This is a genomic window from Streptosporangium subroseum (genome assembly GCF_900188345.1).
Classification (GTDB): Bacteria; Actinomycetota; Actinomycetes; order Streptosporangiales; family Streptosporangiaceae; genus Streptosporangium; species Streptosporangium subroseum.
The window spans coordinates 57,672-153,863 of sequence record NZ_FZOD01000020.1 but is presented as its reverse complement, the minus strand read 5'-3'; the positions used below and the strand labels follow the sequence as shown (position 1 = coordinate 153,863).

The following is a 96,192-nucleotide window of genomic DNA, read 5'->3' as shown; positions in this document are numbered from 1 at the left end:
GGCATCGACGTCGAACGCCGCGACGAACTCGACGTCGCCCACGTGGTAGTCGCCGAACTTGACGTGCATCAGGCCCGGCACCCGCGTGCCGGGGTCGGCGTCCCTGTAGTAGTGCACGCCCTGAATGAGCGACGTGGCACAGTTGCCTACACCGACAATGGCTACGCGCACCGAACCCATGGCACTCGCTCCCCTTTTGTTCTTCTAGTGGATCAGTTGTCTTCCGGGGCGACTTGCGGCCCCGGTTTCTCTGCCCCGGGCGTGGACGCCCGGGATGTTCCTTCTTGCGCGGGTTGCGGCTCTTCGCCCGCCGGAGATGCCCGGCGTTCGGTGGCGATCAACTCGTTCAACCAGCGCACTTCGCGTTCGACCGACTCCAGACCGTGACGCTGAAGCTCGAGGGTGTAGCTGTCCAGCCGCTCCCGGGTACGGGCGAGGGCCGTGCGAACACCGTCGAGTCGTTCTTCCAGCCGGCTGCGGCGTCCTTCGAGAATGCGCAGCCGTACCTCGGCCTCGGTGTGCCGGAAAAAGGCGAAATGAACACCGAAGCTCTCGTCTTCCCAGGCGGACGGTCCGGCCTGGGTGAGCAACTCCTGGAGACGTTCCTTGCCCTCCGCCGTCAGCTTGTAGACGATCTTCGATCGGCGGCCGGGGAGCGTTAGGGGGCTCTCGGCGGGGGCACAGGGCGGGTCGGAGACATGCGAGCCCGCCCCGTCTTCCATGATGAGTCCGTCGTTGAGTAGCTGACGGAGGCACGGGTAGAGCGATCCGTAGGAGAACGCCCGAAACATGCCGAGTATGGTGTTGAGCCGTTTGCGCAGCTCATAGCCGTGTAGCGGGGTCTCGTGCAGCGACCCGAGCACGGCCAGCTCCAGTACGCCGCCGCGTCCACTGGCCACCGGAAACCACCACCTCTCGTGTCGATGTATCGAGCCGATACATCTACAGGATACGTCCACTCAACATATGCCTGCAATCAACGACTTTCCCAAGAGGTTGGGGGCAAACAGTAAAAAGCCGTAGTCTGGCGCTTATGTGGTCACAGCGATCGGTGGTAGGGCGTAGCCCTCGCGCGCACGGGACCACTTTCCAATACGAGGAATCCCGCCTCTACGCGGGAGAGGTCTGCCAAGGTTGTTCTGGGAACCACCTGACGACCTCGTTCGTCCTCGGGAACGGAGATCCACCCGTATAGGTCGGCTACTAGTGAGCCAAGGCGATGAGCGCTTCCACGATCAGGAGGTAATCTCCCGCCAGCACGCCGTCGTAGACCCCGATGACCGAACGAGGACGCGTGAGTTACAGCCACAGCAATGACCCGGAGCCGAACGAGCGCCCAGAGCGCGCCGACGGATCGGCTCGCCAGGGGAGGCGCCGTCGCTCGAACCCAGGGGCCGCTTCCCAAGCAGTGCCCCCGCCTCAACCCTCCCAAACCGGTGACGCGGGCTGGGCCGGACCCCAGGCGCAGGCGCCGGGACGGCCTCCGCAGGGCCCGGGCCCCGATCCTCGATCCGGTCCGCCCCAGCAGGGCGGGACGCCCCGTCCCGCCGCCATGCCGTACCCCAGCGCGGGCCAGACCGGACCGCCGCCCCAGCCCGGCCAGATGCCCCCGCACGGCGGGCCGCCTCAGCAGCCCGGTCAGATGCCCCAGTACGGCGGAGCACGCCAGCCCGGCCCGCCGCCCCAGCAGGGCGGGACGCCCCGGCCCGCCGCGATGCCGTATCCCGGCGGAGCGGGCCAGGCCGGACCGCCGGCTCAGCCCGGCCAGATGCCCCCGCACGGCGGGGCTCGCCAGGCCGGTCCGCCCCAGCCGGGCCAGATGCCGCCTCAGACCGCCGCGACGTCCCAGACCGCGGCGATGCACCAGCCCGGCGGGGCACGTCAGCGTGACACCGACCCAACCGGCCGCCGCGCCGAGGCCGCCTTCGAGGACACTCAGGCGATGCTCGCCGCCCAGGCGAGCGGCGGCCGCCCGCCGGGTTCTGGCCCGGGTGAGACCGGCAGGGGCAGGCGTGCCCGCGGTGCGCGCGGTGCGCGCGGTGCGGGCAATCCCATGGGCTCCGGGGGCCCGGGAGGCCCCGCGGGAGGTGGTCCCGGCGACGGCGAGGACGAGGACGAGCCGGGCAAGAGGGGATGGAGGCGGTTCGTTCCCAGCTGGAAGATCGTGATGGCCAGCTTCGTGGTCCTCGCCGCGGGCGTCTTCGGCATGATCGCGGTGGCCTACGCCAACACGCCCGTCCCCACGGGCGTCCAGGCCTCCGTGGACGACCAGGGCAGCGTCATCTACTACGCCGACGGCAAGACCGCGATCGCGCGACTGGGCGTCAAGCGCACCCCGGTGACGATCGACCAGATTCCCGACGGGGTCGTGGACGCGGTGATCGCCCTGGAGAACCGCGACTTCCGCACCGACAGCGGCATCGACCTCTCGGGCATAATGCGGTCGTTCTGGAGCACCGCGACCGGCGCCCAGGTCCAGGGCGCCTCGACGATCACCCAGCAGATGGCCCGTGGCTACTACGACGGCCTCAGCAAAGAGGTGTCGATCCAGCGAAAGATCAAGGAAATCTTCGTCGCCGTCAAGATCAATAAGACGCTGACGAAGGACGAGATCCTTACGCGGTATCTGAACGCCATCTACTTCGGCCGCGGCGCCAACGGCATCGGGGCCGCCGCGCAGGCGTTCTTCGGCAAGAGCATCTCCAAGCTGACCCCGCCGGAGGGCGCCTACCTCGCGGGCAGGATCCAGAACCCGAGCGCCTTCGACATCCAGGAGCAGAAGGGCAACTTCGCCCCCACCAAGGAGCGCTATGACGCCGCGCTCAAATACATGGTGGAGTCGAACCCCACCGCCTACGGCAAGTACGCCGGCGCCAAGTTCGAGGACCTGAAGTTCGCCAAGATCAAGACCGACAAGAGCTACGACGGCCTCAAGGGCTACATGCTCAACATCGTGTTCAGGGAGCTCGCCAAGGGCGGGATCAGCCGGGACGATCTGGACACCAAGGGCCTGAAGGTCTACACGACCTTCGACAAGAAGATGATGGAGACCGCCAGGAGCGTGGTGAACGCCCGCACCGCCAGCCTGGACCACACCATCCACGCCACCGTGGCCTCGGTGAACCCCAAGAATGGCCGGGTGGTCGCCTTCTACAGCGGCGACGACTACACCAGCGACTACAACAACCGCGCGTTCACCTCTACCAAGCAGGCCGCGTCCGCCTTCAAGCCCTACGTGCTCGCCGCCTGGCTGGAGAACGGCTGGTCGCTGAACAGCTACGTCGACGGCATGTCGACGATCGACATGCCGGGCACCACCACGATCAAGAACTCGCATGCCGCGCCGTACGGGCCGATCACCACGGAGAAGGCACTGGCCGACTCGGTGAACACCGTCTTCGTCCAGATGGGCGACAAGGTCGGTCTCAAGGAGGTCGCGAGGATCGCCAAGGAGGCCGGCGTCGGCGAGGAGGCCAAGAGAAACCCCGCCTACCAGGGCAAGAACGGGGTGGACTACGCGGTCGACGAGCAGAAGTTCCAGGTCACCATCGGAAGCGCCTCGGTGACCGCGGTCGAGCAGGCCGCCGGTTACTCGATCTTCGCCAACGCGGGTAAGCACGTCGACTGGCACACCATCATCAAGGTGGTCGACGCCAAGACCGGCCTGGTCGTGGTGCCCGAGCAGGCCGTCGAGCGTCAGGTGATCAGCGCCGACGCGGCGGCCGACGCGGTCGTCGCGCTCCAGGAAGTGGTCAAGAGCGGCACCGGCACCGCCGCCAACTTCGGCGTGCGGCCGGTGGCCGGCAAGACGGGCACGAACGACAACAACAAGGACGCCTGGTTCGTCGGCTTCACGCCCCAGCTCGTCACCGCCGTCGGCATGTTCAAGGACGTGCCCTACGACAAGACCGGAAAGCGCGCGCTCAAGGTCGACAAGCACGGTCTTCCGAACTCGAAGATCAAGGGCGTCCTGTGGAAGGAGGAGCCCATGCCCTCCTTCATCGGCGGTGGTGGCACCCCGACCCAGATCTGGCACGACTACATGCAGATCGTGACCGCCAAGGACAAGGTCGAGCAGTTCCCGCCGCCGTCGCACACCGGCGTCACGAACAACCTGGTCACGCCCAAGCCGACGCCCAGCCCGACGCCGACGGCCGAGGACCCGTTCGCTTCCGATGGCGGCGACGGCGGTGGCGGCAACCAGTGGCCCGATGACGGCGGCTTCGGCACCGGTGACGGCAGCGGTGACGGCGGCGATCAGATGGACCGGCCTCCGGGCGAGGAGTGCCTGCCCGGTGACGGCTCGTGCGACAACCGGGGCGGCGGCGGTGACGGATCTCCCAACGGGGAGTTCGGCGGCGGCGCCGCCCCCGGTGCGGCGACCGGGCCGAACCCGCAGCCATCCGGGCAACGTCCCTGATGAAAAGCCTCGAGTCGACGCGGAGTCCACTGCCCGAGTTCGGCGCTCGGGTGATCCCGTACGTGCCCCTGGCCCTGTTCGCGGGGCTGGGGGCCGTGCTGGCCTGGTTCTGGAAGTGGCCGTGCCGGATCGACGGGGCATGGAACGACGGGACCCTGCGGTTCACGAACTTCTGTTACACCGACATCTATCCGCTGTGGATAAACGAGAAGCTCAACGAGGGCAAGATCCCCTATTTCGGCTACCCGGTCGAATATCCCGTCGGTATCGGCGGGATCATGGAGTTCTTCCGCCGGATCGTCACCCCCATGAGCGATCCCGGGACGGCGTTCTACGACCTGACCGTGATCCTCATGGCCATCTGCCTGGTCGTCGGCGTGCTGCTGATGGCCGCGCTGGCCGGGCCGACCCGGCGCTGGGACGCGCTCTGGTACGCCCTGGCCCCCGCGCTGATCCTCACCGCCTACATCAACTGGGACCTGGCGAGCAACGCCCTCGCGCTGGGCGCGCTGCTCGCCTGGTCGAAGCAGAGGCAGTGGCTCGCGGGCATCCTGCTCGGCCTGGCGATCGCCACCAAGTTCTACCCGCTGATGTTCCTCGGCCCGCTGTTCCTGCTGACGCTGCGCACGGGTAAGTGGGTGCCCTTCCTCAAGACCGTCGGCGGTACGGCGGGCGCCTGGCTCGTCGTCAACCTGCCGATCATGATTTTCGCCTTCGACGGCTGGAAACGGTTCTACGTCTTCAGCCAGGAGCGTCCGGCCGACTGGGGCTCGCTCTGGTACTTCTTCAACCAGAAGCAGTGGCCGTTCCTCGGCGACTCCGACCGGCTCGACCTCCTGGGCATCCTGTCGCTCGGCGCGTTCTGCCTGGCGATCGCCGTGCTGGTGATGACCGCCAGAACCCGGCCCCGGCTGATGCAGATCTGCTTCCTCACCCTCGCCGCGTTCATGCTGACGAACAAGGTGTGGTCGCCGCAGTACGTGCTCTGGCTGATCCCCTTCGCCGTGCTGGCCCGGCCCAACTGGAAGGCGATCGTGCTCTGGCAGATCGCCGAGTGCTGGTACTTCTTCGCGATCTGGCTCTATCTGGTCGCCCTCCAACCCGGCGACGAGGCCCTGGGCATCTCCGGCGACACCTACTTCACCGCGGTGTGGGGCCGTGCGATCACCATCCTGATCATGATGGCCTTTGTCGTGCGGGACATCCTGAAACCCGAGAAGGACGTGGTCAGGCAGAGCGGGATCGACGACCAGTCCGGCGGCGTCTTCGACGGAGCCCCCGACCGGTTCCGAATCGCGCTCACCTGATGAATGATGCCGTTTCCAACTGGCCGCGAGGCGGGTCGATCGAGCACAATTCCACCGTATGATCACCTCCATCGAGCATCCCCCCGACACCGCGGTCAAGTCGCGGCGCGACATAGTGATGGAGGCGTTGCTGCTCTGGCTGAGTTCTCGGCTGGGCATCATCGTCCTCGCCGTCGTGGGGGCCACGGCGATGATGGACGGAGACACCGTCGCCCCGTTTCTGGAGCGCTGGAAGCACTGGGACGCCGACCTCCTCATCACCATCGCCGAGCACGGTTACGGCGGCGATCCGAGCGGTGAGCCGGACAAGGGGCTGCCGGCCTTCTTCCCGGGGATGCCCCTGATGCTCCGCGCGGTGCATCTGTTCGTGGGCAACTGGATACTCGCCGGGCTGCTGATCTCCTTTGTGGCCGGGGCCGTGGCGATGGTGGCGCTGGCCAGACTGGCCGAGTTCGAGGGACCGCCGGGGACCGGCTGGCGCGCGGTGCTGGCACTGCTGCTCTGGCCGATGTCGGTCTTCCTGTTCGCCGGGTACAGCGAGTCCCTGTTCCTGGCCTTCGCGATCCCCGCCTGGCTGGCGGCGCGCCAAGGGCGCTGGGCGCTCGCCGCCGCGCTCGCGGCCGGGGCCTCGTGCATGCGGATCACCGGCCTGTTCCTGGCCCTCGCGCTGATCGTGGAGTTCTTCACCAAGCGGCATGCCGTACGGCAGGCGGGATGGCTGGTACTGCCGTTCGTGCCGCTGGTGCTCTACTCCGCCTACCACCACGCCAGGAGCGGTGACTGGCTGGCATGGAACCACGCGCAGGAGGCCGGATGGGGACGGCACCTGGTGTGGCCGTGGGAGTCGTTGATCACGACCTGGAACTCGGCCCTGGGAGAGGGTCGGTTCGCGTGGGCGTTCCGTCTGGAGATCGCCGGAGCGGTCGTCGGGATCGGGCTCGTGCTGGTGCTGCTCTACCTGCGGCGGTGGAGCGAGTTCGTCTACGTGGGGCTTCAGGTGGGCGCGCTGGTCTGCTCCGCCTACTACCTGTCGATCCCGCGCTCGGCGCTGCTGTGGTGGCCGCTCTTCCTGCTCATCGCCAAGGCAAGCACTCCACCCTCACCGTGGAGACGATGGATCATCGTCGTCTACGCCCTCGTGGTGGGTCCGCTGATGGCGCTCAACACGCTGGTCTTCACGGACGGCGCCTGGGTCGGGTAGCGGCCTTACCCACATTCGTGGATAAGTAATCCAGGGAGTTATCCACAGGCTGTGGATTATTGACGGCCGTAGACGGCCGCAGAGCATCGCCGGCCGTGAACGACGGCCGGGGACCACGGCTCCGGCTACAGGTGCTTCCTGAGGAAGGCGATGTCCTGGGCCTGGCTCTCGGACGGCGTCTCCACCACGATCGGTGCGTTCGCGCTCCTGCACACGCCGAGGATGAGCTCGGTGTCGATCTGACCCGCGCCGAGGCTCGCGTGCCGGTCCGCGCCGGAGTCGAAGGCGTCACGCGAGTCGTTGCAGTGGATGAGGTCGATCCTGCCGGTGATCGCCATGATCCGCTCGACCACGTCGTCCAGTCCCTCGCCGCCCGCGTGGGCGTGGCAGGTGTCCAGGCAGAAGCCCACGTCGAAACCGTCGAGCGCCTCCCACAGCCGGGCGATGCGCTCCAGCTTGCGGGCCATCGCGTTGCCGCCGCCCGCGGTGTTCTCGATGAGCACCGGGACCTCGTGCTCCTCCATGCGCTCGAACACCTTGCGCCAGTTGTCGAAGCCCTTCTGCGGGTCGTCGCCGGCGCCGACGTGCCCGCCGTGGACGATCAGACCTTTGGCGCCTAGCTCCGCCGCCGCCGCGAGGTTCGAGCTCAGCAGCTTGCGGCTGGGGATGCGGATCCGGTTGTTGGCGGTCGCCACATTGATCACATAGGGCGCGTGGACGTAGACGTCCACGCCGGAATCCTTGATCTCCCTGGTCTTCTCACCGATGACCGGGCCCTTCCAGTCCTGCGGATTGCCGAGGAAGAACTGCACGACCTCGGCGTCACGGGCTCTGGCGTGGGCCAGCGGGTCGTCCTGATCGACATGAGCTCCGATACGCGGCATGTGTTCGAGCGTAGCCGTTTTAAGACCCCGACCAGGGGCAGTCGCAGGGCGCGCCCCGTTGCCCGCCCCCCAGCGGGCTGAACCCAAGGAGTCAAAGTGCCTCGCTACCGCAGAGGGATCAGCCTGATAGGTCTGATCTACATTCTGGTCGGCCTCTATGTGGCCTGGGTCTACGACTACATCACCCCCGCGCTCCTGAAGGACATCGCCGAGGCCCTGCTGGCCGTCTTCCTCTGGTTCCTCGTCCTGCTGGGCGTGGACCTGCGACTGAACGGCTAGTCATCCGGCCCTCGGTGTGGGGTGGTCTTCGGCGGTTCGGGGCTCTACGGGAGGAAACCTCCGTGGTGGATGCCGAAGGCCACACCCACGAACGAGGCCACGATGCCCACGATGTTCAGAGCGCGCTCGCGTGTCGTCGCGGAGACGTACTGCGAGTAGAGACCTCCGACGAACCCCACCGCTCCGGCCCACGACGCGAGCACGTGCATGCCCGGCATGAACCCGGTCGCGAAGGCGACCAGCCCGCAGATGAGGGTGCCGACGCTTAAAACGTCCTCGATCAGGTGAGGCCGCCCATCACTGTTCAGTGCGAATCGGAACGGTCCGCGCCTGGTGGATCGGGATGCATCCGGCATGTCCACCACCTCTTTTTCCTCTCGTGGTGAGGTGCCCGCCGAGCCGACCCTCCAACCCTTGCCGGACTGGTAGGCTGTCAAGGCTGCGTTGAATGGGTGTGTTATAGCCCACCCACCACCACGAATGCCGAAATAGGCGTTCGCGGTGCACACGTCAGCGTCCTCCTGTCACGGCACGGTGTCGTGACCGCAAAAGTCCAGAGGAGGTTGGAAGTCAGCATGCGTCGTTACGAAGTAATGGTCATTCTCGACTCTTCGCTCGATGAGCGTACGGTTGCCCCTTCCCTCGACCAGTTCCTCACGGTGGTCCGCAATGACGGCGGCAGCGTGGAGAAGGTCGATGTGTGGGGTCGTCGTCGGCTGTCCTACGACATCGACAAGAAGCCCGAAGGCATCTATGCCGTCATCGACCTGACTGCGGAGCCCGCCACGGTCAAGGAGCTCGACCGGCAGATGAACCTCAACGAGGGAATTCTGCGTACCAAGGTCCTGCGTCCGGACGTGCACTAAACCTCCGACATTTTGTCGGGCGGCAGCCGTACTCTGAGCCGATAACCAGCGAAGGCCGCAGGAAGGGCAGCGCTAGCCATGGCAGCAGGCGACACCACGATCACCATCGTCGGCAACCTCGTCGACGATCCGGAGCTGCGCTTCACCCCCACGGGGCAAGCAGTGGCACGGTTCCGCATCGCATCCACTCCGAGGTTCCTCGACAAGACGACCAACGAGTGGAAGGACGGCGAAGGCCTGTTCCTGACCTGCAACGTTTGGCGGCAGGCGGCGGAGAACGTCGCCGAGAGCCTCCAGCGCGGCATGCGGGTCATCGTTCAGGGACGGCTGCGCCAGCGGTCTTACGACACCAAGGAAGGCGAGAAGCGCACGGTTTACGAGGTCGAGGTCGACGAGGTCGGCCCCTCCCTGAAGAACGCGACCGCCAAGGTCAACAAAACTGCCCGTCAGGGCGGTGGCGGCGGCTTCGGCGGCGGCCCCTCCAACGACCCGTGGGCCTCCTCGGCGCCCGCCGCACCGCAAGGTGGCGGCTTCAACGGCGGCGGTGGCGGTAACTACGGTGGCGGCGGTCAGCAGCAGGGCGCCCCGCAGCAGGGCGGCCAGCAGGGCGGCGGCAACTTCGGCGGCGGCGACTTCAGCGACGAACCGCCCTTCTAGGTAGCGGTCCCCCGGGACCGTCGAAGATCGCATTCTGAAACACCAGTCCATATCCGCAGCGACCATTCCCGCCTGACGGCGGGGCTCTGAAAGGAGCACCACGATGGCCAAGCCGGCATTGCGCAAGCCTAAGAAGAAGGTTTGCCTGTTCTGCCACGACAAGATCTCCTACGTCGACTACAAGGACACGGCGCTGCTTCGGAAGTTCATCTCCGACCGCGGCAAGATCCGTGCGCGCCGGGTGACGGGCAACTGCACCCAGCACCAGCGTGACGTGGCGACCGCTATCAAGAACGCTCGTGAGATGGCGCTCCTGCCGTACATGAGCACCGCGCGCTAAGGAGGTCCGGACAAATGAAGCTCATTCTCACCAGTGAGGTCACGGGCCTCGGTGCCCCCGGTGACATCGTTGAGGTCAAGAGCGGCTACGGCCGCAACTACCTGCTCCCCCGTGGCTTCGCGATCCTGTGGACGCGTGGCGGCGAGAAGCAGATCACCTCGATCAAGAAGGCCCGCGACGCCCGCGAGATCCGCGACGTCGGCACCGCCAAGGAAGTCGCCGGCCAGCTCAAGTCCCTCAAGGTGATCCTGAAGACGAAGGCCGGCGACTCCGGTCGTCTCTTCGGCTCCATCACCACGAGCGACGTCGCCGAGGCCGTCAAGGCCGCCGGTGGCCCCCTGCTCGACCGCCGTCGCATCGAGATCGCCTCCGCGATCAAGAGCCTCGGCTCTCACCGGGTCAGCGTCAAGCTGCACCCGGAGGTCTCCGCCGCCCTCGACATCGAGGTCGTCGCGGCCTGACAGGCCCCATGAGACAAGGGCTCCTCCCCACTCGGGAGGAGCCCTTGTCCGTGCGGGGACACCGTGTTCCTCCCGGTGCCCGTGGTGTGAGCCCGTGGCGGTGGCGACCACGCTCCTCCCGGCGTTCGTGCGTAAGCCGGTGTCTGTGGCGAGACCAGGTCCTTCGTACGTGAGCCCGCGTTCGGGGCGAGAACATGTCCTTTCCGGCGTTCGTGCGCGAGCCTGCGCCGGTGGCGAGACCAGGTCCTTCGTGAGCCCGTGTCCGTGTGGTGAGACCGCGTCCTTCCTAGTCACGGCGGATACGTACAATTCGGGGGTTGTTGCTTCGCTCTGGAGGTTTTTCATGGTCCGTCCTTCGATGCTGCTCGCGCTGGGCGCCCTCACGGTTGCCGCGGTAGCCTGTGCGCCGGCCTCGGAAACCGCGACGCAGACGACCGCCTCCGCCCCGGCCACCTGCGCCAAGGACCAGCTCACGCTGAAGACGGCGGGCAAGCTGACCATCGGCACCGACAAGCCCGCCTACGAGCCGTGGTTCAAGGACGACACCCCGGCCAACGGCAAGGGCTTCGAGAGCGCGGTGGCGTACGCGATCGCCAAGCAGCTCGGCTTCGGAAACAACGAGATCACCTGGGCCACGGTGAAGTTCGACTCCGCGTTCGCCCCCGGTGCCAAGCAGTTCGACCTCGACTTCAACCAGGTCTCCGTCACCCCTGACCGAGCCAAGGTCGTCGACTTCAGCGACGGCTACTACACGGTCAAGCAGGCCGTGGTCGCGCTGGACGGCTCCAAGATCGCCTCCGCGACGGACCTGGCGAGCCTGAAGGACGCCAAGATCGGCGTTCAGGTCGGCACCACCTCCCTGCAGGCGGTCAAGGACGTCATCAAGCCCACGACCGAGCTGAACGTCTACAACGAGCAGATCGACGCGGTGAACGCGCTGAAGAACAAGCAGGTCGACGCCGTGGTGGTGGACCTGCCCACCGCGTTCTACGTGACCGCGGCCCAGGTCGAGGGCTCCAAGATCATCGGTCAGTTCGGTACCGCCTCCGGTGCGCCCGAGGTCTTCGGCGCGGTCTTCGAGAAGGGCAGCCCGCTGGTGGGCTGCGTCAACGAGGCGATCGGCAAGCTGACCGCCTCCGGTGAGCTGGCCAAGATCGAAACCGAGTGGCTCGGCTCGGCCGCGGGTGCGCCGGAGCTGAAGTGACCGGCGAGCGGCCACCGGCCTCCGGCCCCGTGCCGATGGAGAGCGCGTCCCGCTCGCCGTACGGCGGCGGTCGATGAGTCGATGAAGAGTGACGGGCAGATGGCGATACCCACCGACTGGGTGAAGAGCGAACGGCAGGTGGAGCGGGAGCGGCTCCGCAAGCAGAGGTCGCGACGGTCGAGCTCGATCGCGACGGTCTCGACGATCCTGGTGATCATCCTGCTTTTCTGGGTTTTCACCAACTCGCCCGGCTGGCCTCGGGTCCAGGAGACGTTCTTCAACTCCGAGCAGTTCGTGAACGCGCTGCCGGAGGTGCTGAGCGGGTTCCTGCTCAACATCAAGATCTTCCTGATCGCCGAACCGTTGATCCTGATCGTGGGTCTGCTGGTCGCGCTGACCCGCAACCTCAGGGCACCGGTGTTCTTCCCGCTCCGCGCCCTCGCGGTGGCCTACACCGACATCTTCCGCGGCGTGCCCACGATCCTGGTCATCTATCTCGTCGGCTTCGGCCTGCCCGCGCTCGGCCTGCAGGGCATGCCGACGGATCTCGCGACGCTGGGCGTCATCGCGCTCACCCTGTCCTACGGGGCGTACGTGGCGGAGGTCTTCCGCGCGGGCATCGAGTCGGTGCACCCCAGCCAGTGGGCCGCCGCCCGCTCCCTCGGGCTGAGCCACGGCAGGACCATGCGGTACGTGGTGGTTCCCCAGGCGGTGCGCCGGGTGGTGCCGCCGCTGCTCAACGACTTCGTCTCGCTGCAGAAGGACACCGCGCTGGTCGCCACGATCGGCCCGCTGGATGCGCTGCGCCAGGCGCAGATCCACGCCGCCAGCACGTTCAACTACACGCCCTACCTGGCGGCGGCGCTGCTGTTCATCCTGCTCACCATTCCCATGGCCCGCTTCACCGACTACCTGGCGGCCCGCTCCCAGAAGCGGCGAGGCCAGTGACCGGGCAGGACGGCGGGCACGGCGACCTCGCCTCGCGAGCCGGCAGACGAGGTGGCCCCGATCCGCGGGCCGGCGGGCGAAGCGGTCCCGAGGCGTGTTCCGGTGGGCGAGCCGGTCCTACCCCGCGGGCCGGCGGGCGCGGCGGTCTTGAAGCGTGTTCCGGCGAGCCGTCGGGCGAGGAGAATCCATGAGCCTGCTGACCATCGAGGGTCTGTGGAAGAACTACCACGGCCACAACGTGCTGCGCGGAATCGATCTGACGGTCGAGGCACACGAGGTGGTCTGCCTGATCGGGGCCTCCGGCTCGGGTAAATCCACCCTGCTGCGCTGCGTCAACCTGCTGGAGACAGCCGACGACGGCACGATCCACCTGGACGGTGAGGAGATCACCGACGTCCGGGCCGACGCCGACGGCGTGCGAAAGCGCATGGGCATCGTGTTCCAGGCGTTCAACCTCTTCCCGCACATGACCGTGCTGGACAACATCACGCTGGCCCCGCGCAAGGTGCACAAGGTCGGCAGGGAGCAGGCCGAGGCGCAGGCCCGCGACCTGCTGGCCAGGTTCGGCCTGGCGGCCAAGGCGGGCTCCTACCCCGACCAGCTCTCCGGCGGTCAGCAGCAACGCGCCGCCATCATCCGGGCCATGGCCACGCAGCCCCGCCTGATGTTGCTGGACGAGGTCACCTCGGCGCTGGACCCGGAGCTGGTCACGGAGGTGCTCGGGGTCATCCGGGAGCTCAAGGAGGGTGGGATGACCATGATCCTGACCACCCATGAGATGGGCTTCTGCCGTGAGATCGCGGACACCGTCTGCTTCCTCGACGGCGGGGTGCTCCTCGAACGCGGCACTCCTGAACAGATCTTCAGCAACCCCGGCCGGCCCCGCACCCGGGAGTTCCTGCAGAGTGTGATCGACGCCCGGCGGTTGTGAATCCTCAGCGCCGGTGCCTGCCCCTGAACCCGGTGTCGGAGGGGATGACGGCGGGGAGCTCCGCCGGAGGCCGTACTCCGGCGAGCACGCTGTTGCGCCTGCCGTACCCCAGGTAGACCAGCACGCCGAAGGCCATCCAGAGGATGAAGTACAGCCAGGTGATGACCTGGAGATTCACCATGAGCCACAGGCAGGCGACGATCGAGGCGATCGGCACCACGGGGGAGAGCGGGGTGCGAAAGCCCCGGGGCAGGTCGGGCATCGTCTGCCGCATCCTGATCACCCCGCCGGCCACGGCGACGAACACGAACAGAGCGCCGATCACGACCAGCGGTTCGAGGATGAGCACCGGCACGAACTCGGCCAGCAGGATCGCCAGGCCGCCGATGAGCAGGGTGACGCCGGTCGGGTTGTGATAGGTCCTGTTGATCCTGGCCAGCCGGCGGGGGATGAGCCCGTCACGGGCCATGGAGAACATGACGCGGGTCAGGCCGGCGAGCAGCACCAGGATGACGGTGGTCAGGCCGAGGACCGCGCCGACGTTGATGATGTGCACCATGAAACCGTTGCCCACCTGGCGGAAGGCGTTGGCGAGCGGGGCGTCGGGGTCGATCTTGTTGTACGGGGTCATGCCGACCATCACCAGCGCGACCGCGATGTAGATGACCGTGGTGACGATCAGGCTGCGGATGATGCCCGTCGGGATCGACCGGGGCGCGTCCTTGGACTCCTCCGCCGCGGTGGCCACGACATCGAACCCGATGTAGGCGAAGGTGATGGCAGCCGAGGCGGCGAAGATGCCGAACCAGCCGAAGGCGCTCGTCTGGCCGAAGACGATGCCGAGCAGCGGGGAGTGCAGGGTGTCCGCGATGTTCGTGGTGTTCGTGGTGGGAGCCGCCGGTACGGGGATGGCGGCGAGGTTGCGCTGGTCGAAGTGGATGGCGCCGACCACGATGACCGCGCCGATGGCCAGCAGCTTGGCGATCACAATGATCCACAGGGCGCGCAGGCCGACCCGGGAGCCCAGGGCGACCACGGCCGTCAGCAACACCAGAATGAGCAGCGTGAACAGGTCGAACCCCTCGGCCTGGCCGACCATCCCGGCAAGCGGCTCGGGAAAGCGCACACCGAGATCGGTGATCATCTGGGCGGCGTAGCGAGACCAGGCGCGGGCCACCGCCGCGGCGGCCAGCAAGAACTCCAGCAGCAGCGCCCAGCCGACGATCCAGGCCCAGACCTCGCCGAAGATGACGTAGGTGAAGGTGTAGGCACTTCCCGAGGCCGGCATGGCCGAGGACAGCTCCGCGAAGCAGAAGGCCACCAGCAGGCTGGTAATTCCAGCGATCATGAAGGAGAGGATCACGCCTGGGCCGGCCATCGTGGCGGCCTGGCGGCCGGCGAGGCTGAAAATGCCTGCGCCGATCATGACGCCGACGCCGAGGACGATGAGATCCACCGGCCCGTAGGTCATGGGGAGACCGTGGCGCGCACTGTTCCACTGCTCCGTGGCGTGGCTCGGCGGCATGCGGCGCACGATCGACGAGGAGGGGCCTAAGGGCACGACGTGACCAATCATGATGGGTGGGGAGAACACCCGCATCGCCAGGTTCGTTTTACAGTGCCGCAGGAGATCGCCGCCGTACAAGGGCTAGCCGGTCACGTGGTGGACACCTCCCGGTCACGCACCGATCACCAGCCACCGGGTTCCGTACGCGCGCAGTCCCAGGGTGATCATCCGAGCCACCATCCACACGCCGAGCGCCATCCAGAGCATGACCAGGCCGCCACCGGAGACGATCACCAGGAGCGAGGCGGGCAGGTAGGCGAGCGTCGTCCACACCCCCGCCCAGGCGAGGTAGCGCTGGTCCCCGGCGCCGATCAGCACCCCGTCCAGGACGAACACCACCCCGGCGATCGGCTGCAGGACCGCCACCACCCAGAGCAGGTCGAGCAGCTCCCCGGTCACGAACGGATTCGCGTCGAACACGGCGGGAACGAACGGCCTGGCCACGACCACGAGCAACCCGAGAACCACGCCCGAGCCGATCCCCCACACGACCATCCTCCAGGTCGCCTCGCGGGTCCCCGCCACGTCACCCGCGCCCAGGGCCCGGCCGGTGATGGCCTGCCCGGCGATGGCGATCGCGTCCAGGGCCAGTGCCAGCAGGGTCCAGATCCGGGTGGCGATCGTGTGAGCCGCGATCTGGTCCTCTCCCATCCGGGTGGCGACTCCCGCCGCGATGAGCAGCACCGCCTGCAGGCACGCCGTACGGATGACCAGTGCGATCCCGGCCGAACCCGCGGCCCTGATACCCGCGAGATCAGGCCGGAGAGGCGCCCGCTGCCGCCCGAAGATCAGGGCGAGATAGACGGCGGCGGCGAGCGACTGGGCCAGCACCGTGCCCCAGGCCGAGCCGGCGACACCCCAGCCCAGACCCAGGACGAACACGACGTTGAGCACCGCGTTGAGGGTGAAGGAACCCACGGACACCAGCAGCGGGGTCCTGGTGTCCTGCATGCCGCGCAGGACCCCGGTCCCCGCCAGCACCAGCAACATGGCCGGGACGCCCAGCAGGCTGATCCGCAGGTAGGTCACGGCCTGTCTGAAGAGTTCCCCCTCGGCGCCGATCAGATGAACGAGCCAGGGCGCGAGCGGCCATACGACCACGATGATCGCCAGCCCGACCCCGGCGGCCAGCCAGAGACCGTCCACCCCCTGGCGGATCGCCTGGCGAGTGTTGCCCGCACCGATCTGCCGGGCCACGGCCGCCGTCGTGCCGTAGGCCAGGAACACGCACAGTCCCACCAGGAGGCTCAGCACCGTGCTCGCCACGCCCACCGCACCGAGCGCGGGAGCGGGCAGGCGGCTGACGATGACGGTGTCCGTCAACAGGAACAGCGGCTCGGCGACCAGGGCGCCGAAGGCGGGAAGGGCGAGCCGGAGGATCTGTCTGTCGTGACGGCGGCCTGAGCCGAGGGTAAGAGGCACAGCTTAATTGTGCCTCTTACCTTTAGGTGGGCCTCCGGCGGGACGAAGGGTGCGGGTCATGTCATGTGAGGCGAGTCTCAGCGTGTCGCCCCAACTTTCTTTTCTCCACAGGCAGTGGATGACGTTTTCCCTGCTCAGACGGCCCTCGCGACCTGTGGATAAGAGTTATCCACAGCACTGTCCCCAGGGTGCCCACACCTCTGGGGAAGAACTGCACAACTTATCCACACCTCTTTCGACAGGCCACGTTGCTACTTGGCCCGAAGAGCCGCGAAACTGTCAGACCGGTCAGCTACAAGTTGATAGCACGACCGAGTTGGAAGGGGGGTGCGCGGTGAGTATCGCGGAGCCACCGGTCTTCGAGCCTGGGTTCGAGCGCACGCCGCCGAACAACATCGAGGCCGAGCAGTCCGTCCTCGGTGGCATGCTCCTGTCAAAGGACGCCATCGCAGACGTGGTCGAGATCATCCGATCTGACGACTTCTACCGTCCGGCCCATCAGATCATCTACGACATCATCATCGATCTCTACGGCCGCGGCGACCCCGCCGACGCCGTCACCATCTTCGACGAGCTGCAGAAGAGAGGTGAGGTCGCCCGGGTCGGCGGCGGCGCCTACCTCCACACGCTGACCGCCGTCGTGCCCACCGCCGCGAACGCGGGCTACTACGCGAGGATCGTCCGCGAGCAGGCCATCCTCCGCCGACTGATCGAGGCCGGCACCCGCATCGTCTCCTACGGCTACGGCGGCCAGGACGAGGAGGTCGACGAGCTCGTCGACCGCGCCCAGGCCGAGATCTACAAGGTCACCGAGCGGCGCACCTCCGAGGACTACATCCCCCTGGCCGACATCATGCCGGGCGCCCTCGACGAGCTGGAGGCCATCGGCGGCCGAGGCGGCCAGATGGTCGGCGTCCCGACGGGCTTCCAGGACCTCGACGCCCTCACCAACGGCCTGCACCCCGGCCAGATGATCGTTGTGGCCGCGAGACCTGCCATTGGTAAGTCGACTTTGGGACTAGATTTCGCTAGATCTGCCGCTATTAAGCACGGTATGACGACTGTTGTGTTCTCGCTGGAAATGTCCCGAAATGAGATCACGATGCGTCTGCTGTCGGCCGAGGCCCGGGTGGCGTTGCACGCCATGCGGTCGGGCACGATGACCGACGACGACTGGGCCAAGCTGGCCCGGCGGATGGGCGAGGTGGCCGAGGCGCCGCTGTTCATCGACGACTCGCCCAACATGTCGATGATGGAGATCCGGGCCAAGTGCCGCCGTCTCAAGCAACGTAACGACCTGCGGTTTGTCATCATCGACTACCTGCAGCTGATGTCCTCGCCGAAGAAGACGGAGAGCCGCCAGAACGAGGTCTCCGAGATCTCCCGTGCCATCAAGCTCCTGGCCAAGGAGCTGGAGGTCCCGGTCATCGCGATCTCGCAGCTGAACCGTGGCCCCGAGCAGCGAACGGACAAAAGACCCATGGTTAGCGACCTTCGCGAATCCGGAAGCATCGAGCAAGATGCGGACATGGTCATCCTTCTCCATCGGGAAGACGCATATGAGCGCGAGTCGCCCCGGGCGGGAGAGGCCGACCTGATCGTGGCCAAGCACCGTAACGGCCCCACCGCCACGGTCACCGTGGCCTTCCAGGGCCACTACAGCCGCTTCGTCGACATGGCTCCGCATTAGTAGGTGGTCGTCGCACTCCCGGTCTCGGCTCGACCGCGATCTCAGTTAGGAAAGAACGGCCTCTTTCTCGTCTGGACGCGCCGCCTCACCGGCTGAGGCCGGCTCGGGGGTCGGGCCGAAACGCCGGCGGTAGGCGGTCGGGCTGAGGCCGGTCTGCCGGCGCAGCTGGGTGCGCAGGTTCGAGGCGGTCCCGAGCCCGCTGAGCCGGGCCACCGTGTCGAGCCGGAGCTCACCGCGCTCGATCAGCCGGCAGGCCAGCGTGACCCGTTCGACGGTGAGCCAGGCCAGGGGGGTGGTGCCGAGCTGGGTCCCGAACCGCCGGTGCAGGGTGGCGGGGCTGACCGCCGCGCGTGCCGCCAGGTCGGTGATGGTCAGTGGCAGGTCCAGCCGCTCCTGGGCCCAGGTCAGTACGGGGGCCAGGGACGTATCCGGTATAGCGGGGATGGGCCGTTCGACGAACTGCCGCTGGCCGCCGTCTCGATGCGCCGCGAACACCAGGCGACGGCTCACCACGTTGGTCACCTCGGCGCCGTGGTCGCGGCGGATCAGGTGCAGGCAGAGGTCCAGCGCGGCCGCGCTGCCCGCCGCGGTCAGCACGTCGCCGTCGTCCACGAACAGCACGTCCGGTTCGAGGCGAACCTGGGGATGGCGGGTGACGAACGACTCCGCCCAGCGCCAGTGCGTGGTGGCCCGGCGGCCGTCGAGGACGCCGGCCGCGGCGAGGGTGAAGGCGCCGGTGCAGAAGCTCACCAGCCGGGCGCCCCGCGCCGCGCTGCGCCGGACGGCGTCCAGTACGCCCGGGGCCGGCTCCACCAGCGGATCGGGCCGGTTGGGCACGATCACGGTGTCGGCCTGGTCGACCGCGTCGAGACCGGCGACACCGGACAGCGTGAACAGTCCGGAGTGCATGCGGACGGCGGGCAGCGCGGCGCAGAGCGTGAAGTCGTACCAGGGCCGGTCGAGCTCGGGACGGCGCAGCCCGAACAGCTCGGTCGCCACGCCCAGCTCGAACGGGTTCGAGCCCTCATCGACGATCATGGTCACCCGATGAGGTCGATCCACGGCGTTTTGAGAGTATTCATGCGACATATGCGATTCGTAGCACTCGTGCTGTCCGGGCGCCACCGGTCACGATGGCTTCATGATGAATGAACCCATCCTTCTGCAGGCCGCGCTGTCCGGGTTCGACGACCTGTGGAGCCCGCGGATCGTCACCCGGGTCAACGACTACGACGTCCGGATCGCCAAGGTGGCCGGCGAGCACATCTGGCATGTCCACGAGAACACCGACGAGTTCTTCCTGGTACTCGAAGGCGAGCTGACCATCGCCCTGCGCGACGGCGACGCGGGTACCGATCGGAGCGAACGCGTTGTCACGCTGCCACGGGGTGCGGTGTTCGTAGTCCCCCGCGGAGTCGAGCACAGGCCGTCGTCGGCGATGGGGGCCTCGATCCTGATGTTCGAGCCGACCGGCACCGTGAGCGTCGGTGACCGGCACGATCCGATTCCCGATCATGTTGACGCCACCACGGGTCACGCCCTCGGCTGAGCCGCCCTTCGGGTGAACGACGTGAACCTTTCGACGTGGGATCCGGGCACCGTTCCGTGACTGCTCGCGACCCCGGTCCAGGGCCGGGCCTGACCGGCGCGCGGTGATGCCGCGAACGAGGGGTCTCACGGCGTGTCGGTCGGCTACGGATCGCCGGGCGGGACGAGGGCGATCCCGCTGCTCAGCCGATCCTCTTGACCAGCAGTTCGAGCTCCAGCCCCTCGCGGGTCGGCACGCCGACGCTCTCGTCGTCATACGGGAACGGGATCATCTGGCCGGTGCGGGCGTAGCCGCGGCGTACGTACCAGGCCACGAGCTCCTCGCGGGCCGAGATCACCGTCATCTGCATCTCGTCCAGGCCCCACTCGTCGCGGGCGAAGCGCTCGGCCTCGGCGAGGACCGCCCTGCCGAAGCCGCCGCCCTGCAGCGTGGGACGTACGGCGAACATTCCGAAGTACGCGTGCTCGCGCCTGCTCTGTATCTGGCAGCAGGCGACGACCTCACCGTCTACCTCCATGACCACCACCAGGCCGTCCGGCTCCTCGACCGCCGCGGCCACACTCCCGGCGTCCGTCCGCTGCCCGTGCAGCAGGTCGGCCTCGCTCGTCCAGCCGGCTCGGCTCGACTCCCCGCGATACGCCGAATCGATCAGGGCCACCAGTGCGGGAACGTCGGCGATGGTGGCGATACGAAAGGTCGGCTCCGTGATCCGGGCGGTGGTGTCCATGGGAATGGTCCTCTCGACGGATGGCAAGGTGATGTGGGTCGTCAGGGTTTGGCGGGATCTACAGCCTCAGAAAACGGTACATTACCGGACATTTTTTAGGGGTGTTCGATCCAAAGGGTGGATCCGGCCTGGGATGCGGCCCGATCGGAGCCTTGACGGGGGCGCCGCCTGAGCGGCTGCCGGCCCCGGGCGGCCCGTTCGCCGTGCCGCGCTCACCCGTGATGGAGGGAGACGGTCTGCTTCTTTCGAAGAGCGACGGGTGCGGATCGTAGACGGGGGCTGTCATGCGGACGCCCGCCGCAGGGAGCCTCTGCTCCGTACGGCGGGCGTCATCTCGGGGCCGACCCGGTGACTCGCGATCGTTCCGTGGCCGACCTGGTCGCTTGCGACCATCATGCGATCTTTTACCAGCCGGCGTGGGAGCTGTAGAGCTGGCCGCGCACCGCACCGTCGGGGAACTCGGAGGTGTGCAGGTTGGTGTACCAGTTCTTCGGGTTCTTCTTGATCCCACCGGCGACGCTGGACTTCACCGACGCGGAGCCGGCGATTCCCGTGACGCCCTTGGGCAGGCCGTTGGAGTCGGCGAACAGGTCAACCGCGACGGGGCCGTTGACGCCCTTCTTGCCGCTGTGGATGTGGCCGTTGGTGGGAGCGGCGATCCTGTCCCAGATGGTGGCGTAGTACAGCTTGGATCCGCGGATGCCGACGATCCACTCGGCGCTGCCGTTCTTGTCGCCGACCTTCTTGCCGGGCGAGGGCACCTCGTTCTTGCCGTTGGCCAGGGCGTGGAACGAGGCGTGCGTGTCCTGGGCGAGGATCGCGGCCAGCTGGATCGGGCGGATCTTGCGCAGCTGGGCGCGCACGGCACCGCCGGGGAACTCACCGGTGTGCACGTTGAAGTACCAGTTGCTCGGGTTCCTCTTGATCCCGGACACGGTGCCGCCGTCGGACTTGACGGTACCGGCGAGGGCCTTCGCGCTGCCGGGCAGCGCCTCCATGAAGAAGGGGACCTTGACGTCGCCGTTCTTGCCGGCCTTGCCGCTGTGGATGTGGAACGCGGTGGGGGTGGCGATGCCGTCCCACCGTACGGCGTAGGAGATCTCGTTGCCGTGGATGCGGATCACGGCATAGGCGTCGCCGTTCTTGTCGCCGACCTTCGGGCCACCCTTGACGGGCACCTCGTTCCTGCCGACGAGGGTGGCGGCGTAGTAGCTGTCCGAGCTGCTCGCCGTGGCGGTCTGCGCGGCGTCCGCGGACGTCGAGACGGACGCGGACGCGGCCGGTGCCAGGGCGGCGGCGGCCACGACGGTGACGAGGGCCACGCCGGGGAGTGCGAGGGTGGGCTTGAACATGATCTACCTCTCATTTACGTGCGGGATATGCGAAGCCATCAGGCTTTCCGCACGTTATACGGGGTGAGAGGCCGTACCGGTTCAATTCGGGAATCCGTAAAATTACACACTGCCGAACGGTCATAAATGTGCCCTCCCACTGAATAGGAGGGCTATTATGACGGCTCAAATTTTTACAGTGAGTAACGTTTTTCCGCTGGTCGTGCTCACCTCGAAGTGATCGATGTCCCCGGATGAGAGTGCGGTTCCCCCGTGCACGTAGAGCGCTCTGGGGGAGCCGGGGACCCCGTATCCCTTTGCCGGCACCGCCCATCCGGTGACGGTCCGCCTCTCTCCGGTCTTGGAGACGGCGACCAGCTCGCACTCCAGGGGGCCCTTGACGCCCTTGAGTTCGAGAGCCGCATGGGTGCCCCAGCCCTTCGCCTCCAGCACCAGGCCGCCGGAGACACCGGGGGCGCCCGTCCCCGCGATCGGCGTGCCCTCCTCGAAGGACTCCTGCGCGGGGCTGTGCGTGGAGTGGGCCATTGGAGCGGTCCCTTCGCCGCCCGAGATCACCGAGCCCACCGCGATCCCACCGGCCACCAGGGTGACGGCGGCGGCGGCCCCGATCACGAACGTCCCCCTGCGGGCGCGCCGGTCAGCGATCTTCTTCCGCCGGAGCAGATCGATCACCTCGGCGTGAGGGATCTCGCCGGTGTGTTCTTTCCCCTGGTCCTTCTCGTCCTCGATGGGGTCGATGCCGGCGAGCACACTGGCCATGCCGGACAACTCGGTCAGCTCCGCCGTACAGGAGGGGCAGCCCGCGAGGTGCGCGGAGAAGGCCCGCCGGTCGTCCTCCTCAAGGAGTCCCAGGGCGTAGGCGCCCACGTCGGTGTGTTCGACCTCCGGGGTCATGCCGTCACCCCCCGCTCCTCCAGCGCGACGCGAAGGGCGCGAAGGGCGTAGTAGACCCGTGACTTCACGGTGCCCACGGGAATGCCGAGCAGCTCGGCGGCCTCGTTCACCGACCGGTCACGGAGGATCGTCTCGTTCAGGATCTCGCGATGGGCGGGGGACAACGACGTGAGCGCGTCCGACACGACGACCTGATGGAGGAGGCCCTCCATCTGATCGGGCACGGGCACACTCTCCAGAGGTCCCTCATCCGCCTCGTGGGGACGCACGTCCCTACGGCGCTGGTCGTCGATCACGATGCGCCTGGCCACCGTCGCCAGCCAGGGCATCAGGGAGGGAGCCTCGGAATCGAACTGGTCCGCGCTGCGCCACGCCCTGAGCATGGTCTCCTGCACCACGTCCTCGGCCCACTGCACATCGCCCCACGTAAGCCGTACGACGAAGGCGAGCAGCGGCCGGTGGTACTCGCGATACAGCTCGGAGACGATCAGCTCGTCGTTCGAGTTGTCGGCCGGGCTCAGGTGACGGAGCCAGCTCCGTCGCCCACCCGGTTTGCGGGAGGCGTTCACAATAGGTCTGGCTCCGAGGGGATCGGCCGGCAGAGGAGGACAGGTGCTCTGTCTCATCATGGCCCGCATCCCTCGGTCCGCGCGAACGCGCGGTCGTTCTGACTGTGACACTAGATCTTATCCGCACGCTGAATCGCCGCGTGGCTCGCAATTCCGGCAAATCGGACATATTTCACAATTTTACAGTCACGGCTCACCGTGTCACGGCGGCGAGGGCCGTTCGCGGCCTCACGGGCACGGCTCGCGGTCTCACGTCCACGGTTACCGTTCATGACCTCATGGCCTCACAGCCACGGGCGCTGGGTGGGGATTCCACGGTGGGTACGGTGCCGGCCGCAACCGCCTGCCCCCAGATGTTCATGGCCACCCCTTCTCGTCCCCGCGTCGGCGGCCGGGCGATTCCGCCTTCGGCAGTCAGTACGGGGCGGGAGCCGAGGAGGGTTCAATAAATCTCAGGGAATTTTCGATGACCTGGGAGAACCTTCGAAAAAAGGGGATCTTTCCCCCGATGTGAACCCTTGGAAAGCGAACCCCGCCGCCTCAGGAAAACGGTCTCGGCGATCCCGGAAACGGCTCCGCCGGCCCTCGGAAGCGGGCTCCGGCAGGCCGGCTCGCGGCCGCGCCCTGGCCGGAGCCCGTCGATCCCGGGGCGCGAACCGCGGTCAGACGATCGGGCGGAAGTGGGTGGTGAGGCGGCCGTCCTCGAAGACGTGCATGGCGATCTGGGGCGGCAGGCCGAGGTCGACGGGGGGCGGTGAGGCGAGCTCCGGGGCGAGCATCAGGGTGGAGACGACGCCGGGGGCGACGACCAGCGGCAGGCCCGCGAAAGTGGTGCTCGCCGCGGTGTGGGCGTGGCCGGTGATGACGGCCGCCACGTGCGGGTGCCGCCGCAGGACCTCCTCCAGCCGCTCCGGGTTCCGCAACCTGATCTCGTCCACGTAGGGGATTCCGAGGGTCACCGGCGGATGGTGCATGCCCACGAGGGCCGGGGTGCCCGGGGACTCGGCGAGCAGGGCCTCCAGCCAGGCGATCGTCTCGTCCTCCAGGAAGCCCTCGGGCCGCCCGGGGATGCTGGAGTCGCACAGGGCGACGGTGAGGCCGTCGAGCCGGAGGACCTGGTTGACCGGGCCGTCGCCGCCCTGGTCGAGAAGGACCTTCCTGAACGCCTGGCGGACGTCGTGGTTACCCGGGCAGATCACCGTCGGATAGCGGGAGGCCAGCAGCTCGCGCGCGGTCTCGTACTCCTCGGCCAGGCCGTTGTCGGCGATGTCCCCGGTCACGATGACCGCGTCCAGGGGGCCGGGCAGGCTGTTCAGGTGCCGCATGACGGCTCGGGTCCTGTCGATGCTGCGGGGAGAGTCGTCGAGATGGGTGTCGCTCACATGGGCCAGTGTCAGCATCGTCCAAGCGTGGCACACCTGATGCTCCGCCCTCCACGAGTGGTTCACTCCCACCGGAACAGCCGCGAGGCCGCCACCCCGGTGATCAGCACGGTGGCCGCCATGACCGCCAGGTGCAGCGGCTGCGGCGCGTGGCCCGCCCAGGTCGCGCGGAGCGCGTCGCCGAAGGGGGCCATCGGCAGGAAGTCGCCGATCCGCTGAAGGATCTCGGGCATCGTCTCCCGTGGGGTCCACATGCCGGATATGTAGAGCAGCGGGAACATCAGCAGCGAGCCGATGGCGGGCGCGGTCTTGGCGCTGGGCGCCACGGCGGCGATCAGCAGCCCCAGGCCGAACATCGACGCGGTGCCGAGCACGAACACCCCCGTGAACGCCAGGACGTTCTTCGGCGAGGCCGAGCCGAGGACGACGCCACCCAGGACGATGAGGAGAACCGTGGCGACGACCGCCGTCGCGAGGTTGTTCACGACCTGGGCGACCAGCAGCCGGACCGGTCTGATCGGGGTGGTGGACAGCCGGCGCAGCACGCCGTTCTCCCGGTAGGTCACCAGCGTGCCGGGCAGTAGGGTCAGCGCCATCGTCACCACGGACAGAAGCACCATCATGCTGGGGAACTGGGTGTCGATCAGCCGTTCCCCGCCCAGCTCGGGGATGGGCTCCCGGAGCCCGGAGGTGCTGCCCAGCCCGAGCAGGAGCGCCAGGGGGAGCAGGATCGCGAAGATCGGACCGCCCGGCTCCCTGAGGAAGAGCTTGGCCTCGACCATGATCATCTTGTTCATCCGGATCCTTTCACGGTGAAGACCCCGGGGAGGAGGTCAGGCGGAGATTTTCTTTCCGGTGAGGGAGAGGAAGGCGTCGTCGAGGGTGGCCTGCTCCATTCGCAGGTCGGCGGGGACGACGTCGGCGGAGGCCAGGGCGGTCGTGATCGCCAGGAGCAGGTTGCCGGTGCCGGTGACCGTGATCTGCTCACCCGTACGGCTCACCCCGGTCACCTCCGCCAGGTTCCTGAGCACCGCGTCGTCGAACGCGCGGGAGCGCCGGAACGTGACGGTCTGCTGCCGGTCGACCATCGAGATCAGCCCCGCCGGGCTGTCGACGGCGACCACCCGGCCGGAGTCGATCACCGCGATCCGGTCGCAGAGCCGTTCGGCCTCCTCCATGAAGTGGGTGACCAGCACGATCGTCACCCCGTCCTCGCGGATCTGCCGGATGAGCCCCCAGGTGTCCCGGCGGGCCTGCGGGTCCAGGCCGGTGGTCAGCTCGTCCAGGATCGCCACGCGGGGATTGCCGATCAGGGCCAGCGCGATGGAGAGCCGCTGCTGCTGGCCGCCGGAGAGCTTGCCGTAGGGGGTGTTCCGCTTGTCGGCGAGCCCCACCCGCTCCATCAGCGTGATCCAGTTTGCGGGGACCCGGTAGAAGGAGGCGTAGAGGTCGAGCGCCTCCCAGACCTTGATTTTGCTCGGCAACAGAGAGCTCTGCAGCTGGACGCCGAGCTGGTTCTTGAGCTTCGTGCCGCTGAGGCCGCCGAGCACCCTGACGGTGCCGGAGTCGGGAGTGCGCAGACCGGCGACGCACTCGACGGTGGTCGTCTTGCCGGCGCCGTTGGGGCCGAGAACGCCGAAGATCTCGCCCTCCTCGACGGTGAACGACACGTCGTCCACCGCGAGCTGGTCACGGTACTGCTTGCGGAGGTTGCTGACCTCGATGACCTTCATGTTCAACGACGTTAGGAGCCGCGCCGCCGCCGGAGAATCCGCCTGGGCACCCGGCAGGGGTGTAGTTACCTCCACTGCGGTACGGCACCCAGCGACACTGGGCACACCCGGTCCGGTCGTCGAAACTGATGGACATGAGGAAACACGCGACGGCGATCGGCCGGGCACTGGCGCTGGGGGCGCTCGCCGGGCTGGACGTCGTTCTGGTGGCGCTGGCCGCGGCGGCCGTGGCGCTGAGTTTCGGGCTGGGGATGATCTTCCTGATTCCCCCGACGACGACTCTGATCAGGCGCCGTACGCGTCTCGGGAGAAGGCTGAACGGCACCTGGCTCGGTGCCGGGACGCAGGCCCCGTACCTGCCGCCGCCGCTGCCGACCAAGCCCCAGCCCGACGGCTGGTACCGCCATGACCGTCAGCTCTACAAGACCCCGCGGTGGCCCGACTGGAACAAGCGCTGGCTGTGGATGATCAGCGACCCGGCGACCTGGCGGGACCTGCTCTGGCTGTTCCTGAACCCGGTGATCGCCGGGACGCTCCTGCTGCTGCCCTTCTTCGTGATCGGATACTGCCTGGTGACACCGTGGTATCCGAACCCGGTCGCCATGTCCCTGGGGCTGGGTGCCGCGATCGCCGCGGTGGCCGCGATGCCCTGGCTGCTGCGGGGATACGGGTGGTGGAACCACCTGCTGCTGTCGCCCACGGCGAAGTCCGTGCTGGCCGGCCGGGTCCAGCGGCTCGACCAGGTGCGCCTGGACGCGGTCGACTCCCAGGCGTCCGAGCTGCGGCGGATCGAGCGCGATCTGCACGACGGGGCACAGGCCAGGCTCGTCGCCATGGGCATGACCCTCGGCGCGGTCGAGGAGCTGATGGACAAGGATCCGGTGGCGGCCAAGGCGCTGCTGGGCAAGGTCAGGGAGGCCTCGTCCACGGCGCTCACCGAGCTACGCGGGCTGGTCAGGGGCATCCACCCGCCGGTCCTGGCCGAGCGGGGCCTCGGCGACGCCGTGCGGGCCCTCGCGCTGGACAGCCCGCTGAAGGTCACGGTCACCGTCGACCTGAAGACACGCCCGGAGTCGCCGGTGGAGTCGGCCGCCTACTTCTCGATCAGTGAGCTGCTCACCAACGCGGCCCGCCACGGAGGCGCGGACCGCGTGTGGATCGACATCAGCGCTCAGGATCGGGCGCTGCGCGTCACGGTCACCGACGACGGCTCGGGCGGCGCCGACCCCTCCCTGGGCAGCGGCCTGCGCGGCATCGAGAGGAGGCTGGCGGCCTTCGACGGGGTGCTCGCGGTCAGCAGCCCGCCGGGTGGCCCGACCACGGCGACGTTCGACCTGCCGACCGCGCTGCTCACCGGGGGCTGCGGGGAGAAGAAGCCACGGTTGCCTCTCTGGAAGGTCACCGTCATCGGGATCTGCTGGGGTCTCGGCTGGCTTCCGCTCTTCCCACAGGGTGTGGCCGCGCTGGTCCTCAAGCTCACCGGTCAGAGTGAGCTCAGCTGGTTCTACGCGCTCTACCTGCCCGAGCCGTGGCAGTGGCCGGCGATCATCTTCAACATCGCCCTCGGCGTCTCCATGTACGCCACGGCCATGCTGCTCCCCATACGGCACTCGCGCCGGCGCTGGATGGCCGAGGCCACCCCCTCCCGTTTATGGTTCTGCAGGTGAGTCTCCGAGTCGTCATCGCCGAAGACCTCTATCTCCTGCGGGACGGCCTGGTCCATCTGCTGCAGGCGCACGACTTCGAGGTGGTCGCGGCCGTCGAGTCCGGGCCCGAGCTGCTGAGGGCGCTGACCGGGCAACGGCCCGACGTGGCCGTGGTGGACGTACGGCTTCCGCCCACGTTCACCGACGAAGGGCTCCAGGCGGCCCTGGCCGCGCGCAAGGCGATCCCCGGCCTGCCGGTGCTCGTGCTCTCCCAGCACGTCGAGCAGCTCTACGCGCGAGAGCTCCTGGCCGACGGCTCCGGGGCGATCGGCTACCTCCTCAAGGACCGGGTCTTCAACGCCGAGCAGTTCGTCGACGCGGTCCGCCGGGTGGCCTCGGGCGGCACCGCGATGGACCCCGAGGTGATCGCCAAGCTCCTGGTCAGCACCGCCAGGCACGAGCCGCTCGCCGCGCTGACGCCGCGCGAGCGCGAGGTGCTGGAGCTGATGGCCGAAGGCCGTTCCAACGCGGCCATCTCCCAGCGGCTGTTCCTCAGCGAGAGCGCGGTCGGCAAGCACACGGCCAGCATCTTCGGCAAGCTCGACCTCGTCCCCTCCGACGACGACAACCGCCGCGTCCTCGCCGTCCTCACCTACCTCAACGCCGCTCGCGGCTAGCGCCGAGGCCGTGCCCCCGTCTGCTTCCGCCCCCGAGGCCGGCGCTGAACACCGGCCCGCAGGGCTCTGTCCTCGCCCGCCTCGTTCCCGCCCGGCCCCGGGTCCGAACCGCCCGCGAGGCCGTGTTCGCGCCGGGGATGTGTGGCTGTCTGACGTTCTGTCGGTCAGACCGGCTAACGTCTGTTGGAATACGGTTCCCGCATGTGGTGATGCCGTTCAGGACGAAGGGATGATCAGGTGAAGTTCCGGGTTAACCGTGATGTCCTGGCCGACGCTGTGGCCTGGGCCGCCCGGGTGCTGCCGAGCCGCCCGGCCATGCCTGTGCTCTCCGGCCTGCTCCTGGAGGCCGACGACGGTCTCGTGCTGTCGGCCTTCGACTACGACGTCTCGGCCAGAGCCTCGATTGAGGCGGATGTGGCCGAGCCCGGCCGGGTGCTGATCCCGGGCCGGATCCTCGCTGAGATCACCCGCAGCCTGCCCGCCGAGGTGGTGGAAATCGTCACCAGCGGCTCCGAGGCGGTGCTGACCTGCGGAAGCGCGGAGTTCGGCCTGCTCACCATGCCGGTGGAAGACTTTCCGACCCTGCCCACGATGCCGCCCAAGATCGGTGCCGTCGGCGGCGGGATCTTCGCGAGCGCGGTCGGCCAGGTGGCTCCGGCGGCCAGCCGTGACGAGACGCTCCCCATGCTGACCGGCATCCGGGTCGACATCTCCGGCGAGACCGTGACCATGGCCACCACCGACCGCTACCGCATCGCGGCCAGGGAGTTCGGTTGGCGCCCCGAGCAGTCCGAGATAACGGCCGCCGCCATGGTGCCCGCGCGGGTGCTGGTGGAGGTGGCCAGGTCGCTGCGCGGCGGCGAGGTGTCGATGGCGCTGGGCGAGGGCGTCGCCGGGTTCGAGAGCGTCGGACGGAGCACCACGGTCCGTCTGCTCGACGAGCAGTTCATCGACTACCGCGCGCGGCTGACCGACGACTGGTCGATCCGGGCCGACCTGCACGTGGCGCCGTTCGTCGAGGCGATCAAGCGGGTCGCGCTGGTCGGCGAGCGCAATACCCCGATCCGGCTGTCGTTCAGCCAGGGCCAGGTGCTCATCCAGGCGGGCGGCGGCGATCTCGGCCGCGGCACCGAGACGGTGGACGCCGAGCTGTCCGGTGACGACATCCAGATCGCCTTCCAGTCCCAGTTCCTGCTGGACGGCCTGAGCGGGATCGAGACCGAGCTCGTCCGGCTCAACATGGAGTCCCCGAGCCGTCCGGCCCTCGTCGCCGAGGTTCCCGGTGACGCCGACCCCGCCTTCCGCTATCTCGTGATGTCCCTGCGCCTGCCCTGAGAACCCCCGTCCCCCTGTGGCGAAACATCAAAGGAATCCGGCAGGACATTAAAAAGGGCCTCACCCCCGCGCGGGGGTGAGGCCCTTTTTCTGTGAAACGGATGCTAGACCGAGAGCTCCTGCGCATCGGTCAGGGCGATCAGAATGTGCTCCATGCACGCGTGACCGGCGTGCTCGGCCGCTGCGGCGTCGCCGGCCGAGATCGCACGGGCGATGGCCTCGTGGGGAATGTAGGTGCTGTTGAGCGAGGTGCCCGCCGCGGTGATGCTGGCGCGCAGGGCGGCGGAGAAGTCCTCGTAGAGGTCGATCAGGACCAGGTTGTGCGTGGCGTGGACGACCGCGATGTGGAAGGCGAGGTCGGCCTCGACAAACGCGTTGGGCTCGCCGCGCTCCCAGGCCCGCTCCCGTTCGGCCAGGGCGGCCTCGATCCGGACGATGTCGTCCTCGGTGCGCCTGGTCGCGGCGAGCCGAGCGGCTTCCACTTCCAGCGCGCGCCGTACTTCCAGGATCTCCAGCTGCTCGGCGGTGCGCAGCCGCCGCAGCATGGCCCCGGAGAGCTCGCTCGTGGCACGGACGTACGTCCCGTCGCCCTGGCGGCATTCGAGCAGACCCGCATGGGTGAGCGCACGCACCGCCTCACGGACGGTGTTGCGGCCCACTCCGAGCTGTTCGGCCAGAACGGTCTCGGTCGGGATTTTCGCGTGCATCTGCCAGGAGTTCGAAGTGATCTGCTCTTTGAGCTGATCGATCACTTGGTCGACGAGGGATGCGCGCTGCGCCGTACGCAGACTCACAGTCCGCCTCCTCCGGAGAAACCAATCATCCTACGATTCAATGACTGGTAGACCCTAAATATTCCGGAGGAGCAAAAACAAATTTGGAACTCCAGAAGCCGGGGTGTTTTACCGGACCAGTGCTGAATCGACCGTCACGCCAACCATCGCACCGCGCACTCCGGCAGCTTCAAGCGCTCTGCGATATGCGCTCATCTGCTCGTCACCCGCACCGATCCGACCGTACAGATCACCCAGCTCGCGCCAGACCCGCGCCACCTCCCGGTCGGGGCCGGAGAGGTCGTACGGCTGGTCGCCGAGGACTTCCCTGGCACTCTGCAGGATGGCCGCGACATTCGTGTCGCCACGCGTGAGCGCGACCTCGGCGAGGACCAGATGTGCGGTCGCCCCGAAGGCGGTGCCCGGCTGGTCCCTCAGCACGTCGAGGGCGGACCCGGCCAGGTTGGCCGCGCCTTCCACGTCGCCGCTCCTGAGCTGGACGTAGGCGAGCACGACGTGACTCTTGGCGTGCTCGTGAACGTGCTCGGGGAACGCGGCGAAGACCTTGCTCGCGACGGTCGCGAACTCGTGGGCCTCGTCGAGCGACTCGCCGCCGATGGAGGCGGTGAGCCGAGCCCAGTCCATCGCGATCAGGGCGAGCCGGAACGCCATCCGTGCCGGACGGCCGGTCGCGAGCGCGTCGTCGGCGAGGTGAACGGCCAGCGCGGAGTCCTCACCCTCGGCGGCGGTGATGCTCGCCTGCCACAGGGCCTGGACCTCGGCGGTGCGGTTGAGCTCGGCCGGGACGCCGTTGACCGACAGGACGTGCCGGGCATAGGACATCGCCTGCGAGTTCGGCTTGCGCGCGGCCTCGCTCTCCACGAGGGAGGCGGCCAGGTCCACGGCGATCTCGCCCTGGGCCAGGCCCAGCCGGTTGACCTGTGCGAGCGCGTGAACGGCCAGGTCGTAGGCGCGCAGGGTGTCCCCGGCGCGCTGGTAGCAGCGGCTCAGAGCCACCGTCAGCGGCAGGTCCGCCAGACGCTCGGGGTGGGCGGCGGCCTCGCGACGGAGTCGCTCGAACGCTTCCACCGCGGGACCGATCCGACCCTGGGACTCCAGGGAGCGGGCTCGGCCGAGCCGCGCGTGCGCGGCCAGCATGGCGTTTTCCTCACCGGCGACCTTGACGATCTCGCCGAACCGCTCCGCGGCGACGGCCGGGTCGCCGTGGTACAGCTCCAGCTCCGCGTGGCGCAGGCCCAGCTCGGTGTCGATCCGCTGACGCGGTTCGATCCCATGGAGAAGGAACTCGGTGGTACAACCCAGGCGTTCGGCGAGGAGGCGCGCGACCACGGGGGTCGGCGTGCGCTTGCCGGACTCAATGAGGGAGACGTAGCTGTCGGAAAGGTCAGGCCCAGCCAGCTGGGCCTGGGACATGCGCCTACTCAACCGCAGTCCGCGGACGCGGTCACCGATGGTTCCCTGACTCGGCATCTGATCTCTCAGGGCGGGGGATGGTCAATATGTTCTCGCCATGATTGCATGAAGCAGTCGAATCGGGTAACCCCAGGTGAAAAATCCTCAGACGGAACTCTTGCCAACCCCTATGCCATAGGGGGATCAATCATCCGAATCGTTGGATCCGGGGAAGAGCATCTGGCAGACCTCCAGGTAGAGGGTCTCCGGATACGGAATGTAGTTGACCCGTGACAGGGCCTGGTCCTGGCCGGCCGATTCCAGCACAAACTCGCCGTATCCCAGCATGCGACCGAGCAGCGAGCGTTGGAAGCTCATGTCGGTCACCTTGCCGAGCGGCATCATGTCGACCTTGCGGGTGATCAGGCCCGTGGTGAGCAGCATGCGCTTGGAAGTGACCACGAAGTAGTCGACCGACCACTCCGCGACCTTCCAGACGAACCGGATCAACAGCAGGAGCCAGGCCCACCAGACGACGACGAGTGCGCCGCCACCGCCTTCGCCGGCTTGGGAGCCGAACCACTTACTGAGCAGCCCGGCAAGGATCAGGCCGCCGAAGACCTCGGCGACCGGACGAAGCAGCACGGCTGGGTGGCGCCGCACCATGATGACTTGGTGTTCGTGGGGGAGTAGGTAGCGGTTGACCGACGAGGGAGCTGAGTCCCCGTGGGTCACTAGCCTCATGACGACATATGGGAAACGAATTGGGCCATGGAGTCGGCTCCCTTACGTATTCCGTTCATGACGTTTTCCGTAGTGTTCGCGGCATCGTTCGGTCGCGTGAACAGGAAAAACACGACAAAACCGACCCCTGCGTACTTTAGGACCTGCTTAACCTGCATTGCGGTCTCCTTCTACCACTTACCCACTGCACCCGACGTATACATTACCCACGCCAATCGCGAGGTAAAGCGCATCAGCTCATCCGGTCTCGACTTCTTATGGATGCCTGCTCCGGCTGATGTAACCCTCAATCACCTGCGTGATCGCCGCTCGTCACCCTCGTTCGCTCGCGACCAGCGCGAGGACTTCGAGATGCTTACGGGCGATCCGCTCGACCAGGCCCGGATGGGCATGGCCGGTGACCTCCAGCGCGCCGTAGTGTGCCGCCTCTATGCAGCGGGCCACCGTGGTCGCCGGATGGACCTCGGAGAACTCGTCCCGCAACGCGGCGCTGAAATCCGCGTAGGGGTCTGGCTCTGTGTCCGGGATGCTTCGCTCGCTCATGGTTCTCCCTGGTGTGCGCCCGCGGTCCCTGCGGATCGGGAACACAGAAGAGATGTTGTCGCAACTCTTCGTACCCAGGTAAGCACAGCATGTAACCAGAGATCGCCGGAACGCTCGTCCTTTTGGCGAAAACGTGGGGAAAGTGGGTGCTTTAGACGACGCCGTAGAGGCGATCGCCGGCGTCACCGAGCCCGGGGACGATGTAACCGTTCTCGTTCAGGCGCTCGTCCAGGGCCGCGGTCACCAGGCGGATCGGCTTTCCGCTTCCGGCGAAGACCTTGTCCAGGTGGGCGATTCCCTCCGGGGCGGCCAGCAGGCACAGCGCGGTCACGTCGTCCGCGCCCCGCTCGAAGAGAAACTCGATCGCCGCGGCGAGGGTGCCGCCGGTGGCCAGCATCGGGTCGACCACGTAGACCTGCCGGCCGGAAAGGTCATCCGGAAGCCGGGTGGCGTACGTCTCCGCCTTCAGCGTGGACTCGTTGCGGACCATTCCGAGGAAACCGACCTCTGCCGTCGGCAGCAGCCGGGTCATGCCGTCCAGCATGCCCAGGCCGGCGCGGAGGATCGGGACCACCAGCGGGTACGGCTGCGCCAGCCGTACGCCCTGGGCCGGGGCGACGGGGGTCTGCACGGTGACCTTGGTGACGCGGACCTGCCGGGTCGCCTCGTAGGCGAGCAACGTCACCAGCTCGTCGGCGAGCCGCCTGAAGGTGGGCGAGTCCGTGTTGGCGTCCCGCAGCGCGGTCAGCTTGTGAGCTACGAGTGGATGGTCAACGACCAGGGTCTCCATGGACGCCCACGGTATCCCGGATGGCCGCTCAGGGGATAACGGGCGGTATCTGCCTCGGACTGCTGATCAGGGAACCCTGCGCGACACCTGCGCGACATCGCCCGCTCACTCGGATTTGATCACAATTTGGTAGGAGAGGCCTACGTCCGTGAGCTGCTTCTGAAAGCATTGACATCCGTAGAGAATGCATCGGTGGGGATGGGCATGTCGGACGAAGACTCGCTGGACTTTGCCATCGTGATCTACCGCGAGGAGGGCCGCTGGGAAGCGGAGATGCTCCCGGTGGCACTCACCTCGGATCTCGACGGCCTGATCCACGCACTGCGCCAGCAGCCGAGTATGAACGGCACGATTGGTCTGGTTGCGGTGGGGGATGAGTTCTTCGTGGCGCTACGGGTGTTTGGCGAGCGGGTGGAGGTCTTCCTCTCCGACATCGCCGCGTCCTGGGACTTCCCGCTCGCGGAGCAGGCGCTGGAATACCTCGACGTGCCGATACCCGACGAGGACGAGCTCGACGCGATCCTTCAGGACGAGGAGACGGCGCTCCCCGCCGGGGACCTGTCGATCTTCGCCGACCTGGGACTCGACGAGATGGAGCTCGGGATCCTCTCCGGGGACATCGATCTGCTCCCCGAAGACGTTCTGTCCAGCATCGCCGCGCGGCTGGGATTCTCCGAGCCGTTCGAGCGCGCCATCGACTCTGTGTTCGGCTGACCTCGGGAGATCGGCCATGCCCTCCAGACCATCCGGCAACAGCGTGTTCTCCGCAGCCTTCGTCCGCACCACCGGCGGATGGAACGGCGCGGAGGTCGATCTCGGCCACGTCGAGATCGTCGACGACATCGGCGACGCCGTTCAGGAGCATCTCGGGCTCACCGGTGACGAACTCGCCCTGCTGTGCGTGGAGGTGGAGGACGAGTGGTTCGCGATCGTCCGCTACCAGGGCGATCTGGAGCCCCGCACGTTCCTGTCCGACGCGCATGCCGGTCTCTCCGACGATCTCGGGGAGCTCTTCACCGAGCTGGCCGGGGTCGCACTGGACAAGGACACCCCCGAGCTGGGCGTACGGCCGGCGGGTGACTTCGAGCTCCTGAACGACCTGGGAGTGAGCTCCGAGGAGCTCATCGAGCTCAGCATGGAGGAGGGCGCCCTCCCGGGGGACACCCTCTCGGTGATCGCCGAGCGCCTGGCCTTCGCGGACGAGCTCGACCGGCTGCGGTGACGGGCGTCGCGGTGACGAGCGCTGCGGTGGCACCGCGGTGACGGACTACGTCCCGGCGATGCGGCTGGCTCTGGCGCAGGCCGCGGCGGCCGGCCTCCGCGATGAGGTGCCGGTCGGCGCGATCGTCCTCGACGCGGGCGGATCCGTGCTGGCACAGGCGGGAAACGACCGGGAGTCCTCGGTCGATCCCACCGCGCACGCCGAGGTGCTCGCCCTGCGGGAGGCCGCGAGAGCACTCGGGCGGTGGCGGCTGACCGGCTGCACGCTGGTGGTCACCCTGGAGCCCTGCACCATGTGCGCGGGGGCCTCCGTGCTGGCCAGGGTCGACCGCATCGTCTACGGCGCCGTAGACGCCAAGGGCGGGGCCGTGGGCTCGCTCTGGGACGTGGTCAGGGACCGCCGTCTCAACCATCGCCCCGAGGTCGTCATGGGCGTGCTGGCCGACGAGTGCGCGGAGATCCTCACCGAGTTCTTCGCTGTTCGCCGGATGCGCGAGCTATAGCGGTTATCCGGTAAGCTGCTCCGCGGTGGAGTCGCCTAGTGGCCGAGGGCGCACGCCTCGAAAGCGTGTGATGGGGCAACCTATCCGTGGGTTCAAATCCCACCTCCACCGCCACTAAAAAAGAGCCTCTGACCTGCACGAATGGGTCAGGGGTTCTTCGCATTTCACGATCATGGGGAAACAGGCCCGTCGGTTCCCCATCTGACGAGTGCCGCCTGGTGGCCGACCTGGACTCCGCTGCCAGGGTCGATCTTGAAGCTGCCGAACAGGGTGGTCGTCTCCAGGGCCGAGGCCGCCGCCCACAGGGCCTCGCGCGTTGTGCCGCCGGTCAGCCGTGCGCAGTGTGCCGCGATGGCGGCGGTGGCGGCCGCCTGTGCGGCCGGATAGTCGGGGAGCACTCCGGCGCGATCCTCGTAGGCGGCGAGGAAGCCGGGTTCGGCAGGGCCGAGTTCGGCTCCATGTCCGCTGCCCGGGAACCACTGCCCGACGCCGTAGATCCCGCGGGGATCGTCGATCGCGTCGCCGAACTCACGGACGCCCGCCGCCACCGCGCACACCGTTCGCGGGGGCCTGGGCAGTGCGCGGGCCCGGTTGACCGTCTCGACGTCCTCCTCGAATGAGCCCGCGCAGAAGAGCGCCCAGGCCGCGGGGGGCGCCGAGGGCAGCGGCTCTCCGGGGCCGAGGCGGACGGTGTGGATGCCGAGCGAGTGCGCCGTCGTCTCGGCGCCGGCCGCCACCTGCCGGCCGAAGCCGCCCTTGCCCTGGACGATCCACAGGTGGAGTGGCTCGGCGGCACTGTCCAGGTGCCTGATGAAGGGCTTCGCGTACTGGCTCGTCGGGGTCGGTACGGAGACGACGTGACCGGGATGGGCTGCCTCGACGTCGTCGCCGGATCCGCCGTGGTTCCAGATCAGCCGGTCGAGGGAGGCGGCGACCTGTCCCGCTCTCCGCATCAGGTGCGTCGAGTAGGGGCCGAGCATGAGGTCGCATCGCGGTGCCAGGCGGCGCATGGCCGTTTCCATGACCTCCGGGCGGCTCTGATCGTCTTCGATGACCAGTTCCGCGGTGTCGTTCGAGGACTGCCAGATCTCAAGGCCGAGCCGGGCCTGCGTGCCGAACCTGGCGTGCCTGCCCGACAGGGACAGGCAGGCCCCGAGGCGCAGTCGCCCGATTCCAGCCCTCATCGCATCTTCACCTCGTACCGGGCCTCGTGGCGTCCCGCGGCCGCGATCGAGTCCTGAACCAGGTCCTGCCCTGCGGAGGTTCGCGAGGCCTTCCATCTGCCTGCGACATCGCCTGCGATATTCCGGCGCGGTGACGGGAGGGTTCTTTCTCCCGTCTCTCAGGAAGATCCGAGCTCAGCCCTCCGAGGGCAGGTCCAGGACCCGGGCGTGCAGGACCGAGCGCTGGTGCAGGGCCGAGCGCAGCGCGCGGTGCAGGCCGTCCTCCAGGTAGAACTCGCCGCGCCACTGGACCACGTGGGGGAACAGGTCGCCGTAGAACGTGGAGTCCTTGGCGAGCAGGGAGTGCAGGTCGAGCACCGCTTTCGTGGTGATCAGCGTGTCGAGCCGGACCTGTCGCGGCGGTATCTGCGCCCACTCGCGATGCGAGAGGCCGTGTTCGGGGTAGGGCCGTCCATCGCCGACCAGCTTGAAGATCACAGTACGTAGTTTAGGAGAGATTCCCGTCCTATGCCTGATCGCCCTCCCCCGTCGCAGGTCATGGACTTCTTCAGATGCTTCCAGCGAAGGTGTCGCACTTGGCGGGGTCGCCGGTCTCGTAACCGGTGGTGAACCACTTGACACGCTGCGCCGACGTCCCGTGGGTGAAGCCGTCCGGGTTCACCCGGCCCTGGGTGCGTTCCTGGATGCTGTCGTCGCCCACCGCCGAGGCCGCGCTGAGCGCCTCCTCGATGTCCGCCTTGGTGAACGGCTTCTCGAACACGCCGGTCTCGTAGGCGTTCTTGGCCCAGGCTCCTGAGTAGCAGTCGGCCTGCAGCTCCAGCCTGACGGAACTGCTCTCGGGGCCCTGCTGCTCGCCGCCCTCGGCCTTCGCGCTGGTACCGAGCAGGTTCTGCACGTGGTGACCGTACTCGTGCCCGATGACATAGGCCTGGGCGAACGGCCCGCCCTTGGCTCCGAACTGGCTTTCGAGCTGCTTGAAGAAGCTCAGGTCGAGGTAGACCTGGCGATCGGCCGGGCAGTAGAACGGGCCGACCGAGGCGTCGGCGGCGCCGCAGGCGGTGTCCACCTGGCCGGAGAACATGACGGTCTTGGCGGGCTCGTATCCCTGAACGACCTTGGGCCAGTAGTCCTGAATGCTGTTGACCACGCCGACCACCCGGCACTCCTCGTTCTGGTCGGCGTCCTTGCCGGTCTTGCACTGCGCGCTGAGGTCGGAGGTGGGCCCCACCGCGGCCGGCTCGCCGCCGGTTACGTCGCCGGGGTTGATCCCGAATATCAGCGCCACGATGAGCGCCACGATTCCAGCCGCACCGCCACCGACCGCGAGACCGCCACCGGGGATTCCACGGCCGCGACTTTCGGTCTGCGAGCTGTCCAGCTGGACATCATCCTTGAAATCCATCGCCGACGTCCCTTCGATCCGCTAGGACCCTTCGACTGCCCACAGGAGGGCGGTACATGCCGATGGGTTCGGATACCTCCGGAGGAGACGTCACAGCGTCCTGGCTCACGGGCCCGATGGCCGTCGGCGGACGGCGTGTCCGGCGCCGCCCCGTCCGTCCGGTCGCGACCGGACGGCCCCCTCCGCGTTGGCTCTCTCAGATATTCCCCGAACGGCTTCCGTCTACGCCGTGACATGACAATCGCGGTGCTCAGAGCGGGTTCCGAGGGTGGTTCGGGGGTTGCCGACGTTTCGGCACTTTATCGGCACTGGGGTTGGCCTATGTTCTGCGCGGCTCAGGGATTCTCCTGCCGCGCACCATACGCACGCGGCACGATCGCCCGCCATGGCCTGACCTGTGGCCTACCCGGAAGAGAAGATGAAGACGTCCCCACCATGTCTGCCGCCTGCCGACCCATCGGCGACCCCGCCGCCGGAAACGCCGCGGGAGCATCACCTCGGCACCCTCGTACGGGAGCATGAGAAGGCGTTGCTGGCGTACACGGAGAAGCTGCTGAACGACCACCATCTGGCCGAGGACATCGTGCAGGAGACCCTGGTCCGCGCATGGCATCACGCGGACCGGCTGTACGACTCCGAGGGCTCGGTGCGCGGCTGGTTGCTCACGGTGGCCCGCAACCTCGTGATCGACCGCTCCCGAGGCGGTTTCCACCGCTACGAGGTGATCGGATCCGACACCCTGGACGTCGTGCAACGTGACCACGCGGACGCGGTGGCGGCCGCGGTGACGGTCACCGAGATGCTCGACTCGCTCTCGACGGAGCACCGCGAGGTGCTCGTCCACACATACCTGTGGGGGCGCACCGTCCGCGAGACGGCCGAGGTCCTCGGCATACCGGTCGGTACGGCGAAGTCCCGCCAGCACTACGCGCTGAACTACCTCCGCAAGTCCGAGAGGTACGAGCGGTCGCCGGCGGGGGTCCGCGCCTGACCTGACCGGGCCGCCCGCGCTCGGTGGCCGTGCCGGGACCGTCGCCACGGATCATCCAGGGCCGAAGCCGGGACCGTCACCACGAATCGTCCAGGGCCGGAATCGTCAGGCGCAGGCCATGCCGGGGCCGTCCCCATCGGTTCGGGTCGCCGTCGTCGTGGGTCATCCCGGGGTCGGAGCCGTCATGCGCGGGTCATCCCGGGCCGTCAGGCGTAGGTCGCGCCGGGATCGCCCCCATCGGTGCCGGTCGCCACGGGTCACGCCGGGACCGTCACCGTCAGGCGCAGGAGCGGGATCTCCACGGAGCCGTCCGGAGCGGCCCGCCAGCGCCAGTGGGCGCCCTGGGCGTCTCCGCACACCAGAGCGGTCCAGCCGGCTCCTCCGGGGCCGCACAGGGCGAGCAGGTCCGCCGCCTCCTGCGCCGTCGGCGTACCGGAGGCGACCAGCAGCGCCTCCAGCGGATGGAGGCGGGCCGCCGCCCGCAACGTGCCGGCCTCGCGTGCGCCGGCCGGGCGCGGATCGAAGCGTTCGATCCGCCGCATGGTTCCGGGAAGGGCGACGGCGGGACCGCCCGTCGTCTGGAGCACGGCGACCGGTACCGCGGGCTTGCTGCGCGCGACCTCGGCCAGCAGTCCCTGCACCACGTCGCGGGCCACCCCGGGGTCGCCGGTGACGCTCAGCACCCCGTCCAGCCGGCTGAGGTCCACGAAGACCTTTCCACCCTGCTCGTCCACGCCCACCGCCACCAGGGACGGCGAGGGGGGCTGCGAGCCGGTGCCGTACACGGGCTGGGCGGGCGGCGCGAAAGCGCCGGCCGGACGGCGCCAGCGCGCCTCGCCCAGATCCTGCCAGGGCGCCGGCGGGGCGTCCGCGGTCGCCACCCAGGCGGTGACGCCCGCGTCGTCGACGGAGACCGCGTGTACGGCGTGTCCCTTCCGGCCGGTCAGTTCGGCCACCGCCCCGTGGGCCGTTCGCAGCGACTCCCCGTCCCCGGCGAAGGCCGCCGCCAGCGACGTGCGGAAGCGCAGCCTGCGTGCCCGGCGGACCGGGTCCCCGAGGCGCCGGATCGCACGCGCCATCGCGGCGAACAGACGCCGCACCTGCTGCCTGGCCACGATCGCGGCGGTCAGCAGTGCCAGCAGAAACGCTCCCAGCCCCGCGAGCACGGCCGGGAGCGGGAGCACGATCGTGTTGGAGGCCTGCGTGGGAGATTGGGCGCCCTGCTGCGTGGGTGGCTGGGAGCCCTGGACGAAGGGCTGGGTTCCCGCCCCGGCCGGTGCCGTGCTCGCGGCATCGTCCGGCTGTGTCGCGCCGTCGCCGCCGGACTCCTGGGCAAGCTGCACGTCGGGGCCGTTCGCGTCCTCCGGGAGCCGCAGGATCCAGCCGGGCCGCAGGTCGCCCGGGTCCGTCAGGGCGGTTCCGTCGGCCTGGGCCCGTCCGCGGTTGAGGTCGAAGATCTCGCCTGCCCGGTTCCCGTCGCCCAGGGTGCGCGCGGCGATGAGGGCCAGGCTGTCCGGTGTGCCGCCGTTCTGCTCCGCCGTCCTCACCACGTACACCTTGACGAGGTCGGCGGCGGCGTCACCGCCGTCCGCGGCGAGCGCCGCCCCGCCGAGGTACAGGGCGGACCATACGGCCAGCAGCACGACAACGGCCGTCCGACGCAAGGCCTGCCACCCCGGTCCCGTCCGCCCGAGTCCCGGCAGGGATCGGGGGACCGCGCGGGCGCCGCTCCTCAACATGTGGTTCCACCCATCTCCCGGAGCCCGCCGGGCTCCGTTCCGCCGCCGAGGGAGCCGGACAACCCCGGCCGCACCTCACCAGAGCACACGTGGCGAACGTGAAAAGGGTTCGACCCGATTTCAGGCGTGCCTGAGCCTGTCCCGCACCGTGGAGAAGTCGTTGAGCGATGCCGCGGAGGTCGAGGCGGTCTCGCCGGAGTCGACTGCGAAGTGAGGATGAACCTTTTGCGCCGAATGCTCCGTGTATGAGGGCAGGTTGGCTGCTCCGTGTATGAGAGCAGCACGGACCCATCACCCGGGGGGCCAGGTGCCGAGACGACACAACTCAGGCTTTGACGTGCTCGGAATGTCGCAGGACCCCACGCCCGGGGACCCCGAGGAGATCCGGCGCCTCGCGGACCGTTACCGGCAGATCGGTCAGCAGGCCGAGACCGCCAACAAGATCCTGGGAAGCGGCGGCGCCGTGGAGCAGGGAAGCGGAAAGGCCATAGACGCGCTGCGCAAGCAGCTGAAGTCACTGCCCGACAAGCTGGGCAAGACGGCGCAGTCCTTCTCCGAGGCCGCCTCCGCGTACGAGACCTACGCCAAGCAGCTGGAGGACGCGCAGTCCACCGTGGACCGGGCGATGGACCAGGCCGGGCCCGTGGCGGGTACGGCCGGCCAGACCGCCCCCACGCTCGCGCCGGACGCCACCGCGGAGCAGAAGGCGGACGCGGGCCGGCAGCAGGACGGCATCGACGCCGCCCAGCAGACCATGTCGGCCGCCAAGCGCCTGGCGGAGGACGCCAGGAACCTTCGCGAGCAGGCGTCCCAGCGGGCGGGACAGGAGCTTGACGACGCGGCGTCGAAGGCGATCCCCGAGCGCGGCTTCTTCCAGAAGATCGCGGACTTCTTCGCGGACTTCCCGTTCGTCAAGATCCTCCTCGACATCCTGATCGCCGTGGTCGCCGTCTTCTTCCCCGTGGCCGGTTTCCTCCTCGGCGCGGCGTTATTCGCCTTCCAGACAGCTCAACAGATAGCCACCGGGGACTTCAAACTCGGCGACTTCGCGGCCGGGCTGTTCGCCCTCGTCCCGGGTGGCTCCCTCATCAAGCTGGGCGGCAGGGCGGCCACCGTCGTCGGCTCCAAGATCGCTCCCACCCTGGTCAAGGGGGCCTCGGAGTCGGGCGGTTTCATCAATACGGCCTCCGGGAGCATCGCCAAGTTCACGGAGACGATCACCAATACCAAGGCCGTATCGGTCGTTTTCAAGAGCCCGGCCGGAAGCGTGGCCACCGGGGCGGTCGGCGAGTTCGGGCAGAAGGTCGCCGAAGAGGCGGTCGTCAAGAAGCTCAACGGCGATGAGATCACCGCCGGGAACCTGCTGGCCGGTGCCGCCGCCGGCGCCGTGGTCGGCGCGGGCTTCAAGGGAGGACGCGCCGCCAAGGATGGTGAGTTCGCCGGGGGAGCCTTCACCCCTCCGCCTCGCCCTCCCGCCGGTGCCGCGGCGAAGCCCGACGCGCCGCCGCCGACCAGCCTGCGTGACAAGGCCGTCGATCAGGGGACCGGCCTGATCCAGGAGGGGGCGTCCGCCGGCGCCAAGGTCGGCGTCGCGGTCTCAGAGGGAACGGATCCCAAGGACGCGCTCCTCAGCGAGGCGAGCAACTTCCTCCCGGGAGCGGTCGGCTCGGTGGGCAAGCGCGGTGCCTCGCAGGGGCTGGACTCGTTCATCCCGATCAAGGGCACCCCGCCGCCCGGAATCAGCGGCTCTCCCGCCCCGGCCCCAACTCCGGACCTCACTCCATCCGCGACCCCGGACCTCACCCCGGCCGCGAGCCCGGCCCCGGTTGTGACCCCGAACACAACTCCGGACTCCACCCCGGTCGCGTCCGCGACCCCGGACTCCACCCCGGCCGCGTCCGCGACCCCGGACTCCACTCCGTCCGCGACCCCGGATTCCACGTCGTCCGCGAGCCCGACTCTGTCTACAACTCCGGATTCGTCCGCGACCTCGGACTCCACCCCGGCTGCGTCCGCGACCCCGGATTCCCCGCCGGACTCCGCTCCACCTGCGAGCCCGACTCTGTCCACGCCTCCGGATTCATCCTCGACCTCGGACTCCACTCCGTCTGCGAGTCCGGCTTCGGATTCGTCCGCGACCCCGGACTCCACCCCGGCTGCGTCCGCGACCTCGGATTCCGTCCCGGACTCCGCTCCGTCCGCGAGCCCCACTCCGGCTCCAACCCCGGCTGCGACCCCGGATTCCACTCCGAACCAGGCTCCGGCGCAGGAAGCGGCTTCATCGGCACCGCTTTCCGCCCCGCCGACACCGACGTCAGCCTCGGCGCCGGCCCCGAAGGTTCCGGCACCGACGTCGGGGCCGGCCTCGCAGACACCGGCATCGGCCTCGTCGGCGACCGACCAGGTCTCCCCGGCGACCACCGAGCCGCAGAACATCCCCCTTCCCCCCTCACCGACCGCTACCTGAGCTTTCACCCCAGCCTGGCCATCCCGGTCCGGGCCCCAAATACCGCCACCGCCGGTGGACGGATGGACAGCAAGGAGAAACCCCATGCCCAACTTCGCAGTCAACTCCGACGAGACCGCCTCGACCTCCGCGGCGCTGCTCAACGACTTCTCCACGTTGCAGGACAAGCTCACCGAGGTGCGCGGCAAGATCCAGACCCTGCTGGCCCAGGGGTACAGCACCCCGGCCGCCCAGCAGAAGTTCCAGCCCTTCTTCGACGAGTTCGCCCGCGGCTTCGACCAGGTGAACCAGTCGCTGCAGGGCATCGGCCAGTACGTCAAGGCCGTCGGTGACGCGTTCTCGCAGACCGACGAGCAGCTGGGTTCCAACCTGTCCTAGCGGGACCGCCGCTGTGCTCCCGGGGCCCCTGAGCCCCGGGAGGCGCCACGGCTGAGTCCCGGAAGGCGCCACCGGCCCCCGCGCATCGTCACCGCGTACACGCAATCGCATCGCTCGCAACCGCACCGCCTGCGACACGTCACCGCATCACATGCACCGCATCACCGCACCACCCACAACGCGCCACTCACATACGAGGGAATCGATTGCCGTGCGTTTGAACGTCAGCGTCCGGGACCCGCAGGACGAAGGGGCCTCCACGGCCGTCGCCGTGGACACCGAACCCTCCGCGCAGGTGGGACGGTTGGCCGTGGAACTGGCACGGGCCGTGGATCTCGGCGGAGCCGGGAACACCTCGGGCACCGGGCCGGTCCTCTACATCGGTTCCGATCCGATCGACCCGGAGGCCACCCTGTACGCCGCCGGCGTGCGCGACGGCCTGGATCTGGGGCTCGGCGCCCCGGTGCACAGGGAGCCCGAGCCCGAGGGGCTGGCGGAGCTGAGGGTGGTCAGCGGACCGGGAGCCGGAACGTCCTTCCGTCTGCCGCCCGGCGAGTACGAGATCGGCAGCGCCGCCACCTGCCGGATCCCGCTGTCTCCCGGGGCGCCGGCGATCGCCGCCCGGGCGAGCGTCCGGGTCGACCACACCGTGGAGGTGACGGCGATCGAGCGCGTCCTGCTGGACGGCAGGGAGCTGTCCGGCACCGCCGACTGGCTTGAGGGCAGTCAGCTCGCCGCCGGTGACACCCTGCTGGAGCTGGCCCTCCCGACGACCGTCCGGGTGCCCCTCACCCCCGCGGCGGACGGACTGGGCCTGGAGTTCAACCGGCCGCCCCGCTTCCGCGCCGACCGCGGCAGCGCCCGCTTCCGGCTGCCGAGCGCGCCGATCAAGCCGGAGAAGCGGGCCATCCCGCTGCTGCCGATCCTGCTGGTCCCGGCGGGCGGCGCCCTGGTCTCCATCCTGGTGACGGGCAACTGGACGTTCATTTTCCTCGCGCTGCTGTCGCCGATCGGCGCGCTGGCGACCCAGTTCGGCAGCCGCAAGCAGGCGCAGGTCAGCTACGAACAGAAAGTTCGCGAGTACGAGGACTCCCTGGCGCGGGTCCGCGCCGACGCGGACGCCGCCGTACTGCGGGAGCAGAACCTGCTCCGGCTCTCCCATCCCGACCCGGCCTCCCTGCTGCAGACGGCTTCGGCGCCCTCGGAACGGCTGTGGGAGCGCCGATGGCAGGATCCCGACTTCCTCGAGGTACGGGTGGGCACCGCCGATCTGCCCTCCTCGCTGACCGTCGAGGACCCCGCGCTGGACGAGCACCGCCGCATCACGGTGCCGTGGCTGACCCAGGTGCCCGTGTCGATCCCGCTGCGCGGCGCCGGGGTGACGGGTGTCGCGGGTCAGGACGCCGCGAACCTGGCCGGGTGGATGGCGGCCCAGGCCGCGGCCCTGCACAGCCCCGCCGACCTGCGGATCCTGGTGCTGGCGGGTCCCGACGGTGAGAACGACTGGTCGTGGGTGCGCTGGCTGCCGCACTGCCAGCCCCAGAACGAGGACGCCTACGCGCTGGTCGGCAGCACCGCCGACTCGATGGCCCGCCGGATCGGCGAGCTGGGGCAGCTGGTGGCCAACCGCGTGGCGGCAGGCCCCGGAGTGCCCCGGGGCGGCACCGCGGGCTCCCCGGACATCCTGGTGGTGCTCGACCAGGCCCGCCGGGCGCGGTCGCTGCCGGGAGTGGTCGCGCTGCTGAGGGACGGCCCGTCGGTGGGCGTCTACACGATCTGCCTGGACCGCGAGGAGCGGTTGCTGCCGGAGGAGTGCACCGCGGTGGTGGCCACCGGCCCGGAGGGCGTCCGGGTGCGCACCGGTCCGGGGGCGCCGCCGGAGAACGTCCGCGTGGACTCTCCCGAGCCCGGCTGGTACGAGAACCTGGCCCGGGCCATCGCACCGCTGCGGGGCGTCGGAGACAGCGACGAGAGCGCGCTCCCCGGATCGGTGCGGCTGCTGGACCTGCTGGGCGTGGAGCCGCCCACGGCCGGCGCCGTCGCCGCCGGCTGGGCGTTGACCGGTCGCAGCACCCGGGCGGTCCTGGGCGCCGGATACGACGGCGAGTTCTCCGTGGACCTGGTCCGCGACGGGCCCCACGCGCTGGTGGCGGGGACGACGGGCTCCGGCAAGTCGGAGCTGCTGCAGACCCTGGTCGCCACGCTCGCCGTGGTGAACCGGCCCGATGAGATGACGTTCGTCCTGGTCGACTACAAGGGCGGCAGCGCCTTCGCCGAGTGCGCGGACCTCCCGCACACCGTCGGCCTGGTCACCGACCTGGACACCCACCTGGTGGAGCGCGCCCTGGTCTCCCTCGGGGCCGAGCTGCGCCGCCGCGAGCAGGTCCTGGCGGAGGCGGGGGCGAAGGACATCGAGGACTACCTGGACAAGCGGACGCGGGGCGGCGACGTGCTCGGCCCGCTGCCCCGGCTCCTGCTGGTGATCGACGAGTTCGCCTCGATGGCCCGCGAGCTCCCCGACTTCATCGCCGGCCTGGTCAACATCGCCCAGCGGGGCCGCTCGCTCGGCATCCATCTGGTGCTGGCGACCCAGCGGCCCACCGGCGCGGTGACGGCGGACATCCGCGCCAACACCAACCTGCGGATCGCGCTGCGCACGACCGACGCCGGCGAGAGCCGCGACATCATCGACGCGCCCGACTCCGGGAGCATCTCCTCGGGCACCCCGGGACGGGCGTACGCGAGGCTGGGCCCGGCGGTGCTGCTGCCCTTCCAGGCCGCCCGCGTCGGTGGCCGCCGACCGGCCGGCGCGGTCGCGGCGTCGACGGAGACGCCCGTACGGGCCCACGGCGTCAGCTGGCGGGAGCTGGGCGGACCGGTGCTGCGTAGCGCCAGGACCGGCGGCGTCGCGAGTACGCAGGAGGCCGTCACGGACCTGGCGGTCCTGGTCGAGGCCGTCGCGGACGCCGCGCGGACGGCCGGCGTGCCCCGGCAGCCCAGCCCGTGGCTGCCGGCCCTCCCGGAGGTCCTGCAGTGGACCGAGCCCGCCGGGCCCAAGCCGCCGGCGGACCGGGACGCGGCCCTGCCCGCCGTGGAGTACGGCCTGGTCGACCTGCCCGCCGACCAGGATCGCACCGCCCTCGTCCTCGATCTCGACCGGTCCGGCCACCTGCACATCATCGGCTCACCGCGCAGCGGACGGTCCCAGACCCTGCGGACCCTGGCAGCGGCCCTCGCCCGCGCCCACGCGGTGGAGGACGTCCACCTCTACGGCATCGACTGCGGCAACGGAGCCCTCAACGCGCTGACCGCGCTCCCGCACTGCGGCGCGGTCATCGACCGGAACCAGACGGAGCGTCTGGGGCGGCTGCTGGACCGCCTCACCGCCGAGCTGAGCGCCCGCCAGTCGCTGCTCGGCGCGCGCGGCACCGCCGACCTGGCCGAGTTCCGCAGGATGGCGCCGGTCGACGAGCGGCCGCCGCACATCGTCGTCATGGTGGACCGCTTCGAGGTCTTCGAGCGGGAGTTCGTCAGCTTCGACAACGGCAGCTACCTCGAACGCCTGCTGCGCCTGCTGCGAGATGGGGCGGGCGTCGGCATCCACCTGGTGCTGGCCGGCGACCGCGTCCTGGGCTCGGCCCGTTTCGCGGGCACCACCGAGGACAAGATCGTGCTCCGGCTCAACGACCGCACCGACTACTCGACGGTGGGCCTCACCCAGCGATCGGCGCCGTCCGATCCGTCGCCCGGGCGGGGCATCAGGGTGCGGGACACGAGCGAGGTGCAGATCGCGGTCCTCGGCTCGGATCTCTCCGGCACGGCCCAGGCGTCCGTCCTCATCGCGCTGGGCGAGGAGCTGGCGGTGCGCGAGGCCGACGTCCCGACGGCGCGGCGGCCGCTGCGCCTGGACGTGCTTCCCAACCAGATCTCGTACCAGGGCGCGGTCGCGCTGCAGGTGAACCCCGGGCCGATGCGCCCCCTGGTCGCCATCGGGGGCGACACCCTGACCGCGCTGGGTCCCGATCTGGCGGACGTGCCGACGTTTGTCGTCGCGGGTCCGCCCCGTACGGGACGCAGTACGGCGCTCGTCACGATGGCCCGCTCCCTGCTGGAGCAGGGCACCGGGCTGATCGTGCTGGCGCCGCGGCGGTCGCCGCTGCGCGACCTGGAGGGCACGCCGGGTGTGTCCGCCGTCTTCACCGACTCCGAGGTGTCCGCCGGCGCGTTCCGCGCCGCGCTCGGCAACGTGCCGCAGGACAGCGCCGTGATCGTCGTGGACGACGCGGAGCTGTTCATGCAGTCGGAGATCGACGCCGACCTCGCGCTGCTGGCCCGCGGCGGAGCCGGCAGCGGGTGGGGCCTCGTCCTCGCGGGGAACGCCGAGGCGCTCTCCTTCGGGCTCGCCGGCTGGATCGGGCAGGTCAAGCGGAACCGCGCCGGGATGCTGCTCTCCCCGCAGAGCCTCAGCGACGGAGAGGTGATCGGCGTCAAGGTCTCCCGTGGCCTGGTCGGTCAGGCCCCCCAGCCCGGCCGGGGCCTGATGCATCTCGGTGACGGGACTCTGACCACCGTGCAGGTGCCGAACACGGCACTCACAGGGTGAAAACGGCGCGAACCGCCTGATGAATGACCGCGGGGCCGGCCGGGACGATCTTCCGGTCGGCCTCGTCGTCATTCGGGACGATCTCCCGGGCGGCCCTGCCGGATCCGGGACGACCCCCCGACCGGCCTCGCCGCCATCCGTACAGGGAGCCGAGCCCGTTCGGGGTGATCCGTGCCGGCGCGGATCCACACTCCGCGCACGAGGCCCGGGTCCGCTCAGGCCGGATGCGTAACGGCGCGGATTCCGCGATCCGCACGCACGAGGCCCGGGACGTTCAGGCCCCGGCGGGTTGCTCGGCGGGGAGGAATCTGAAGGTGCCGCTGATCGCGTCGAACAGCTCGTAGACGTCCGCCGCGAGCGGGAGGTTGGGGCTCGCGCAGGTGACGATCAGATAGTCGCCCATCGACCCGGGGATGGGGATCACGGTGTGCATGGTGAGCATCCGGACCGTGATGTCGGCGGCGATCTGCGCCTCCTCGGTGCCGGTGATCCGGGCGACCTGCCCGATGTTCGGAAGGGTCACCGCGGATACGGTCCGGTCCGCGCCGGCCTTGGATCCTCCCGTACCGCCCGGCGACAGCTGGGCCGCGAGCACGGGCAGCGTCAGCTCGCGTCCCGGCGGAGCGGTGACGGCGAAGACCATCGCGTAGCCGAGGAAGAGCCCGTCTTCGAAGATGGTGGCCGTACCGGCGGCGAACAGGGCGCCGTGCCGGCGGGCGGCCCTGCTGACCTCGCGGGCCTGCCGGAACATGTCGTTGATCGTCGCCTTCTCACGCGGACTCTCGGTGAGAGCCAGGGCGGCGGCGCGGGTCTCGGCGAGGACGCTCCCGGAGAGGTCGAGATCGGCCCAGGACTCCGGAACGTCGAGCACAAAACGGTCGACGATCGCCATCAGTTGCCTTCCAGGTGGGCCACGGCCTTGTCGTCGGTGTCCTTGAACTGCTCCAGGATCTGGTCGACGGCCTTCTTGATCGCGTCACACTGCCGGTGCAGCTGCTCGCGACCGTCATTCCAGCGGCGCTCGAAGTTGTCGCCCTGGTCGATCAACGGGTATCCCACCGCCCGGTCCAGGTCGATCCCGGACTTGTCGGTGTCGATGTTGTCGAGGACGAACCCGAGTGATCGCGACACCTCCTCGAGATCCGATCCCGGAATATTGATGTCGGCCATCGTGCCTCCCCCGTGCGGTCATGCGTAGCGTCTCCTGCGAAACACGTAAGGCGGGACGCGGGGGTTCACAAAGGGCCGTGGTCCCTTGAACCAAATGGGCTGTTTCTCCGTGTTCCGCAGGTGACACTCGAAAGCAACAGCAGCACGGCGCGCAGGCCGTACGTCCGCGCGCTGGTCGCGACCGTTCTTCTCTGCGGCCTGGCGGGCGCCTCCGGCTGCGGCAAGACCCTCACGATCGGCGACGCCGCGCCGGCTGCCAGCTCCCCGGCGGCCCCGGCCGCCTCGCCCCCCGCTGCCTCGCCTCCGGCGGCCGACGCCGCCGCCCCGGCCGGTAACGGCGCCCTGCAGCTGGTCAACGGTTCGGCGGCGGACAACGGGCTGAACGGCAACGGCGGTTCGGTGGTCGGGGCGGCCGTCCAGGAGCAGCCGCCGATCTGGGTGCAGCTCTCGGCCGTCAACTCCCCCGCGCTCGGCTCCCACCTGATCAACGTCAACCAGGCGACGCTCTACAGGTTCGACAAGGACACGGCAGACCCCTCGCAGTCGAACTGCGACGGTGACTGCGCCGTCACCTGGCCGCCGGTGACCATCAAGGAGGGCGGCAAGGTCTACGTGGCCGGTATCGAGCCCGCGCAGATCGGCGCGATCCGGAGGAACGACGGAGCGGTGCAGCTGACGGTGGGCGGGTGGCCCGTCTACCGCTTCTCCGGTGACGAGAAGCCCGGCGACGAGAACGGCCAGGGCGTCGGCGGCACATGGTTCGCGGTGGCACCCGACGGCGCCAAGTCGGCACCGCAGTAGCCCGCCGTCCGGGGCGGCGTATCCTGCCTTCGGCGCCCCGGACGTGCGGTTTTCCCCCTTTTTCCCTTGTTTCTCGTTTCCGTTGATTCCCCCTTCCTCTGCTCGTTCTCTCCGGCGGAGGCGTGGGGCTCAAGTCGCATAGAGGGATGAATCGCCCATACTGGACACGGTTGAGGAAGTGACCGCGCTCCGGATTCTCCGTGAGCGAGCGCGGATGTCAGAGAAATCCGGTGCCTGGGAGTTGGGATGACGCCCACAGAATCCATGCGGGAGTCCGTGCGGTTCGCGGTCCTGGGCCCCGTACTGGGCTGGAGGGCCGATGCGGAGCTGGACCTCGGGCCTCCCCGGCAGCGGGCCCTGCTGGCCGTGCTGCTCGCCCGCGGCGGCCGTCCCACGGGCCTGGCTGAGATCATCGACGTCCTGTGGGGCGAGGATCCGCCGGACAGCGCGGTCAACGTGGTCCAACGGCACGTCGGGGAGCTGCGCCGGCTGTTCGAGCCGGGGCTGCCGCGCAGGGCGGTGGGGCAGTGGCTGGTGCGCAGCAGCGGCGGCTACCGGCTGAACGTCGACCCCGACACGCTGGACCTGCTCCGGTTCCGCCACCTCGTCGAGGAGGCCCGCCGGACCGCGCAGGACGTGCCGCAGGCCGCGGGGCTGCTCATCGACGCCCTGGAGCTGTGGCGGGGGTCGGCCGCCGAGGGGATCGCCGCCGGAGTGCGGGCGCACCCGGTGTTCATCGCGCTGGATCACGAGTATCTCGCCGTGCTGAAGGAGGCGGCCGACACGGCGCTTCGCGACGGTCCCGTGACCCGGCTGGTGCCGATGCTCCAGCAGGCCGCGGAGCTCAACCCGTTCGACGAGCCGCTCCACACCCGGCTGGTGCTCGCCCTGGCGGCCACCGGACATCGGGCCGAGGCGCTCGACACCTACCGGGCGGCGTACTCGCGACTGGTCGAGAAACTGGGCATCGGTCCCGGACCCGAGCTGCGCTCGGCCCACGAGCAGGTGCTCCAGCAGACGGCGCCCGAGGAATCTCCTCCGGCGCGGGTCACCGTGGGCGCGATACGGCCGGCCCAGCTGCCCGGGGACCTCCCCGCCTTCGCCGGTCGGCGGGAGGAGCTCGCCCAGGTGCTCGACCTCCTCCCGGACGGGGAGCATCCCACGGCGGCCGTGGTGATCAGCGCGATCGGGGGCATGGCCGGAATCGGCAAGACCACCCTCGCGGTGCACTGGGCCCACCGGATCGCCCACCGGTTCCCCGACGGACAGCTCTACGTCAACCTGCGCGGATTCGACGCCGACGGGGCGGTCCTCGACCCCGCGGAGGCGATCCGCGGCTTCCTGGACGCGCTGGGCGTCTCCCCACGGGACATCCCCGCCCGTCTGGACGACCAGGCCGCGCTGTACCGCAGCCTGCTGGCCGACCGGCGGGTTCTGGTCCTCCTGGACAACGCCCACGACACCAAGCAGGTACGGCCTCTGCTCCCCGGCGCGCCCGGTTGCCTGGCCATCGTCACCAGCCGGAACCGGCTCTCCGGCCTGGTGGCCGCGGAGGGCGCCCGCTCGCTCACCCTGGGCCTGCTCTCCGACGCGGAGGCACACGAGTTCCTGACGCTGCGGCTCGACGCGGAGCGAGTGGCGGCCGAGCCTCTCGCGGTGCAGGAGATCACCACCCTGTGCGCCCGGCTGCCCCTCGCGCTGTCGATCGCCGCCGCGCGGGCGGTGACCCAGCCGGATTTCTCCCTCGCCGCCATCGCCGCCGAACTGCGGGCGGCCCACGGCAGCCTCGACGCCTTCACCGGCGCGGACGGCATCGATGTCGGCGCGGTCTTCTCCTGGTCGTACCGGGCCCTCACCTCGCCTGCCGCCCGGCTGTTCCGCCTCCTCGCCCTGCACCCCGGCCCCTACTTCAGCGCCTCCGCCGCCGCCGCCCTCGGAGCCCTTCCGGCCCACCGGGTGCGTCCCCTGCTCGCCGAGCTGACCCGCGCCTATCTGCTCACCGAGTACGCCCCCGGCCGCTACACCTTTCACGATCTGCTGCGCGCGTACGCCGCCGAACGCAGCCGCGTCCAGGACACCGACAGCTTCCGCCGCGTGGCGCTCCACCGCCTGATCGACCACTACCTGCAGACCGCCTGCCGAGCGGCCCTGCTGTTCTCCCCGCACCGGGACGCGATCTTCCTGCAGGTGCCCGTTCCCGGGGCCTTCCCGGAGATCCTCGCCGACCGCGAGCAGGCGTCGGACTGGCTCACCGCCGAACACGCCGTGCTGCTCGCCATCATCGATCTGGCTGCCGATGCCAGGTTCAGCAACCAGGCCTGGCAACTGGCCTGGGCACTGGAACACTTCCTGGACCGCCGCGGGCACTGGCACGACCTGGCGGCCTCTCAGCGCACCGCGCTGAAGGCGGCACGGCGGCTCCCCGACCGGACCGGGATGGCACACGCCCACCGCGGCCTCGCCCGCGCCGAGGCCGACCTGGGCCGCTACGAGGAGGCCCAGCTCCACCTCGGCCGGGCGCTGGCGCTGTTCGGCGAGGTGGGGGATGGCACCGCCCAGGCGCACACCCACCGCCAGTTCAGCTGGGTGCTCGAACAGCAGGCCAAATACGACGGCGCGCTCACCCACGCCCAGCAGGCCCTTGACCTGTTCCGGGCCGGGGGCCGGCGGGCGGGGCAGGCCGCGTCGCTCAACGCGGTCGGCTGGTATCACGCTCTGCTCGGCCGCCACGAGCAGGCCCTCATCCACTGCCGTGAGGCTCTCAGCCTGCTCGCGGAGCTCGGAGACCGCTACGGCCAGGCCGACACCTGGGACAGCCTGGGCTACGCCCACCACCACCTCGGCCGCTACGAGCAGGCCACCGTCAGCTACCGGCGAGCCCTGGAGCTGTACCGGCAGCTCGGCGTCCGCTACGGCGAAGCCGACACACTCACGCGTCTCAGCAGCACCCACCTCGCGGCCGGACGGCACGAGGAGGCCCGTACCGCCCTGGAGACGGCGCTGGCCAGCCTCGACGACCTCGGCCACCCCGACGCCGAACGGGTCCGCACCAGTCTGCGCACCCTCGGCGACTCTCCCAACGGCGCCGTGTCCTCCTCCTGAGAAACCCGCCGTCCATCGATCGACCCCCGCCGGCCCGTTCACGGCGGCCGAGCGCGATGCTCGCCGGGTGAAGCGGCAGTTTCACGATCACCCACCGCGCGTCACTTCAACGTGATCGACTTACGGTCCGGAACCGGTGCCGGTGGATGAGTGGTGAACGTCACCTGACGTGACCATCGGGGGCTGATCATCGCGGTGCACCCGCGACTCCGGCAGGGCTTCGCCTGATCCGGGCGCCTGCCTTGGCCATGCTCCACGACCGGACCGGACGGAGACGTGGTCCGGTGGGCGGATCTGCGACTCCGGGAGGGGCGGGACGATCTCTCCAACCGGTCAACGGAGGTTCAAACGCCAGAGGGGCCGTACCGCGTGTGCGGTCCGGCCCCTCTGGGGTGGCGGAGGATAGGAGATTCGAACTCCTGAGGGGTTGCCCCCAACACGCTTTCCAAGCGTGCGCCCTAGGCCAACTAGGCGAATCCTCCGTGGAGAAGCTTACCTAACTTCCGGAGTGCGCGGACCATGAATTTTCTCGGTCACGATCATTCCGATCTGAGGCCGACTCGGCCCCGATCACTCTGATCTGTGGCTAGACTTACGAAGGACCCCTCGCGCGGCGTCATCCTGTGAACCTCCCCAGGGCCGGAAGGCAGCAAGGATAAGCAGGCTCTGGCGGGTGTGCGAGGGGTCTCTTCGTTTCAACCCCTCGCAGGTGGGATCGTCGCATGAGTCTTGCGCTTTACCGCAAGTACCGGCCCGGAACCTTCGCCGAGGTCAAAGGGCAGGAACACGTCACCGAGCCGCTGCGGCAGGCGTTGCGTAGTGGGCGGATCAACCACGCCTACCTCTTCAGCGGGCCCCGAGGGTGCGGCAAGACGTCCAGCGCCCGGATCCTGGCCCGCTCACTGAACTGTGAGAAGGGCCCGACCCCCGACCCGTGCGGGGAGTGCGACTCCTGCGTGGCGCTGGCCCCCACCGGCCCCGGCCACCTCGACGTCATCGAGATCGACGCGGCCTCGCACGGCGGCGTGGACGATGCTCGCGACCTGCGTGAGCGAGCCTTCTTCGCACCGGTGTCGTCACGCTTCAAGATCTACATCATCGACGAGGCGCACATGGTGACCCGCGAGGGTTTCAACGCGCTGCTCAAACTCGTCGAGGAGCCTCCGCCGCACCTGAAGTTCGTCTTCGCGACCACGGAGCCCGAGAAGGTCATCGGGACGATCAAGTCCCGGACCCACCACTACCCGTTCCGGCTGATCCCGCCCGCCGCGCTGCGCACCCTCATGGAGGAGATCCTCACCTCCGAGAAGATCGCATTCGAGTCCGCCGCGCTGCCGCTGGTGGTCCGGGCGGGCGCGGGCTCGGCCCGTGACTCGCTGTCGATTCTCGACCAGCTTTTCGCCGGATCGGACGAAGCGGGCATCACCTACGCGCGTGCGGTCTCGCTGCTGGGCTACACCGACGGCGACCTGCTCGACGACGTGATCGCCGCCTTCGCGAGCCGTGACGGCGCGCAGGTGTTCAACACCGTGAACCGGGTGATCGACGGAGGCCACGACCCCCGCCGCTTCGCGATGGACCTGCTGGAGCGCTTCCGCGACCTGGTGATCCTGGCCAACGTGCCGGAGGCGGCCACGAGCGGGCTGCTCGACCGGCCCGCCGACGAGCTCGAACGGCTTCAGGGCCAGGCGGCCTCGATGGGCCCGGCCGAGCTGACCCGCGCAGCGGAGATCTTCAACGCCGGCCTGACCGAGATGCGCGGGGCGGCCTCGCCCCGGCTGCTGCTCGAACTGATGTGTGCCAGGACCCTGCTTCCCGGAGCCGCACAGGGGGAGGCGGCGTTGCTCGCCCGGCTGGAGCGGCTGGAGAAAAGCGGTGTCGCGGCGGCTCCCGTGACCTACGCCAATTCCGTCCCGGCGGTCGCTCCCGCCCCGGTGATCCACGCGGCGCCCGCGCCCCAGGCTCCGCCGTCCGCCCCGCCCGTCGCCGGTACGGCTCCCGCTGCCTCCGCCGCTCCCGCCGAGCGGCCTCGCCCCCAGGGCGACGACTGGCCCGTGGCGGTCAGGCCCGGTGCCCCGGTCTCCCCGCCGCAGGCACCCGCACAGGCGCCGCAGGCACAGACACAGACACCGCAGGTTTCCAGCGCACCGGCACCCGCGCAGACCTCCGGATCGGGGGCCGGCGCCGTCCAGCAGGCATGGCCCCAGGTGCTGAGCGCACTCAAGCAGCGCAGCATCGTCGTCTGGGCGCAGGTCAACACCAACGCCCAGGTCGTGGGGGTGGAGGGCAAGGTCGTCGTCCTCGGTTTCACCCAGGTCGGCGCGATGAAGAACTTCATCGGCGGCGGCAAGGACGCGGTGGTCGCGTCGGTGCTGCAGGAGGTCCTGGGCGGCACCTGGAAGGTCGAGGCCGTCGTCGGCGGCGGGCCCGTCCCCTCCGGTGGAGGCCGTCCTCCGGCCGCGCCCCCGCACAACCCGGCTCCGCAGCACTCGGCCCCTCGTCCTCCCGCTCCCGCGAGTCAGGAATCCGCTCCCCGGCAGGACCCCGGATCACCGGCGTCGGCATCGGCGGCTCCGTCCGCGCAGGCCGTTCCGTCCGCTTCTGCCGCCCCGATGCGACAGGCCCCGCCCGCCACGGACGAGTCCTGGCCGGACGAGCCGTTGCCGGAGGACCATGGCTCGCCCCCTTCCCCGAATCCCGGCCTGGCCGCCGCACGCTCGGCCGCCAAGGCCGCGGCCCAGGCGGGCCCGAGAGCCACGGGCAACAAGGCACCCGGCAACAAGCCTGCCGGTAACAAGCCGGCCTGGCCGGACGCGGTGCCCGGACGCAAGGGCGTCGCCGAGGCCGACGAGGTCGACCCGCTGCACGACGCGGGCGCCGACTTCGACGGGCTCACCGGCATGGCCCTCATCCAGCGGGAACTCGGCGGGCAGGTCATCGGCGAGATCGACCACGCCTGAGAGCCCGTTCTGCCGATGCTCGATCACACCCGAGGGTCCGTTCCGCCGGTGCGTCGATCACATCTGAGAGTCCGTTTCGCCGGTGTGCCGGCCACTTTTGAGGGCCTGTTCCGCCGATGCGTCGATCATGCCTGATGACCTGTTGCGCCGGCGTCAGGCGCGGGGGCCAGGCCGTCACGCACTCCCGGCGGTGGCGGGCAGGCGACCGGCGACGCCTACGGCAGGTTGATGCCGGCGAGGCGGATCCGCGCGGCCACGGCGCGGTGGTCCCCGCGAGGCAGCATGGCGACGAGGCGTTCCAGGATGTTCATGTCGTTCTTGCCGTATTCGGTCTCGGCGTAGGCCCACAGGTCGTCAGGGCCGCCCCGGAGGAGCAGCCGGGCCCGGACCTGCCCCTCCAGCTCCTCGCGGATGCGGCGGAGAGTGGGGGCCTCGGAGCGGGGGAGCAGAGGGCCGCCGTAGCCGCGGCCGACCGGGGAGGCCTCATCCGTGGCGAGCAGCCGCCTGAGATCGAGGAAGTCGGCCTCGACCGTGCAGACCAGGCGGTACGGCTTGGCGGCGACGGTGGGCCCGAGCTGGGCGCGCAGGCGGTGGATCTCGGCACGGATGGTCACCGGATTGCCGGCGTCGCCGTACAGGTGGAAGGAGAGCTGGTCGGCGGTCATGCCCTGGGGGTTGAGTGCCAGCAGGGCGAGGATCTCGGCGTGGCGCAGGGAGAGCGACAGGCGGACCCCGTCGAGATGGGCCGAGGGGCGCTCGGCGCCGAGGAAGGACAGGGTGAGCACGGGGCCGCCGTGCGCCCGGCCGGGGAGGCGGAGCAGGAAGCTGTCGCCGAGTGGTTCGAGCAGGGCGGCCTGGCCGCCGGGCAGGACCACCTGATCGCCCGTCTCCGGCAGGCGGATGCGGTGGCCCCACTGCCGCGTGTGGTCGCCGGAGACGATCCGCCCGGTCATGGTGACCAGGGCGCCCGGTTCGCCGTGCAGGGCCCGCAGGTGCTTGTCATGGCGGCTGCGGAGCCGCTCGTCGCGCTCGATCATGCGCAGGGTGAGGTGGCTCTCGGCCAGGCGTGCGGTGGCCTCGACGAGGGCGACGGTCGCCGGATGCAGGGTGCGCGTGGGGCCGCTGACGTCGATGCAGCCGAGCACGTCGCCGCTGTCCGGATCGACGATCGGCGCGGCGGAGCAGGACCAGAGGTGCAGAACCTTGACCAGGTGCTCGGCGGCGAAGATGTGGACCGGCCGCCGGGTCTCGAGGGCGGTCCCCATGCCGTTGGTCCCGATCGCGCTCTCGCCCCAGTGGAACCCGTCGGCCAGGCCCACCTCGTCGGCGCGGTCCATGATCTGGTGGTTGCCGTCGCGCCAGAGCACCCGGCCCTCGGCGTCGGCGACCATCAGGATGTGCGCGCTCTCCTTGGTGGCCTCCAGGAGCGTCTCGGTGACGAGCGGCAGCAGCTCGTTCAGCGGATGGGCCGAGCGGATCTCTCGGATGTCCTCGCCTTCGAAGGCGAGCGGCGCCGAGCTCACCTCGGGGTCGATCCCGGCGTCCAGAGAACGCCGCCACGACGCGGAGATCACATTTCTGGGCGCCTCGTCCACCGATCGCTCCCCACCGGTCACGGCCTCGTGCATGCGGCGCAGCCGTACCGAGTAGGCGTCCAGCTCGGAAACGGGGACAGCGCTCATATGGCTGTCGCGCACATACCCCCCTGGAATCGGACCGATGGCCGAAGCATCGGTGGTAAGGACCTCCCCACGCAACCCATTCGGCGAAAGAGGGTGTGCGAAGGGTGAGTGAACGGTCGCAACGTGTGTGCAACCTGCGTTCGGTTACCTTCTGACCACACGTCGCTGTGTACGGCCGTTCCGGCGCGTGTGCTGTCGGGTCCCGGACGTCTGGAGGGGGGCCGGGGCCCGACTGAAGGTTTAGTCCCCTTATGTGGGGAACACGTGGTGCCGCCAGTACACGACCTGGCAAGAACCCCGTAGGCTCGTGACGACTGACGTCACGGACGAGGAGCACACGACGGTGAACCCAGGGGATGTCAACCTGCAGCAGCTGCTGGAGCAGGCACAGCTCATGCAGCAGCAGCTTGTGAGCGCCCAGCAGGAGCTGAACGACGCGGAGGTCGAGGGCTCGGCGGGAGGTGGTCTGGTCGTGGCCACGGTCAACGGCGGGGGCGAGCTGCTCGAGCTGAAGATCAGTGGCGAGGCCGTCGAACCCGGCGACCCCCAGGAAACGGCGGACACCATCGCCGACCTGGTCATCGCCGCGATCCGAGACGCCGTGCGCGCGGCAGCCGACCTCCAGCAGGAGAAGCTCGGTCCACTCGCACAGGGGCTGGGCGGCGGGAGCGGGCTCGGCCAGCTGCCCGGGTTCTAGATCATGTACGAAGGGGTCGTCCAGAATCTGATCGACGAGCTGGGGATGCTGCCCGGCGTCGGTCCCAAGAGCGCGCAGCGCATCGCGTTCCACCTGCTGGCCGCGGAGCCGGCCGACGTGAAACGGCTCGCGCACGCGCTGCTGGAGGTCAAGGACAAGGTCCGCTTCTGCCGGATCTGCGGAAACGTCGCGGCCGAGGAGGAGTGCCGGATCTGCCGTGACGTCAGGCGCGATCCCCATGTGATCTGTGTCGTCGAGGAGTCGAAGGACGTCGTGGCGGTCGAGAAGACCCGCGAGTTCCGGGGCCGTTACCACGTGCTCGGTGGGGCGATCAGCCCGATCGACGGGGTCGGTCCCGACGACCTGCGCATTCGTGAGCTGATGACGCGCCTGGCCGACGGCCAGGTGACCGAGCTCATCCTCGCCACCGACCCCAACCTCGAGGGGGAGGCGACGGCGACCTATCTTGCCCGTCTGGTAAAGCCGATGGGACTGAGAGTCACACGACTGGCCAGCGGTCTGCCGGTAGGCGGTGACCTCGAGTACGCCGACGAGGTCACCTTGGGCCGCGCTTTCGAAGGAAGGAGGCTGCTGGATGTCTGATGCGTGGAGCGCTCTGGCAGAACGGATCGCGGAGCATGCGGAGAACTACATCGACGGCCTGACCCGGCTGGCGGGCGGCGAGGGCGGCGACGCCATCCTGCCGCTGCTGCTGGTGGAGGTCGCGCAGGTCAGCTTGGCGGGCGCGCAGCTCGGTGCCAGTCAGGACGTGATCCTGTCGGGCAACTGGGAGCCGCACCTGAGCGCGGATCCGGACGTCGACGCCCTGCGCATGGCCCTCGCCGAGCGGCTCGGCCCCGTGGACGACTACGCGGAGGTCTTCGCCCCCTACAAGGACACCGTGGTCACCCCGTACCGGCTGTCGGACGACCTGACCGCCGTGACCGCGGACCTTTTGCACGGTCTCCGGCACTACAAGGCGGACCGTCCGCTGGAGGCTCTCTGGTGGTGGCAGTACTCCTACTTCAACACCTGGGGCAACCACGCCGGAGCGGCAATGCGGGCACTTCAGGCGCTTGTCGCCCGCACGCGCCTTGACGTGGCGGAAGAGCGCACAACGGTGTGATCGTCCACATACTGGGCCGAACCATAGGGCCCTTACTGGGCCGCCAGTAGACTGTGAGCTCCACAGCCCTAGATTGCTTCGGAGACATCTCGTGGCGCTCGTTGTTCAGAAATATGGTGGTTCGTCCGTCGCCGACGCCTCCCGCATCAAGCGGGTCGCGCAGCGTATCGTCGCGACGAAAAAAGCCGGCAACGACGTCGTGGTGATCGTTTCTGCGATGGGCGACACCACCGACGAGTTGCTGGACCTGGCCCAGCAGGTCTCGCCGCTGCCGCCGGGCCGCGAGCTCGACATGCTGCTCACCTCCGGTGAGCGCATCTCGATGGCGCTGCTGGCGATGGCGATCGCCAACCTGGGTCACGAGGCGCGCTCGTTCACCGGCTCCCAGGCCGGTGTGATCACCGACTCGTCCCACGGCCGCGCGCGCATCATCGACGTGACGCCCGGCCGGATCCGCGAGGCCCTCGACGGCGGCCAGATCGCGATCGTGGCCGGGTTCCAGGGCGTCTCCCAGGACACCAAGGACATCACCACGCTCGGCCGGGGCGGTTCGGACACGACCGCGGTCGCGCTCGCCGCGGCTCTCAGCGCCGACGTGTGTGAGATCTACACCGACGTGGACGGCATCTTCACCGCGGATCCCCGCATCGTCCCGACCGCACGTCAGATCCCCAAGATCTCCTACGAGGAGATGATGGAGATGGCGGCCTGTGGTGCGAAGATCCTGCACCTGCGTTGCGTCGAGTACGCTCGCCGCTTCGGCCTGCCGATCCATGTCAGAAGCTCGTTCAGTACCAAAGAAGGCACGTGGGTCGTTTTCGCCCCCGACAGCGAAGGAATAGAGATGGAGCAGCCGATCATCTCCGGCGTCGCGCACGACCGGAGTGAGGCCAAGATCACCGTTGTCGGGGTGCCCGACAAGGTCGGCGAGGCTGCCACGATCTTCAAAACGCTGGCCGACGCCGAGGTCAACATCGACATGATCGTGCAGAACGTGTCGGCGGCGACGACCGGCCGGACGGACATCTCCTTCACGCTGCCCACGACCGACGGTTCCACGGCGCTCACCTCGCTGAAGAGGATCCAGGAGCGCATCGGGTTCGAGTCGCTGCTCTTCGACGACCAGATCGGAAAGGTGTCGCTGATCGGCGCGGGCATGCGCTCGCACCCCGGCGTCACCGCGACGTTCTTCGCCGCCCTCGCCGACGCGGGCGTGAACATCGAGATGATCTCCACCTCGGAGATCCGCATCTCGGTGATCGTGGGACAGGACGAGGTGGACACGGCGGTCAACGCCGCCCACCGCGCGTTTGACCTCGACGCCGACCAGGTTGAAGCCGTGATCTATGGAGGTACCGGGCGATGAGCCGCAAGCCAACCCTTGCCCTGATCGGCGCGACCGGTGCCGTCGGCACCGTGATGCGCGACATCATCTCCAGCCGGGAGGACCTCTACGGCGAGATCAAGCTCGTCGCGTCCGCCCGGTCGGCGGGCAAGATCCTGCAGGTCCGCGGGGAGGACCTGGTCGTCCAGGAGCTGACCCCCGAGGTCTTCGACGGCGTCGACATCGCGATCTTCGACGTGCCGGACGAGGTCTCCGCGACGTGGGTGCCGATCGCCGCCGAGCGCGGCGCGGTCGTCATCGACAAGTCGGGCACCTTCCGGATGAACCCCGAGGTCCCGCTCGTCGTGCCGGAGGTCAACCCCGAGGCCGCGCGCGAGCGGCCGCTGGGCATCATCTCGACCCCCAACTGCACCACGCTGTCGATGATGGCCGCGATGGGCGCGCTCCATGAGCAGTACGGCCTGCGCGAGCTGGTGGTCGCCTCCTACCAGGCGGTCTCCGGTTCGGGCGTGGCCGGTTCCGCCCGCCTCTATGACGAGATCGAGGCCCTCGCGGGCGACCGGACGATCGGGCAGACCGCCGGCGACGTGCGCAAGGCGCTGCAGAACAAGCTGGGCGACGCGGAGTCGCCGTTCCCGGCGCCCGTGGCGTTCAACGTCGTGCCGTGGGCGGGCTCGCTCAAGGACGACGGCTGGACCTCCGAGGAGCTCAAGCTCCGCAACGAGTCCCGGAAGATCCTCGGGATCCACGACCTCAAGGTCTCGGCGACCTGCGTCCGCGTTCCGGTGATCACGACCCACTCGCTGGCCGTGCACGCGACCTTCGAGCGCGAGATCACCGTCGCCGACGCGCACCGGATCCTGGAGGCCGCCCCGACCGTGGTCGTCATGGACGACCCGGCCAACGGTGTTTTCCCCACCCCGGCGGACGTCGTCGGCACCGACCCGACCTACGTGGGCCGGATCCGCCAGGCGCTCGACTTCCCGAACGCCCTCGACCTGTTCGTCTGCGGGGACAACCTCCGCAAGGGCGCGGCCCTGAACGCGGCTGAGATCGCCGAACTGGTCGCGGCCGAGTTCGCGTAACCACAACCCCCACCTGTTCGCCGTACGGCGGCACTGGCGCCGCCGTACGGCCCCCCTCGATCGCTGCGGGCAATGAGCCGTACGGCCCCCACCGCATCGGTGCGGGCAGCGATCGAAACTGTGGCGGGGGTCTCGCGGGAGCCTCAGAGGAAGAGGATGTCCCAGTGGTTCGACTCGCGGGCGTAGAGGGTCCCTAGAGGATCCCCGTAGAGGCGGGCCCCGTCGCCTCGCACCCCCTGAGGGGGCTGCTGCTGCTTGATGTAGGCGTTGATGCATTTGTTGGGCTTGATATCCAGCTTGTAGCCCGCGTGGTGACTGTAGGGGCCGGGAGCGTGGCCGATCTCGGTGCCGCCGGTGATGACGATCGGGCACTGGCTGCGTTGTTTCAGCGCGATCACTTCGTCCACGGTGGCGGCCCGTACGGCCTGCAGCGAGGTGCAGTGCCCCACGTGACGGTTGGAGCATTTCCCGGAGGAGGTCCAGTTCAGGCCAGCCTGCTTCAGCCGTTCTGTGGCCTGCAGGTGCTGGAGCCGTACCGGCTGGCGTTGCTGGACCTGGGGCGGGACGGCAGCCTTGGGTTGAGGGGGAACGGCCACCTTGGGCTGGGCTGGGACGGCCGCCTTGGGCTGGGCTGGGACGGCCGCCTTGGGCGGGGCTGGGACAGCCGCCTTGGGTTGCGGGGGGACGGCCGCCTTGGGCTGAGCCGCGGGTTGGCTCCTGGGGAGGCTCTGAGGCTGGGTCTGGCCCGCGGGCCGATCCTCGGGCCGGCCCTGGGGCAGGTCCTTGGGCTTTTTCCGGCTCTGCTTCCGGCTCTGGGACCGGTTCTTGGGCTGGTTCTGGCTCTGAGCCTGACTTTCCGGCCGGTTCCGGGCCTGGGGTCGGCTCCGGGGTTTGGACCGGGCCTGGCTCTGAGACCGGCTGTGGAGCCGGTGCCGGGCCATCGCCCGGCTCTGGAGCGCGGCCGCCCGCCGGTATGCCTGCCGGCTGTGGCGGAGAGCGACGTTCGGGACGTTGACGCCGTAGGGCCGGGAGGCCGCGGGCCCACGCAGAGCGAGGGTGCGGACCGTCGTCGGCCGGTTCGTGATCATGACGTTGGCGGACGGGAGCCTGCTCTCGGCCACGGCGGTGTCATCCGGGGTCCAGGCGATGAACGATATCTGCACAGCCAGCAACGCTCCGGCGGTAAGCCAGGCGGCTCTCTGTTTACAGGGACGTGTCCCCATTATTTATCCCTTGTCGCGGGAGCCCTTCCAGCAGCAAGGGGATCAATCCCACACCAGAACCCGGATGATCCCTACCAGAGGCCGAATTTTGCCCCATGGTGGCGATCATCGTGCGGCTCGATGACCTAAGGGGGCCGTGAGTCGTACAGTGACGAAGGTGGCTGAACCAAGCCCGGGAAGCCGGGGATCAGACAGGACCCGTGAGGTCATCGTGGAGACGGCCCTGCGGCTTTTTCGCGAGAGAGGATACGAAGCCACCACCATGCGGGCCATCGCCGCCGAGGCCGGTGTCTCGGTGGGCAACGCCTACTACTACTTCGCCTCCAAGGAAGCCCTCATCCAGGCGTACTACGACCGGGCGCAGGCCGAGCACGAGGCCGCGTGTGAGGGGCTGCTGGCCACCGAGCGCTCCTTCGCCGCACGGCTGGGCGGAGTGCTGAGGGAGTGGGTGCGGGTCTCCGAGCCGTACCACGAGTTCGCGGTGAAGTTCTTCAAGCACGCGGCCGAGCCGAGCAACCCGCTCAGCCCGTTCAGCGCCGAGTCGTCGCCCGCCCGGGATTCGTCGATCGCGATCTACCAGAAGGTCGTGGACGGATCGACGGACCGCATGGACGCCGATCTCAGGGCCGAGCTGCCCGAGCTGCTCTGGCTGATGTCGTTGGGGGTCGTCCTGTTCTGGGTGCACGACACCTCGGAGGGCTGCCATCGGACCTACCGGTTCATCGAACTCACGGTGCCGCTGGTGGATCGGCTGGTCGGGCTCTCCCATCTTCCGGGCCTGCGCGGGGTCGCCCGGGACTTCATCGCCGGAGTCCACGAACTTCGGTCATAACCTCGCCCCAGATTTCGGTCATGACTTCCCCTCGAACTCCAAGAATTTGCGTATCGATCTGATTACTCTAAGTAGTTACTTTGGTGGCGAATTCAAGGGAGTCCCATGGGCTGGGTAATCATGCTGGTGGCGGTGTCCATCGCGATCCTGTTGATCGCGTTTCTCGTGCTCAGGCGGAGGGGGCGGGAGAGCGAGGATCGCGGATCGGCGTCGGTCGACTTCTCCGCCAACCTCGCCCTCGCCGTCTACCTGCTGGTGCTGGCCTACGCCGCGGTGCTCTGCAGGGACGGCCTCTCGGTCACCGAGACAGACGTCAAGGCCGAGGCGGAGACCCTCACCGAGATGTACTGGTCGGTGGCCCCGATCCCCGAGGCGGCACCGGTCCGGTCCCAGATCCGGCGATACACCGCGGAGACCATCCATCTCGACTGGCCGCTGATGGCCAGGGGCGAGGTGTCGCCGGTCGCCACGAAGACGCTCGAAGACCTGCGTTCCGCGACGATCCGGCTCCGGCCGGTCGGCGAGGAGAGTAAGACCCTCCAGCAGGACGCCCTCACCCGGGCCTCCGAGGTCTCCCACGCGCGCACCATCCGTTCGAGCGACGCGAGCGCGGGCCTGGAGAGCATCTTCGTGATCTCGATGATCCTCTCCGGGCTGCTGGTGATCGCGCTGCCCTGGACGCTCGGGGTGAAGCCCACGCCCGCGTCGATGTTCGCCGACCTGGTCCGGGTGGCCGTGGTCGTCATCGGCGTCTGTTTCATCATCCTGATCAGCCATCCGTTCAGCGGGCTCGGCGCGGTCAAGCCTGACGCGCTCAGGACCGCGGAGCAGCATTACGACCAGATCGACAGTCAGTTCCCGTCGCAGCCGTAGCCCGGGCACAGCCGGCCGTGGTCAGCCATGGCCGGACGTGCCCAGGGCTGTGGCCCGAGTGCGTGCTCAGGCACAGCCGTGGCCGGGTGTGTGCTCAGGGCTGTGGCCGGGTGCGTGCTCAGACACAGCACTGGCCGGGCGCGCCCGGCCAGATGAAAGCCGTGGCCAGGTGCGCCCGGCCAGAGGAAAGCCCGCCGGTAGAGATCTCCTCTACCGGCGGGCTTTTCTCGTTGTGCGCCGGCGGCCTTTCACGCGGGCCGCTACCGGCGGAGCCTGCCCTTCAACGCGGCGACCGCGCTGACCGAGATCACGCCGGTGAACATCACCAGAAGGACCAGCCTGCGGTCGGTGCCCCGCCGCCGGTCGGCGAAGCGGTCGAGCACCATCTGCCTCTTCACGGCGAGAGGTGAGCTGGACGGCACGACAGGCATGGGCTTCGGTTTCGGTTTCGGGACGCGGGGCGGTGTGACGACCGCCCTGGGGCGCTGTACGGCAGGCGGGAGCGGTTGGACGGGCTGGACCACGGGTGGCACGGGTGGCTGGACGGCCTGGGTCGCGGGAGGTTGGGCCGGCTGGGTCGCGGGCGGCTGGACGGGCTGGGTCGCGGGGGGCGGGGGTGCGGGTGGCAGTGCCACCGGCGGCTCGGAGGGCGTCGCCGGCGGAGGCGCGGCGGGCTGCGGGAGAGCCGGCTCCGGGGCCGGGGCGGGAGCCGGAGCCGGGATGGGCGGCTGAGGCGGAGACACGAACGGGGCGCAGTGCGCCAGCGCCTGCAGGTGCAGTGCCGCGACTCCGGGCAAGGAGAGATCCAGACAGAGACCGATCCCGAGAGGGAGGAGACCGGCGGAGGGCGGGCTGTTCCTTCCGACCCGGAGTGAGAGGAGGCCGTCGGAGGACGGTGGGCTGTTCTCCCCGACCTGGACCGAGAGGAGGTCATCGGAGGACGGTGCGTTGTTCTCCCCGACCCCGACCGAGAGGAGGCCGTCGGAGGGTGGGCTGTTCTTTCCGACCCGGACCGACAGGAGACCGTCGGAGGGTGGGTTGTTCTTTCCGGCTTGGACCGAGAGGAGGTCATCAGGGGGCGGGCTGTCTTGGACCGAGAGGGGGTCATCAGGGGGCGGGCTGTCTTGGACCGAGAGGGGGTCGTCGGAGGATGGCCTGTTCTTTCCGACCCGGAGTGAGAGGAGGTCATCGGAGGACGGTGGGGTGTCTTTCCCGACCAGGACCGAGAGGAGGCCGTCGGAGGGTCGGTTGTTCTTTCCGACCTGGAGTGAGAGGAGATCGTCGGAGGGCGGGTTGTTTTCACCGATCTGAAGTGAGAGAAGGTCGTCGGAGGAGGGCGAATCGTCCTCGGCCGGAAGCAGGTCGCCGGGAATGGGCGAGCCGGCCTTGGCCGGAAGCGCATCGCCGGAGAAGGCGGTCCTGCCGTTGGATGGAGGCGCATCGCGGGAGGAGCGAGAACCGGGCTTGACCGGAAGCGCGTCGCCGGAGGAGGCCGACGTGATCCTGTGGGAGGGGGAGCGGCCATGGGAAGGTGCCCCCGACCGGCCCGCCGGATTTGGCAGCCGGGACTCTCCGGGCTGTCCGCTTTCAGGAGGAGACTGCCCCGAGTCCGGGTGCGTCTCGGTGAGCGGTTTCTCATCGGCCCGCATGGCCCGGGGGTGCAGCACGCGTTCTTCGGTTTGGAGCTTGGCCGCACTCGCGCACTCCGCTGGGGAGAGACGGTCGGGCGAGGAGCCCGCGCCCCTCTCGGCCTCGGGGCAGTCGTCGCCGGCGTCCGGCCGGTCGTACGCGGATCCCGCGATGCCGACCGCTCCGGCCAGCACAGATGCCGTCATGCAGCTTGCCAGGACCGCCGCACCCAGTAGCCCCCGTCGTTGCTTCCTGCGCCGATTAATCATCACGTAAAGGTTCTAACATCTAACGCACAGTGATGAAGGTGTAAGTGGACGGGTGACGTAGATCCTTATCCGGTAACATACCGTCCGGTTGGTACGGCCGACCCGTTGATGCTCCCGAGCGGGTGCGGCAAGCTACATCAGAACATCGTTCTAAAGAACATCGACGGAGCGGCGACCACGGACACGGAGGCGACACGATGGCTACGGGCGCACGCTGGGGAATGACGATCCCCTTTTACGACCGTTCACTGGCCGATTCCAGGGATTTGATCGCCGAGCTCCCCGGGCTCGGCTACACCGACGCCTGGTCCGCGGAGGTCAACGGCGTCGACGGCTTCGTGCCTCTGGCGATGGCCGCCGAATGGGCTCCGGGAGTACGGCTCGGCAGCGCGATCGTCCCGGTCTCCACCCGGGGGCCCGGCCTGCTGGCCATGTCCGCCGCCACGCTCGCCGACCTCGCCCCCGGAAGGTTCGTGCTGGGCATCGGAGCCTCCTCCCCGGCCATCGTCGAGCGCTGGAACGCCGGTGAGTTCGTCAAGCCGTTCGCCAGGACCAGAGACACGCTGCGCTTCCTGAAGAAGGCACTCGCCGGGGAGAAGGTCACCGAGAAATACGAGACCTTCGAGATCAAGGGCTTCAAGTTGGAGCGCGCCCCCAAGGTCTCGCCGAAGATCGTCCTGGCCGCGCTGCGCCCCCGCATGTTGCGCCTGGCCGCGGAGGAGGCCGACGGTGCGATCACCAACTGGCTCTCGCCGCAGGACGTGCCCAAGGTCAGGGCCGAGATCGGGCCCGACACCGAGCTGATCGCCCGGCTGTTCGTGTGCGTCAGCACCGATACGGAGAAGGTGCGGGAGCTCGGCCGGTGGATGCTCGCCAGTTACCTGACCGTTCCGGTCTACGCGGCCTTCCACGACTGGCTGGGACGTGGTGAGGTGCTGCGGCCGATGCACGAGGCGTGGGCGGTCGGCGACCGGCAGGCGGCGCTCAAGGCCATTCCCGACGAGGTCGTGGACGATCTCATCGTGCACGGCGACGCGGCGACGTGCCGGGCCAGGATCCAGCAGTATGTGGACAACGGGCTGGACACCCCCGTCCTCGCCCCGATCCCCGGCGGTGAGATCCCGATCGCGCAGGCCGTACGCGATCTGGCCCCGAACCGGGAGTGAGCGTGGACCGGTCTCCGGCCCGGAGGTGAATGCGGGCGGGTATCTGTTCCGGGAGTGAACATTCCGGGAGTGAACGTGATCTGGCCCCGAACCGGGAGTGAGTGCGGACCGGTCTCCGGCCCGGGAGTGAATGCGGGCGGGTCTATGTTCCGGGAGTGAACGCGGATCGGTCTCCGGCCCGAGAGCGAAGGTGATCGGGTCTCCGTCCCGAGAGCCGTGGACCGGTCTCTGGCGCCGGGCGGGCGCGAACGGGCTCCCGGTCGGTGAGGATGGACGAGTCTCTGGCCCGGGAGTAAGTGTGGACGGGCCTTCCGAGGCCCCGGACGCGCCCACGTGGGGATCCGCTCGTCGGAGCGGTTCCTCCGGGCTGAGACGGGGCAGCGACGGGGCGGCCCTTCTGTACGCGCCGATGACCGAGGGAACCCGGGACGAAAATCACGCGTTATATCGTGATGCGGCGGGGTAGTAGAACGCCGCCATTCGAACGTGCTCCCAAGGAGGGATCCCCCATGGCGAAGGCAGCGCGTGCGGCACAGGTCTGGCGGACCTACAAGGATGTGAAGAAGCCGGGCACCCCCGGCCTCGGCGCCCGCCTGCGTGCCATCCCCAGGTTGATCGGCGCGACGGCGCGCGGGCAGTATCCCAGCATGGGCAAGGGCAAGCTGACCATGATGGGGCTCGGCGTGCTCTACATGCTGTCGCCGCTCGACGTCATCCCCGACTTCCTGCTGGCCATCGGAGTGGTCGACGACTTCGGCGTCTTCCTGTGGCTGATGAGCTCCCTTCTCGGAGAGGGCGGGCGCTACGTCGAGTGGGAGCGCAAGCGCGTCAGAGCTGTTCCATCCTGAGCCAGGCGCGGGAGGGCAGCGGGTGGCCGAACAGGCGGGCGGCGTTGCCGTAGGCCACCCTGGCGATGTCGGCGGGCGGCAGGCTGCCCAGGTTCGTCGAGACGGCCTGCTGGGTGTCGGGCCAGGTCGAGTCGGAGTGCGGGTAACCGCTCTCCAGCAGGACGTGCTCCAAGCCGACGGCGAGGCGCACCCCTGACAGGGCGTGGTCGTTGAGCGTGCCGAAGAAGAAGTTACGGCGCAGGACCTCGCTGGGCTTCAGGCCGCCCTCCCAGGACGCCTCGCCGGCGACCGGGTGGTCCAGCGCGTAGTCGGCCCGCTCGGCCAGCATCGGCAGCCAGCCCACGCCGCCCTCCACGATCAGGATCCGCAGCGCGGGAAAGCGCAGCGGGATGCCCGACCAGAGCCAGTCGGCGCAGGCGAACATGGCGCTCGCCGGCATCAGCGTGGTGATCGCCTCGATGGGCGTGTCCGGAGACGGCACCGGGGCCCAGGAGGCGGCGCCGGTGTGCAGGCAGACGACGGTGCCGGTCTCCTCGCAGGCCTGGAAGAACGGGTCCCAGTGCTCGGTGTGGATGGACGGCAGGCGCAGCCGGGTGGGGAACTCGGGAAAGAGCACCGCCTTGAAACCCCGCGCGGCGTTGTCCCGGATCTCCTTGGCCGCGGTCTCCGGATCGGTCAGCCAGGGGAGCTGCAGGGCGATGATCCGCTCCGGGTAGGTGCCCGCCCAGACGTCCACGTGCCAGTCGTTCCACGCGCGCAGGACCGACAGGCCCAGCTCCTGGTCGCGGGTCTTGGCGAAAACCATCCCCGACTGCCCGGCCAGCATGCCGGGGAAGCAGAGCGCGCCCCAGACCCCGGCCCGGTCCATGTCCTCGATCCGGGCCTCGATGTCGTGGCAACCCGGACGCATGTGCTCGAACCGCACCGGGTCGAGTGTCCACTGCTCGCGGGGCAGGCCGGCGCCCACGTCGATCCCGGCACACGGATAGGTGGCTCCGCCGTACCGCCACACCTGGTGGCCCGAGTCGGTCTCCACCACCTTGGGGGCGAGGTCCGCGTATTTCTCAGGGAGCCGATCGTCGAACATGTCGGGCGGCTCGATCAGGTGGTCGTCGGCTGAGATAATCACATAGTCCCGCCGCCTTGGCTCGGGGTCGGGCAGCAGCGGCGTAGTCACGCGGTAAACCGTACGACGCTGGCATAACGCTCATCAAGCTGCAAGGTCTCCGCTTGGTATCTCTGTCCCTCTGAGGAGGGCCCCGGGACCGCTGGAGAGGGACAACACGGCGGCCCCGGGGCGGGCCCGCCAGGAGGGTGCTGCTCTTGGCGGGCCCTGAAACGTGCACCTACCCAGAGATCTTCTAAGTATCGGGATTTTTTAGAAGGTGATCCTGAAGGGCGGTTATGACCTGTTCGTCTACGCCCAACATTTTGACGCAGTAGTCGCGCACCGGGCCGAGTTCGGTCAGGAACATCCTCATCGCGTCGGCGGGCGCCTGGCCGAGTCCCGGCCACGGCACCGGCTCGCCCGGGTGCTCCTCCTCCCAATACGCGATGAACCGGGGCGTCGCCAGCCCGGTCAGCGCGTAGTCGGCGATCACATCCTCCTCCGCCACCCCGAGCAGCCGCAGGACCAGCGCTGCGAGCACACCCGTGCGATCCTTGCCCGCCGCACAGTGGATCACCACGGGGGCGTTCTCCTCCTCGGCGATCACCTCCAGCGCGCTCCTGAGCTCGACCACGCCGTCCTGGGCGACCTCGTGGTAGCGGTCGGCGAAGAACCTGGCGACCCCCTTCTCGGGGTGGAAGTCATCCTTGATGTTCCAGAATCTGTGTTCGACCGAAAAATTGTGATAATTCGGCCCCTGCGGTGCCCGGCCGCGGCGCTTGATCTCCTCCGGATGGCGCAGGTCGATCACGGTCCGGACGCCGAGGGCGTGAAAGCGGGCGAGATCGTCGCCGGCGAGCCAGTGCAGCGAGTCGGCCCGGTAGAGCCGTTGCCAGCACACCTCCCGCCCGCCGTCGGTGGCGTAGCCGCCCACGTCCCGGAAATTGTGCAGTCGTGCGAACTCGATATGCCGGATCACGCGTTCCAACCTATCCAGCCGTGGGCGTCGCGCAATCGGAGATTTTCCGGAGGCAGAGCGAGCTTCTGGTGACGATGTCGGCGAAAGGCCCGGCGCTCCTTTTTGATATGGACATGGACAACGCACGGCCATGAGGTAGTAAATAAATCATGGCTCCCGATGTGCTCGAAGTGCGTCAAGGCTGGCGAGTCGTCGGATTGATCGTTCGGTGCGTGTTGCTGGTCGTCCTGCTCTGGGGCGCTCTGGTCACCGTGCTGAGTCTCAATCCCGTACCCCGGACGCAGGCGGAGTTCCGCGCCGCCGCGGCGGCCGGCAGGGTCACCGCCGTCGAGTTCAGGGAGCAGAACGGCGACCTCTCCTATGTGCGATGGACCGAGGGCCCGCTGGTCTGGCGTTGGGTCAGCCCGCGGCCACTCGTGGAGGACTCGGGCGTCTATACCGTCACGGATCTCAGGCGGGACCTGGGCGACGGCTCCGTCAGGACGATCAACGTCAGGGACAACACGGGCGGGGGGATGTTCCTGCCCCGCTGGCCCTTCGATGTGCGGGGGCCGGCCGCCGTCTGGGTCGCCGTGGCCTGGGTGATCACCATCCTGATCATGCTCGGCTCGACGCCCCGGCTGGGCAATCGGTGGGCCTGGTTCTGGATGTTCGGCATCGGGCAGGTCGGCGCGATCCTGTTCCTGCTGCTCGAACCCCGCCCGCTCTGGTTCCGGGCGGGAGAACGGCCGACCCCGCGCAAGCGGCTGGAGGGGGGTTTCGGCTTCCTCACGGCGATCGGGGTCGGCATAGTCACCGCATGGGTCACCGTCGCCCTCGGGCAGCTCGTGAACCTCGCCGTCGGCTAGGCTCCGGCCCGCTTGGCGGACCGCGCGGGCTCGGCGGACTCCTCGGGCTGTGAGGACTCCTCGGACGGTGAGGGCCGACCGGAAGGCGGGGACGTGCCGGGGTCGGCCGGCCGCGTCGGCTCGGACGGCCGTACGGGCCCGGTCGATTGCGTGGGCTCGGCCGGCTGTACGGGCTCCGGTGATTGTGCGAGTTCGGTTGTCCGCGCGGACTCCGGTGATGGTGTGGACTCGGCCGGCTGTGCGGGTCCGGTCGACTGCGAGGGCCCGGCGGGTCCGCCGTCCTCGGAGGGTTCGGTGTCTCCCGAGCGCTTGCCGGGCACCGCGCCTGCGGCCGCGGCCTGGAGGTCGGCGGCCTCACGACGGATCAGCATGATCCAGCCGCCGATCGCGATGCCGATGAACAGCCACCACTGCACGCCGTACGCCAGGTTGAGCCCGCCGCCCTCGCCGATGTCCGGCTCGGGCAGTGGCGCGGGTGCGGCGGTGGCCTTGGGCGACTGCTCGATCAGGTCCACGTATCCGCCGAGGAGTTTGTACGGCAGGCCGCGTCCGATCGCCTCGGTGTTGATCAATAGGACCTGCCCCTTGGGAAGCCCCTCCCGGTCCCGGATGCCGGAGGAGTCCTCGGTCTCGGTGGGACGTAGCCGTCCGGTGACAGTCACCTCACCCGAGACCGGCGGGGGAACCTCGGGGAGGGCGTCCGGTGTGGCTCCCGCCTTGACCCAGCCCCTGTTCACCAGCACGCCCGCCCCGCTCGCCGTGGTCAGCGGGGTGAGAACGTAGAAGCCGACCACACCGTCCTGGACGCGGCGGCGGACCACGAGCTGGGCTCCCGCGTCGAACGTTCCGGTGGCCGTGACGGAGCGGTATTTGTCCTGGACACGGACGGTGCCGCCCGGGGTGGTGAGCCTCTCCACGGGGACGGGTGCGGCGGCGAGGTTGCCGGCGGTCTGGTGGCTGGTCCCGGACCGCTCCTCGTAACGCCCGAACTGCCATCGCCCCAGCAGCACGAAGGAGGGGATGATCAGCAGCACCAGGACGTGGAAGGCGAGCCAGCGAGGAGTCAGCAGGAACCGGTACACGCACTCAAGGTTAGGCACCGTGTGCGTCGCCTCGTCCTTCGAGTGCGCCTTTCACCGTGGCAGACGCCTGGGATCGCCCGATTCACCGTGGCGAGGCGTCTGTGACCGCTCGGTTCACCGTGGGGATGGCCGGGATCGCCCGGTTCACCGTGGTGAGGCGCCCGGAAGGGCTTGATTCATCGTGATGAGGCGCCTGAGGCCGTTCGATCCATCGTGCCGAGGCGGCCGAGTGCGTTCGGTTCACCGTGATGGGGCGCCTGGAACCATGTGATTCACCATGGCGAGGCAGCCGGGACCGTTCGATCACTGGATTTGTCGGATTTGTCGAAGTTGCCGAAGTCGTTGAAAGACTGCCGGAGTCCACGGGCTTCGCGTACGGTCGGATGAGCTCACCCCCCGGAACGTCCCAGCACCTCCGGAGCGCGCCCCTGATGACTGTGCTCATGCCGACCCCCGTGGCTCCGATCGCGCTGCCCCGTCTGGGGGCGCTGCTGCGGCACGCGGCACCCCGGGTGCTGGAGGGCATGATCCTCCCGGTCGCCGTCTTCTACGCCGCGCTGGCCGCACTGGGGCTGTACGGCGCCCTGGCCGTGGCGGTGGCCTGGGTCTACGGCGGGGTCGTCTGGCGGCTGGTCAAGCGCAGAGGGGTCCCCGGCACGCTGTTGCTGGCGGCGGGCGCGGTCACGGTCAGGGCGGTGCTGGCCGGGGTGACGGAGAGCTCGATCTTCTTCTTCCTGCCGTCCTGCCTCGGGGTGTTCTGCGCGAGCATGGGGTTCCTGCTGACCGCCCCGCTGCGGCGGCCGCTGGCCCAGCGGGTGGCGAGCGACCTGATACCGCTGCCCGAGCATCTGCTGGAGCATTCGCTGATGCGTCGCTTCTTCGTACGGCAGTCGGTCCTGTGGGGCTGTGCGCAGATGGTCAACGCGGTGCTGAGCGTGTGGCTGCTGTTCAGCCTGACCACGGAGGCCTATCTCGTCGTCAGGACCTCGGCGGTCGCGGTGCTGCTCGGCGGCGCCGGGCTGATCTCGGTGCTCAGCCTGCGGCGCTGCCTGCGCGCGCTGGCTCGCTGACCGCCAACCCGGGACCCGGGATCGGCGTGACCTCCCGGGGGCCGGCGACCTCATGGCCGTCGGCGCAGCGGAAATGCTGCTCGACCAGGGCTCCGCAGCCGCGATGGGTGATGAGCACGGGAGGGCCGTCCGGGTCGGCGAGGTATCGGTCGCCCCACTGCATCAGCGCCATCATGGTCGGATAGAGGTCCAGCCCCATCTGCGTCAGCCGGTATTCGTCCCGCCGTCGCTGGCCGGGCTCGCGGTAGGGGACCTTGCGCAGGATCCCCTCCTCCACCAGGCGGGTCAGCCGGGCGCTCAGGACCTGCCTGGGCGCTCCCGTCGAGGCCTGCATGTCGGCGAAGCGCCGCACCCCGTTGAACGCCTCACGCAGCACCAGGAGCGTCCATTTCTCGCCGACGACGGCGAGGGTGCGCTCGATGGAGCAGTTGTCCACCCGCGCGTGCATGTGGCCGAGGGTCGCCTCACTCATGGTGGCATCGTAAATCGCCATCGTGTTACCTCCAACGTCATCTAAGTCTAGTTGACAGACTCAGCTCTCTCGCGAGAATCTGAGTCCATGATGGGAACTCAGCTGGCGGCGCACCAAGATCCGGCGCGGACCATGCCCGGAGAGCTCGAAAACGGAGACCTCGGAGGCCTTGAGAACATCGCGGACCTCGGGAGCCTCGGAGACCTTGAGGACTTCACGGACGTCGGAACCTTGGAGAACGTCGGAGACCTCGGGAGCGTCGGAGGTCTGGAGGACGTCGGGGGCCGCGAGGGCATCGGAGGCGTCACAACCCTGGAGAACATCGGGGACCTCAGAAGCATCGGGGGCCGTGAAAGCGCCGGAGACCTTGGAGAGGTCATCGAGATCCGTCCGGCGCGGATGGACGACGAGGAGCGGATCCGCTGCTTTCTGGCGGGACTGTCCACGCGCACGCAGACGCAGCGGTTCTTCACCGGGGTGAATCGCCCGAGCGCGAGCATGGTCCGGGCACTGCTCACGGTGGACGAGCGGCGCGACGCGCTGCTCGCCGTACGGGGAGAGCTCCTGGTAGGGCACGCGATGAGCTACCGGGGAGAAGGAACCGACATCGAGATAGCCGTCGTGGTGGGTGACGAGTGGCAGGGGCGAGGGGTCGGGGCCCGGCTCGTCCGCAGGCTGCTCCACCGGGCGTCGGTCGGCGGAGCCAGAACGTTGGGAATGGACGTGCTCGGGGACAACCGCAAGGTGCTCGCGATGATCCGCAGGGCATGGCCGGAAGCGACCATGAAGGTCTCCTCGGGGACGGTCCAGGTGGCCGCGACGACGTTGCTCTGAATCGGTGCCGTCGCCGTCACACCCGCCGTTCGGAGCCGATGGGAACCGCCGTGATCAAGCAACTATGATGAACTCGGCCTGGGGCGTGTCCGCGCCATTTGCGGAACAAGGTTCTGGTGCCTCACCATTGGGTCTGTGAAGACTGCCAAGAACGGACGCGACGGCCGCACCCGGATCGTCGAGGGTGCCCTGCGCCGATTCAGTCAGGATGGTGTCTCGGCCACCACGCTGGCCAGCCTCCGTGCGGAGAGCGGCGTCAGCGTCGGCAGTTTCTACCATCACTTCGCCAGCAAGGAACACGTCTTCGGCGTTCTCTACGCGGAGACCCTGCGGATGTACCAGGAGGCGTTCCTCGCCGAGCTGCGGAGGCACGAGGGTGCGAGAGAGGGCATCGAGGCGATCGTCGCCCTGCACATGTCCTGGAGCGGCGAACATCGCGAGCGAGCCCACCTGCTGATCAGCGAGCGACCGCCCCGGCGTGAGGAGCCGGGCGGCCCCGAGGTGTCGGAGTCGCGCCGCGCGTTCTTCAGGAAGGTCTCCGAGTGGTGGCGGCCCCACATGAAGGACGGCCTGCTCCAGCCCGTCCATCCGACGATGTGTTACGTGCTCTGGCTGGGCCCGGCCACCGAGATGTGCCGCCTGTGGTTCGCCGGGGCGCACCAGCCCACCCAGGAGGAGATCGCCGGCCTCTGCGAGGCGGCCTGGCAGAGCCTGCGGCAACAGGGCTCCTGATCCTTCTGAGTGCTCCGGCCCGAATCACGGGGGCTTTTCCGGGCCGGAGCGGTCTCAGTGGGCTCCCACCAGCTGGCGCGGCCGGGAGGAGACTCGCCAGACCTCGCTGTCCAGCGAGATGTCCAGCCACAGGTCCTGGCGCCGCCGCCGCAAGCCGGGCACGCGCACCCGGTCGCAGATGGCGAACCTGCCACGCTGGGAATAGCCGAACCCGAGCTCACCCGGAAGAACCCGTAACTCGTCCTGATTTCCACAGCGAGGACAGGTCCAGGCGACCAGATCCATGCCCCGGCGATAGTCGTGGCAGGCGCGGAAATACTCATCAGGCCGGAAACGGGACTCACAGGCGAAGCACGGGATCAACATCCTGGATCCTTTGGAACGGATGGTGCGGCTCCCAAGAAGTACCCCTCTCCGCTTGAGGCCCGCTTGCAGAATGCTTGCGACGGTGGGTGACGATCTCATCACTTGGAGTGATAGATACTCCCGGGCGGGAGGATCCGCCGCTCGCGTCGCGCGGTCCGTCGCAGGCCGTCGCACCGCCTGGCGTGGGAGGAGACCTCCGGTGCGAGGATGTCCTGGTGAACGATCTGCTGGACCGGCTCAGAGAGCTGCTTCTCGACACCGGCTACACCATCGACGGCGTCCGCGAGCGTCTCGGCGACGTCGCCGCCACCGCGCTCTCCCGCGAGGAGCCGGTGCCCGCCCTGCGCGCCACCGAAGGGGACGACCCGCTCGGCACGCTGGTCCGCCTGTGGTGGCTCGGCGCCGCCGTGGACGTGCGGAGGGCGCCCCGGGGCCTTCCGGTGGAAGAGCTGGCCGCCGCGGGCCTGGTGACCGTCGAGGGTGGCCGGATCACCTCCACGGTCCATCTGCAGCCCTGGGAGACCGGTGGCTACGTCGTCTCCGACCGCAAGGTCAGGCCGGGTGATCCGGCGCTGCGCGCGGACCACGTCGTCGGGGCGGGCGGGGCCTCGGCGAACCTGGCCCAGCTGGTGTCCCGCCGCCCGGTGGGACGTGCCCTCGATCTCGGCACCGGGTGCGGGGTCCAGGTGCTGCACCTGGACGGCCGGGCCGAGGAGATCGTGGCCACCGACGTCAACCCCCGCGCGCTGGATCTGGCCCGGCTGAGCTGGGGACTGTCCGGCATCCGGGAGGTGGACGCCCGGCAGGGCTCCCTGTTCGATCCCGTCCCCGGCGAGCGTTTCGACCTGATCGTCTCCAACCCGCCGTTCGTGATCTCCCCTGCCGGGCGGTTCTCCTACCGCGAGTCCGGTTTTCAGGCTGACGACTTCTGCCGCGATCTCGTACGGCTGGCGCCCCGCCACCTGGCCCCCGGCGGCACCTGCCAGCTTCTGGCCAACTGGTTGCACGTCGGCGGCGAGGACTGGCAGGACCGGGTGGGCGGCTGGCTGGCCGAGACCGGGTGCGACGGCTGGGCGGTCCAGCGCGACGTCCAGGATCCGGCCGAATACGTCGAGCTCTGGCTGAGGGACGCCGCGGAGCAGGGCACCCCGCGATATCGCGAGCTCTACGAGGACTGGCTGGGCTGGTTCGAGTCCGAGAACGTCACCGGGATCGGCTTCGGCTGGATCACCCTGAACGACTCGGGAAGCCTCGACCCGGTCGTGCGGGTGGAGGAGCTCGGCCATCGGGTGGAGCTCCCGGTCGGCGGATACGTGGACGAGGTGCTCGGCTCGATCACCGGAGCGCACCGGCTGACCGACGCGGAACTGCTGGGCGCCCGGCTCGCACCGGCCGACGGGATGCTGGAGGAGCGGATCGGCCCGCCCGGCGCGGAGGACCCGGCGAGGATCGTGCTCAGGCAGACGAGAGGGCTGCGCCGCAGTGCACAGGTGGGGACCGTGGAAGCAGCCCTCGCCGGAGTCTGCGACGGTCAATATCCACTGGATCCGCTGCTCGCGGCGATCGCGGAGCTCACCGGCGAAGACCCCGATGACCTGCGGGCGAAGGCCCCCGAGGGGCTCCGTTCGCTGATCGCCGAAGGGTTTTTCCACATATCCACAGGCTAGTTCTCCACAGCCTGTGGATATCGGCGCTATTGCTTGTCAATCCGATGTCAAACGCTGGAGGGGAAGCTCTGGCTGTGGGAGCACGGACCCGGGGGGAATGGGTCCGTGCCGAGTCCGGCCGGCCGTCACAGTGAGGCGGCCGGCCTCTGGGTGACGCACCGGATGACCCGGGCCCCCTACGCGTCACCCCGAGGTCCGACGGTCGGCCGGGCACCCCACATCCACCTTCAGGTCCCAGACCGACGGGAATCCCAGTGATCAACCATGTTTGGATGACGCGTCTCGACGACGACTGGTACGACGGTCTCGAGTCAGCCGTCGGCCTGGTCCCGTTCGAGCCGCCCCAGGCCGGCATGGTCCCGTTCGGCCTGACGCCGGTCGACCCGGTCCTCGTCGGCCCGGTCCCGGTCGAGCAGGGCCCGCAGGTCGCCGGCTTCGGGTGCCCCGAGTCTGGTGAAGATGACATGGGCCCGTTCCAGGCAGTCGCGGCTGCGCTCGGCCTCGCCGAGACCCGCGAGCGCCCTGCCTAACACCCCCAGAGCCTGCGCCTCGCCGTACGGGTGCCCGATCTCGCGGCTCACGGTCAGCGCCTGCTCCGCGTGACGGGTCGCGTCGGAGAACCGGCCCGCGGCGATGAACGTCTCGGCCAGCCGGGAGCAGACCCGCTGTTCCCACACCCGCTGGTTGCTGGCCCGGAAGAAGGCCAGGCACTCGGCGTGGTGATGGACCGCCTCGTTCAGCCGTCCCACCCGCGACAGCACCATCCCCAGGTGGTAGCGGGCCCTGGCGATGGCAGGGCTGGAACCGAGCTCGATCAGGATGGCCAGGCCCTGCTCGGCGGCGGCGATCGCCTCCTCAGGCTGTCCCAGGAACAGGTGGTCACGGGCGGAGTAACTGAGCGAGATGGCCTCGCCGCCCCGCGCGCCGAACTCCCTGAACACCTTGCGCGCCGCGTCGTACCAGGCCAGCGCCTCCACATGGCGGCGCTGGCGCCCGGACACGACGGCCAGCGCGTTGAGCACCTCACCGATGACGATGCGATCGCCTCCCGCGGACAACTCCAGCGAGGCCCGCAACTCCTCCTCCGCCTCGGTCAGCCGGTTGGCGCTGAACAGCACCCGCCCGAGAACGTAGCGGCAGCGCAACTCGCTGGACGTGGCGCCGAGCCGCTGGGCGACGGCGAGCAGCTCCCGCGCCTGGTTGTCGAAGTCGCGGACGTGGCTCCCCGACTCCAGCAGCGGCTCCATGGCGAGCAGCAGATCGGCTCCGGGCAGCAGCGCCTTGGCATCGTCGGTGCCGGTCGCCTGGGCGATCGACGCGAACAGCGCCTCAGCCTCAACCGACAGCCAGGCCACGGCCTCGTCGGCGGAGGCGAACGTGTGACCCTGCCCGGTGACCCCGAGCTGGTCGGCGATCGTGCTGCCCTCGTAGGCGAGCCGGTGCGCCGACTGCGCGGACGCCAGGTAGAAGTCGAGCAGCCGGCGCAGAGCCGCGCTCCCCTCGCCACCGGCGACCACGCTCACGTCGGACCCACGCCGGTCCGCCTGATCCGTCCCGCCGTCCCCGCTCTCGGATCCGGCGCGCCGCCCCTCCTGCTCCTCGGCGCGTTCCGCCGTACGGCGGGCGAAAAGCTTGAGCAGGTCGTGGAAGCGGTAGCGGCCGGAGGCGGGAGCCTCCAGCAGGCTGGCGTCCACCAGGGACTCCAGGATGTCCTCGGTGTCCATCGGGCTCAGCGCGAGCACCGCGGAGGCGGCCCCGATCGAGATGGCGGGCCCCCCGGGCAGGGAGAGCAGCCGGAACGCGCGGGCCTGGGCCGGGCTGAGCTGGCCGTACCCGAGGGCGAAGGTCGCCTCCACGGCGAGGTTGCCCACGCGCATCTCGTCCAGGCGACGGCGCTCGTCGGCCAGCCGGGGCACCAGCGAGGCGACGGTCCAGGAGGGCCGGGCGGCCAGGCGCGCCGCCACGATCCGCACCGCGAGCGGCAGGAACCCGCAAGCGGCGACCACGTCCATGGCGGCGGCGCGCTCCGCGGCCACCCTCTCGGTGCCGGCGACGGTGCCGAACAGGACCAGCGCCTCGTCGGGCTCCATGACGTCCAGGTCGACCAGCCGGGCCGCGGCCAGGTCGGCGAGTTTGCCGCGGCTGGTCACGATGGCCGCGCAACCGGGCGAGCCGGGAAGCAGGTGGCTTACCTGAGCGGCATCCCTGGCGTTGTCGAGCAGCACCAGCATTCGCCGCTCGGCCAGGAGCGAGCGGAAGAGCGCGGACCGCTCGGCCAGCCCGTCGGGGATGATGTCGGCGGGCAGGCCCAGCCCGCGGAGGAACGCCGCCAGCACGGACTCGGGGGCGGTCGGCTCCTCACCGTATCCGCGCAGGTCGGCATAGAGCTGACCGTCGGGGAACAGGTCCTGCATGGCATGGGCGACGTGCACCGCGAGGGCCGTCTTGCCGACGCCGCCGATCCCGGAGATGGCCGCCACCGGCACGCCCTCGGAACCGGTCTCAGCGGACAGCAGGGTGCGCAGCCGCGCGATGATCTGCCGGCGGCCGGTGAAATCGCTCACCGCCGCGGGGAGCTGCGCCGGACGCGGCAGCTCGGGTGCGTTGTGCGTTCCGTGCTGCTCGTGCTGGCTGGGCTGGCCGTGCTGGTTGGCCTCCGTGCTCTCCGCCTTCGCAGCGGGTTCCGGGGCGGCGGGCGCGGGCCGTACGGGATGGGTGACGGAGGCGGGCGCGAGGCTCGGATCGTCGATGAGGATGCGCTGGTGCAGGGCGGTCAGGTCGGAGCCCGGATCGATGCCGAGCTCCTCGATCAGGGCCGTACGGGTATCGGCGAAGGCCGTGAGCGCCTCCGCTTTGCGGCCGCACCGGTAGTAGGCCAGCATCAGCTGGGCACGGAGCCGCTCGCGAAGCGGATGGTCGGCGGTCAGCGCAATCAGCTCTGAGACGACGTCCGCGTGCCTTCCCAGCTCCAGATCCAGGTCCATCAGGACTTCCAGCACGCTCATCCGGCGCTCCACGAGCCGGTCGCGCTGGTGCTCGGCATAGGGCCCGACGGCCCCGGCGAGCGGCTCCCCGGCCCACAGCGCCAGGCTCGCGCGCAGGCTCTCGGCGGCCCCGCCGACATCCCCGGCACGGCGTGCGGCCTCGGCCTCCTGAACGCCCCGGTCGAAGAGGACCAGGTCGAGCGTGCTGTCGTTCAGGCGCAGCGCGTATCCCCGGCCCACCGAGGTGAGCAGCTCGGGGCGGGTGCGCGGGGACCTGCCCGGCTCAAGCACGGACCGCAGCCTGGAGACGTAGGTGCGCAGCGCGCCGAGCGCCCGGGGCGGGGCGTCCTCGCCCCAGATCGCGTCGATCATCTCGGCCGGCGTCACCGCCCGGCCCTCGCGCAGCAGCAGCATCGCCAGAATGGACCGTTGCAGCGGAGTGCCCAGGTCGAGCTCGGTTCCGTCACGCCAAGCCTGGACAGGGCCGAGCACGGCGAAGCACAACCCGCCTTCGCTGCCCTGAACAGCCATTTCCCGAATCTCCGCCCTAACGGAAAGTTTTATGGCCAAATGATAGGTCCTTCGCCGCTTACCTCGTAGGTAGAGGCTTGCTCGCCAACGTATGCGTTGATCGGAAACTAATCGGGTGTTGAGTCATAACGATGATGCTGGGGCATGTCGGGCATGGCCCCATACGGGGGCGGCCATGCCCGACATGTCGGTGGGTTGCAGGAGTTGATAAAGGCGTTGTAAGTGAAGTGAAGGTGGGCGGACCTATCAATAAGCCGTGGCTCCAGTGAAAAAGGGGCCATATCCGCCTCATCAAGGAGACCCCCCATGCGTCGCACGATCCGCAACCTCCTCGGTCTGACCGCGGCCACCGCCGTCATCGCGGTCGGTGTTCCGGCCCTCACCTCTTCCGCTTCGGCCACCTCCTCCGCTTCGGCGACCTCGGCCGCCACGCTCACCGCGGGTTCGGCCGCCTCCAGCGACTATGACGAATACTGGGGCTACTACTACTCCAAATACTTCAACGGCTCCCGGGCGAAGGCCAAGGGCCACGTCTGGAGCGACGGCTCCGACAGGATCCACGTCCAGGGCAGGCTCTACGACCAGTTCTCCCCCAGCTGGCTCTGTGGCTACGCCCAGGTCAAGTTCGAGAACGAGGACGGCGACGAGAACATCCGCTGGGCCAGAAAGTGCGGCTCCAACGGTTACCGGTCGTTCCACTTCTCGGCCCACGACGTCGACAACGTCCAGGTCAGGGTCTGCTACTGGGACAACCACAACGCCAAGAAGAAGTCCTGCGGCAAGTGGTACTACATCTACGAGGTCGACGGCGACGAGTAGTTTCGGCGAACCGGCCGGAAGATGAATAGTTCGTGTACGAAAAACGTCAGACGAACATCAGGCCCGCCCGGAATCCGGGCGGGCCTTTGTTCCATAAAGTCATCGAAGTGATGGGTTCGTTGTTATGTCGACGTCATCGAAGTGACAGGTTTGTCGCCGCGCCGCTTCCACGCTGTCGCCATACCGCTTCCACGCCGCCGTCGCCGCGCGGCGACGGCCCGGTTCGGCCGTGCTGCCAGGGCCGAGGCGGAAAGGAAGGACAGGCGCCCCAAGGGGTCGCAGCGGTCACGGCGTCACAGCGCCGCGACCTCGCGGCGCCCCTGTGTCTCGCTACGTCTCGCTACGCGGCTTCGGCCAGGCCCAGTCGCGCGTGGATCCGTTCTCGGACGAGCGGCCATTCGGAACTGAGGATCGAGTAGTACGCGGTATCTCGGACCGTGTCGTCGGAGCCTCGGGCCTCCGCTCGCCGCACACCGTCAAGTTGTGCGCCGAGGGCTTCGATGGCGGCCCGGGACCGTACGTTACGTACGTCGGCCTTCAGGGTTATCCGGTGGACCTGCCACGTCTCGAAGGCGAGGGAGAGCATCAGGTATTTGCTCTCCCGGTTGACACCTGTGCCTTGGGCCGAAGCGGCCAGCCAGGTGTAACCGATGTCCGCCACGGACGGGACGTCGCCCACAGCCCCATGCGCGCCCGGTGGCCAGGGCATGGGGCCCTGCCAGTACTCCAGGTTCATGAGGCGGGTGGCACCGACGATGCGGTCGGTGTGGAGCCACCGGATGGCGAAGGGCATCGTGCGGCCCTTCGCCTGCTCAGCCAGAGTGGCCTCCACGTAGGAGACCATCTCGTCCCGGCCTTGGGGAACGCGCGTGAAGGCGTAAGTGGAACGGTCTTCACACGCCGCGGCGACGAGGTCGTCGACCGCCGCGAGGCTGAGCGGTTCCAGGCGCACGGAGCGCCCGGACAGGGTGACAAAAGCGGGCATGAGCACATGATGGGGGCTGACTCATATGCCCGGTGCCAAACGACACGAGACATCTTGGTGAGCATCAGGAAAAGCATCTGTCCTACTGGCCACTGAAGTGTAAAACCGCAGGTCAGCAATGTGAATACTACCCCGGGCGCCTCCCGGCGCCCGGACAGATTTTTACCGGCCGACGTCCCCGACGATCACCCCGTCACGGAGGCCGGGGCGAGCCTCACGCGTCCGTGCCGCAGAGGTGCTCGCCGCATGGCGTAGAGACCGGTCAGGGCTTCGCTCAGATGGTCCAGCGAGGCCGAGATCCAGGGGAGTTCGAGCGGATCGGGAGCGCCCAGCGCGGCCAGCCGCTGCTCGGTCGTCTCGCCGTACAGGAGGCTGGTCGCCACGCGCGCCCGCAGGGCCCTGGGATCGTCGCCGAAGACGTGGCCGGCGAGCACCCCGACACCGTGCTCGTCGAGCAGGTGGGTGGCCAGGTCGGCGGAGGTCGCGAAGTCCAGCCCGGCGAAGTGGGGGTAGAGATAGAAGCCGCCCTGCGGCGCGGCCACCCGCGCACCCGCCAGGACGAACCTCTTGTGTACGGCCCGCGCCACCGTGCCGTGCAGCCGGCGGCTCTCGTCGATCCGCCGGACGAGCTCGGCCGGTTCGGTGAAGGCGTAGGCCGCCGCCTGCTGAACGGGGGCGGCCGGGCTGGACCAGATCTCGCTGGCCACCGCGAGCAGCCGGTCGCGCAGCCCGACGGACGGAAGCCTTGACACGCCGATCCGCCAGCCGCCGATGGCGAGGCTCTTGCTGAGCCCACTGGTGATCACGGTGCGCTCGGGGGCCAGGTCCGCCGGGCTGAGGAAGCCGGTGGCGCCGGGATCGTGGACCAGGTCGCGGTAGATCTCGTCGGAGATGATCGTCAGATCGAGCTCGCGGGCCACCTCGACGATCCGCCTGACGGTGCTCGCGGAGGCCAGCGTTCCGCTGGGGTTGTCGGGCAGCGTGACCAGCAACGAGCGCACCTCACGTCCCCGGGACCGCGCGCGCAGGACCGCGGACACGACGTGCTCGGGATCCGGCACCCCTCCCTCGCCGGGGGGTGCGGGAACGAACAGGGGACGTGCCCCGACCAGGTCGGCCTGGGCGGCGTAGCTGACCCAGCTCGGCATCGGCAGCACGATGTCGCCGCCGATCGCGAGCAGCAGGCCGTACAGCAGGGCCTTGCTCCCGGGGCCGCAGACCACCAGCTCGGGGTCGGTGGGAAGTCCTCGCCGGTGCCAGTATCCGGCGGCGGCCTCGCGCAGGGCGCTCGCGCCGGCGACCGGTCCGTATCCGTTGTGCTCGGACGCCGCGATCAGCCGTTCGCGCAGGGCCGGATGAACGGGCAGACCCGCCTCCCCGAAGGCCAGGTGCAGCACGCGCTCACCGGCACGCCGTCTTCGTTCGATCTCCTCGTTCGCCGCCAGGGTGGCGGACAGGGTCACGTTCATCGCGGGTCCTTCCCGGTCGTTGCGGAACGTTCCCAAGCCTGATGGGATGAAAGCATCAGGACAAGCTTCGGTTGTTGTGGGTAGGCATAAGGAAGTCTGATGCTTGATTTACGGCGTCTTGCTGTGATCTGTGAGTTCGCCCGCCGGGGCAGTATCGCCGCGACCGCGCTTTCTCTGGGCTACAGTCCCTCGGCGGTCTCCCAGCAGCTGGCCGCGCTGGAACGCGAGGCGGGGGCGGTGCTGATCGACAGGACCGCCCGGAGTGCCGAGCTGACCGACGCGGGACGCCGTCTGGTCGAGCACGCCGAGCGGATCCTCTCCATGGTGGAGACCGCCGAGTCCGACCTGTCGGCCCAGGCGGCGACGCCGGCGGGCCGGGTAACGGTGACCGCCTTCCCGACCGCCGCGGTGGCTTTCGCGCCCGCGCTGGCCAGGACGCTGCGCCGCCACAGCGCGCTGACCCTGCGGATGGGACAGGGGCGTTCTGGGCGCGGAATGCGTGAGGTGCAGTCGGGAGAGGTGGACATCGCGCTGGTGGACGACTGGTACGGCCGGGTGCGCGAATCGGACACGCTGCGGGTCTTCCCCCTGCTGCACGACCCGCTGGTGCTCGTGGTGCCGCGCAAGCACCGGCTGGCCTCGCCGGACGTGCCCGTGGACCTGCGCGAGCTGCGGGACGAGCCGTGGATGGCCACCCCGGACGGCGAGCCCTCGCGGCTGGCCGTGGACCGCCTGATGGCCGACGTCGGCGGTGCCCAGCCGGTGCCCTGGGAGTTCGAGGGGCTGGGCACGATCCTCGGCCTGGTCGCCAAGGGCATCGGTATCGCGGCCGTTCCCGCCCTGGCGCTGGCCGCCGGGGTCCGCGGCATCGTCGTCCGCGAGTTTCCGGGCTCTCCGGTCGGCCGCGACGTCCACGCCGTCGCCCGCGCCTCCAGCGTCCACCGTCCCGCGGTCTCCGTCACCCTCCGGGCCGTGCACGTCGCCGCACGCCTCCTCGCCGCCGACCTCGAGGCGATCGAACTCGCCTCCCGGTGACATCGCCTCCCGGTGACCTCGCCGTACGCTTCCCGGCGGCCGTCCTCGAAGCGGCTGAACCCGCCTCCAGGTGGTCGTCGCGCGTTTCCATGCGGCCGTCCTTGAAGTGGTCGGGCTCGCCTCCCGGTAACGGTCGTCGCACGCTTCCATGCGGCCGTCCCTGAAGTGGTCGGGCTCGCCTCCCGGTAACGTCGGAACGTGCCTCCCTCCTATGCGCTCGAACGGTTGCTGAACGCCGGCGGATCCAAGCTGGTGGCCGGGGTGGACGAGGTCGGGCGAGGAGCCTGGGCGGGGCCGGTGGCGGTCTGCGCGGTGGTCACCGACCTGTCGGAGCCGCCCGCGGGCCTGACCGACTCCAAGATGCTCAGCCCCGCCCGGCGCGACGCCATGGTCCCCGAGATCACCGCTTGGGCCGCCGGGATCGGGTACGGCGAGGCGACACACGAGGAGATCGACGCGCTCGGCATGACCGAGGCCCTGCGCCGCGCGGCCACAAGGGCGCTGGCCGAGCTGCCGGTGAGGCCCGACGTGGTCATCCTCGACGGCAAGCACGACTACCTGGGCCCGCCGTGGCCGGTCCGATGCGAGATCAAGGGTGATCTGTCCTGCGTCTCCGTGGCCGCGGCCTCCGTGATCGCCAAGGTCCGCCGTGACGCCTACATGGCCTCGCTCGGTTTCGAGGAGTACGGCTTCGCCGACAACGCGGGCTACCCCTCTCCGGTCCACCAGGAGGCTCTGGCCTCTCTCGGGCCGACGGAACACCACCGCCTGTCCTGGTCCTACCTCGACGACCTGCCCCGGTGGCGCCACCTCAAGAGGCACCGCAACCCGCTGGCCGGAGAGGGTCAGCTCGGGCTTTTCGGATAGCCCGGGCCCTTCGAGCGAGCCGGGCCGAACGAGGGTCATCCGGGCCTTTCCGGAGGGTTCGGGTTCTTCGAGCGAGCCGGGTCGAACGAGGGGCACCCCGGTCTCTCCGGAGGGTTCGGGTTCTTCGAGTTCTTCAAACGAGCCGGGCCGTCGGTTGGATCGAACGGCTGACGAGTGTCATCCCGGCCTCTCCGGGGGGTTCGGGCTCTCCGAGCGAGCCGGGCCGGTCGGGCGGATCGAGCGCCGGACGGGGGAGTCATCGGCGGAGTCCCGTCGAATTTCCCGCACCCGCGGACCCCGGGCCGTGGTCTGAGGAGGATGGCACCATGCGTATCGGTGTCTTTCTGGTCGTGGCGGGGTTTCCGGGCCGGGAGCCGGGCGAGGTGCTGCGGGACACGGTGGAGGCGGTCGTGGCCGCCGAGGAGGCGGGGTTCGACGACGCGTGGATCGCCGAGCACCACTTCATGTCGTACGGCGTGTGCCCGTCGGCGGTGACGCTGGCGGGCGTGGCGCTGGGCCGTACCGTCAGGATCCGGGTCGGGACGGCGGTGAGCGTCCTGTCCACGCAGCACCCGGTGGCGCTGGCCGAACAGGCGGCGATCCTCGACCAGGTCTCGGGCGGACGGTTCGTGCTCGGGGTGGGTCGGGGCGGGCCCTGGGTGGACCTGGAGGTGTTCGGGACGGGGCTGGCCAGGTTCGAGCGGGGTTTCCCCGAGTCGCTGGATCTGTTGTGCGCTGCCCTGAACGGCGAGACGGTCTCGGCGGACGGGGAGTTCTTCCGGTTCAGGGAGGTGCCCATGGTCCCGGCCGCCAGGCTCAGACCCGTGGTGGCGTGCACCTCGCCGCGGACCGTGGAGCTCGCCGCGGAGCGGGGGCTGCCGATGTTGCTGGGGATGCACATCGGTGACGCGGACAAGGCGGACATGATCCGGGCCTACGGGCGCGAGGATCCCGGGCACGTGGCCGCGGTCGTGGGACACGTGGGCGACTCGACGGCGCAGGCCGTACGGGAGCTGAGGGAGACCATGCCGCGGTGGCTGGGGCCGGGGCTCGCGGGTTACGTGCCGGTGGACGGCCGAGCGCGGTCAGATCGCGATATTTCGGGTTATGTGGATTTTCTCTGCGACACGCACCCGGTCGGCTCGCCCGACCACTGCGTCGAGAAGATCAACCGAACCGCGGAGGTCACCGGCCTGCGGCACCTGATCCTCATGGTCGAGGGTGCGGGCGATCATGCCCGCACCCTCGAGAACATCAGGCGGCTCGGGGCCGAGGTGCTGCCCCGAATCCGGGGTCGTGCCCTCTAGGGCATTTCCCTGGACCAGGGTTGCGCTCCGGGAAGGTCGTCTCCCCGGGGTCGCTTCCCAGGCTCGTGGTCATGCCCCTGGGGCATGTTTGCGGGCCCTGATCGTCGTGCTTCCGAGGAGCGCGACCTGGAGCCGCTCGCCGGGCCCCTGGCCAGGCCCCTTGAAGCGCGAGCCTCAGCAGTCGACGAGCTCGGGCGACTGGTTGAGAATCTGGGACCTGGCGGTGACGAACTCCGCGTGGGCCCTGGTGGCGGCCGGGTCGAAGACCGCGACCCGGTGGCAGTTCTGGAAGGCCAGCTTCACCTGGAAGTGGCGCTCCAGGGCGCCGCGCATGGAGTCGCTCGCGAGACAGCGCAGGAGCTGTCCCCGGGCGGTCTCGTCCGGCGGCGGAACGGTGTTGTCGGCGAACTCGGCGCCGGTGTGGTCGCGTTGCTTGACCAGCTCGCTGATCACCGACCATGCGTAGGGCAGGGAGTCACGGACGCAGGCGACAAACGCCTCATCGTCGACCTCACCGGCTTTCGCCTGGTCGAGAAGATCGTTCGAAACGGTCAGCGACATGCTGCGTTCTCCTCTCAGAAGGGGATCATTCAGACACTAGGTCGGGCTCGGTGATCGCTCCATCTAGCGCGAGAGCGACACTCGTGTGGGCCCGAAGACGAAGTCCGGGTCGATCTGGGCGGCGAGATCCTCGCCGGTGGCCCTGTTCGCCCAGGCCTCCGCGTTGCGGAGGTGAAACCGTATGGCCTGGCGGCCGAAGCGGGACCAGTCCTTCTCCTGGGCGTCAAGGTGCGTCAGGAGCCTTCCCAGCGCCGCGGAGTTGGCGGGTTCGAGGTCCTGCAGGGTGAACGGACGGCCCTGCTCCATCGCGCGGATCGCCGCCGAGTGCTCAAGGCAGACCAGCAGGTCGTCGCCGACGTGCTCGCGCAGGAACGCCACGTCGTCGGGGCCGTGCACCTTGTTGCCGACCACCACGATCGGCACGTCGTAGTCGGCGGCGTAGTCGCGATACTGGCGATACACGCTCACCCCCTGGCGGGTCGGCTCGGCGACCAGGAAGGTCAGATCGAAGCGGGTGAACAGCCCGGAGGCGAAGGAGTCGGCCCCGGCGGTCATGTCCACCACGACGTACTCGCCCGCGCCGTCGACGAGATGGTTGAGATACAGCTCCACCGCGCCCACCTTGGAGTGGTAGCAGGCCACTCCCAGGTCGTCCTCGCTGAACGGGCCGGTGACCATCAGCCGCGGCCCCTCCGGGGTGACGGTGGCGAATCCGGTGTGGATCGGGTCGCCGGGCTCGTCCAGGCGCAGCAGTCGCGAGCCGCGCCCGGGAGGGGTGGTTTTGACCATCGCGGAGGCCGAGGAGATGCGCGGGTTGTCGCCCCGCAGGTATTCCTTGATCTCGGCCAGGTGTGAGCCCATCGGCCGGGGCAGCGCGCCGTCGGCCATGCCCAGGGCCATTCCCAGATGCTGGTTGATGTCCGCGTCGACCGCGACGACCGGCCCGCCGTGGCTCGCTGTGTATCTCGCGAACAGCGCCGACAGAGTCGTCTTGCCGCTTCCGCCCTTACCGACGAACGCCACCCTCACAACAGCGATCCAATCTGGTTATGAAAACCGTTCCGACTCCTGGTAGTGATAATCATGCCACGGTCAGTGAGAATTTGCGACACGTGTGACCAGGGAGGTTGGTGGATAACCAGGAGAAATCGCGGAGCAGGCTGGGGCGACGAGGCGTCGCAGGTATACAGCTGACTCGGCGTGACTCGGCGAGCACGTGCTTGCCGCCCGGAGCGGTACGGCCCGGGCGGCCGTCAAGAAAGCGAGTCCTTGGTGTGCGGTACGGCCCGGGGCGGCCGTCGGGGAGGCGAGTTCTTGGCGTGCGGACGGCGCGGGGCCGTCGTCAGGGAAGCGAGTCCTTGGCGATGTGGGCGAGGGTGATCTCGGTGAGCAGGGTCTCCTCGTGGGCGCGCAACGCGCTCCACACGTCGGCCAGGGGCCCGGCGACTCCCGGGTAGCCGCCGTGCGCGGAGTGTTCCGGACTGCCTTCGACCACCATGATCACGTCAGCCAGGGTGATCTCCTCGGCGGGCCGGGCCAGCCAGTAGCCCCCGTCGGGGCCACGCTGGCTGTGGATGAGCCCTGCCCGCCGCAACTGCAGCAGGATGTTGTCCAGGAACCTCCGGGGGATGTTCTGCGCCACGGCGATCTTCTCGGCGGGCACGGGGCCGGGAGGCGCCGCGGCCAGCTCGGTGGCGGCTCGCAGCGCGTACTGGGTTCTGGCGGAGATCCGCATATCCGTCGGTTACGTGATGCCGGCTAGTTACGCACTTGCTGGAGGCCCCAGCGGCGGCGAAGGGAGTTGTCGGCCGTCTCGAACAGCAGGTCCACCCCGATGCCGATGACCAGGATCACGATCATGGTGGAGAGCAGGCCCGCGGAGTCGGCGAGCTCGCGGTCGAAGAACAGCCGCTCGCCCAGCGAGGACTGGTGGGCGATGATGACAACGATCTCGCCGGCCATCAGTGAGCGCCAGGCGAAGGCCCAGCCCTGCTTGAGCCCGGCCAGGAACGACGGCAGCGATGCCGGCAGGATCACGTGGCGGTAGAGCTGGAGGCGGCGGAATCCGAGCACGTGCCCCGCGCGCAGCAGGATCGGCGGGGTGTAGTCGACTCCGGCGATCAGCCCGTTGGCGATGGACGGCGTCGCCCCCAGGATCACCACGAACGTGATCGCGCTCTCGGTCAGGCCGAACAGCAGGATGGCCAGCGGGAACCAGGCGATCGACGGCATGGTCTGCAGACCGGTGATCAGAGAGCCGAAGGCCGCCCTGAGCACCTTGATCCGCGAAACCAGGGCGCCGACGACCAGTCCGATCAGCACCGAGATCGCGAAGCCGGTCACCGCGCGGCGCATCGTGACGGCGATGGCCTCCCAGTACTCGGCGGTGGTCAGGCGCTCGCGGAGCACCCCGAAGGTTTCGACGGGCCCCGCGAGGACGTACTCCGGCCAGCGGCCGGACCACACCACGGCCTGCCAGATCAGCAGGACCAGGCCGACCGCCAGGACGATCGGCCACAGCCGGCCCCAGATCTGGGAGGTGACCCGGTGACGCTCGCCTCCGCCGAGCTCCAGCGCGTCGAGCCCGGCGAGGTGCTGGGCATGGGTGTCGGCGGGGGGTGCCTGGTCAACGGCCATGGCGGAGGACCTCCTGTCGCAGCCGGTTGGTGATCGTCGTGGCGAGCTCCGCCACCGCGGTGGAGTCGGTACGGCGAGGCCGGTCGAGCTCGACCGGGAAGTGCTCGACGACCTGGCCGGGGCGGCTGCTGAGCAGGACCACCCGGTCGCCGAGCCGTACGGCCTCGCGGACGTTGTGGGTGACGAACAGCACGCTGAGGTTGCGCTCGCGCCAGATCCGCTCCAGCTCGTCGTGGAGCAGGTCGCGGGTCATCGCGTCCAATGCGCCGAAGGGTTCGTCCATCAGCAGCACGTTCGCGTCCTGGGCGAGCGCGCGGGCCAGGGAGACCCGCTGGCGCATGCCGCCGGACAGCTCGTGCGGGCGCTTGGCGCCGAACCCGTCCAGGTGGACGATCTCCAGGAACTCCGCGGCCTTGGCCTGGCGCTCGCGCTTGGCCACGCCCTGCACCCGCAGCGCCATCTCGACGTTGGCGGAGACGGTGAGCCAGGGGAACAGCGCTGGTTCCTGGAACATCATGGCGATCTTGTGGCCCTCGGTGTCGATCCGGCCGGCCGTGGGCGCGTCGAGCCCGGCGACCAGCGAGAGCAGCGTGCTCTTGCCGCAGCCGGAGGCGCCGAGCAGGCAGACGAACTCGCCCGGGTGGACGGAGAGGGAGACGTTGTCGAGGGCCAGCAGGCTGTTCTTGCCCTGGCCATAGATCTTGGAAACGCCGTCCAGCCGGACCGTGGGCTCCTCGCCCTCGATCCGGCTGTCCGCCCGCTCCCTGAGCGGAGCTGTCACGTGCCCTCCTGCTTGCTGCTTCGGATCAGTCAGATCACTTGTCGGCGACCGCGGGCTGACCCTTGGCCGCGAGGATCTCGTTCAGGGGCTTCAGGTCGTAGATGCCGTTCAGGTCCACCGGCTCCAGCAGCCCGATCTTGATCGCGTGGTCCGCGCTGCCGACCAGGGAGGAGGCGATCGGGTCGTTGGTGAAGGTGATGTTCTTGAAGACGCTGTCCAGGACCTCCTGCTTGAGCGGCTTGCCGCTCAGCTTCTCCAGCGCCGCGTTCACGGTCTTGGCGGCGTCGGCGGGGTCGGCGTTGATCGCGGCGTTGGCCTCGACGTGCCCCTCGAGGAGCTGCTTGACCGTCTCCGGGTGCTCGGCGGCGAACTCCTGACGGACGATCAGGTGGGTGATCACGAACTGCTTGTTCGGCCAGAGGTCACGCTCGTCGAGCAGGATCTTGCCCTTGCTCTCCTGGACCATGCGGCTGGCGAACGGCTCGGGCACCCAGGCGCCGTCGATGTCGCCGGTGGCGAAGGTCTGCAGGGTCTGGGCGTTCTCCTGCGGGATGATGTTGACGTCGCCGCCGCCCTTGGTGTCGGTCTTCAGGCCCTTCTCCTGCAGCCAGTAGCGCAGGGCCACGTCCTGGGTGTTGCCGAGCTGCGGCGTGGCGATCTTCTTGCCCTTGAGGTCCTCGACGCCGTTGATCTCGGGCTTGACCACGAGGTAGACGCCGCCGGAGGCCGATCCGGCGATGATCTTGATTGCCTTGCCCTTGGACTTGGCCCAGGCGTTGATGGCCGGGTTGGGCCCGATGTAGGTGGCGTCGATAGCACCCGCGAAGACCGCCTCGATCGCGGCCGGGCCGGCGTTGAAGCTGCTGGGCACGAGCTTGGTGCTGCCCAGGTGCTTGGCGTAGAAGCCCTTCTCGATGCCGACCAGCGCCGTGGCGTGGGTGATGTTGGGGAAGTACCCGAGCCTGACCTCGGCGAGCTTGTCCCCGCCGGCCGAGGCCGCCGTCCCCGTGGTCTCCGTGCCCCCGCAGGCGGTCGCCAAGGTTGTGATCGCCAGTGCGGCCAGCACGGCCACCGCCCCGCGAACCCTGCGAGCGTTCATGGTTACTCCTAATTCCTACTTAATAAGTCGGTTAGGTGTATTAAGGCAAGGGCTGGGATGCCTGTCAAGTCATGGTGTGTCGCGAAGGTCCACTGTTACCTCTTCGTGTTCTCTCGTGCCGAATCGGTGACGATCTTTGGGATTGACATGACAGATGTTTATCGAGGTCACCGGTGAGATTTCGGCGGTCTGGGTATCCAACCGGCGTCAGTTGATCTTGAGCCCCCCGAAAGAGGTCAAAGCCTGGAAACTGGGTCGGTAGGGGGTTTTGGTGGGGCTTAACGGTGCTTGGTCGCATCACGTTCTGGGACGGCGGGTCGGCAGACTTGCCGCGTGTGGGGTCGCGCTCTCGGTGGTCGTGATGCCTTCGGTCGTGCTCGCCGTATCCACCGCATCCGCCGTACCTGCCGCGTCGCGGGCGAAGGTCGCAGATGTCACGGAGGCGTCCTGTCAGAGCGGAGCCGCGCTGCCCGCCTCGGCGGACGAGTGCGCCGGGGCGGGATCCAGGCGTTTGTCTCGGGCCGGTTCCCGTTCCGGCACGTCTGATTCGGCTCCGGCGGTGACTCAGCCTCCGGCTCGGGCCGATTCGCGCTCCGGCACGTCCGATTCGGGTCCGGCGGCCCGGTTGCCGGTTTCGGCCGGTTCTCGTTCCGGCACCTCCGACGTGACCCGGGTAGTGACTCACCCCTCGGTTCCAGCGGATTCGCGCTCTGGCACGTCCGATTCGGCTCCGGCGGCTCAGCCTCCGGCTTCGGCCGGTTCGCGCTCGGGCGCCTCCGACCTGACCCGGACGGTGACTCAGCCTTCGGTTCCAGCGGGTTCGCGCTCGGGCGCCTCCGACTCGACCCGGGCGGCGACCCACCCTTTGACTCCCGCTCCGGAACCGGCGCCGGTGACGCCGGGCCTCTCCGTCACCCCGACCCCTTCACCCGCCGCCGCTCCGGACAAGCCCGTCGTCTCACCGCCGGTGAACAAGCAGGTTCAGGCCGGGAAGAGGGAGAACGGCCCGCGCCGTGGGGTCGTGACGCCCCGACTGAGGCTGACCAAGACCGCCTCCGCCGTCCCCGCGAGGAAGGGAGGCAAGCTGACCTACACGATCACGGTCACCAATGACGGGCAGGTCGACTACCCCGGGGTCGGGATCCTCGACGACCTGTCCGGGGTGCTGGACGACGCGGCCTTCAACGGAGACCAGCGGGCGTCGAGCGGAACCGTCGTCTACAGCGAGCCCGTCATGACTTGGAGCGGCGACGTGGCCAGGGGCGAGACGGTGACGATCACCTACAGCGTCATGATCGACGCCGTCGGCGACGGCATCCTGGACGGACACGTCGCGGGCCCGCCCTTCGCCTCGAACTGCAGCCCGGAGTCGACCGCTCCGGAGTGCGGGCAGCGCATCGGCATCGCGGAGCTGAGGATCAAGAAGTCGTTCGCCCCCGACGGGCCCAAGCCCGACGGGACCGTGGACTACACGATCACGGTCACCAACGTCGGAACCGCGCCCTATCCGAGGGCGACGATCACCGACGACCTGTCCGGGGTGCTGGACGACGCGGCCTTCAACGGAGACCAGCGAGCGTCGAGCGGTACGGTCTCCTACGCCAAGCCGAAGGTGACCTGGACCGGCGACGTGGCGGTGGATCAGACGGTGACGATCACCTACAGCACGCGGGTGGACGACCGGCCGGCCGGGGACCGGCAGCTGTCCGGCGAGCTGGCCGGGCCGGAGGGCTCCAACTGCGTCGCCGGTTTCACCGACTCCGCCTGCGGCAACACCCGCAAGGCGCGACTGCCGCTGCTGAACATCCTCGCCGCCGCCGATCGGAAGACGGCCAGGCCCGGCGACGTGGTCGTCCACACGGTCACCGTCCAGAACGTCGGCACCGCCGCCTACCTCGGCGCCACCCTCACCGACGAGCTGTCCCAGGTGCTCGACGACGCCGTCTACAACGGTGACGCCCAGGCCACGACCGGCACCGTCTCCTACGACGAGCCCAGGCTGAGCTGGACCGGCGACGTCGCGGCGGGTGAGACGGTCACCATCACCTACAGCGCGACCGTCAGGGACCCCGGTACCGGCGACCATCTGCTGGACAACGCGATCCGGGCTCCCGGAGGCGGCACGAACTGCCCGGGCCCCACGCCCCGGGCCGGCAGGCTTTCCGCCCCGGCCCCGGCCGCCGATCGAGGATGCGCTCACCGCGTCGTCGTGGAGAACGTGACGATCAGCGAGACCCTCTCGCCGCGGGCGCCCCGGTCCGGAGAGGTCGTGAACTACACGATCACCGTCGCCAACGCCCAGGAGGCCCCGTACACCGATGCCCACGTGACGGACGACCTCTCCGGGGTGCTCGACGAC

General features: G+C 69.1%; 87 protein-coding genes, 2 tRNA genes, 1 other RNA gene and 1 pseudogene (1 of these 91 cut by a window edge). 48 read left to right on the top strand and 43 right to left on the bottom strand.

The window, feature by feature from the left end; genetic code table 11:
• Together CHC08_RS51600 and CHC08_RS21530 are read right to left on the bottom strand one after the other, a co-directional pair.
• Nucleotides 1-180: pseudogene (locus tag CHC08_RS51600) on the bottom strand (inositol-3-phosphate synthase); the annotation flags it as partial.
• Between the two features lie 32 nt (nt 181-212).
• A complete protein-coding gene (locus CHC08_RS21530; RefSeq protein ID WP_089209125.1) occupies nt 213-899 on the bottom strand; it encodes a PadR family transcriptional regulator in 687 nt (228 codons plus the stop codon).
• A 653-nt stretch (nt 900-1,552) separates the two neighbouring features.
• Between CHC08_RS21530 and CHC08_RS21525 the strand changes: the two genes are divergently transcribed.
• From CHC08_RS21525 to CHC08_RS21515, 3 genes are read left to right on the top strand one after another with little or no spacing between them, the layout of a single operon-like run.
• A complete protein-coding gene (locus CHC08_RS21525) occupies nt 1,553-4,420 on the top strand; it encodes a transglycosylase domain-containing protein (RefSeq protein WP_179282141.1) in 2,868 nt (955 codons plus the stop codon).
• Nucleotides 4,420-5,727: a glycosyltransferase family 87 protein gene (locus CHC08_RS21520; RefSeq protein ID WP_089209123.1), complete on the top strand. Its 1,308-nt coding sequence runs from the start codon at nt 4,420-4,422 to the stop codon at nt 5,725-5,727. The genes CHC08_RS21525 and CHC08_RS21520 overlap by 1 nt, the downstream gene beginning before the upstream one ends.
• A 58-nt stretch (nt 5,728-5,785) precedes the next feature.
• Nucleotides 5,786-6,928, top strand: coding sequence for a mannosyltransferase family protein (locus CHC08_RS21515; protein WP_089209122.1), 1,143 nt, complete (start codon nt 5,786-5,788; stop codon nt 6,926-6,928).
• Nucleotides 6,929-7,053: 125 nt separating this feature from the next.
• Here the strand turns inward: CHC08_RS21515 and CHC08_RS21510 are convergent, their stop codons facing one another.
• Nucleotides 7,054-7,812 carry a deoxyribonuclease IV gene (locus tag CHC08_RS21510; RefSeq protein ID WP_089209121.1) on the bottom strand — a complete coding sequence of 253 codons (759 nt, stop codon included), beginning with the start codon at nt 7,810-7,812 and terminating at the stop codon, nt 7,054-7,056.
• A 96-nt stretch (nt 7,813-7,908) separates the two neighbouring features.
• On the opposite strand from CHC08_RS21510, the gene CHC08_RS21505 reads away from it, so the two are divergent.
• The gene (locus tag CHC08_RS21505) at nt 7,909-8,091 is read left to right on the top strand and encodes a hypothetical protein (protein ID WP_089209120.1); all 183 of its coding nucleotides are present in this window, start codon (nt 7,909-7,911) and stop codon (nt 8,089-8,091) included.
• Nucleotides 8,092-8,135: 44 nt separating this feature from the next.
• Here the strand turns inward: CHC08_RS21505 and CHC08_RS21500 are convergent, their stop codons facing one another.
• On the bottom strand, nt 8,136-8,447 hold the full coding sequence (locus CHC08_RS21500) for a hypothetical protein (RefSeq protein ID WP_089209142.1): 312 nt from the start codon (nt 8,445-8,447) through the stop codon (nt 8,136-8,138).
• A 219-nt stretch (nt 8,448-8,666) separates the two neighbouring features.
• Here CHC08_RS21500 and rpsF point away from each other — a divergent pair, with 219 nt between their 5' ends.
• The 7 genes from rpsF (at nt 8,667) to CHC08_RS21465 (ending at nt 13,498) form a co-directional block, all read left to right on the top strand.
• The gene (gene rpsF, locus CHC08_RS21495) at nt 8,667-8,957 is read left to right on the top strand and encodes a 30S ribosomal protein S6 (protein ID WP_089209119.1); all 291 of its coding nucleotides are present in this window, start codon (nt 8,667-8,669) and stop codon (nt 8,955-8,957) included.
• A gap of 78 nt (nt 8,958-9,035) precedes the next feature.
• On the top strand, nt 9,036-9,614 hold the full coding sequence (locus CHC08_RS21490; RefSeq protein ID WP_089209118.1) for a single-stranded DNA-binding protein: 579 nt from the start codon (nt 9,036-9,038) through the stop codon (nt 9,612-9,614).
• A gap of 103 nt (nt 9,615-9,717) precedes the next feature.
• Nucleotides 9,718-9,954 carry a 30S ribosomal protein S18 gene (gene rpsR / locus CHC08_RS21485; RefSeq protein ID WP_012895699.1) on the top strand — a complete coding sequence of 79 codons (237 nt, stop codon included), beginning with the start codon at nt 9,718-9,720 and terminating at the stop codon, nt 9,952-9,954.
• 14 nt (nt 9,955-9,968) lie between these two features.
• Nucleotides 9,969-10,415 (top strand): 50S ribosomal protein L9, encoded by a 447-nt coding sequence (gene rplI, locus CHC08_RS21480; protein WP_089209117.1) that lies wholly within the window; start codon nt 9,969-9,971, stop codon nt 10,413-10,415.
• Nucleotides 10,416-10,758: 343 nt separating this feature from the next.
• Complete coding sequence (locus tag CHC08_RS21475; RefSeq protein ID WP_089209116.1) at nt 10,759-11,619, top strand: ABC transporter substrate-binding protein; 861 nt, start codon at nt 10,759-10,761, stop codon at nt 11,617-11,619.
• Nucleotides 11,620-11,718: 99 nt separating this feature from the next.
• A complete protein-coding gene (locus tag CHC08_RS21470) occupies nt 11,719-12,567 on the top strand; it encodes an amino acid ABC transporter permease (RefSeq protein ID WP_089209141.1) in 849 nt (282 codons plus the stop codon).
• Between the two features lie 187 nt (nt 12,568-12,754).
• Nucleotides 12,755-13,498, top strand: coding sequence for an amino acid ABC transporter ATP-binding protein (locus CHC08_RS21465; RefSeq protein ID WP_089209115.1), 744 nt, complete (start codon nt 12,755-12,757; stop codon nt 13,496-13,498).
• Between the two features lie 4 nt (nt 13,499-13,502).
• Here the strand turns inward: CHC08_RS21465 and CHC08_RS21460 are convergent, their stop codons facing one another.
• Nucleotides 13,503-15,023: an APC family permease gene (locus CHC08_RS21460; protein WP_245878455.1), complete on the bottom strand. Its 1,521-nt coding sequence runs from the start codon at nt 15,021-15,023 to the stop codon at nt 13,503-13,505.
• A 153-nt stretch (nt 15,024-15,176) separates the two neighbouring features.
• Entirely contained in the window at nt 15,177-16,487 is a 1,311-nt protein-coding gene (locus CHC08_RS21455; protein ID WP_089209114.1) for an MATE family efflux transporter, read from the bottom strand.
• A 334-nt stretch (nt 16,488-16,821) separates the two neighbouring features.
• Between CHC08_RS21455 and dnaB the strand changes: the two genes are divergently transcribed.
• Nucleotides 16,822-18,177 carry a replicative DNA helicase gene (dnaB, locus tag CHC08_RS21450; RefSeq protein WP_089209113.1) on the top strand — a complete coding sequence of 452 codons (1,356 nt, stop codon included), beginning with the start codon at nt 16,822-16,824 and terminating at the stop codon, nt 18,175-18,177.
• A 45-nt stretch (nt 18,178-18,222) separates the two neighbouring features.
• On the opposite strand, the gene CHC08_RS21445 is transcribed toward dnaB, so the two are convergent.
• Complete coding sequence (locus CHC08_RS21445; RefSeq protein WP_218825401.1) at nt 18,223-19,221, bottom strand: helix-turn-helix domain-containing protein; 999 nt, start codon at nt 19,219-19,221, stop codon at nt 18,223-18,225.
• Between the two features lie 97 nt (nt 19,222-19,318).
• Between CHC08_RS21445 and CHC08_RS21440 the strand changes: the two genes are divergently transcribed.
• On the top strand, nt 19,319-19,726 hold the full coding sequence (locus CHC08_RS21440) for a cupin domain-containing protein (protein ID WP_089209111.1): 408 nt from the start codon (nt 19,319-19,321) through the stop codon (nt 19,724-19,726).
• Between the two features lie 181 nt (nt 19,727-19,907).
• Here the strand turns inward: CHC08_RS21440 and CHC08_RS21435 are convergent, their stop codons facing one another.
• The 7 genes from CHC08_RS21435 to CHC08_RS21405 form a co-directional block, all read right to left on the bottom strand.
• The gene (locus tag CHC08_RS21435) at nt 19,908-20,453 is read right to left on the bottom strand and encodes a GNAT family N-acetyltransferase (RefSeq protein ID WP_179282139.1); all 546 of its coding nucleotides are present in this window, start codon (nt 20,451-20,453) and stop codon (nt 19,908-19,910) included.
• A gap of 404 nt (nt 20,454-20,857) precedes the next feature.
• Nucleotides 20,858-21,805: a CHRD domain-containing protein gene (locus CHC08_RS21430; protein ID WP_089209110.1), complete on the bottom strand. Its 948-nt coding sequence runs from the start codon at nt 21,803-21,805 to the stop codon at nt 20,858-20,860.
• A 165-nt stretch (nt 21,806-21,970) separates the two neighbouring features.
• Nucleotides 21,971-22,699, bottom strand: a complete 729-nt coding sequence (locus CHC08_RS51590; RefSeq protein ID WP_089209109.1) for an anti-sigma factor family protein — start codon at nt 22,697-22,699, stop codon at nt 21,971-21,973.
• Complete coding sequence (locus CHC08_RS21420) at nt 22,696-23,328, bottom strand: sigma-70 family RNA polymerase sigma factor (protein ID WP_476718284.1); 633 nt, start codon at nt 23,326-23,328, stop codon at nt 22,696-22,698. The genes CHC08_RS51590 and CHC08_RS21420 overlap by 4 nt, the downstream gene beginning before the upstream one ends.
• 602 nt (nt 23,329-23,930) lie before the next feature.
• A complete protein-coding gene (locus tag CHC08_RS21415) occupies nt 23,931-24,650 on the bottom strand; it encodes a phosphodiesterase (protein ID WP_245878454.1) in 720 nt (239 codons plus the stop codon).
• Between the two features lie 62 nt (nt 24,651-24,712).
• Nucleotides 24,713-25,447: an ABC transporter permease gene (locus CHC08_RS21410; protein WP_089209107.1), complete on the bottom strand. Its 735-nt coding sequence runs from the start codon at nt 25,445-25,447 to the stop codon at nt 24,713-24,715.
• A 36-nt stretch (nt 25,448-25,483) separates the two neighbouring features.
• Entirely contained in the window at nt 25,484-26,383 is a 900-nt protein-coding gene (locus tag CHC08_RS21405; RefSeq protein ID WP_089209106.1) for an ABC transporter ATP-binding protein, read from the bottom strand.
• A gap of 134 nt (nt 26,384-26,517) precedes the next feature.
• Here CHC08_RS21405 and CHC08_RS21400 point away from each other — a divergent pair, with 134 nt between their 5' ends.
• The 3 genes from CHC08_RS21400 (at nt 26,518) to dnaN (ending at nt 30,041) form a co-directional block, all read left to right on the top strand.
• Entirely contained in the window at nt 26,518-28,050 is a 1,533-nt protein-coding gene (locus tag CHC08_RS21400; protein WP_089209137.1) for a sensor histidine kinase, read from the top strand.
• Entirely contained in the window at nt 28,047-28,706 is a 660-nt protein-coding gene (locus tag CHC08_RS21395; protein WP_245878453.1) for a response regulator transcription factor, read from the top strand. The genes CHC08_RS21400 and CHC08_RS21395 overlap by 4 nt, the downstream gene beginning before the upstream one ends.
• Before the next feature lie 237 nt (nt 28,707-28,943).
• The gene (dnaN, locus tag CHC08_RS21390) at nt 28,944-30,041 is read left to right on the top strand and encodes a DNA polymerase III subunit beta (protein ID WP_089209104.1); all 1,098 of its coding nucleotides are present in this window, start codon (nt 28,944-28,946) and stop codon (nt 30,039-30,041) included.
• A 104-nt stretch (nt 30,042-30,145) separates the two neighbouring features.
• Here dnaN and CHC08_RS21385 read toward each other — a convergent pair whose 3' ends face one another.
• The 5 genes from CHC08_RS21385 to upp all read right to left on the bottom strand — a co-directional run bounded on the left by CHC08_RS21385 (nt 30,146) and on the right by upp (nt 34,304).
• Nucleotides 30,146-30,835 carry a FadR/GntR family transcriptional regulator gene (locus tag CHC08_RS21385; RefSeq protein ID WP_089209103.1) on the bottom strand — a complete coding sequence of 230 codons (690 nt, stop codon included), beginning with the start codon at nt 30,833-30,835 and terminating at the stop codon, nt 30,146-30,148.
• A 108-nt stretch (nt 30,836-30,943) separates the two neighbouring features.
• Nucleotides 30,944-32,305 (bottom strand): helix-turn-helix domain-containing protein, encoded by a 1,362-nt coding sequence (locus tag CHC08_RS21380; protein ID WP_089209102.1) that lies wholly within the window; start codon nt 32,303-32,305, stop codon nt 30,944-30,946.
• A gap of 126 nt (nt 32,306-32,431) precedes the next feature.
• Entirely contained in the window at nt 32,432-32,971 is a 540-nt protein-coding gene (locus tag CHC08_RS21375) for a PH domain-containing protein (RefSeq protein WP_089209101.1), read from the bottom strand.
• A gap of 312 nt (nt 32,972-33,283) precedes the next feature.
• Entirely contained in the window at nt 33,284-33,514 is a 231-nt protein-coding gene (locus CHC08_RS21370; protein WP_089209100.1) for a hypothetical protein, read from the bottom strand.
• A gap of 151 nt (nt 33,515-33,665) precedes the next feature.
• Entirely contained in the window at nt 33,666-34,304 is a 639-nt protein-coding gene (upp, locus tag CHC08_RS21365; protein WP_089209099.1) for a uracil phosphoribosyltransferase, read from the bottom strand.
• 204 nt (nt 34,305-34,508) lie between these two features.
• Here upp and CHC08_RS21360 point away from each other — a divergent pair, with 204 nt between their 5' ends.
• The 4 genes from CHC08_RS21360 to CHC08_RS21345 all read left to right on the top strand — a co-directional run bounded on the left by CHC08_RS21360 (nt 34,509) and on the right by CHC08_RS21345 (nt 36,142).
• Nucleotides 34,509-35,018: a tRNA adenosine deaminase-associated protein gene (locus CHC08_RS21360; protein ID WP_179282138.1), complete on the top strand. Its 510-nt coding sequence runs from the start codon at nt 34,509-34,511 to the stop codon at nt 35,016-35,018.
• Between the two features lie 16 nt (nt 35,019-35,034).
• Nucleotides 35,035-35,526 (top strand): tRNA adenosine deaminase-associated protein, encoded by a 492-nt coding sequence (locus tag CHC08_RS21355; RefSeq protein WP_089209097.1) that lies wholly within the window; start codon nt 35,035-35,037, stop codon nt 35,524-35,526.
• A gap of 58 nt (nt 35,527-35,584) precedes the next feature.
• Nucleotides 35,585-36,028 carry a tRNA adenosine(34) deaminase TadA gene (tadA, locus tag CHC08_RS21350; protein ID WP_089209136.1) on the top strand — a complete coding sequence of 148 codons (444 nt, stop codon included), beginning with the start codon at nt 35,585-35,587 and terminating at the stop codon, nt 36,026-36,028.
• 24 nt (nt 36,029-36,052) lie between these two features.
• A tRNA-Ser gene (locus CHC08_RS21345) sits at nt 36,053-36,142 on the top strand.
• Between the two features lie 56 nt (nt 36,143-36,198).
• On the opposite strand, the gene CHC08_RS21340 is transcribed toward CHC08_RS21345, so the two are convergent.
• From CHC08_RS21340 to ypfJ, 3 genes are all read right to left on the bottom strand, one after another.
• A complete protein-coding gene (locus CHC08_RS21340; RefSeq protein WP_179282137.1) occupies nt 36,199-37,212 on the bottom strand; it encodes an ABC transporter substrate-binding protein in 1,014 nt (337 codons plus the stop codon).
• 174 nt (nt 37,213-37,386) lie between these two features.
• Nucleotides 37,387-37,689, bottom strand: a complete 303-nt coding sequence (locus CHC08_RS21335; RefSeq protein ID WP_089209095.1) for a type II toxin-antitoxin system VapB family antitoxin — start codon at nt 37,687-37,689, stop codon at nt 37,387-37,389.
• A gap of 70 nt (nt 37,690-37,759) precedes the next feature.
• A complete protein-coding gene (ypfJ, locus tag CHC08_RS21330; protein WP_089209094.1) occupies nt 37,760-38,614 on the bottom strand; it encodes a KPN_02809 family neutral zinc metallopeptidase in 855 nt (284 codons plus the stop codon).
• Nucleotides 38,615-39,032: 418 nt separating this feature from the next.
• Between ypfJ and CHC08_RS21325 the strand changes: the two genes are divergently transcribed.
• Nucleotides 39,033-39,605, top strand: a complete 573-nt coding sequence (locus CHC08_RS21325; protein WP_089209135.1) for a sigma-70 family RNA polymerase sigma factor — start codon at nt 39,033-39,035, stop codon at nt 39,603-39,605.
• Nucleotides 39,606-39,862: 257 nt separating this feature from the next.
• On the opposite strand, the gene CHC08_RS21320 is transcribed toward CHC08_RS21325, so the two are convergent.
• Nucleotides 39,863-41,269, bottom strand: coding sequence for a LysM peptidoglycan-binding domain-containing protein (locus CHC08_RS21320; protein WP_143653298.1), 1,407 nt, complete (start codon nt 41,267-41,269; stop codon nt 39,863-39,865).
• A 421-nt stretch (nt 41,270-41,690) separates the two neighbouring features.
• Between CHC08_RS21320 and CHC08_RS21315 the strand changes: the two genes are divergently transcribed.
• From CHC08_RS21315 to CHC08_RS21305, 3 genes are all read left to right on the top strand, one after another.
• On the top strand, nt 41,691-43,811 hold the full coding sequence (locus CHC08_RS21315) for a putative T7SS-secreted protein (protein WP_089209092.1): 2,121 nt from the start codon (nt 41,691-41,693) through the stop codon (nt 43,809-43,811).
• Between the two features lie 84 nt (nt 43,812-43,895).
• Nucleotides 43,896-44,189 (top strand): WXG100 family type VII secretion target, encoded by a 294-nt coding sequence (locus tag CHC08_RS21310; RefSeq protein WP_089209091.1) that lies wholly within the window; start codon nt 43,896-43,898, stop codon nt 44,187-44,189.
• A gap of 211 nt (nt 44,190-44,400) precedes the next feature.
• Nucleotides 44,401-48,792: an FtsK/SpoIIIE domain-containing protein gene (locus CHC08_RS21305; RefSeq protein ID WP_218825399.1), complete on the top strand. Its 4,392-nt coding sequence runs from the start codon at nt 44,401-44,403 to the stop codon at nt 48,790-48,792.
• A 274-nt stretch (nt 48,793-49,066) separates the two neighbouring features.
• Here the strand turns inward: CHC08_RS21305 and CHC08_RS21295 are convergent, their stop codons facing one another.
• Nucleotides 49,067-49,684: a hypothetical protein gene (locus CHC08_RS21295; RefSeq protein ID WP_089209088.1), complete on the bottom strand. Its 618-nt coding sequence runs from the start codon at nt 49,682-49,684 to the stop codon at nt 49,067-49,069.
• Nucleotides 49,684-49,962, bottom strand: a complete 279-nt coding sequence (locus CHC08_RS21290; protein ID WP_089209087.1) for a hypothetical protein — start codon at nt 49,960-49,962, stop codon at nt 49,684-49,686. The genes CHC08_RS21295 and CHC08_RS21290 overlap by 1 nt, the downstream gene beginning before the upstream one ends.
• A gap of 120 nt (nt 49,963-50,082) precedes the next feature.
• Here CHC08_RS21290 and CHC08_RS21285 point away from each other — a divergent pair, with 120 nt between their 5' ends.
• A complete protein-coding gene (locus CHC08_RS21285; protein WP_179282136.1) occupies nt 50,083-50,763 on the top strand; it encodes a hypothetical protein in 681 nt (226 codons plus the stop codon).
• Nucleotides 50,764-51,009: 246 nt separating this feature from the next.
• On the top strand, nt 51,010-53,865 hold the full coding sequence (locus CHC08_RS21280; protein WP_218825398.1) for an AfsR/SARP family transcriptional regulator: 2,856 nt from the start codon (nt 51,010-51,012) through the stop codon (nt 53,863-53,865).
• Between the two features lie 393 nt (nt 53,866-54,258).
• On the opposite strand, the gene CHC08_RS21275 is transcribed toward CHC08_RS21280, so the two are convergent.
• Nucleotides 54,259-54,347, bottom strand: a tRNA-Ser gene (locus CHC08_RS21275).
• Between the two features lie 115 nt (nt 54,348-54,462).
• Here CHC08_RS21275 and ffs point away from each other — a divergent pair.
• Both ffs and CHC08_RS21265 read left to right on the top strand, forming a co-directional pair.
• Nucleotides 54,463-54,558: signal recognition particle sRNA small type (gene ffs / locus CHC08_RS21270), an RNA gene on the top strand.
• 29 nt (nt 54,559-54,587) lie between these two features.
• Nucleotides 54,588-56,825, top strand: coding sequence for a DNA polymerase III subunit gamma and tau (locus CHC08_RS21265; RefSeq protein WP_089209085.1), 2,238 nt, complete (start codon nt 54,588-54,590; stop codon nt 56,823-56,825).
• A gap of 215 nt (nt 56,826-57,040) precedes the next feature.
• Here the strand turns inward: CHC08_RS21265 and CHC08_RS21260 are convergent, their stop codons facing one another.
• Nucleotides 57,041-58,507 (bottom strand): GAF domain-containing protein, encoded by a 1,467-nt coding sequence (locus CHC08_RS21260; RefSeq protein WP_089209084.1) that lies wholly within the window; start codon nt 58,505-58,507, stop codon nt 57,041-57,043.
• A 343-nt stretch (nt 58,508-58,850) separates the two neighbouring features.
• On the opposite strand from CHC08_RS21260, the gene CHC08_RS21255 reads away from it, so the two are divergent.
• The 5 genes from CHC08_RS21255 to CHC08_RS21235 all read left to right on the top strand — a co-directional run bounded on the left by CHC08_RS21255 (nt 58,851) and on the right by CHC08_RS21235 (nt 62,760).
• Complete coding sequence (locus CHC08_RS21255) at nt 58,851-59,204, top strand: YbaB/EbfC family nucleoid-associated protein (RefSeq protein WP_089209133.1); 354 nt, start codon at nt 58,851-58,853, stop codon at nt 59,202-59,204.
• 3 nt (nt 59,205-59,207) lie between these two features.
• Complete coding sequence (recR, locus tag CHC08_RS21250; protein WP_089209083.1) at nt 59,208-59,807, top strand: recombination mediator RecR; 600 nt, start codon at nt 59,208-59,210, stop codon at nt 59,805-59,807.
• A complete protein-coding gene (locus tag CHC08_RS21245; RefSeq protein ID WP_089209082.1) occupies nt 59,800-60,330 on the top strand; it encodes a DUF5063 domain-containing protein in 531 nt (176 codons plus the stop codon). Before recR ends, CHC08_RS21245 begins: the two co-directional genes overlap by 8 nt.
• A gap of 91 nt (nt 60,331-60,421) precedes the next feature.
• On the top strand, nt 60,422-61,696 hold the full coding sequence (locus CHC08_RS21240) for an aspartate kinase (RefSeq protein ID WP_089209081.1): 1,275 nt from the start codon (nt 60,422-60,424) through the stop codon (nt 61,694-61,696).
• Complete coding sequence (locus CHC08_RS21235) at nt 61,693-62,760, top strand: aspartate-semialdehyde dehydrogenase (protein ID WP_089209080.1); 1,068 nt, start codon at nt 61,693-61,695, stop codon at nt 62,758-62,760. The genes CHC08_RS21240 and CHC08_RS21235 overlap by 4 nt, the downstream gene beginning before the upstream one ends.
• A 143-nt stretch (nt 62,761-62,903) precedes the next feature.
• On the opposite strand, the gene CHC08_RS50735 is transcribed toward CHC08_RS21235, so the two are convergent.
• Nucleotides 62,904-63,923 (bottom strand): hypothetical protein, encoded by a 1,020-nt coding sequence (locus tag CHC08_RS50735; RefSeq protein WP_218825397.1) that lies wholly within the window; start codon nt 63,921-63,923, stop codon nt 62,904-62,906.
• Between the two features lie 217 nt (nt 63,924-64,140).
• Here CHC08_RS50735 and CHC08_RS21225 point away from each other — a divergent pair, with 217 nt between their 5' ends.
• Both CHC08_RS21225 and CHC08_RS21220 read left to right on the top strand, forming a co-directional pair.
• Nucleotides 64,141-64,815 carry a TetR/AcrR family transcriptional regulator gene (locus CHC08_RS21225; RefSeq protein WP_245878451.1) on the top strand — a complete coding sequence of 225 codons (675 nt, stop codon included), beginning with the start codon at nt 64,141-64,143 and terminating at the stop codon, nt 64,813-64,815.
• 105 nt (nt 64,816-64,920) lie between these two features.
• A complete protein-coding gene (locus CHC08_RS21220; RefSeq protein ID WP_089209078.1) occupies nt 64,921-65,688 on the top strand; it encodes a bestrophin-like domain in 768 nt (255 codons plus the stop codon).
• A 260-nt stretch (nt 65,689-65,948) separates the two neighbouring features.
• Here the strand turns inward: CHC08_RS21220 and CHC08_RS49680 are convergent, their stop codons facing one another.
• On the bottom strand, nt 65,949-66,086 hold the full coding sequence (locus CHC08_RS49680; RefSeq protein WP_179282134.1) for a hypothetical protein: 138 nt from the start codon (nt 66,084-66,086) through the stop codon (nt 65,949-65,951).
• 67 nt (nt 66,087-66,153) lie between these two features.
• On the opposite strand from CHC08_RS49680, the gene CHC08_RS48390 reads away from it, so the two are divergent.
• The 3 genes from CHC08_RS48390 (at nt 66,154) to CHC08_RS21205 (ending at nt 69,600) form a co-directional block, all read left to right on the top strand.
• Complete coding sequence (locus tag CHC08_RS48390) at nt 66,154-66,420, top strand: hypothetical protein (RefSeq protein WP_143653296.1); 267 nt, start codon at nt 66,154-66,156, stop codon at nt 66,418-66,420.
• 1,363 nt (nt 66,421-67,783) lie between these two features.
• Nucleotides 67,784-68,752: an LLM class F420-dependent oxidoreductase gene (locus tag CHC08_RS21210; RefSeq protein WP_089209076.1), complete on the top strand. Its 969-nt coding sequence runs from the start codon at nt 67,784-67,786 to the stop codon at nt 68,750-68,752.
• A gap of 509 nt (nt 68,753-69,261) precedes the next feature.
• Nucleotides 69,262-69,600: a YkvA family protein gene (locus CHC08_RS21205; protein ID WP_089209075.1), complete on the top strand. Its 339-nt coding sequence runs from the start codon at nt 69,262-69,264 to the stop codon at nt 69,598-69,600.
• On the opposite strand, the gene CHC08_RS21200 is transcribed toward CHC08_RS21205, so the two are convergent.
• Nucleotides 69,581-70,777 carry an amidohydrolase family protein gene (locus CHC08_RS21200; protein WP_089209074.1) on the bottom strand — a complete coding sequence of 399 codons (1,197 nt, stop codon included), beginning with the start codon at nt 70,775-70,777 and terminating at the stop codon, nt 69,581-69,583. The genes CHC08_RS21205 and CHC08_RS21200 overlap by 20 nt on opposite strands.
• Before the next feature lie 184 nt (nt 70,778-70,961).
• On the bottom strand, nt 70,962-71,687 hold the full coding sequence (locus CHC08_RS21195) for a tyrosine-protein phosphatase (RefSeq protein ID WP_089209073.1): 726 nt from the start codon (nt 71,685-71,687) through the stop codon (nt 70,962-70,964).
• Nucleotides 71,688-71,899: 212 nt separating this feature from the next.
• On the opposite strand from CHC08_RS21195, the gene CHC08_RS21190 reads away from it, so the two are divergent.
• Nucleotides 71,900-72,535, top strand: coding sequence for a hypothetical protein (locus CHC08_RS21190; RefSeq protein ID WP_089209072.1), 636 nt, complete (start codon nt 71,900-71,902; stop codon nt 72,533-72,535).
• Here the strand turns inward: CHC08_RS21190 and CHC08_RS21185 are convergent.
• Nucleotides 72,532-73,617 carry an SURF1 family cytochrome oxidase biogenesis protein gene (locus CHC08_RS21185; protein WP_245878450.1) on the bottom strand — a complete coding sequence of 362 codons (1,086 nt, stop codon included), beginning with the start codon at nt 73,615-73,617 and terminating at the stop codon, nt 72,532-72,534. The two genes, CHC08_RS21190 and CHC08_RS21185, sit on opposite strands and share 4 nt — an antisense overlap.
• A 431-nt stretch (nt 73,618-74,048) precedes the next feature.
• On the opposite strand from CHC08_RS21185, the gene CHC08_RS21180 reads away from it, so the two are divergent.
• Entirely contained in the window at nt 74,049-74,687 is a 639-nt protein-coding gene (locus CHC08_RS21180) for a VC0807 family protein (protein ID WP_089209071.1), read from the top strand.
• Here the strand turns inward: CHC08_RS21180 and CHC08_RS21175 are convergent.
• Nucleotides 74,650-75,159, bottom strand: a complete 510-nt coding sequence (locus CHC08_RS21175; protein WP_245878449.1) for a winged helix-turn-helix transcriptional regulator — start codon at nt 75,157-75,159, stop codon at nt 74,650-74,652. The two genes, CHC08_RS21180 and CHC08_RS21175, sit on opposite strands and share 38 nt — an antisense overlap.
• An 87-nt stretch (nt 75,160-75,246) precedes the next feature.
• Between CHC08_RS21175 and CHC08_RS51585 the strand changes: the two genes are divergently transcribed.
• Both CHC08_RS51585 and CHC08_RS21165 read left to right on the top strand, forming a co-directional pair.
• Nucleotides 75,247-75,993, top strand: coding sequence for a GNAT family N-acetyltransferase (locus CHC08_RS51585; protein WP_245878448.1), 747 nt, complete (start codon nt 75,247-75,249; stop codon nt 75,991-75,993).
• A 135-nt stretch (nt 75,994-76,128) separates the two neighbouring features.
• Nucleotides 76,129-76,725: a TetR/AcrR family transcriptional regulator gene (locus tag CHC08_RS21165; RefSeq protein ID WP_089209069.1), complete on the top strand. Its 597-nt coding sequence runs from the start codon at nt 76,129-76,131 to the stop codon at nt 76,723-76,725.
• A 54-nt stretch (nt 76,726-76,779) separates the two neighbouring features.
• Here CHC08_RS21165 and CHC08_RS21160 read toward each other — a convergent pair whose 3' ends face one another.
• Nucleotides 76,780-77,091 carry a hypothetical protein gene (locus CHC08_RS21160; protein WP_089209068.1) on the bottom strand — a complete coding sequence of 104 codons (312 nt, stop codon included), beginning with the start codon at nt 77,089-77,091 and terminating at the stop codon, nt 76,780-76,782.
• Nucleotides 77,092-77,306: 215 nt separating this feature from the next.
• Here CHC08_RS21160 and CHC08_RS21155 point away from each other — a divergent pair, with 215 nt between their 5' ends.
• Nucleotides 77,307-78,758, top strand: a complete 1,452-nt coding sequence (locus tag CHC08_RS21155; RefSeq protein WP_089209067.1) for a DUF7059 domain-containing protein — start codon at nt 77,307-77,309, stop codon at nt 78,756-78,758.
• 311 nt (nt 78,759-79,069) lie between these two features.
• Here the strand turns inward: CHC08_RS21155 and CHC08_RS21150 are convergent, their stop codons facing one another.
• On the bottom strand, nt 79,070-82,273 hold the full coding sequence (locus CHC08_RS21150) for an AfsR/SARP family transcriptional regulator (protein ID WP_089209066.1): 3,204 nt from the start codon (nt 82,271-82,273) through the stop codon (nt 79,070-79,072).
• A 306-nt stretch (nt 82,274-82,579) separates the two neighbouring features.
• Between CHC08_RS21150 and CHC08_RS21145 the strand changes: the two genes are divergently transcribed.
• Nucleotides 82,580-83,092, top strand: coding sequence for a hypothetical protein (locus CHC08_RS21145; protein ID WP_089209065.1), 513 nt, complete (start codon nt 82,580-82,582; stop codon nt 83,090-83,092).
• 340 nt (nt 83,093-83,432) lie between these two features.
• On the opposite strand, the gene CHC08_RS21140 is transcribed toward CHC08_RS21145, so the two are convergent.
• Entirely contained in the window at nt 83,433-84,077 is a 645-nt protein-coding gene (locus CHC08_RS21140) for a GNAT family N-acetyltransferase (protein WP_089209130.1), read from the bottom strand.
• A 185-nt stretch (nt 84,078-84,262) separates the two neighbouring features.
• Nucleotides 84,263-85,546 (bottom strand): pyridoxal phosphate-dependent aminotransferase, encoded by a 1,284-nt coding sequence (locus CHC08_RS21135; protein WP_089209064.1) that lies wholly within the window; start codon nt 85,544-85,546, stop codon nt 84,263-84,265.
• A 99-nt stretch (nt 85,547-85,645) separates the two neighbouring features.
• On the opposite strand from CHC08_RS21135, the gene CHC08_RS21130 reads away from it, so the two are divergent.
• The 3 genes from CHC08_RS21130 (at nt 85,646) to CHC08_RS21120 (ending at nt 88,755) form a co-directional block, all read left to right on the top strand.
• On the top strand, nt 85,646-86,581 hold the full coding sequence (locus tag CHC08_RS21130; protein ID WP_089209063.1) for a LysR family transcriptional regulator: 936 nt from the start codon (nt 85,646-85,648) through the stop codon (nt 86,579-86,581).
• A gap of 198 nt (nt 86,582-86,779) precedes the next feature.
• A complete protein-coding gene (locus tag CHC08_RS21125) occupies nt 86,780-87,448 on the top strand; it encodes a ribonuclease HII (RefSeq protein WP_089209062.1) in 669 nt (222 codons plus the stop codon).
• Between the two features lie 326 nt (nt 87,449-87,774).
• On the top strand, nt 87,775-88,755 hold the full coding sequence (locus tag CHC08_RS21120) for an LLM class flavin-dependent oxidoreductase (RefSeq protein ID WP_089209061.1): 981 nt from the start codon (nt 87,775-87,777) through the stop codon (nt 88,753-88,755).
• A 174-nt stretch (nt 88,756-88,929) separates the two neighbouring features.
• On the opposite strand, the gene CHC08_RS21115 is transcribed toward CHC08_RS21120, so the two are convergent.
• The 6 genes from CHC08_RS21115 to CHC08_RS21090 form a co-directional block, all read right to left on the bottom strand.
• Nucleotides 88,930-89,316, bottom strand: a complete 387-nt coding sequence (locus tag CHC08_RS21115) for an SCO5389 family protein (protein ID WP_089209060.1) — start codon at nt 89,314-89,316, stop codon at nt 88,930-88,932.
• Nucleotides 89,317-89,379: 63 nt separating this feature from the next.
• Complete coding sequence (locus CHC08_RS21110; protein ID WP_089209059.1) at nt 89,380-90,345, bottom strand: ATP-binding protein; 966 nt, start codon at nt 90,343-90,345, stop codon at nt 89,380-89,382.
• Nucleotides 90,346-90,658: 313 nt separating this feature from the next.
• On the bottom strand, nt 90,659-91,051 hold the full coding sequence (locus CHC08_RS21105) for an RrF2 family transcriptional regulator (RefSeq protein WP_089209058.1): 393 nt from the start codon (nt 91,049-91,051) through the stop codon (nt 90,659-90,661).
• A 23-nt stretch (nt 91,052-91,074) separates the two neighbouring features.
• Nucleotides 91,075-91,953, bottom strand: coding sequence for an ABC transporter permease (locus CHC08_RS21100; protein WP_089209057.1), 879 nt, complete (start codon nt 91,951-91,953; stop codon nt 91,075-91,077).
• Nucleotides 91,943-92,734, bottom strand: a complete 792-nt coding sequence (locus CHC08_RS21095; RefSeq protein WP_089209056.1) for an ABC transporter ATP-binding protein — start codon at nt 92,732-92,734, stop codon at nt 91,943-91,945. Before CHC08_RS21095 ends, CHC08_RS21100 begins: the two co-directional genes overlap by 11 nt.
• A gap of 34 nt (nt 92,735-92,768) precedes the next feature.
• Nucleotides 92,769-93,833 (bottom strand): ABC transporter substrate-binding protein, encoded by a 1,065-nt coding sequence (locus tag CHC08_RS21090; RefSeq protein ID WP_089209055.1) that lies wholly within the window; start codon nt 93,831-93,833, stop codon nt 92,769-92,771.
• A gap of 1,021 nt (nt 93,834-94,854) precedes the next feature.
• Between CHC08_RS21090 and CHC08_RS21085 the strand changes: the two genes are divergently transcribed.
• On the top strand, nt 94,855-96,192 hold the 5' portion of the coding sequence (locus CHC08_RS21085) for a DUF7927 domain-containing protein (protein ID WP_179282133.1). The gene runs 831 nt beyond the window's last position; only the first 1,338 of its 2,169 coding nucleotides appear in the window; the start codon lies at nt 94,855-94,857; its stop codon lies off the right edge, out of view.

Bases quoted from the DNA above. Each gene is read 5' to 3' on its own strand.
- CHC08_RS21525 (WP_179282141.1), top strand. From the start codon at position 1,553: ATGCCGTACCCCAGCGCGGGCCAGACCGGACCGCCGCCCCAGCCCGGC.
- CHC08_RS21520 (WP_089209123.1), top strand. From the start codon at position 4,420: ATGAAAAGCCTCGAGTCGACGCGGAGTCCACTGCCCGAGTTCGGCGCT.
- CHC08_RS21515 (WP_089209122.1), top strand. From the start codon at position 5,786: ATGATCACCTCCATCGAGCATCCCCCCGACACCGCGGTCAAGTCGCGG.
- CHC08_RS21510 (WP_089209121.1), bottom strand. From the start codon at position 7,812: ATGCCGCGTATCGGAGCTCATGTCGATCAGGACGACCCGCTGGCCCAC.
- CHC08_RS21500 (WP_089209142.1), bottom strand. From the start codon at position 8,447: ATGCCGGATGCATCCCGATCCACCAGGCGCGGACCGTTCCGATTCGCA.
- rpsF (WP_089209119.1), top strand. From the start codon at position 8,667: ATGCGTCGTTACGAAGTAATGGTCATTCTCGACTCTTCGCTCGATGAG.
- CHC08_RS21490 (WP_089209118.1), top strand. From the start codon at position 9,036: ATGGCAGCAGGCGACACCACGATCACCATCGTCGGCAACCTCGTCGAC.
- rpsR (WP_012895699.1), top strand. From the start codon at position 9,718: ATGGCCAAGCCGGCATTGCGCAAGCCTAAGAAGAAGGTTTGCCTGTTC.
- rplI (WP_089209117.1), top strand. From the start codon at position 9,969: ATGAAGCTCATTCTCACCAGTGAGGTCACGGGCCTCGGTGCCCCCGGT.
- CHC08_RS21475 (WP_089209116.1), top strand. From the start codon at position 10,759: ATGGTCCGTCCTTCGATGCTGCTCGCGCTGGGCGCCCTCACGGTTGCC.
- CHC08_RS21470 (WP_089209141.1), top strand. From the start codon at position 11,719: ATGGCGATACCCACCGACTGGGTGAAGAGCGAACGGCAGGTGGAGCGG.
- CHC08_RS21465 (WP_089209115.1), top strand. From the start codon at position 12,755: ATGAGCCTGCTGACCATCGAGGGTCTGTGGAAGAACTACCACGGCCAC.
- CHC08_RS21460 (WP_245878455.1), bottom strand. From the start codon at position 15,023: ATGCCGCCGAGCCACGCCACGGAGCAGTGGAACAGTGCGCGCCACGGT.
- CHC08_RS21440 (WP_089209111.1), top strand. From the start codon at position 19,319: ATGATGAATGAACCCATCCTTCTGCAGGCCGCGCTGTCCGGGTTCGAC.
- CHC08_RS21435 (WP_179282139.1), bottom strand. From the start codon at position 20,453: ATGGACACCACCGCCCGGATCACGGAGCCGACCTTTCGTATCGCCACC.
- CHC08_RS21430 (WP_089209110.1), bottom strand. From the start codon at position 21,805: ATGTTCAAGCCCACCCTCGCACTCCCCGGCGTGGCCCTCGTCACCGTC.
- CHC08_RS51590 (WP_089209109.1), bottom strand. From the start codon at position 22,699: ATGACCCCGGAGGTCGAACACACCGACGTGGGCGCCTACGCCCTGGGA.
- CHC08_RS21420 (WP_476718284.1), bottom strand. From the start codon at position 23,328: ATGATGAGACAGAGCACCTGTCCTCCTCTGCCGGCCGATCCCCTCGGA.
- CHC08_RS21410 (WP_089209107.1), bottom strand. From the start codon at position 25,447: ATGAACAAGATGATCATGGTCGAGGCCAAGCTCTTCCTCAGGGAGCCG.
- CHC08_RS21405 (WP_089209106.1), bottom strand. From the start codon at position 26,383: ATGAAGGTCATCGAGGTCAGCAACCTCCGCAAGCAGTACCGTGACCAG.
- CHC08_RS21400 (WP_089209137.1), top strand. From the start codon at position 26,518: ATGAGGAAACACGCGACGGCGATCGGCCGGGCACTGGCGCTGGGGGCG.
- CHC08_RS21380 (WP_089209102.1), bottom strand. From the start codon at position 32,305: ATGCCGAGTCAGGGAACCATCGGTGACCGCGTCCGCGGACTGCGGTTG.
- CHC08_RS21375 (WP_089209101.1), bottom strand. From the start codon at position 32,971: ATGAGGCTAGTGACCCACGGGGACTCAGCTCCCTCGTCGGTCAACCGC.
- CHC08_RS21370 (WP_089209100.1), bottom strand. From the start codon at position 33,514: ATGAGCGAGCGAAGCATCCCGGACACAGAGCCAGACCCCTACGCGGAT.
- upp (WP_089209099.1), bottom strand. From the start codon at position 34,304: ATGGAGACCCTGGTCGTTGACCATCCACTCGTAGCTCACAAGCTGACC.
- CHC08_RS21360 (WP_179282138.1), top strand. From the start codon at position 34,509: ATGTCGGACGAAGACTCGCTGGACTTTGCCATCGTGATCTACCGCGAG.
- CHC08_RS21355 (WP_089209097.1), top strand. From the start codon at position 35,035: ATGCCCTCCAGACCATCCGGCAACAGCGTGTTCTCCGCAGCCTTCGTC.
- tadA (WP_089209136.1), top strand. From the start codon at position 35,585: ATGCGGCTGGCTCTGGCGCAGGCCGCGGCGGCCGGCCTCCGCGATGAG.
- CHC08_RS21340 (WP_179282137.1), bottom strand. From the start codon at position 37,212: ATGAGGGCTGGAATCGGGCGACTGCGCCTCGGGGCCTGCCTGTCCCTG.
- ypfJ (WP_089209094.1), bottom strand. From the start codon at position 38,614: ATGGATTTCAAGGATGATGTCCAGCTGGACAGCTCGCAGACCGAAAGT.
- CHC08_RS21325 (WP_089209135.1), top strand. From the start codon at position 39,033: ATGAAGACGTCCCCACCATGTCTGCCGCCTGCCGACCCATCGGCGACC.
- CHC08_RS21315 (WP_089209092.1), top strand. From the start codon at position 41,691: ATGTCGCAGGACCCCACGCCCGGGGACCCCGAGGAGATCCGGCGCCTC.
- CHC08_RS21310 (WP_089209091.1), top strand. From the start codon at position 43,896: ATGCCCAACTTCGCAGTCAACTCCGACGAGACCGCCTCGACCTCCGCG.
- CHC08_RS21295 (WP_089209088.1), bottom strand. From the start codon at position 49,684: ATGGCGATCGTCGACCGTTTTGTGCTCGACGTTCCGGAGTCCTGGGCC.
- CHC08_RS21290 (WP_089209087.1), bottom strand. From the start codon at position 49,962: ATGGCCGACATCAATATTCCGGGATCGGATCTCGAGGAGGTGTCGCGA.
- CHC08_RS21280 (WP_218825398.1), top strand. From the start codon at position 51,010: ATGACGCCCACAGAATCCATGCGGGAGTCCGTGCGGTTCGCGGTCCTG.
- CHC08_RS21265 (WP_089209085.1), top strand. From the start codon at position 54,588: ATGAGTCTTGCGCTTTACCGCAAGTACCGGCCCGGAACCTTCGCCGAG.
- CHC08_RS21260 (WP_089209084.1), bottom strand. From the start codon at position 58,507: ATGAGCGCTGTCCCCGTTTCCGAGCTGGACGCCTACTCGGTACGGCTG.
- recR (WP_089209083.1), top strand. From the start codon at position 59,208: ATGTACGAAGGGGTCGTCCAGAATCTGATCGACGAGCTGGGGATGCTG.
- CHC08_RS21245 (WP_089209082.1), top strand. From the start codon at position 59,800: ATGTCTGATGCGTGGAGCGCTCTGGCAGAACGGATCGCGGAGCATGCG.
- CHC08_RS21235 (WP_089209080.1), top strand. From the start codon at position 61,693: ATGAGCCGCAAGCCAACCCTTGCCCTGATCGGCGCGACCGGTGCCGTC.
- CHC08_RS21220 (WP_089209078.1), top strand. From the start codon at position 64,921: ATGGGCTGGGTAATCATGCTGGTGGCGGTGTCCATCGCGATCCTGTTG.
- CHC08_RS21210 (WP_089209076.1), top strand. From the start codon at position 67,784: ATGGCTACGGGCGCACGCTGGGGAATGACGATCCCCTTTTACGACCGT.
- CHC08_RS21205 (WP_089209075.1), top strand. From the start codon at position 69,262: ATGGCGAAGGCAGCGCGTGCGGCACAGGTCTGGCGGACCTACAAGGAT.
- CHC08_RS21180 (WP_089209071.1), top strand. From the start codon at position 74,049: ATGACTGTGCTCATGCCGACCCCCGTGGCTCCGATCGCGCTGCCCCGT.
- CHC08_RS21175 (WP_245878449.1), bottom strand. From the start codon at position 75,159: ATGAGTGAGGCGACCCTCGGCCACATGCACGCGCGGGTGGACAACTGC.
- CHC08_RS51585 (WP_245878448.1), top strand. From the start codon at position 75,247: ATGATGGGAACTCAGCTGGCGGCGCACCAAGATCCGGCGCGGACCATG.
- CHC08_RS21160 (WP_089209068.1), bottom strand. From the start codon at position 77,091: ATGTTGATCCCGTGCTTCGCCTGTGAGTCCCGTTTCCGGCCTGATGAG.
- CHC08_RS21150 (WP_089209066.1), bottom strand. From the start codon at position 82,273: ATGGCTGTTCAGGGCAGCGAAGGCGGGTTGTGCTTCGCCGTGCTCGGC.
- CHC08_RS21145 (WP_089209065.1), top strand. From the start codon at position 82,580: ATGCGTCGCACGATCCGCAACCTCCTCGGTCTGACCGCGGCCACCGCC.
- CHC08_RS21140 (WP_089209130.1), bottom strand. From the start codon at position 84,077: ATGCCCGCTTTTGTCACCCTGTCCGGGCGCTCCGTGCGCCTGGAACCG.
- CHC08_RS21135 (WP_089209064.1), bottom strand. From the start codon at position 85,546: ATGAACGTGACCCTGTCCGCCACCCTGGCGGCGAACGAGGAGATCGAA.
- CHC08_RS21130 (WP_089209063.1), top strand. From the start codon at position 85,646: ATGCTTGATTTACGGCGTCTTGCTGTGATCTGTGAGTTCGCCCGCCGG.
- CHC08_RS21120 (WP_089209061.1), top strand. From the start codon at position 87,775: ATGCGTATCGGTGTCTTTCTGGTCGTGGCGGGGTTTCCGGGCCGGGAG.
- CHC08_RS21115 (WP_089209060.1), bottom strand. From the start codon at position 89,316: ATGTCGCTGACCGTTTCGAACGATCTTCTCGACCAGGCGAAAGCCGGT.
- CHC08_RS21105 (WP_089209058.1), bottom strand. From the start codon at position 91,051: ATGCGGATCTCCGCCAGAACCCAGTACGCGCTGCGAGCCGCCACCGAG.
- CHC08_RS21100 (WP_089209057.1), bottom strand. From the start codon at position 91,953: ATGGCCGTTGACCAGGCACCCCCCGCCGACACCCATGCCCAGCACCTC.
- CHC08_RS21090 (WP_089209055.1), bottom strand. From the start codon at position 93,833: ATGAACGCTCGCAGGGTTCGCGGGGCGGTGGCCGTGCTGGCCGCACTG.